Source organism: Azospirillum sp. P4_B5, from assembly GCF_056402275.1.
This window is the reverse complement of record NZ_JBFUHT010000001.1, coordinates 224,119-319,767: the sequence shown is the minus strand read 5'-3', so window position 1 is coordinate 319,767 and position 95,649 is coordinate 224,119. Positions and strand designations below refer to the sequence as shown.

Here is a 95,649-nt window from a genome sequence, read left to right as displayed (position 1 = left end):
CCGCTCTTGCTCAGCTCCGCGTAACGGTCCTGAAGATCGAACAGCCCAGCTTGACCGGCCATGTCCCGTCCTCCGTCACCCTCAAGCCAAGGGAATCACCAGAACGCCGGCAACGCTACGGTTTTTCGAGGTGTCCAGTGGCGTACAGCTCTACGAGCAATGCGATTGCTTGATAAATTCTGTTGCACCCTCGCATGGACAAATGCGACTGTCCCATCATTGATTTTGAATGTAAATCTCTTGCTGGAGGAGGTGCGAGTGGTTGACTTTAAAAAGCATCTTACTGGAAAGAAGGTAGAGAAGCCTTCAAACCCAGTTGAGCTATACGATACTCTTGATAGGGCAAGCGACAAGGGGCCATTGCGCCCAGCGCAAATCGCCGTCTTGAACGACTGGTTTTCCAAGAGCCAACAGCAACGTGATCTAATTGTAAAGCTACACACCGGGCAAGGGAAAACTCTAATTGGCCTTCTGATGCTACAATCTCGCCTGAACGCGGGAAATGGACCGGTCGCTTATTTGTGTCCGAATAACTACCTCATATCGCAAACCTGCTTGCAAGCAAAGCAATTTGGAATTGCAACTTGCCTTGCGGACGACGAGATACCGGATGATTTCATAAACGGAAAAAAGATACTTGTCACATCTGTGCAAAAGCTTTTCAACGGACTTACCAAGTTTGGTCTACATAAAAAATCCATCAATGTAGATACTCTTTTGATGGATGATGCTCATGCATGTGCCGACAGCATTCGCGATGCATGTCGCATTAGAATACCAAGCAATGAGCCCGCATATAGTTCGTTGAGGACCCTTTTTGCTCAGGACCTTGAGCAGCAGGGAATGGGGACATTCGCTGATATTGAAAATGGCAAGAAGGATCAATTTTTGCCCGTTCCCTATTGGGCTTGGGGGGTGAGAGAGTCCGAAATTGCTGGAATTCTGTCGGACAATGCAAGTCGCGCCTCAATCAGGTTCGCCTGGCCTTTGCTCAAGGACATGCTAAATAACTGCCAAGCCGTCATCTCTGGCGCTGCCGTTGAAATAGAGCCATACATTGCTCCTCTATCTGCATTTGGAACCTACTGGAAGGCTAAGCACCGTATTTTTATGTCAGCTACGGTTACAGATGATGCTTTTCTAGTTAAGGGCCTGCAGTTGTCGCCAGAGGTAATTATCAATCCGCTAAGCTATGAAAAGGAGAGCTGGTCCGGCGAAAAAATGCTTCTTATCCCGTCCATTATCCATAACGATCTTCATCGTGGAGTTGTCATTGATAGCGTAGGACCATCTAATAAAAGTCGAAAGTACGGTCGGGTCGTGCTCGTCCCGAGTTTTGAGAGGGCAAAGGAGTGGAAAGAAGTTGGCGCGATTGTTGCCGATACGGACTCTGTATCAGACCTCATTGGAAAGCTGCGCAACAAAGACTTTGAGCATACTATTGTACTTGCCAATCGCTACGATGGAATCGACTTGCCCGACTCCACTTGCCGAATTCTAGTGTTCGATGGTCGGCCCTATTCTGAGAACCTCTGCGACCTATATGAGGAGTACTGCCGGCCGCACAGCAAGGCAACCGTCATGCGAATTGTTCGCACGGTCGAGCAAGGCATGGGGAGGAGCGTTCGAGGGGAAAAAGACTACTCTGTAGTTATAGCCATTGGCCCGGATCTGGTTCGCCTGCTTAGAGATAGGGAATCCAAGGAATATTTGTCAGCGCAAATGGCTGCACAGATAGAGATTGGGCTCGATATCGCGGAGATGGCTAGGCAAGACGTAGAGGCAGGACAGCCGCCGGAGGATACCTTCCAAAAGCTCATTCAGCAATGTACCGGCCGTGACGATGACTGGAAGGCTTTCTACGCCGAGCGCATGGACAAAGTGAAGCCGAAAGGAGCGAACAAGGAGATTCTTAGCATCTATGCGAGTGAACTTAAGTCAGAGCAGGCCTATATGAACGGAAATTACTCTGGCGCAATTGAGGAGTTACAGAAGCTTATTGATGGCGGCGTTGTCGATGCCGATGACAAAGGATGGTATCTTCAATCGATGGCACGTTACTCTTACGAAGCTAATCGCCCGGAATCCAAGCGTTTACAAGTCATGGCGCACAAAAAGAATCATCTGTTGCTGAGGCCTCCGTCAGGCGTGACGGTTGCAAAACTGACAGTTGTAAGTCAAGGGAGGGTCGAACGGATTTCCCAATGGGTGGGGGCTTTCGAGAATTACTCCGACCTGGACGTGCGTGTGTCGGATATTTTGGACAAGCTTGTTTTCGGCACGAAGGCGGACAAGTTCGAGCAAGCTCTCGATGAGCTCAGCCGAGCTCTCGGCTTCGCGGGGGAAAGGCCGGATAAAGAGTGGAAGGAGGGGCCAGACAATTTGTGGGCTCTAGATGCTACACAATATATAATGTGGGAATGCAAAAGCGAGGTTAGTATTTTGCGATCCGAGATCAATAAGTCAGAAGCAGAGCAAATGAATCGCTCAAGCTCTTGGTTTGATAAGCATTATCAAGGAATGCAGGTACGGCGTATCATAGTGCACCCTTCTAATACTGTTCAAAGTGCGGCCGCTTTCACGCATGAGGTTCAGGCGATGAGAGAGGCGGAGTTGAAAAAGCTTGTTAAGGCGGTTCGTTCGTTCTTCAAATCTTTTGAGTTGGTAAACTTTAGGGATCTGTCTGCGTCTCAAATACAAAAGGCCATTGATGCTCATGGCCTTTCAGTCGCGGAGCTTCTAGACAACTATTCGAAGAAGCTCAAGAATCTGAAGTAAACTAATCTTTCCGTATTGACACAGGCGGGCGGTGTGGTGTGTGGCTTTTTGAAGCCGCGGCGCCCCACCGCTTTGTCCACGGTGAAACGCAATGCCCCCGTCTGGTTCAAACTCGCTCTCACCAGCAAGAAATGAGTCACACGAGACTACCATGATAAGGGTGCCCAACACACCACGCAGCTTCTTCGACGGGATGGTCTTGCCGGCCTATCGGGACTGGCAGGAGGATCCACAGGCCGAGCATCGCGCAAAGAGCGTGGTCCATAACCTCAATGTGATGGCCGAGCAGACGTTCGCCCATTTCGGCGCGAACAGTGCTGAGGTCTACGGCATGCCTAAGGTGCACCTCTTCCGCAAGGAACAAGCAACCCGGGAGTGCCCGGATTTCCAACTCGTCTGGGATATCGACGACGCCCACAAACACGTTAGCCTTGATGTACGCATCCGGTGAGTGACGCAGGTGCGGATCGAAACGGTCAGCGTCCCGTTCGGTGGATTTTGATGAGTTCCTTGAGGTTCTCGACGCCATCCTCGGTCAGGGCATAGAACCACTGCTCGCCTGGGCCGAACACGGTCAGGCAACCGTCCTCCAGATTCAGCTCGATGGCGATGTCGATCAGCCAATCGACATCTTCGCCAAGGATTTCGGCGACGCGCTCCATGGTCACGAGGTTGCGGGTTCCGGCCATGGATGCTCAATCCGCAGCGGCCGTCTGGCGCAGCCGCTTCCACTCCCAACGGGCAATCTGCTCAATGTGGAACGCAGTCTCCTTGGAATCCTGCCGAGCTTCAAGCTGAAGATCGGCGCGGTGGGCAACACGACCGTCGCGACCCGTGTCCGGGAATGGTCAGCGGTTAAACACCTCCTGGAACCCGTTGCCGAGCCGATTCTACGGGCGCGCGACACTCCAGCCCCGTTAATTCGCCAAGTTGCGCCGCGAGTCGTCGCGTCTGGTGCACGGGAACGACACCTGCCGGAACCTGCCAGTGGCCGATGACCGCACCATGTGTTGGCCGGGACGTGGTGCTGCTCGCCTTACCCAGTCGGCGGCAACAAATGGCTTCCCGAGCGGTGGCACTGCGAAGGCACGTGCAGTCGATCGGGTTGACCCGTTTTTCGTACGGATTCCGTACGCGGCATTCGAGGGAAATTGTTGGGCGCTAAGCCCTTGAAAAGCTTGGAGCGGGTGAAGGGAATCGAACCCTCGTCGTAAGCTTGGGAAGCTTCTGCTCTACCATTGAGCTACACCCGCGCGCCGCATGTTTATAGGCGACGCTTTCGCCGCTTTCAAGCGGTTCGAGCATGCCACAGGCGGGAATCGGAAAGTTCCCGCGGGGAAGCCGCAAAAACCGACACCAAGGGCGAGATCAGTCGCGGAAACAAGGCGGTGCCGCCGGCCACCGGCCGCGCGTCCTCATTCGCAGGCACCCCATAACCCTCATCCGCCACCGGGGCGGTCACCATGCCGGCGGCGCCGGCCAGGGCGCCGGAGACCAGCTCCAGCCCCAGGAAGCGGTCGAGATCCACCGGACCCGGCAGGGCCATGTCCAGCGTCAGCTCCCGCGTGAAGCCGAACCGCGCGTAATAGGGCGCATCACCGACCAGGATCACCGCCCGGTGGCCCAGCGCCGCCGCCTTGTTCAGGCTCATCCGGATCAGCTTGCTGCCCAGCCCGCCGCCCTGCAGCCGGTCCGACACGGCGATCGGGCCGAGCAGGAGCGCCGGCACCGTGCCGCCGATGGTCACCGGCCAGTAGCGGATCGTGCCCTCCAGGATCTCGTTGCCCAATTCGTCGTGCTCGATGGCGACGAAGCCGAGTTCCGGGATCGGGGCGACGCCCTCCCGCAGCTTGTAGGCGGTCTTCTTGAAACGATCCGGGCCGAAGGACCGGTCGAGCAGGGCTTCGATCGCCGCGTCGTGCCGCGGCTCTTCCAGGGAGATCATCATGTCAGGGGCTTCCCGGCAAAAGGACTGTGGTCGGAGGCGGACCGCGCCGCCGCGCCGGGGGAGCGCCGGATCAGTGCCGGCGGAGACCCGAAGCGTCCGCACGCGACCCAAGGACGGCCGCAACCGCGCGCAGCGCGGGGTGGCGTCGTCGTCGGATGCTGATGCTGTGCGGACGAGACATGGGCAAGGCTCTTCGGCCGTTGCAGGGACCTCGCATATATCATCGGCGGACAGGGGGTTCAAGCGATCGTGAATGGGCCGGAACCGGCCCGCTGCGCATGGCTTACCGGTGTGTCCTGCATGCATCGCCGTCGCACGCGTCTCGCCGCTTCGGGGCATCCGGAGGGGGTGTCCCCCGCTCCACCACTGGACAGGCGCTTTCCCCCGCCCCTATTCTCAGGGCCGGGAGTGCCGCCATGTACACGAAAGTCACCCGCGCGATCCGCGTCACCGTCCAACCGGTCTTTCTCGACGAGCAGTCCATGCCCGCCGAAAGCCGCTATGTCTGGGCCTATCACGTCCGGATCGAGAACGAAGGCCCGGAAACCGTCCGGCTGCGCACACGCTATTGGCACATCACCGACGCGCTGGGGCGCGTGCAGGAGGTTCGCGGGCCAGGCGTGGTGGGCGAACAGCCGGTGCTGGAACCCGGCGGCAGCTTCGAATACACCAGCGGAACGCCGCTTCCCACGCCGTCCGGCATCATGGTCGGCTCCTACCGGTTCGAAACGGGCGGCGGCGAGGCCTTCGACGTGGCGGTCCCCGCCTTCTCGCTGGACAGCCCGCACCAGCCCCGCCAGCTGAACTGACGCCGGTCGCTTGACGGCCGTCGTTGAAAAACCGCCGGCCGCGCGCAGCCGATCGCCGCAGCGCGGGCTGAAAGTCCGAGTCCGGCGCCTTGACTGTGGGACCTTCGAACCCACTTGCGCCATACTCAGCCCTGCTGCCTGCCGGCTTTCTCGAAGATCCCGGTGATCCGGGCGAGCAGCGGGTCGTATTCATACCTGACTGGCCGGCTTCGGCATTGTCTGCCGCGGCGGCAGCCCGCATGTGGTTAGAACTTGTTTGACTCAGACCCTGTTTGACCAGGTATCGAAAGGCTTCGCTCCGTGACGGCTTCCAAGACTCCGCACGCCGACAACGTCCTCTGCGGCCCCGGCCACCCCGTCGGCACCAGCCACAGCGAGACCGCGCGCCCCACCCGTGCCGAGGCCGAGGATGCCGTCCGCACGCTGATCCGCTGGGCTGGCGACGATCCGGCGCGCGAGGGCCTGGTCGGCACGCCGGACCGGGTGGTCCGCTCCTACGAGGAGTTCTTCGCCGGTTATGCCATCGACCCCGAGGATATCCTCGCGCGCACGTTCGAGGAGACCGACGGCTACGACGAGATGGTCGTCCTGCGCGACATCCGGCTGGAATCCTACTGCGAGCACCACATGGTGCCGATCATCGGCAAGGCGCATGTCGCCTACCTGCCCCGCCAGCGGGTCGTCGGCATCTCCAAGCTGGCGCGGCTCGTCGAGGCCTACGCCAAGCGCCTGCAAATCCAGGAGAAGATGACGGCGCAGATCGCCAACACCATCGATCAGGTGCTCCAGCCCGAAGGCGTCGCCGTGGTGATCGAGGCGCAACACCAGTGCATGACCACCCGCGGCGTGCACAAGACCGGCGTGACCATGGTAACCAGCCGGATGCTGGGCGCCTTCCGCAGCGACCCGTCCACCCGGCGCGAGTTCCTGTCGATGATCGGCAACCCAGGCTCCCGCGCGGAGTGAGCCAAGTCCGCCTTAATCCGCGCGGATGCCGTGCTGGCGCAGCAGGCTGTAAAGAGTCGGGCGGCTGACCCCGAGCAGGCGCGCCGTCGCCGACAGGTTGCCGCCGGAGCGGGCCAGCGAGTCGAGCAGGGCACGCCGCTCCGTCTCGTCGCGCAGGACGCGCAGGGTCGGCGGGGCGTCCCCGATGGCCAGCCGGCGCCCTTCCAGCTCCAGGTCGGCACGCCGGAAGGCGCGCTGCACCACCCCGGCCAGTTCCTGCGCGTCGATCGGCTTGCCGCACACCTCGTGGGCGCCGCGGGCCACCGCGCGGACCGCCAGCACCCGCTGGTCGTGCGGGGCGAGCGCGATGACCTTGATCGACGGCGCTTCGCCCAGGATCAGTGACAGGGCGTCCAGGCCGTCGCCGCCTCCGTTCGGCGATTCGGTCAGTTGCGCCAGATCGACCGACAGGGCCACCACCGGCGGCCGGTGCGCCCGCACCGCCTCCAGCGCGTCCGCCACGTCGCCCGCGGCGACGATCCGGCACACCGGCAGGGCGTCCTGGACCCGGCCTTCCAGGGTGGGATCGTCATCGACGACAAGCAGCGTGCGTGGGACCATGATTCTCCAACTCTCCGACCGGGAAGCGGGCCGGCGGTCAGAATCGCGGCAGGCGGCCCGTCTGTCCAAGGCGCGTTGGCATGAACACGGACGCAATTTGGGCAAAATTGCGTCGTCGAAAGGGGTGCACCGCGGCGGTGCACCCTTCCTCCGTCCCCCCTCTCCCGCTTGTCGGAGCGGTCTGCTAAGCTCCCGACGTGGAAGGGCGTATCCGCGCCTGGGGAGCAAGGTCGAGATGGCGGCGAAGGTCACACCGGCGGTGAACGCGGCGAAGGCGGCGGGGATGGCCCATCGCCTGATGGAGTATGAGTACGACCCCTCGGCGGACGCCATCGGCCTGCACGCCGCGGCGGCCATGGGGCTGGACCCGGCGGTGGTCTACAAGACGCTGATCGTCCAGTTGGAGCCGAAGGCGCTGGCCTGCGTCGTCATCCCCGTCGCGGCGAAGCTGGACCTGAAGGCGCTGGCCGCCGCAGCAGGCGCCAAGAAGGCCGATCTCGCCGACCCCGCCCTGGCCGAGCGGACCACCGGCTACATGGTCGGCGGCATCAGCCCGCTCGGCCAGCGCAAGGCCCTGCCCACCTTCATCGACGTCAGCGCCGAGGCCTTGCCGGAAATGGTCGTCAACGGTGGGCGCCGCGGCCTGCAGATCGCCCTGGCCCCGGCGGATCTGGCCCGCGCCACCAAGGCCGTGGTGCGGCGGATCGTGGTGCAGTAGGAGAAACGGGCGGAAGCCGTCAGCGTCGTCCGCCAATTCCACGGTGCACCCTGGTCACCCGGCCGCCTGTCGGTCCGGCCGCCGCGCTCCGGCCCACAGGGTGCCCAACCCGGCCGCGGCGATCAGTCCCCCGCCGAGCAGCACCGCGGGCGACGGGCTTTCGCCCCACCATAGGAAGCCGATGGCCGCCGAGGCCGCGATCCCCAGATAGTCGATGGGCGCCAGCACCGCCGCGGGCGCCCGGCGGAAGGCGGCGGCGTTCAGCAGGATGGCCGCCCCCGCGGCAAAGCCCAGCAGCAGGAAGACCGGCAGATCGGCCGTCTCGGGCATCCGGAAACCGGTCAGCAGAGCCGCCGGGGCGGTCAGCAGGCACCCCGCCAGCACGAAGACCAGCCCGGTCGCCGCCGGCCCGTCGGCCTGGGCCGTCCGCCGGGTCGCCAGAATGCAGACCGCGTTCAGGAAGGCCATGGCGAGCATGGCGAGGCTCCACGGCTCCAGCCGAGTCGGCGGGGCGATCAGGATGACCCCGGCCATCCCCAGCGCGACGCAGAGGGCGGAGGCCGCCCCCGCCCGCTCCCCGATGGCCGGGCCGGACAGCAGCACCACGAACAGCGGTGCGGCATAGGAGAGAGCGACCAGATCGGCGAAGGGCAGATGCTGGGTCGCCGCGTAGAAGATCAACGCCGCCCCGACGCCGCTCAGCGCCCGCACGGCGTGGCTGCCGGGCCGGGTGACGGACAGGGCGCGCCGCCCGGCCATCGCGACGGCCGCCGGGGCGACCACCGGCAGCGACAGCAGGAAGCGCAGGAACAGCACCTCCGCCGCGCCGTAGCGGGCGCCCAACTCGCGGGCCAGCGCCCCGGCGGTCAACACCAGGGCGAGCGACGCCGCCATCAGCAGCGCCGCCCCCGCGATGCCGGACCGCCACTCCGCGCCCGCGGAAACAGGCAGGCGCTCCGCGCCCGTCCGGGTGGTCAGGACGGTCCGCTCAGCGGGCGGAACGCTCAAGCGTCGCACACTCCCTTAGGAACTCCTCGCGCAGGTCGCGCGACTCCAGCATCTCGCCGTGGAAGGAGCTGTTGACCATGCGGCTGTCGTGGCCGGCGCGCACGCCGCGGTGGGTCTTGCACATGTGCACGGCGCTGATCCGCACGGCCAGCCCGCGGGGCCGGGTGGCCTCGACGATGAAGTTGCCGATCTGCTTGACCAGTTCCTCCTGGATCTGGAAGCGGGCGGCGAAATGGTCGACGATCCGGTCGTACTTGGACAGGCCCAGGATGTTGCCGCCCTCGGCCGGCAGGATGCCGATGAAGGCCGTGCCGTAGATCGGCATCAGATGGTGCGCGCAGGTGGAGCGCACGGCGATCGGGCCGGTGACGATCAGATGGTCGAATTCCTCGGCGTTCCTGAATTCGGTCAACTCGGGCGGCGCCGTGAAGCGGCCCTTGAGAAGCTCGCGCACCAGCATCTTGGCGACGCGGCGCGGCGTGTCGCGGGTGTTGTGGTCGTTGCGGTGGTCGATCCGCAACACGTCGAGCAGTTCCTCGACCTTCCGCGCCGCGGCGTCGATCATGGCCGCCTCGCCCGCGGCGTCCAGCGGCGTGTCGAGCGCCTCGTTCGACCGGCGCGCCTCCATCGCCTCCTGCACGAGGGCGAGAACATTTGCCTGCACCGTCATAAAACCCGATCCCTTCTTTGCTTTGCTTATTTCCGGCAAGGCCGATGCCGGTTGTTCTCAAACCTGGCTGGCCGGCTCCGGGCGCGGCGCCGGCCCACCGACCCGTTCCGCCGGGAAATGGAGAGAGGCCCGGAGACCGGCCCCCGCCGCGCCTTCCAGCAGCAGGCAGCCGCCATGCGCCTCCATCAGGCTCTTCACGATGCTGAGCCCCAACCCCGATCCTTGGAAACGGCGGGTCGCGCCATCCTCCGCCTGATAGAACGGCTGGGCGGCCTTTTCAATCTGCTCCGGCGTCATGCCGATGCCTCGGTCCTGAACGGCGATGACGAAGCCGCCCTGCGGGTCCAGCCACGCCTGCACCTCGATCACCGACGGGGCGGTGCTGAACTTCACCGCGTTGGACAGCAGGTTCAGCAGCATCTGCCGCACCGCCCGCTCGTCGGCCTGAAGCACCGGCCAGACCGCCCCCGCGGCCGTCCGGATCGTCCGGCCGCGCCCGGCCTGGGTGCCCAGCACGGTGGCGATGGCGGTGCCCGTCACCTTGCGCGGGTCCACCGAATCGAAGGTCAGATTGGCATGGCCCGATTCCATCTGGGCGACCGTCAGGATGTCGATGACCAGACCCAGCATGTGCCGGGCGCTGGTCAGGATGTAGCCCGCATACTGGGCGTGCTCCCGGCGGGAACTCTCCCTGGCGTTTTCCTTCGTGCTTCCGGGCGTCGTTCTTCCGGAAGGGGCGCCGACGGCGCCGGGGCGACCGCCGCCATGGATCTCGCCGTCATCGCTGATCAGTTCCGAAAAGCCGATGATCGCGTTCAGCGGGGTGCGCAGTTCGTGGCTCATGGTCGCCAGGAAGCGGGTCTTGGCCTGGCTGGCCTCCTCCGCCTGGGCGATGGCGGTTTGCAGCGCGCCGGCCATCGCCTCCATCCGGTCGTGCGCCCGCCGGATGGCCCGGTTCTGGATCAGCAGCACGGTGATGAACAGAACGCCGCAGACCGCCAGACCGGCGGCCAGCGCGGAGAACAGCCCATGCAGATAGAGCAGGTGGTCGTGCCCCTCGTCCACCAGTTCCCCACCGAACTGGGAAGCGACGGAGGCGAAGGCGTTGAGTTCGCGGTCGACGGGTTCCAGCACCGCCAGGGCGGCCAGAGCCTTGTCCGCCGGCGGCAGCGGCCCGGCCAGGATCGTGCCGACGGTGTTCAGCGCCTCCTCCAGCCGGGCCACCGTGCGGCGATGCTGCGGGTAGCGGTCCATGAAGAGGGAAGCCTGCCCCCGCCCCAGCACGGCGATGCGGTTGCGCACGATGTCCAGCCGGAGTTGCACCTCCTCCGCATCGACCTTGGCGCCCGGAAGGGCGCTGGCCAGGATGCGCTGCTCAAGCCGCGTCACCTCGCCCACCGTCTGGCTGGCGGCCCAGGCGAAGTTGTAGGGCGCGGCGCCGCGCAGCGCCTCGCCGTAATTTACCACCAGCAGCGACAGATAGGCGGCGGCCAGGCCGAATCCCCCGGTCAGGATGGCCAGCCAGAGCCCAATGCGGCGCGTGCGGTCCTCCGACGCCCAGCCCAGCAGGCGGGACAGCCGCGAACTCCCTTTCGGCGCGGTCTCGGTCGGCGGAGTCACGGGGGGTGCCTTCACTTCACGGTCAGACGGGCAACCTGCCAGACCGAGCGTCCGAAATATTTCTGCCGGTTGGCTTCCGGATCATGGTCGAAATCATAGACGATGAACAGCGGTCCCTTGTCGCTGACCGGCATGTAGGCCCCGTCGCGCTTCAGCGCCAGGATCACCTTGCGGTCGCGCACGTCGTCCATGGGGATTTCGCCGGTGTAGTCGTTCAGCGCCGTCGCGGTCAGCGTTTCGCCGCGCGCCTCGACACGCTCCATCAGGCGGGCCAGCGGCACCCCCTCGAAGGTCACCGGTTCCTTGTACCAGGGGGTGGCGGTGGTGAAGGTCACCATGCCCAGCGCCTCCAGCATGGGACGGTCGAAGACTGCCATACCGTCGCGGTTGGTCACCCCGATCTGGCCCGACACGACCAGGATCGGCTTTTCCGTCGGCTCCGGCAGCGTCCCGGCGCTGGCCGCGCCGGCAAGTACAAACAACGCCAGGGCGATAAGACGGCAAACAACTCTATCCACCATATCGGCTAACCGTCCGCTATTCGGCCATGCAACTTTTATCATGATTGCATTCTACGAACGATCCAACGAAAATTCTGTAAAAATCAGCCCCTCAATTTTCTCATACGGAAAGGCATATCGAAATTCGTTCATATTTGGCTCATGAAATGACCAGCCTGCAACGATTCGGCATCATTGTTTCTCTCCGGCTTTTCACATCCTTCCCATGCACATCCCAACCAACGGAACGCTTATGGACGCATTGATTCCGATCCCCTCCGCCCCCCTGCCACCGGCCGGCTACATCCTGGGAATCGGAACGAACGTGGAACCCGATCGGAACGCCGTGCGGATCGCCACCCGTCTGGCCGACCTGTTCGGGTCTGTCCTGATCAGCCGCTTCTACCGAACGGACCCGGTCGGCATGTCGAGCGTCCACCCCTTCGTCAATTACTGCGCCTATGTGCCGAGCGCGCTGGAGCCGGCCTGCTGCAAGAGGCTGTGCGTGGAGATCGAGCTGGCGCTGGGCCGCGACCGCGCACACCCCTGCTGCAAGACGCGCGACCGCCCCGCCGACATCGACCTGATCGGGCGGGTGAGCCGCCCGATCGCGGCGGACGGCCTGACAGCCCTGCGTCCCGATGCCTATCTGGCCGCCCCCTTCGCGGAGATCGCCGCTCTGCTGACCAAGCGTACCGTCCCACTGCCGCGGGGCGAGCTGTGCGCCGCCGCCATGCCGGGTTGCCGCAGCGGCTCCCCCCGGTTAGGCGAGACGCCGGCCTCCATCCACCGCGACGACAGCGCCGGTCTGATAGTGGTTCTGGAGGATGGCCTCCACCGCCATGCCGACGGCCTCCACCCCGCCCTCCTCGCCGAGCAGAGTCTCTGACAGCACCCGCGCCCGCGCCTCGGGGCCGTGCCAGTCCTTGAACAGGATCGGCCCCGGCTGGACGACGTTGACCTTCACCTTGGGGGCCAGCCGCTTGGCGAAGGACAGCGCGAGATTCTGAAGCCCGGCCTTGCTGGCGCAATAGGCGTCGAAGGCCGGGTTTGGGTTGTCGGCGTAGATGTCGGTGATGTGGACGATGTCGGCCCGCCGCGCCGAACAGGCGTCCAGCAGCGGCGCCAACTCGCGGTTCAGCGCGAAGGGCGCGCGGACATGAACGGCGTGAAAGACGTCGAGCTGCCGCAGCGCGTCCGCGGTGTCCGCCGCCGTCGCTGCGAAGGCCGAGGCGTTGTGGATCACCGCCCGCAGACTGCCGGCCACGGCCCGCACCGCTTCGGCCAGCCGCGGCCCACCGTCCGGATCGGCCAGATCGCCTTGCAGACAGACCGCCCCGGCGGCGCGCAGCCGTTCCACACCGTCGGTGGGCGTGCGGTAATGGGCAATGACGGGGTGCCCCAGCGCCATCATCCGCTCGGCCAGATGCAAACCGACGCGGCGGCCGGCGCCGGTGACGAGAACAGCGTCCAGCAACAGGGGTGCGGTCATGGGCAGGGCCTTCGGCAGACTGCGGAACCGGTCGCGGAAGGAGGTGGTGGTGACCCCGGCTGGACTCGAACCAGCTGCCTACGGTTTAGGAAACCGTCGCTCTATCCAGATGAGCTACGGGGCCACGGCGCTGAACATAGCGGCTCCGCCGCGACTTGCCAACCATCCGTCTCCGGCCCGTCTCCGGCCCATCCGGAGGCCCATCCGGAGGCCCGTCCGGAGGCCCTGCGGGCCGGCATGCCGAAAAGGTCACCGTTGGCGGCCGCGCGGCGCATGGCGCGGCCGGCGAATCCGCTGGGCATGGGCACGCCGCTGCGTATACTGCGCCCATGGCACGCATGCTTTACCTGCGCGACATCGAGGTCGATGTGCACGTCCGCTGCCGCGCCTGCGGCCACGAGGGCGTGCTGCCGCGCGCGGACATGAACCGGCGCTTCGGCCCCAACTACCCGGTTCTGTCCATCGCCCCCCATTACCGCTGCTCGCACTGCAATTCCCGCGACACCGAAAGCCGTCCGGCGCCCCCGCCCTTCGCCACGCCGGTGACGGCGATGCCCATGGAGGAGGACGCCCCGTCCTTCACCGGCCCGCTGGCCGCCCTGCAAGGGCTGCTCGACGCGATGCGGACCCGCGGCGAGCCGATGGACGAGCCGGAGGCAGAGGACGCGACCCCGGCCATACGGGCGCCCGCCCCCGCACCGACCGCCGCTCGGCATGACCCCGACGCGCTGGATCTGGACTTGGATCTGGAACTGGAGCGGCTGGTCGCGGACGGTGGCGCTGCTCCCGAGGCGGGCCGGCGCCCGCTGTGGGAGCCTGTGTCGCTCGCCGATCTCGCCGGCCACGACGATGACGCGGTGGATGACGCGGAGCGGAGCGCCGACGGGACGGATTTCGACGACGACGAGGATTGGAGCCCGCGCCGCTGGACTCTTTTGGACCCGGACGCCGATCAGGATGACGGTGAGGACGACGAGGCGGATCGGGCCGAGGCCATCGCCCCACCGCCGGCACCGCCCATCCGGTCGAGCCACCCGGCGGTTGCAGACGATCCGGACGATGCCTCCCGCTCCTTCGATCGCACCATCGCGGCGCTGCGCAGCATCCTGGACGGCCGTGGCGACGGCGCCCGCGCGGAGGAGGCTGCGTCTCCGTCGCCTCCCCCGCCGCCGGCCTTTTCGATCACGGCTCTCTCGATCCCGGCTCTCTCGATCAAGGACGCCATCGATCACCCGGGCGGTGTCTCTCAGGATGACGATCGGGACGACGACGGCCACGGCGACGACCCCGGCGACGACCCCGGCGACGACCCCGCCGACGACCCCGATGAGGCGGAGCCGTCCAACGACGACATCCTCGGCTTCGCCATCCGCGATCCGGACAAGGCCCCGCCGCCATGGGAGCGCCCCCGGGAGCGCGACCCCGCGCCCACCGGCAGCGAACCGCTGGACCGCACCATCGCCGCCCTGCGCAGCATGGTCCAGAAGGCCGCCGCCGACCGCGACGAGGACGAAGGCAAGGACGACCGCGACGGCGGCGTGGTGACTCCGCTGTTCGGCCGCTCGCGCAAACCGGCCGACGATGGCGATGGTGATGTTGATGACGGCCCGGAGGATGACGACGCGGAGGACCGGGAGGCCGGGGCCGACCATGCCTTCTGGAACCGGGAGGACGCGGATGGGGCGGTCGGGGACGACGAGCCGGACGAGGACGGCGCCCCCGTGTTGCGCAAGTCCGCCCAGGAACAGGAGATGGAAGAGGCGCTGCGCGCCCTGCGCGCGCTTGTCGAGGCGGAAAGCGATCTGGACGACCCGCCCAGCCCGGCCTGGACAAGCGAGGCGACCACCCGTCCCGAGGCGGACGCCCTGCCCGGCTTCAAGCCGCTGCCGCGCCGCACGCCGGAAGCGACCCCTGAAGAGGACGCCGACGAGCCTCTGGACCTCGTTGCGCCGGCCCCGGTGATCGAACCGGAAAAGCCCAAGCCCAGCGCCGGAAAACGAGCCGAAAGCAACGAGTCCGCGAAGAAGGCCGCCAAGGACGATTCGGGCACGCTCGGCAAGACCCTGGCGGCGCTGCGCAACATGCTGGAGTTGGACGGCAAGCAGGGGCGTTGAGGTCCCGCTTGCCCGTCCCTTTGGATCAGCCGTTTTCCGCCAGGACCGTGCCCGCCAGATAGAGCGAGCCGCAGATCAGCATCCGGGCCGGGCCATCGACCCGCCCCCTCAGGCTTTCCAGCGCACCCGCCACGTCCGCCACCGCCGCGCTGTCGGCGATGCCGCAGGCGCGGGTGGCCGCGGCGGTGTCCTCCGCCGTCAGCGACGCCTCCTCGCCGGGGATGGCGACGGTGCGGGCGGCGGTGACGAAGGGCGCCAGCGGTCCCAGGAACTCCCGCGGCTCCTTGCTCGCCAGCATGCCGTAGACCAGCAGCAGGGGCCGCTCCGGCTCCTCCTCCGCCCAGCGCGCGGCCTGGACGGCCAGCACCTCGCCCGCCGAGTCGTTGTGGCCGCCGTCCAGCCACAGGTCCCAGCCGGCGGGCAGAGCCTCGACCAGGGGGCCGCGGGTCAACCGTTGCAGGCGGGCCGGCCACTCCACGGCGGCGAGGCCGCGGCGCACCGCCGCGTCATCCACCGCCTCGGCCACCACCACCGGCAGATGGTCCAGGCAGGCCAGCGCCACCCCGGCGTTGACGATCTGGTGCGCCCCGGCCAGCCCCGGCAGCGGCAGCTCGATGCAGCGGCGGGCGCTCTCGAAGCGGAAGCCGCCGTCGGTCGGGGTGACCGACCAGCCGGAAACCGGCGCGCCCACCGTCTCGGCGCGGATGGCCAGGGTGCGGGCGGCCTCCTCCGCAGGCTGCGGGAAGATCACGGCGGGGACGCCCGGCTTGAAGATGCCGGCCTTCTCGCCCGCGATGGCCTCCAGCGTGTCGCCGAGGAACTGGCGGTGGTCGTAGGAGATGCGCGTGATCGCGGTAACCGCCGGGCGGTCCACCACGTTGGTGGCGTCCAGCCGCCCGCCCAGCCCGGTTTCCAGCAACACCACGTCCGCCGGCTCCCGCGCGAAGGCGAGCAGGGCGGCGACCGTCGTCACCTCGAAGAAGGTGATGGGTCCGCCGCCGTTCGCGACCTCGCATTCCTCCAGCAGGGCGGTCAGCCGGTCGTCATCGATCAGCGTCCCCGCCAGCCGGATGCGCTCGTGGAACCGCACGAGGTGCGGCGAAGTGTAGACATGCACCCGCAGCCCCGCAGCCTCCAGCATCCCCCGCAGGAAGGCGAGCGTCGAGCCCTTGCCGTTGGTGCCAGCCACATGGACCACCGGCGGCAGGCGCCGCTCGGGATGGTCCAGCGCGGCGAGCAGCCGGTGCACGCGGTCCAGCGATAGGTCGATGACCTTGGGGTGCAGCCCCTTCAGCCGGTCGAGAACCGGATCGGCGAGCGACATCGCGGGATCAGGCCGGCTGCTCGGAGCCGGTCCTTTCGGCGCCAGCTTGACCCGGCGTCTCGTCGGCGGCCTCCGCCTGGCTGCGCGGCTCTTCCACCGGGACGGCCGCAACCGGCAGCGCTTCCGGCGCCACGGCCAGGACCGGCTGCATCAGCAGGGTCAGGACGCGCGACAGGGTCGGGCGCAGGTCGCGGCGATGGACGACCATGTCCACCATGCCATGCTCCTGGAGGTATTCGGAGCGCTGGAAGCCCTCCGGCAGGGTCTCGCGGATCGTGCTCTCGATCACGCGGGCGCCGGCGAAGCCGATCTGCGCGCCCTTCTCGGCGATGTGGATGTCGCCGATCATCGCGAAGGAGGCGGTGACGCCGCCGGTCGTCGGGTCGGTCAGCACCACGATGTAGGGCAGGCCCGCTTCCTTGACCATCTCCACCGCGATGGTGGTGCGCGGCATCTGCATCAGCGACAGGATGCCTTCCTGCATGCGCGCCCCGCCCGAGGCCGGGACGACGATCAGCGCCGCCTTCTGGGCGATGGCGGTGCGGGCGGCGGCCAGGATGCCCTCGCCCACCGCGATGCCCATCGAGCCGCCCATGAAGCCGAAGTCGAAGGCCGCGACGACCGCCGGCTGCCCGCCGATCAGGCCGGAGCCGACGACGATGGCGTCATGCCGGCCCGTCTTGGTCTGGGCCTCCTTCAGGCGGTCGGTGTAGCGCTTCTGGTCGCGGAACTTCAGCGGATCGACCACCGACTTCGGCAGTTCCACCGACTGGTAATCGCCCTCGTCGAACATCGAGGCCAGCCGCTTGATCGGGTCCAGCCGCATGTGGAAGCCGCAATGCTGGCAGACGTTGAGGTTCTCCTCCAGATCGCGGTGGAAGAGCATCGCCTCGCAGCTCGGGCACTTGTGCCAGAGGTTGTCGGGAACCTCCTTGCGGGCATAGAGGGCGCGGATCTTGGGACGGACGTAGTTGGTAAGCCAGTTCATCGAATTCTTCCTGATATCCCGCTCAGCCGGCGCTCTCGGCCCGGCGATCTAGGCCGGCGCACTCAGACGCGCGCGCCGCGCACGCCGCCGGCCAGTTCCCGGACGAAGCCCAGCACATCCTCGGCCAGACCCGGACGGGCCTTGCCGTCCGCGTCCAGCCCGCCGGCCAGCCGCGTGACGATGGCCGAGCCGACCACCGCCGCGTCGGCGACGCGGGCGACGTCGGCCGCCTGCTCCGGCGTCTTGATGCCGAAGCCGACCGCCACCGGCAGGTCGGTGTGGCGCTTCAGACGCTCCACCGCGGCGCCCACCGCGGCGTTGTCGGCGCTGGCAGCACCGGTGATGCCGGCGATCGACACGTAATAGACGAAGCCCGAGGTGTTCTGGAGAACCGTCGGCAGGCGCTTGTCGTCGGTGGTCGGTGTCGCCAGGCGGATGAAGTTCACCCCGGCCTTCAACGCCGGGATGCACAGCTCCTCGTCCTCTTCGGGCGGCAGGTCGACGACGATCAGCCCGTCCACCCCGGCCTCGATCGCGTCGGCCAGGAAGCGGTCCACCCCATAGGCGTGGATCGGGTTGTAATAGCCCATCAGGATGACCGGCGTGTCGGCGTCCGTCGCGCGGAAGCCGCGCACGAGGTCCAGCGTCTTGCGCGCCGTCGTCCCGGCGTGGAGCGCGCGCAGGCTGGCCGCCTGGATCGCCGGGCCGTCGGCCATCGGGTCGGAGAAGGGCAGCCCCAGCTCGATCAGGTCGGCGCCCGCGGCGGGCAGGCCGTGCAGGACGGCGCGGCAGGTCTCCAGATCCGGGTCGCCCGCGGTGATGAAGGTGACGAGGCCGGCGCGGCCCTCCGCCTTCAGCGCGGCGAACCGCCGGGCGATGCGGCCGTTGTCGACGGACTTGTCGTTGAGGGCGCTCACAGCTTCACTCCCAGATGCTGGGCGACGGAGAAGATGTCCTTGTCGCCGCGGCCCGACAGGCAGAGCACCATCAGGTGGTCCTTGGGCAGTTTCGGGGCGCGCTTCACGATCTCCGCCAGCGCGTGCGCCGATTCCAGCGCGGGGATGATGCCCTCGGTGCGGGCGCAGAGCTGGAAGGCGTCCAGCGTCTCCTGGTCGGTGGCCGAGACATACTCGACGCGCCCGATGTCGTGCAGCCAGCTGTGCTCCGGCCCGACGCCCGGATAGTCGAGGCCGGCGGAGATGGAGTGGCCTTCCAGGATCTGCCCGTCCTCGTCCTGCAGCAGGTAGGTGCGGTTGCCGTGCAGGACGCCGGGGCGCCCGCCGGTGATCGAGGCGGCGTGGGCCAGCGGCCCCTTGTCGATGCCGTGGCCGGCGGCCTCGACCGCGACCATCTGGACCGACGGATCGTCGAGGAAGGGGTGGAACAGGCCGATGGCGTTGGAGCCGCCGCCGACGCAGGCGACGAGGCTGTCGGGCAGGCGGCCCTCCAGCTCCTGCATCTGCACGCGCACCTCGTCGCCGATCACCGACTGGAAGTCGCGGACCATGGCGGGGTACGGGTGCGGGCCGGCGGCCGTGCCGATCAGGTAGTAGGTGTCGGCGACGTTGGTGACCCAGTCGCGCAGCGCCTCGTTCATCGCGTCCTTGAGCGTCCGCGCGCCGGAAGTCACCGGGACCACCTCGGCCCCCAGCAGCTTCATGCGGAAGACGTTGGGCTGCTGGCGGGCGATGTCGGTCTCGCCCATGTAGATGACGCAGGGCATGTCGAACAGCGCGCAGACCGTGGCGGTCGCGACACCATGCTGGCCGGCGCCCGTCTCGGCGATGATCCGCTTCTTGCCCATGCGGCGGGCGAGCAGGATCTGGCCGATGCAGTTGTTGATCTTGTGCGCGCCGGTGTGGTTCAGCTCCTCGCGCTTGAAGTAGATCTTCGCGCCGCCGAGCTTCTCCGTCAGGCGTTCGGCGTAGTAGAGCGGGTTCGGGCGGCCGACATACTGCTTGAGCTGCTCGCGGATCGCACCCTCGAAGGCGGGATCGGCCCGGGCCTCGCGGTAGGCTTTCTCCACCTCAAGGATCAGGGGCATCAGCGTCTCGGCGACGAAGCGTCCGCCATAGATGCCGAAATGCCCGCGCTCGTCGGGACCGGAACGGTAGGTGTTGGGTCTGGTCATGGCCTGGGAAACTGCCTGAAGCGGGCCGCGCGGCGCCCGGAAGGCGCCACCATAGCGGCGGATCGCCCGGATTTGAAGCGTTCGCCGAACCTTTCGCCGAACATGCCCACAACATGGGAAAAGCCGCGGCGAAGGCAATGAGGCAATGCGGCATGGCCGGCCAAGCGGCATGGCGGAGCGCCGCCGCCCGCCCCCCCGCTCACCCGCCCTCATCCCCCAAGCGGCGGGGCGTAGTGCAGGCCGCCGTTCATCCACAGCCCGTTCATCCCGCGGTCGATGCCCAGCGGCGAGGCGGCACCCAGATGGCGGTCGAAGATCTCGCCGTAGTTCCCGACCTGCGTGACCACGCGGAAGGCCCAGTCGTCGTCCAGCCCCAGCCCCCAGCCAACCCCCGTATCGGCCCCGAGGAAGCGGCGCACCTCCGGATCCTGCGCCTCCTCCCTCAGGCGGACGGCGTTGGCGGCGGTGATCCCCTTCTCCTCGGCCAGGACGGTGGCCAGGAACACCCAGCGCACGACGTCGAACCACCGCCGCTCGTCCGGGCGGACCATCGGCCCCAGCGGCTCCTTGGAGATCGCCTCCGGCAGGATGACGTAGTCGTCGCGCTCGGGGGCCTTCAGCAGGCGCTGGGCGTGCAGGCCGATGCGGTCGCTGGTGTAGAGGTCGCAGTGGTGGTTGAAGAAGGCCGACAGCGCCCCCTCGGTCGAGCGCACCGGCTTCAGGCGGAAGCGCACGCCGGTGCGGGCCATCCAATCCTCCAGGTTGCGCAGGCTGGTGGTCTGCTCGATCACGCAGACCGAGGCGCCGGCCGGCAGGTCGGACAGGCGGGCGACGCCCTGGGCGCGATGCGCGATGAATCCCTGGCCGTCGAACAGGTAGACCGCCGGGAAATCGATGCCGAAGGTGGCGTCGCGCTGCAGGGTCCAGGTCGTCCCCTCCATCACCACGTCCACCTCGCCGTTGCGCAGGATGGCGAAGCGGTTCTCGGAATTGGTCTCGACGAACTCCACCCGGTCGGCGCCGCCCGCGACGGCGGCGGCCAGCGCCCGGCACATGTCCACGAAGAAGCCGCGCCAGTCGCCGCTGTCGTCCACCGCCGCCAGACCGGCGCCGCTGGACGAGACGCCGCAGCGCAGCAGCCCGCGCTCCCGCACGTCCTCCATGGTTTCGGCCCGCGGACCGCCGGATGGCGCGGACACCGCCGCCGCCAGAACCGCGGCGACCACCGCGGCCCGCGCGAAAGACTGGACCAAGCCCATCGACCACCCCTCTGTGCCACCCACGATCAGCTTTGGTCCGGCAACCGAGGCGGGTCAAGTCCGCCCGGCGCCCCCTTGCCCGTTGCCCCATGGCGCAGCGTGTGATTGCGGCGCGGGTGTGCGAATTGCGCCCGGTCGATTGCCCGTGTTATCTCAAACGGACGACAAGAAAGCGAGGCACGGGCATGCGGCTTCCCCGGCTGGGCGTGGCGTTCCGCATCCTGGCGGGTCTGACCGTGATCGCCGGCCTGACCGCCGCCACCGGCGTGGTGGCCGTCTCCCTCTTCGCCCGCTTCCACCAGGGGTTCGAGCAGATCGCCACGGCCAAGGTGCCCGGCCTCGTCAACGCCTCGCAACTGGCCCAGCAGAGCGGCACGCTGGCCGCCAACGCCCCGGCCCTGGTGGCGGTGCAGAGCCAGTCGGTGCGCGAATCGGTGATGGCCCGGCTGAGCGACCAGATCGCCCTGCTGGAAGATCTGATGAACCGTCTGCGCGACCGCGGCACCGACGTGGCCGACGTGGCCGAGTTGCAGCGCCGCAAGAACGAGCTGGTCGCCAACCTGATGACCCTGAACACCCAGGTGGAGCGCCAGCTCGCCGCCGCCGCGGAGACGGGCGGGTTGGTCGGCCGCCTGATGCAGCTGGCCGAGCGCATCCGCGACGCCGAGGAGTCGATCCGGAACAAGACCCCCGCCCCCCGGACCCTGGCGGAGTGGGAGGCGGCCCAGGGCGTCGAACGGCGGGTCGACCTGTGGACGGCGGAGGCGCAGCACGCCATCCTGCTGATGCTCGCCGCCTCCCGTGCCGACCACGAGGCGCGGGTGGACCGGCTGCGGCAGGATTACCGCGCCGCGATGGACCGCGCGGCGGAGGTCGTGGCCGGCCTGCCGCCCGGCGCCGCCTTCGACCTGGAGCCGCTGTACCGGGAGCTGGAGGCGCTGGGGCTCGGGGAACACAACCTGTTCAACAGCCGCCTGACGGAAATCGCACTGGCCCGCGCCATCAAGGGGTCGATCACCCGCAACCAGAACGTCTCCGACCGTCTGGTCGGTGCCGTGTCCGACCATTTCCTGTCCATCGAGCAGGACATCGCCGCCCGCTCCGGCGAATTCGAGCGGGTGATCCGCGACGGCAAGAACGCCATCCTGGCGATGGCCGTGGTGTCCATCCTGGGCGCCCTCGGCATCTTCCTCTACATCCACCGCAACGTGGTGCGGCGGCTGCGCGGGCTGCAGACGGCCATGACCGCGTCGGCCGCCGGGCGGTCCGTCGCCATTCCGACCCACGGGCAGGACGAGATCGCCGACATGGCGCGCGCCCTGCATTATTTCGTCGCCACCATCCGCTCGCGCGAGCACGCCCTGTCGGACAGCGAGCGCCGGCTGCGCGCGATCCTGGAACAGAGCCCGGTCGGCGTGTCGATCGGGCGGCCCGACGGCTCGGTGGCCTTCGCCAACGCCCGCGCGGCGGAGCTGGCCGGGCTGCCGCCGGACGCCTTCGTCGGGCGCCGCCACGCGCTGGCCCTGCCCGGTGCCACCCTGCAGGGGCGCGCCCTGCCGCAGGACGGTGCCGGGCTGGTCGCCCGCGACGTCGAGGTGGCGGTGGACAGGCCCGACGGCAGCCGCGTCTGGGCGCTCCAGACGCTTCAGCGCACCGAGTTCGAGGGGGAACCGGCGATCCTCGCCTGGAGCTACGACATCACCGGCCGCAAGCGCGCCGAGGAGGATCTGCGCCACGCCAAGGAGCAGGCGGAGGTCGCCGCCCGCTCCAAGTCGGAATTCCTGGCCACCATGAGCCACGAGATCCGCACCCCGATGAACGGCGTGCTGGGCATGCTGGAGCTGATCGCCCTGACCCCGCTGGACGCGGAGCAGACCGAGCTGGTCACCACCGTGCGCGACAGCGCGACGGCGTTGCTGCGGATCATCGACGACATCCTGGACCTGTCCAAGATCGAGGCCGGCAAGCTCGACCTCGACGAGATGGACCTCGACCCGCGCGAGCTGGTGGAGGGGGTGGCCGAGCTGCTGGCCCCGCAGGCCCACCAGAAGGCGCTGCTTCTCGTCTGCGACCTCGACCGCAAGGTGCCCACGGCGGTGCGCGGCGACCCCGGACGGCTGCGCCAGATCCTGTTCAACCTCACGGGCAACGCCATCAAGTTCACCGACGCCGGCCGGGTCGTCCTGCGCACCCGGCTGGAGCCGTCCGACGCCGGGTCGGACCGGCTGCGCCTGCGCTTCGCGGTGGAGGACACCGGCATCGGCATCAGCACCGCCGGCCAGGCTCGCCTGTTCCAGCCCTTCAGCCAGGCCGACAGCTCCACCACCCGCCGCTTTGGCGGCACCGGGCTGGGACTGGCCATCTGCGCCCGCCTCGTGGAGATGATGGGCGGGCGCATCGGGGTCGAATCGGCGCCGGGCTGCGGCGCCACCTTCTGGTTCACGGTCGATCTGGCGCCGGGAGACCCGCGCACGGTCCCCGCCGACGACACCGACCTGACCGGCCTGTCCATCATCGTGGCGGACCCGGACCCGGTGCAGCGCGCCGTCCTGATCCGCACGCTGGAGGACAAGCGCGCCGCCGTCGCCGACGCCACCACGGCGGACGAGGCGGTGGAACTGCTGACGATGGCCGACGCCGACCTCCTGGTACTCTCCGACGGCCTGCTGGAGCATCATCCGGACGACGCGCCCGGCGCGCCCAACCCGCGGCTGTCCGCACCGGCGGTGCTGGCCCGCGTCGCCGCCGCCGGGGTCCGCCCGCCCCCGACCCTGCATCTGATCGACGGGCGGGAGCAGGCCGGCGACTGCCCGCCGGAAAGCGGCGAGGAGGGCGCTCCGTTCACCGGCCTGCCGCCGCGCCACGACCATCTCGGTCGCCCGATCCGCCGCGACGCCCTGTTCCGCCGGCTGGCCGCCCTCGCCGGGCGCGCCGCTCCCCCGGACCGCCACGCCGACTCCCCGCTTGCCGTGATGGATGGCAGTCCAGCGGCCCAAAACATGACGGACCCCGACGCGGCCGCGCCCCCGCCGATCATCCTGGTGGCGGAGGACCACCCGACGAACCAGCAGGTGATCCTGCGCCAGCTCCGCCAACTCGGCTTCGAGGCCGACCTGAGCGGCGACGGGCTGGAGGCGCTGACCGCCTGGCGGGCGCGGCCCTACCGCCTGCTGATCACCGATTGCCACATGCCGCGCATGGACGGCTACGAGCTGTCGCGCCAGATCCGCAACGCCGAATCGGCCCCCCAATCGGCTCCCGCTCCCCGCCCGCGCACCGCCATCATCGCCATGACCGCCAACGCCCTGGCCGGGGAGATGGAGCGCTGCACCGCCGCGGGCATGGACGATTACATCGCCAAGCCGGTGACCCTGAGGCAGCTCGCCACCGCCCTGAACCGGGCGCTGGGCGAGGGCAGCGTCGCGGCCCCCGACGAGCCGCCCGCGGCGGAGATCGCCGGGGCGGCGGAGCAGACGCTGGACCTCGACCATATCCGCACCACCTTTGGCGGTTTCGACGCGGCGTCGCTGGACATGCTGGATTTCTTCCTGGAAACCACCCGCCCCCTGCTGGACGAGGCCACCGCCGCCCTGCAACGGAGCGACCTGGAGGCCGTCCGCGGCACCGCCCACACTCTGGCCGGGGCGGCGCGCACGGCGGGGGCCAACCGGCTGGGCCGCGCCGCGTCCGCCCTGGAACTCGCCGCCCATCGCGGCGATCAGGACGGGGCCGGGCACGCCCTGACGGCGGTGCGCACCGCCTACCCGGCGGTCGAAGCGGCGATCCGCGCCCTGCGGATCGGGGAAGCGGTGTAGCCGGGAGAAAGGGCCGCACCACCCCGAAAGTGGCACCACCCCCGGCCCGCCTTGCTCCGCCGGGAGGCGTGGACTAGTCTCACCCGCGTGAGCGTCCTGACCCGATCATACGCCTTTGCCGCGCTGGGGCTGGCGGTGGGAGTCGGCCTGATGGCCGGACCCTCCGGCTCGCCCGCCATGCTGGGCTTTGCCGGTGTCCTCGGCGCCGCCGGTTTCGGCGGGCTGTTCTGGACCGGCAAGGAACGCCGCCGCAGCGACCGGCTGGCGGCCGACGTGGCGCGCCTGGAGGCTTTGCTGGCCGCCTCCCCCAACCCCTGGTGCGCCTGGGACGCCGATGGCGCCGTCAGTGCGGCGCCGGGCTGCGCCGGGCTGCTCGGCGCGACGCCGGGCCAGGACATCGCGGGTGCCTTCGCCGACACCGACGCCCCGCGGGTCGCCGAGGCCGTCCGCCGTCTGCGCGCCGCGGGCGAAGGCTTTCGAATCGAGGCGACGACCCGCAGCGGGCGGCGCCTGCTGCTGAGCGGGCGGCGGGCCGCCGAGCATCAGAACGTCGTCTGGCTGGAGGACATCACCGACCGTTGCACCGAACAGGAGGGGCTGACCCAGGGGCGGCACGACGCCGAATCGGCGCTGGCCGAGTTGCGCGCGGCGGTGGACGCCCTGCCGCTGCCGGTGTGGCTGCGCGGCGCCGGGCAGACGCTGTCCTGGTGCAACCGCGCCTACGCCCGCGCCGTGGATTCCGAACCCGCCGCCGTGCCCGAGAGCGGCAAGGAGCTGAGCGACGCCGGGCGCTCCCTGGCGCAACGCGCGCTTCGCAGCGGGGTCGCCCAGTCGGAGCGGGTCTCCGCCGTCATCGGCACCGAGCGCCGCCTGCTGGAGGTCACCGAGGCCCCCCTGCCCGCCCCCGACAGCGGCGGCACGCTGGTCGTCGGCTACGCGCTGGACGTCACGGCGGTGGAGGAGATGCGCGGCGAACTGAGCCGCCATCTCGCCGCCCATGGCGAGGTGCTGGAGCGGCTGGGCGCCGCGATCGCCATCTTCGGCGCCGACACGCGGCTGACCTTCTTCAACCAGGCCTACGCCCGGCTGTGGGACCTGGAGGAGTCCTGGCTGCGCAGCCAGCCCACCCACGGCGAGATCCTGGAGGAGCTGCGCACCCGCCGCCGCCTGCCCGAATACGCCGACTACCAGAGCTACAAGCGCGAGCGGCTGAGCCGCTACACCCGCCTGCTGGAGCCGGTCGAGGAGCTGATGCACCTGCCGGACGGCACCACTCTGCGCAGCCTCGCCGCCCCCCACCCGCTGGGCGGGCTGATGCAGATCCTGGAGGACGTGACCAACACGCTGGCCCTTGAATCCTCCTACAACACGCTGATCGCCGTGCAGCAGGAGACGCTGGACAATCTGGCCGAGGGCATCGCCGTGTTCGGCGGCGACGGGCGGCTGAAGCTGTCCAACCCGGCCTTCGCGCGCATCTGGGACCTCGACGACGACGACCTGCTGGGCGAACCGCACATCTCCGCCCTGTTCGAGCGGATGCGGCCCTTCCTGGAGAACGGCGGCGACTGGGACAGCCTGAAGGACGAGATGATCGGCGCGACGCTGGAACGCGCCGTGCGCTCGGGCCGGCTGGAGCGGGCGGATGGTTCGGTCGTCGAATTCTCCACCCTGCCGCTGCCCGACGGGGCGGTGCTGAACAGCTATCTCGACGTCACCGACAGCGCCCGGCTGGAGCAGGCGCTGCGCGCCTCCAACGCCGCGCTGGAGGCCGCCGACCAGTTGAAGAGCGAGTTCATCGCCAACGTCTCGCACCATCTGCGCAACCCGCTGAACGGCATCATCGGCTTCGCCGAGGTGCTGGCGAACCAGTATTTCGGGGAGCTGAACCCGCGCCAGATCGAGTATGTGAAGGGCGTCCTGAACGCGGGCGAGCGGCTGCTGGAGCTGATCGACGACGTGGTCGACATGACCAGCCTGGGGGCCGGGGTGACCACGCTGGACCGCGGCACCGTGGACGTGCCCGACCTGCTTGAGACGGTGGGCGAGCTGACCCGCGAATGGGCGCGGCGCGAGGGGCTGCGGCTCGACCTCACCGCCCCGTCGGCGCTGGGCGAGGTGGAGGGCGACGAGCGGCGGCTGAAGCAGGCGCTGTTCACCCTGGTCGTCGGCGCCATCCGCCACCCCCCGGCGGACCGTCGCATCCTGCTGTCGGGGGAGCGGACCGCCGGCGCCCTCGTTCTGACCGTGGGCAGCGGGGCCGGGCCGGGCGAGGCCGCCATGCCCTCGCGCTACGACCGCAACGACCCGCGCGGCGCCGCGGCGCTCGGCCTGTCGCTTGTCCGCAACGTCATGGAGCTGCACGGCGGGCGGCTGGAGGTCGAGGAGTGGCCAGGCAACGGCACCCGCTTCCGCTGCGTCCTGCCGCTTCCCCCCGCCTCCTGATCGGCCACCGTGATCCGACGCCCTCAGCCCTGGCCGCGCCTCACCCCCCGAAAGGGCTCGGCCTTCTCCCCATGCGGTGACGTGACGGATTCCGCCGCCGACGCCGGACGGTCGGTGGTGATCAGCCGCGCGCCGCGCTGGTAGGTGGCCCAGCGCCACAGCCATTGCATGGTGACCAGCACCCGCTTGTGGAAGTTCACCAGAAGATAGACGTGGATGATCGCCCACAGCACCCAGGCGAACCAGCCCTTCAGCTTGCGCGTCCCGAAATCGAAGACGGCGGCGCTGCGCCCGACGATGGCGGTGTTGCCGCGGTTGCGGAAACGGAAGGGCGCCAGCGGCTGGCCGCGCAGCAGGCTGGCCTCCAGCCCGCCGCCGAGATGCTCGCCCTGCTGCTTGGCGACCTGGGCCAGTCCGGGCAGCGGCTTGCCGTCGTCGCCAGCCAGCGCCGCCGTGTCGCCCAGTGCGTAGACATCGGGCACGCCCGGCACCGCCATGTCGGCGCCGACCGGGATGCGCCCGCTGCGGTCGGTTTCCACCCCCAGCCAGGACCCGGCGGGCGACGCCTTGACCCCGGCGCCCCACACGATGGCCCCCGCCGGGATGAAGCGCCCGCCGACCGTGGCACCCTCCGGCGTGATGCTCTCCACCGCCTGACCGGTCAGCACGACGACGCCCAACTCCTCCAGCTTGCGGCGGGCGTACTGGCCGAGATCGTCCGGGAAGGTGGACAGGATGCGCGGCCCGGCCTCGACCAGCAGGACGCGGGCGGTGCGCGGGTCGATGCGGCGGAAGTCGCGGGCGAGCGTGAAGCGGGCCAGCTCCGCCACCGCCCCGGCCATCTCCACGCCGGTGGGGCCGCCGCCGACCACGATGGTGGTCATCAGCGCCTTCTGACGGGCCGGGTCCTCGCACATCTCCGCCTGCTCGAAATTCATCAGCAGCCGGGCGCGAATCCGCCGGGCGTTCTCGATGGTCTTCAGGCCGGGGGCGATCTCCGCCCAGTCGTCGTGCCCGAAATAGCTGTAGGAGGAGCCGGTGGCCAGCACCAGCCGGTCGTAAGGGACGAAGCTGCCGTCGGCCAGCTCCACCCGCTTGGCCGTACGGTCGACGCCGGTCACCTCGCCCATCACCACGTCGATGTTGGGGTGGCGGCTGACGATGCGGCGGATCGGCTCGGCGATGTCGGCGGGCGACAGGGCGGCGGTCGCCACCTGATAGAGCAGCGGCACGAACAGGTGATAGTTGTTCCGGTCGATGATGGTGACGCGGATGTTCGTCCCGCCCAGGGCCTCCGCGCAGGCCAGCCCGCCGAACCCCGCGCCGACGATCACGACATGGGGGCGGCTGTCCACGGGCGCGGGGGTGCGGTCGATCTGGGGCACGGCGGCAACCTCCGGTCAAGACGATCCTGCACCGATAACCAGCGATGCCCTGCCGATGTTGCGGTGCATAATCCCTTCTCCCCCCCCTGGAGAGAAGGCGGGGGAGAAGGTCAGGATGAGGGGGCGGCCGCAGGCCGGAAAGGCTCTGCAATGAGGCTGCGTTTCCGCCCTTCGGGCGCCCCCTCACCCAACCCTCTCCCCGGAGGGGCGAGGGCTTTGACGCACCCAGCCATCACCGCGGCAGGGTCACCGTCACCCGCAGGCCGCCGTCCGGGCGGTTGGACAGCGCGATGTCGCCGCCGTGGCCGCGCACCACCGTGCGGGCGGTGGCCAGACCCAGCCCCACCCCGCCGGTGTCGCGGGAGCGCGAGCGCTCCAGCCGGTAGAAGGGGGCGAAGACCTTCTCGAACTCGGCCTCCGGGATGCCGGGACCGCCGTCCTCGATCTCCACCCGCAATTCCCCGTCCACGGGCCGCAACCGCACGGTGAAGCCGCCGCCATAGGCGATGGCGTTGTCCATCAGGTTGGCGAAGGCGCGGCGCAGGGCAACCGGGCGCCCGTCCACGGTCGCGTGCGCCGGCCCCTCGTAGGCCGCCTCGTGGCCGGCGTCCACGCGGTCGTCGCACAGGCTCTGCAGCAGGTCGGCGAGGTCGAGCGGGCCCCGCGGCTCGTGGTTGGCGTCGTCGCGGGCGAAGGCCAGCGTGGCGTTGATCATCGCCGCCATCTCGTCGAGGTCGGCGAGCATCTTGCGCTGCATCTCCGGGTCCTCGACCAGTTCGGCGCGCAGGCGCAGGCGGGTCAGCGGCGTGCGCAGATCGTGGCTCATCGCCGCCACCATCTGGGTGCGGTCGGCGACGAAGCGGGCCAGACGCGCCTGCATCCGGTTGAAGGCGCGGGTGGCGGCGCGCAGTTCCTGCGGACCGGCCTCGGGCAAAGGCGGCGCCTCGCCGTCCACGCCCAACCGCTCCGCCGCGTCGGCGAAGCGCGCGATGGGGGCGGTCATGCGGCGCGCCGTCCAGACCGAGACCAGCGCCACCGCCGCGACGATGCCGGCCATCCACAGCGCGAAGCGCAGCAGCCGGAACGGCCCCTCCAGCGGGTCGCCGCCGACGAAGGTCAGCCAGGACCCGTCCCTCAGCCCCACCGACAGCCGGACGTCGGTGCCCCAGCGGTGCTCCTCCACCGGGAAGGGGCCGGGCATCGGACGTTCCCGCCGGACCTCGACCACCACGGCGCGGTCGGGATCGTCCAGCTCGCCGCGGATGGCGCGGCGCAGCCGGTCGAAGGGAAAGCCCTCGCGCTGGTTGGCGAAGCGCGGCGTCTCGGGATTCCAGTCCACCCGCAGCACGGGGTCGTCGATCGCCTTGACCAGCCGCCGCCGCTCCTGCGGCGGTGTGCTCTCCACAAGCTGGACGATGGCCGTCACACGCTGGACGAGGACGCGCATGCTGTGGGCCGGCGGTCCCGGAGGACGGTCGGTCAGGTAGACCAGCGCGCTGACCGCCTGGGTCAGCAGAAGCGCCAGCACCACGGTCAGCACCAGCCGCGAGGCGATGCTGTCCGGCAGCCAGCGCCGGGCCACCAGCAGGCGGCTCTTGCGGGCAGTCTCCAACTCAGCCTCCCGTCACCGCCGGGGTGAACAGATAGCCGCCGCCGCGCACCGTCTTGATCATGGTGGGATCGGCCGGGTCGGGCTCGATCTTGCGGCGCAGTCGGCTGACCTGCACGTCGATGGAGCGGTCGAAGGGCACCGCCGACCGTCCGCGCGCCAGATCGAGCAGCTGGTCGCGGGTCAGCACCCGCTGCGGATGCTCCACGAAGGCGACCAGCAGGTCGTATTCGCCGGCGGAGAGCTGCACCAGCACCCCGTCGGGCGAGCGCAGCTCCCGCTTGGCGAGGTCGAGCGTCCAGCCCTCGAAGCCCAGCGTCTTGCCCGCCGCACCGCCGGCCACCGGCGGGCCGGAGGCGCGGCGCAGCACGGCCTTGACGCGGGCCAGAAGCTCGCGCGGGCTGAAGGGCTTCGCCAGATAGTCGTCGGCCCCCATCTCCAGCCCGACGATGCGGTCCGTCTCCTCGCCCATGGCGGTCAGCATGATGACCGGCGTCTGCGCCGTCTCCGGCGTGGCGCGCAGGCGGCGGCACAGGCTCAGCCCGTCCTCCCCCGGCATCATCAGGTCGAGCACGATCAGGTCCACGCGCGCGCTGTCCAGCGTGCGCATCATCTCCACCCCGTCCTTGGCCCCGGTGACGCGGAAGCCGTGCCGCGTCAGGAACTGCGACAGGAGGGTGCGGATTTCGCGGTCGTCGTCGACCACCAGCAGGTGAGGTATGCGGTCCATGGAGCGCATGATCCGACGCGCGGGCGCCGGGGTGAAGAAGAAATGTGTAACGCCACGTTACGGGGAGGCCGGCTGTTACACAGCGTTACCAATTCACGGAAGGCCGGACATCAACCGGATACGTTGCCGGCCCATCATCGGGGTCATCGGGAACGCAAGACCCCGTCGATAACAAGGAGCATCCCCATGAAACGCGCTATGATGACCACCGCCGCGCTGGTTCTCGGTCTCGGCCTCGCCGTGCCGGTCTTCGCCCAGCAGCAGCCGGGTCCCGGCGCCGGCCCTGGCCCCGGTCCGGACGGCGGCCGGCATTTCTCCCGGATGTGCGAGGACCAGGACGCCCGGCTGGCCGGCATGCTGGCCTACGCCGAGAAGAAGCTGAACATCACCGACCAGCAGCGCGCCGCCTGGACCAAGTTCGCCGACGCCGCGAACGCGAGCCAGAAGCCCACCCAGGACCTCTGCGCCAAGTACAAGGACCAGCCGATGCCCGCCGCCGCCCCGGCCCGGCTGGAGCGCATGGAGGCCATGATGTCGGCCCGCCTCGCCCAGCTTCAGCAGGTGCGCCCGGCGCTGACCGACCTCTACGCCCAGCTCACCCCGGACCAGCAGAAGCAGGCCGACCGCTTCCTCGACCGCGCCGGGCACGGCATGATGGGCGGTGGCATGGGTGGTCCGGGCATGCGCCACCACGGTCACGGCCCGATGCACGGCGACGGCCCCGGCCGCGGTCCGGGTCCGGGTCCGGGTAATGGCCCCCGCGGTGGCTGATCTCCTGCCTCCCGTCAGCCGCTGACGGAGCGGGCCGCCGGTACCCCCGGCGGCCCGTTTCCGTTTTCGGGACGGTCACTCGGCGCCGGGAACGCCCTTGGAGGTCGAGTATTCGAAGTGCAGCGCCTCGCCCGGATGGACCAGCGGGTGGATGGCGTGGGCCGCCTGCGCCGCCTCGGAGAAGCCGCAGAGGATCAGCTTCAGCTTGCCGGGATATGTCGCGATGTCGCCGATGGCGTAGACGCCGGGGGCGCTGGTGGCGCAGCCGGGCAGGCTGACGCCGATGTGGCTGCGCTCCAGGTTCAGGCCCCAGTCGGCGATCGGCCCCAGATTCATCGACAGGCCGAAGAAGGCGAGCAGCGCGTCGGCCGGCAGGTCCTTCTCCTCGCCGTCCAGCGTGGCGACGCGCACGGCGGAGAGCTGGCCGTTCCCGCCGACCAGACCGGAGAGCTGGTAGGGCACCACCATCTCCACCTTGCCCTCGCGGACCAGAACGTCCATGCGGGCGACGCTTTCCGGGGCGGCGCGGAACTTGGGCCGGCGGTGGACGACATAGACCTTCTCGGCCACGTCGGCCAGTGACAGCGTCCAGTCCACGGCGGAATCGCCGCCGCCGGCGATAACCACGCGCTTGCCGGCGAAGTCCTGCTTGCGGCGGACCATGTAGAAGACCGACGTGCCCTCATACTGGTCCAGCCCGTCCAGCGGCGGGCGGTTGGGGCCGAAGGCGCCGCTGCCGGCGGCGATGATCACCGCCTGGGTGTCGATGCGCGTGCCGACGCTGGTCTCGACCAGCCAGCGCCCTTCCTCCGTCCGGGTCAGCTTCTCGACCTGCTGGCCCAGATGATAGGTCGGGTTGAAGGGGGCGGCCTGCTCCGCCAGCTTGTCGATCAGGTCGGCGGCCTCGATGGCCGGGTGGGCCGGGATGTCGTAGATCGGCTTTTCCGGATAGAGCGCGGTGCACTGCCCGCCCACCATGTCCAGCGCGTCCACCACATGGCATCGCATCTTCAGCATGCCGCATTCGAACACGGCGAAGAGACCGACGGGGCCGGCGCCGACGATGACGACGTCGGTGCGATGGACGGTGTGCGACATGGGACGCGCTGCCTTGTGCAAACGGGGGGAACGATGACGCCTTCAATTGTCCGGTTTCGCGCCCCCGGTCAACCCCGCCCTGCACGGGGAGAGCGGACGGCGCGCGCAAAATGGGTGCGGTCCCGCCGATTTCCTTCTGGGCGTGCGGTTGCGGTGGGGTAGGATTTGCGCGTTTCCACCGTGCCGCAATGAAGGACTGGCGATGAAGGAGCTGCGCTGCCTCGTGTTCACCGACCAGGAGGTCGTGAAGGCCGTGCTCGACCGCCGCCGCCGGATGCGCGAGCCGTTGCCCAACGGAACGGTGGGCAAGGTCACCTACCGCCCTGGCCAGCCCGGCGGCGGCGGGGTGGAGACGCTGATCCAGGTCACCGGGGACGAGGGCGACGACCGCAGCATGACCCTGCACGAGTCCGAGGTCGCGGCGGCGCTGGTCTCCTACTGCATGGGGCGCAAGATCCCCCTGCCCGTCGAGTCCGACAAGATGATCCACTTGATCAACGGCGCCCTGACGCTGATGATCACCATGAACTTCAAGAAGCCGCCGCGTCTGGTGGAGGACCGCAGCGAGGCGGCGGAGCCCGCCCCCGCTCCTTCCCCCTCCCCCGGCCCGGTGCCGCGCAAGGCCGCCTCCCGCCGCTGATGGCCGCCGCTGATATGAACCGCATCCCGTGACATGACCCAGACCGATTCCACCAACACGCGCGCCGTGGCGCTGCCGAGCGAGGAGGCGACCGCAGCACTGGCCCGCCGCTTGGCCGCCGCGCTGGCGCCCGGCGACCTCGTGGCCCTGCGCGGCGACCTGGGCGCCGGCAAGTCCGCCCTGTGCCGCGCCCTGATCCGCGCCGTGACGGAGGAGGACGCGGAGGTGCCGTCCCCCACCTTCACGCTGGTGCAGACCTACGACACCGACATCGGCCCGGTTTGGCATTTCGACCTCTACCGCCTGTCCGGCCCCGACGAGGTGACCGAGCTGGGCTGGGACGAGGCCCGCGCCGAGGCCGTCCTGCTGGTGGAATGGCCGGACCGGCTGGGTCCGCTGCTCCCCGCCGACCGCCTCGACATCGCGATGAGCTTCGCCGGACCGACCGAGCGCCGCGCCACCCTGACCGGCCACGGCGCCTGGGGCGCGCGGCTGGACGCCCTCGACCTTTCCGCACTGGAGCGGCCGTGACCGACCGCACGTCGCAGATCGCCGCCTTTCTCGCCCGCCACGGGCTGGAGGGGGCCAAGCGGGAGCCGCTGGCCGGCGACGCCTCGGCACGCCGCTACGAACGGCTGACGACGCCGGACGGCGGGACGCTGATCCTGGTCGACACCCCCGCCCCGGCGGAGGATCTGGTGCCCTTCATCGCCATCGGCGCCACCCTAGACCGGCTGGGCTTCTCGGTCCCCGCCATCCTGGCGGCGGAGGTCGAGGCGGGGCTGGCCATCCAGGAGGATTTCGGCGACGGCACCCTGACCCGCCTGCTGAACGCCGGGGAGGAACCGCGCCCGCTCTACGAGCTGGCGACCGACGCGCTGATCGAGCTGCACCGCCGCTTCCCCGTGGAGGAGGCGGCCCGCCTGGGCCTGCCGCTCTACGACGCGGCCCTGTTCACGCAGCAGGTGGCGCTGTTCGCCGAGGTCTACATGCCCGCGGCGACGGGAAAGCCCTTGTCGGACAAGGCCCGGTCCGACTTCGACGCGGCCTGGACCGCCGTCGTTCCGGAGGCCTGCGCCGGGCCGCAGTCGCTGCTGCTGCGCGATTACCATGTGGACAACGTGATGCGGCTGCCGCGGCCCGGCCTGCGGGCGGCGGGGCTGATCGACTACCAGAGCGCCGGGCTCGGCCCCGTCGCCTACGATCTGGTGTCGCTGCTGGAGGACGCCCGCCGCGACCTGCCCGCCGGGCTGGAGGGCGTTCTGCTCGACCGCTACCGGGCGGCCTTCCCGGATCGCGACTGGGAGGCGTTCCGCCGCTCCTACGCGGTGCTGGGCGCCGTTCGGCACACCCGCATCGTCGCCATCTTCGTGCGTCTGGCGTTGCAGCGCCGACGCGGCTATCTCCTTCACCTGCCGCGCGTCTGGCGGCTTCTGGAAGGCCAGCTCGCCAAGCCCGAACTGGCCCCGGTCGCCGACTGGTTCGCCCGTCATCTGCCGCCGGGAACCCGCGCGGAGCTTGTCGTTCCGGAGCCGGATTGATTATGTCGCCTGTCTCGAAGAAGACCCGTACCAAGACGCCGCCTGTGACAACCGCCCCCGCCAAGGCCATGGTGATGGCCGCCGGGCTGGGCCTGCGGATGCGCCCGCTGACCCTGGAACGCCCGAAGCCCCTGATCCCGGTGATGGGCAAGCCGATGCTCGACCACGCGCTCGACCGGCTGGAGGAGGCCGGGGTGACCTCGGCCGTGGTCAACAGCCACTACAAGGGCGCGATGATCGCCGCCCATCTGGCCGGACGGACCAGCCCGGCCATCACCCTGTCGCCGGAGGACACGCTGCTGGAAACCGGCGGCGGTGTGAAGAAGGCTCTGCCGCTGCTCGGCACCGACCCGGTCTATGTGGTCAACGCCGACATCCTGTGGCTCGACGGCCCCTCCCCCACGCTGGCGCGCTTGGCTCGCCACTGGAACCCGGACGAGATGGACGCGCTCCTGCTGCTGATGGCGACCACCAAGGCGGTGGGCTACGAGGGGCGCGGCGACTACCACATGGACCCGCTGGGCCGGCTGACCCGGCGCGGCGAGATGGAAATCGCCCCCTTCGTCTACGCCGGCGTCCAGATCGTGAAGCCGGAACTGTTCGGGCAGGACACCCCCGACGGCGCCTTCTCCACCAACCTCATCTGGGACCGCGCGCAGGAGGCCGGGCGCCTCTTCGGCCTCGCCCATGATGGGCTGTGGTTCCACATCGGCACCCCCGACGCGCTGGCCGAAACGGAAGAGATGCTGTCGATGAGCGACGTGTCGGTGGTCACCACCTGACAAGGTTCCGGTAGGGATTTTTCACCACAAAGACACAAAGGCACAAAGTACGTCATGAGAGCGCATCAATCCGTGACCGGAGCGGTCGCGGATTTGAGGCGGTCTTTGTGAAAATCTTTGTGTTCTTTGTGCCTTTGTGGTGTCGTTTCCCGACGATTGCACCACCGGGACGACAATGACGAGCAGCGCGGAGCCGAAGGTTTACTCGATTCCCACCGGCGTGTCCTTCGTGGACCAGCTTGCCGCGGGAATCCTGGACCGCGTGGGGAACGACCCGCTGGCGCTGGCCGGGGTGACCGTCCTGCTGCCGACGCGCCGCTCCTGCCGCTCGCTGCGCGAGGCCTTCCTGCGCCGCTCCGGCGGGCAGCCGATGCTGCTGCCGCGGATGAGCCCGCTGGGCGAGCTGGACGCCGCATCCCTCAGCCTGACCTCGGCGGAGGAGTTGCCCGGCGTGCCGCTGGAGCTGCCCGACCCGATCAGCGGGCTGAAGCGCCAGATGATGCTGGCCCGGCTAATCCTCCAGGCGACCGGCGTGTCGGCCACCACCGCGCAGGCGGTGCGGCTGGGCGCCGACCTGGGACGGCTGATTGACGCGGTGTGGACGGAGAACGTCGCCTTCGACCGGCTGGCCTCGCTGGTGCCGGAGGATTACGCCCAGCACTGGCAGGTGACGCTGGAGTTCCTGAGGATCGTCACCGAGCACTGGCCCGCTATCCTCGGCGCCAGCGCGCTGACCGACCCGGCGCAGCGCCGCAACCTCGTGCTGGAAACGCAAGCCGCGCTCTGGCGGGCGGAGCCGCCGCAGGGGCTGGTCATCGCCGCCGGCTCGACCGGCTCCATCCCGGCCTCCGCCGACCTGCTGGCGGTGGTCGCCGCCCTGCCGCAGGGGGCCGTCGTGCTGCCCGGCCTCGACCTGGAAGCCGACGAGGCGAGCTGGGACGCCATCCGCGCCGACGAGGCGCACCCGCAACACGGCCTCGCCCATCTGCTCGATCGGCTGTCGGTCGGCCGCGCCGCCGTCCGCCGCTGGAACGACGCGGAGGAGCCGCGGGCCGCCCGTGCCCGCCTGCTGGCCGAGGCCATGCGCCCCGCCGCCACCACGGAAAGCTGGCGGGAGCTGGAGGGGCTGGACGCCGCGGCCCTGGACGGGCTGACCCGCATCGACGCCCCGACCGCGGAGGAGGAGGCGTCGGTCATCGCCCTCCTGCTGCGCCACGCGCTGGAAACGCCGGGCAAGACGGCGGCGCTGGTCTCCCCCGACCGCAACCTCGCGCGCCGGGTCGCCATGGCGCTGACCCGCTGGGGCATCGCGGTCAACGACTCGGCGGGCCAGCCGCTGGTCCACACCGCGGTCGGCACCTATTTGCGACTGACCGCCGAACTGGCCGCCAGCCGTGCCCACCCGCTGGCCCTGCTGGCGCTCGCCAAGCACCCGCTGGCCGCCGGCGGGCACGACCCGGCGGAGTTCCGCCGCTCCGCCCGCGCGCTGGAGCGCACCGTGCTGCGCGGCCCCCGCCCGGCGGAGGGCTTCGCCGGGCTGATCGCCGCGTTGAAGGCCGCCGACCGCTTCGACCACCCGGACCAGCAGGCCGCCCTGCTCGGCTGGCTGGAGAACTTGGAAACGCTCGCTGCCCCCTTCATGGAGGTGCTGTTCGGCGAGGCCCCGCTCGGCGACCTCGTCCGCGCGCACGTCGCCTTCGCCGAGGCGCTGGCCTCGCGCACCGACGCGCCGGGGTCGGAATTCCTCTGGCGGCAGGACGACGGCGAGGAGGCCGCGACCTTCGTCCATGAGCTGCTGGAGGCGGCGGACGGTTTCCCCGCCGTTCCCGGCAAGGACTATCCGGCGCTGCTCGACGCGCTGATGGCGATGCGCCCGGTGCGCCCGCGCTTCGGCCTGCACCCGCGCCTCTACATCCTCGGCCCGATGGAAGCGCGCCTTCAGCATTTCGACCTTCTGGTCCTCGGCGGGCTGAACGAGGGGACCTGGCCGCCCGACCCCGGCGCCGATCCCTGGATGTCGCGCCCGATGCGCCGGGATTTCGGCCTGCCCAGCCCGGAACGCATGGTCGGCCTGTCGGCCCACGACTTCACCCACGCCTGCGGCGCGGAAGAGGTCGTGCTGACCCGCGCGGAGCGGGTGGACGGCACGCCGACCGTGCCGTCGCGCTGGCTGCTGCGGCTGGAGACGGTGCTGCGCGCGCTGGGTCTGGACGGGCGGATCGAGCTGGCCGGGGAACCCTGGCTGGCCTGGGCGCGCGGGCTGGACGAGCCGGACGCCGTGCGCCCGGTCGCCCCGCCGGAGCCGCGCCCGCCCGTCGCCGCCCGCCCGCGCAAGCTGTCGGTCACCAAGATCGAGAAGTGGATGCGCGACCCCTACGCCATCTACGCCGAGCATGTGCTGCGCCTGCGCAAGCTCGACCCCATCGCCGCCGACCCCGGCGCCGCCGACCGCGGCCAGTTCATCCACGCGGCGCTGGACGCCTTCGTGAAGGCCTATCCCGGCCAGTTGCCCGACGACGCGCTGCACCGGCTGCTGGCGATGGGGCGCGAGTCCTTCGGCCCGCTGCTGCACAGCCATCCCGACGTCTGGGCCTTCTGGTGGCCGCGCTTCGAGCGCATCGCCGAGTGGTTCGTCGGGCTGGAGCGCGACCGCCGCCGCACCCTGAAGCCGCTCGCCACCGAGGTGTCTGGCGAGCTGGCGCTGACCGGCCCCGCCGGTCCCTTCCTGCTGACCGCCAAGGCCGACCGCATCGATTCGGGCGGCGAAGGGCTGGTCCTGATCGACTACAAGACCGGCACCCCGCCCTCGACCCGCGAGATCGAGCTGGGCTTCGCCCCGCAGCTGCCGCTGGAGGCCGCCATGGCCGAGGCCGGCGGCTTCGCCGGGGTGGCCAGGAACCGGGTCGCGGAACTGGCCTTCTGGCGCCTGTCCGGCGGCGACCCGCCGGGCGAGGAGAAGGCGGTGAAGGGCGACCCGGCGACGCTGGCCGCCGAGGCCCGCGCCGGCCTGGAGGAGCTGATCCGCCATTTCGACGACCCTGCCACCCCCTACCGCTCCTGCCCCCGCCCGGCCATGGCCCCGCGCTACACCGACTACGCCCACCTCGCGCGGGTGCAGGAATGGTCGGCGGGCGGCGATGGGGGTGAGGGGTGATGAAGGGAAACTCTTGCCCCCACCCTAACCCTCCCCCGCTTTCGCAGGGGAGGGAATCAAGGCCCTCCCCTGCAAAGCGGGGGAGGGAGGGGACCCATGCGCCGCATGGGGAGGGTGGGGGCAACGCCGCCTCACACATGACGACCCGCCCATGACCGTCCTCGACTTCCCCGTCCGCGACCTGCCGCTGGACCCCAACGTGGCGCAGCGGCTCGCCTCCGATCCGCTGTCGTCGGTGTGGGTGGGCGCCTCCGCCGGGTCCGGCAAGACGAAGGTGCTGACCGACCGCGTGCTGCGGCTGATGCTGTCCGGCACCGCGCCGGCGCGCATCCTCTGCCTGACCTTCACCAAAGCGGCGGCGGCGGAGATGTCCATCCGCATCAACCGCACGCTGGGCATCTGGGCGACCCTGCCCGACGAGGGGCTGGAGGACCGTCTCGCCGACCTGTGCGGCGAGCGCCCCAGCGCCGAGACCCGGACCATCGCCCGGCGGCTGTTCGCCCAGGTGGTGGATTGCCCGGGCGGCATGAAGATCCAGACCATCCACGCCTTCTGCCAGTCGCTGCTGCGCCGCTTCCCGCTGGAGGCCGGACTCGCCCCGCATTTCGAGGTGATGGACGAGCGCACCGCCGCCGGCCTGCTGACCGAAGCGCGGGACGAGGTGCTGCACGCCGGCCGCGCCGCGCCCGACAGCCCGCTCGGCAAGGCGATGGCCCGCCTGACCGCCGACCTGAACGCCGAGGAGTTCGCCGACATCCTGGCCGAACTGGCCAGCGAGCGCGGACGAATCCAGCGCCTGTTCAAGAGCTTCCGCGGAGTGGACGGCGCGGTGGACGCGGTCCACGAGGCGCTGGGCGTGCCGCCGGGGATCACCGAGGCGGCGATCCTGCGCGAGGCCTGCGCCGACGACGCCTTCGACGTGCCGGGCCTGCGCGACGCCTGTCGGGCGCTGTCCACCGGCAGCAAGACGGACGAGGAGCGCGGGGTCGGCATCCAGAGCTGGCTCGACGCCGCGGACAGCCGGGTGCGCGCCTTCCAGATCTACGCCCGCCATTTCCTGACGGCGGAGGGCGGCGCGCGCAAGACCCTGATCACCAAGAAGCCGGCCACCTCCTTCCCCGCCGCCCTGACGGCGCTGGAGCGTGAGGCGGAGCGGCTCGTTTCGCTGATGAAACGGGTTCGCTCGGCCGGTGTCGCGGCCTCCACCACCGCCCTGCTGACGCTGGCCGAGTCGCTTCTGAGCGCTTATGAGGCGAAGAAGAAGGCCAAGGCGCTGCTCGACTACGACGACCTGATCCTGTCCGCCAACGCCCTGCTGCGCGGCAAGGACGGCGTGCCCGCCGTGCCGTGGGTGCTGTTCAAGCTGGACGGCGGGTTGGACCACATCCTGATCGACGAGGCCCAGGACACCAACCCGGAGCAGTGGCAGGTCGTCGGCTCCATCGCCGAGGAGTTCTTCGCCGGCCTCAGCGCCCGTGACGGGGGCGAAACAACCCGCACCGTCTTCGCGGTCGGCGACGAGAAGCAGTCGATCTTCAGCTTTCAGCGCGCCGACCCCGCCGAATTCGCCCGGATGCGCCGCCATTTCCAGACCCGCGCCAAGGCCGCCGAGCGCGACTGGCATGCGGTGGAACTGGACATCTCCTTCCGCTCCACCGCCACCGTGCTGCAGACCGTGGACGCGGTGTTCGGGCTGGACAGCGCCAAGGATGGTGTCGCTTCCGAAACGAGCCCGGTGATCCGCCACCGCGCCTTCCGCCGCGGCCACGCCGGTCTGGTCGAGCTGTGGCCCCCGGTGAAGCCGGCGGAGGCCGCCGACCCGCCCGCCTGGGCGCCGCCGGTGGAGCGCGAGGCCGCCGATTCGCCGTCGGCCCGGCTGGCCGCGGTCATCGCCGACACCATCCGCGACTGGACCCAACGCGGCGAGTCGCTCGAGTCGCGCGGCCGCCCGATCCAGCCCGGCGACGTCATGGTGCTGGTCCGCCGCCGCACCGCCTTCGTGACGGAGCTGGTGCGCGCCCTGAAGGACCGCGCCGTTCCGGTGGCCGGTGTCGACCGCATGGTGCTGACCGAGCAGCTGGCGGTCATGGACCTGATGGCGCTCTGCGAGTTCCTGCTGCTGCCGGAGGACGATCTGACGCTGGCCACCGTCCTCAAGGGGCCGCTGATCGGCCTGACCGAGGACCAGCTGTTCGACCTCGCCCACGGGCGGCGCGGCACGCTGTGGCGGGCGCTTGTGGCGAAGGCGGAGGACGACCCAGCCTACCGTCCGGCTCGCCGCTATCTGGGCGCGCAGTTGGCCCGCACCGACTTCCTAGCCCCCTACGAGCTGTTCGCCGGGCTTCTGGCCGCCCCTTGCCCGGCCGATCCGGACGGGTCGGGTCGCCGCGCCCTCCTGAAGCGGCTCGGCCCCGACGCGCAGGACCCGCTGGACGAGTTCCTGGCCGTATGCCTGTCCTTCGAGAAGACTGAACCGCCCTCCCTTCAGAACTTCCTGGCCTGGCTGGCGGCCAGCGAGGCGGAGATCAAGCGCGAGCTGGAACAGGGCGGCGGACGCGTACGCATCATGACGGTGCACGGGTCGAAGGGGCTCCAGGCGCCCATCGTCTTCCTGCCCGACACGCTGGGCACGCCGACCCAGAGCCCGCCGATCCTCTGGCCGGACGAGGGCTGCGCCGTGCCGCTCTTTGCCGCCCGCCGCTCGCAAGAGGACGCGCTGTGCGCCGAGGCGCGCGCCCGCGCCAACCGCCGCCGCGACCAGGAGTACAGGCGCCTGCTGTACGTCGCCCTGACCCGCGCCGAGGACCGGCTGTACGTCTGCGGCTACCAGGGCAAGAAGGAGCCGTCGGAGGCCTGCTGGTACAAGCTGGTCGAGGCGGCGATGGGCGAGATCGGCGTGCCGCACCCCTTCGATTTCTCCGCCCTCTGCCCGGACGGCTGGAGCGGCGAGGGATGGCGGCTGGCCGACCCGCAGTCCGCCGTCCCCAAGCCGGACGGCGCCGGGGCCGGCCGCGTGCTGGCGACGCAGGAGGCCCCGCCTTGGCTGACCGCCGCCGCGCCGGAGGAACCGGAACCGTCGCGCCCCCTCACCCCCTCCCGTCCGGACGGGGACGAGCCGGCGATGCGCTCCCCGCTCGGCGAGGACGACGGGGCGCGCTTCAAGCGCGGCCTGCTGATCCACCGGCTGATGCAGACCCTGCCCGACCTGCCACCCGACGCGCGGGAGGCCGCCGCCCGACGCTACCTCGCCCGCCCCGGGCATGAGCTGACGGCAGAGCGCCAGGATGAAATCGCATCCGAAACGATGCGCGTCCTGACCGACCCGCGCTTTTCCCGGCTGTTCGGCCCCAACTCCCGCGCCGAGGTGGAGGTGGTCGGTCTGGTCACCGGACGCGCCCTGTCGGGCCGGGTCGATAGGCTGGTGATCGAGGACGACGCGGTGTGGATCGTCGACTACAAGACCAACCGCCCGCCGCCGGTTCGGGCGGAGGACGTGCCGCCCGTCTATGTCCGCCAGATGGAGGCCTACCGCGCGGCGCTGCGCGCCATCTACCCGGACAAGGCGGTGCGCTGCGTCCTGCTGTGGACCGACACCCCGGCGCTGATGGAGCTACCAGCATAAGGCGCGCGCGATAGTCCGCCTCGGGAACTTTTCACCCCCGGCCGCGTTGCACGGGACGGCGGATTGGGTTGACGAGACCGCATTCGCGCCCCGGCTTGACCAGTGAGGGGGCTCGGTCATACATTTTGCCAAATTCCACCGATGAGGGATGGGTCCGCCGCCGGTGGAAAATCGGCGCGGCGGTGCCCCTGAACCCAGGCATAGAGGTCACATGAGCGATCCCATCAAGGTCACCGACGACAGCTTCGAGCAGGACGTGCTGAAGGCCGACGGTCCGGTCCTGGTCGATTTCTGGGCGGAGTGGTGCGGCCCCTGCAAGATGATTGCTCCCGCGCTCGACGACCTCGCCAAGGAGTATGGCGGCAAGGTCACCGTCGCCAAGCTGAACATCGACGACAACCCCGGCACCCCGACCAAGTACGGCGTGCGCGGCATCCCGACGCTGATGCTGTTCAAGAACGGCAACGTCGCCGCCACCAAGATCGGCGCCCTGCCGAAGACCGCCCTCTTCTCGTGGGTCGACGAGGCTCTCTGAGCCCCGCTCCCCGGACGATCGAGAAGCCCCGCCCCTCCGGCGGGGCTTTTTGTTTGCGCGGCCCTCCGGCCTGTCGGAGACTGCCTGGGCCATGGCCTACCGACTGCCGCCCCTCAACACCCTGCGCCTGTTCGAGGCCGCCGGCCGCCACCAGAGCTTCAAGGCGGCGGCGGAAGAACTGCATCTCACCCCCAGCGCGGTCAGCCACGGCATCCAGACGCTGGAGGAATGGCTTGGGGTGGAGTTGTTCCTGCGTGGCAACCGCAGCCTGTCGCTGACCCCCGCCGGCCACGCCTATCTGCCCCGCGTGCGCGACGCGCTGCAATCGCTGGCGCTGGCAACGGAGAGCGTGCCGGGCCGCGCGCCCAGCGGGCGGCTGTCGGTCAGCGCCGCCCCGACCTTCGCCCTGCGCTGGCTGATCCCCCGCCTGCCCGCCTTCCAGGAGCGTCACCCGGCGATCACGGTGGCGCTGGACACCGCCCACCGGGTGGTCGAGTTCCCCCGCGACGGCATCGACGCCGGCATCCGGCTGGGCCGCGGCGACTGGCCCGGTCTGGCCGCGCTGAAGCTGATGGAGGAGGACCTCGTCCCGGTGGCCGCCCCCGCCCTGGCGGCGCGCATCGCCTGCCCCGCCGACCTCGCCACCGTCCCGCTGCTCCACGTCGCCGACGTGTCGGAGGACTGGACCGCCTGGGCCGAGGCCGCGGGTCTGCCGCCGTCGGCGCTGGACGACGGGTTGAAGCGCGGGTTGCGGCTGGACGCGATCCACATGGCGGTGGACGCCGCGGTGCGCGGGCTGGGCGTCATCATCGGACGGCGTCCGACCGTCGATCCGGAGCTGGCGTCCGGTCAGCTGGTCGAGGTGATGGGGCCGCGCCTGCGCGCGAAAAGCGCCTATTGGCTGGTCACCGCCCGCGACAGCCTGCGCCGCCCGGAGGTCGCCGCCTTCCGCGCCTGGATGCGCGCGGAGTTTGCCCAGGGGCGGTGAATGGGTTCGGATGAAATCCGCTCACCCGACAATGAAAAGGTTCCGTTTGCCGGAGCGGAGGGGGCGGCCTGATGCTGGTGCTTCCCTCGCACCCGCCGGAGGCCACCATGACGCTGCACGTCCTCCCCCGCACCGCGCCGCCACCGGCCCGCCGCCTTCGCGCGCTGCTGGGCTGGATCGCCCATCTCCGCGAACAGAGCCGCCAGCGCGACGCCCTGCTCTCCCTCTCCGACTACGAATTGCGGGACATCGGCATCACCCGCTACGACGCCGTCACCGAGGCGCGGAAGTCTCTTTGGCGCTGAGCGTCACACCATCGGACCGGTCACAGCCGATCCCGCCGGATCGCCTCCAGCAGCCCCTTCGCCCCGGCCTCGCAGAGGTCCAGCACCTCGGTGAAATGCAGCCCCTCGCCGTAATAAGGGTCGGGCACCTCGCGCTTCGGCGCGTCGGGGGCGTAGTCGAGGAACAGGGCGACCCTCGCCCGGCTGTCCGGCGGGGCCATGCGTCGCAACTGCGCCAGATGCCCGCCATCCATCGCCAGGACGTAGTCGAAGTCGGCGAAGTCCGCCGCGGTCACCTTGCGGGCGCGCAGGTCCGACAGGTCCACCCCGCGGGCCTTGGCGGCGCGCTGGCTGCGCGGGTCAGGCGCCTCCCCCACATGATAGCCGTGGGTGCCCGCCGAATCGGTGCCGATGCGGCTTTCCAAAACGGCTTGCCGAACCCGGTCGCGGAACACACCTTCCGCGGTGGGCGACCGGCAGATGTTTCCCGTGCAGACGAACAGGACCTTGACCATCCCGGCCTCCTCCCCCTTTGGTTTCCATCTCTGCTTTCCCCGCCCGAGATCTAGCAGCCGTTCCCCGAACCCGCCAGGGCACCATGACTTTTGCCAACACGACCATCGCCAACCATCTGAAACCGACCGACTCCATCGTCATCCTGACCGGGGCCGGCATTTCCAAGGAATCCGGCCTGGATACCTTCCGCTGCGCCGACGGCATCTGGGCCAAGGTCGATCTGGAAGATGTGGCGACGCCGGAGGGCTTCGCCCGCGACCCGGTGCTGGTCCACCGCTTCTACAACGACCGGCGGCGCGGCCTGCGCGACCCCGCGGTGCAGCCGAACGCCGCCCATCTGGCGCTGGCCGAGTTGGAGCGGCGCTGGAAAGGCGACCTGCTGCTGGTCACCCAGAACATCGACGACCTGCACGAGCGCGGCGGGTCGCACACGCTGATCCACATGCATGGGGAACTGAACGCGGTCTTCTGCCGCCACTGCCGCAGCAAGGTGGAAAACTGGACCGGCGACCTGTCGGTGGAGGACGCCTGCCCGTCCTGCGCCCGCAAGGGCGGCATGCGCACCGACGTGGTGTGGTTCGGCGAGATGCCCTACCAGATGGAGCGGATCTACCGCGCGCTGGGTGCCTGCGACCTGTTCGTCTCCATCGGCACCTCCGGCAACGTCTACCCCGCCGCCGGCTTCGTGGCGGAGGCGCGCAACGCCGGCGCCCTGACGCTGGAGCTGAACCTGGAGCCGTCGGCGGGCGCCAGCCTGTTCGCGGACTCCGTCAACGGCCCGGCGACCGAACTGGTCCCGGCCTTCGTGACCGCGCTGCTGGACCTGTGACCGACGATCTCGAGAGCCTGTTCGAGCAGGCCCGCGCCTGCCGGCTGTGCGCGGGGGTGTTGCCGCACGGCTGCCGCCCGGTGCTGCGCGGCAGCCCGTCCGCCCGCCTGCTGATCGTCGGGCAGGCGCCGGGCGCGCGGGTGCACGCCAGCGGCATCCCCTGGAACGATCCGTCCGGCGACCGGCTGCGCCAGTGGCTGGCCATGGACCGTGACGCCTTCTACGACGAGAGCCGGATCGCCATCGTCCCCATGGGGCTCTGCTACCCCGGCACGGCGCCGAAGGGCGGCGATTACCCGCCGCGCCCGGAATGCGCCCCGCTCTGGCACCCGCCGCTGCGCGCCGCCCTGACCGGGGTGCGGCTGACCCTGCTGGTCGGCAGCTACGCGCAGGCCCACTATCTGGGGAACCGCCGCCGGAGGACGATGACCGATACGGTGGCGGCGTGGCGCGACTATCTGCCGGAGTTCCTGCCCCTGCCCCACCCGAGCTGGCGCAACACCGCCTGGCTGAAGAAGAACCCCTGGTTCGACGACGAGCTGGCGCCAGCGCTGCGCCGCCGCGTGGACGAGGCTCTGGACGGGTGACTCACCCCTCCAGGGCCTCGATGCGCTCCATATCCTCGTCCGACAGGCCGAAATGGTGGCCGATCTCGTGGATCAGGACGTGGCGGACGATGGCGAACAGGTCCTCGCCCGTCTCGCACCAGTAGTCCAGGATCGGGCGGCGGTAGAGGAAGATCATGTCAGGCCCGCTGCGCAGGTCGGCGACGCTCTGCCGCGTCATATCGACGCCCCGATAGAGGCCGAGCAGGTCGAAGGGGCTTTCCAGCTCCATCTCGCGCTCGGTCTCCTCGTCGGGAAAATCCTCGACATGGATCGACAGATTGGCGATGGGGGCCAGGAGTTCCCGCGGGATCGTCTCCAGCGCGTCCTCGGCCATCCGCTCGAGGTCGGGGGTGGAGGGAGGAACGCTGTGGGTGTGTGCCGGTTTGCGCATCATACCGGGGAAGGTAGCGCCGCTTGCCGCCCAGGCCAAGCGGCGCTAAACCGGAAGACGGACCGGAACACCGATTTGATCCGCAATCGATCCGTGCCCGTTACGCCAAGTACAGGCTAACCAAGTACAGGCCAACCAACAAAGGGGGAAGGAATGTCGGACAAGCTGGTGGGTGCCAAGCGGCAGACCGCGCTGAAGGAACTGCACGGCTGGGCGGAGGTGCTGGAGCGCGACGCGATCCGCAAGACCTACCATTTCCCCGACTTCCCCGCCGCCTGGGGCTTCATGAGCCAGGTCGCCCTGCTGGCGGAGCGGACGAACCACCATCCGGAATGGTTCAACGACATGGGCCGGGTGGAAATCATCCTGTGCACCCGCAGCGCCGACGGCCTGACCCAGGCCGACGTCGATTTCGCCCACCGCTTGGACCAGATCGCCCCGAACCGCGACCGCTGATCCTCGCGCGCCCGGAGGGCGTCAGGCCGGTTCCAGAACCACCTTCACATCCGCCGGACGCCCGAAGAAGGGGGCGGTGGTGACCAGCAGCGGGCAACCGGCGGCGGCGTAGGCCGCCGCGTTGTCCTCCGTCACACCACCCGCCGCCGCGACGACCGGCGGGCGCGGCAGGCCGCGCGTCGCTTCGACCACCGCGCGGGCCTCCTCCGGCGTTCGCTTCTCCAGTTGCAGCACGTCGGCCCCGGCCCGGGCGAAGGCAATGGCGTCCGCCACCGTGTCGACCTCGACCACGATCTTCTTTTCCGGCGCCCGGCGGCGCAGGTCGGCGATCCAGGTCTCCGGGGATCCGGACAGGAAGGCGCGGTGTTCGGCGAAGACCAGGATCGTTTCCGACAGGCCCAGCCGGTGCATCACCGCCCCGCCGGCCAGCACCGCCTTGACCGACAGGTCCTTGGCGCCGGGAAAGTTCTTGCGGGTGCAGGCGACGGTCACGCCGGGAGCGGCCTCGACAATGCGGCGGGCGCGGGTGGCGATGCCGGAGGCGTATTCGACCAGCGTCTGCGCCACCTTCCAGCCGCTGTGCAGGGCACCCGCCGGGCCATGCCCCTCCAGGAAGGGCGCCCCGGCCTCCACCGCCGTGCCGCTGGGCCGGACGGACATCACCGTGCCGCCGGCCTTCTCGATCAGGCGGGCGGCTTCCTCCGTCCCGGCCAGCACCATGGCGCCGCGCGCCGTGAACCGGATGCGCGCCGGGGCGGCGGCGATGCCCAGCGAGTCGGTGGTCAGGTCGCCGTAGGGAACGTCCTGGGCGAGGAGCGCGTCGAGCGCGGCATCGGACAGGACGATCATCGGCGGTTCCCTTTTTCGGTTAAAGCCACCCGCGGCGGCGGAAGTACCAGAGCGGCACGACGGCGGACAGAACCATCATCACGATGGCCATGGGATAGCCGAAGTCCCAGTCCAGCTCGGGCATGTGGTGGAAGTTCATGCCGTAGGCCGACGCGATCAGGGTCGGCGGCATCAGCGCCACGGACACGACCGAGAAGATCTTGATGATCGCGTTCTGCTCGATGTTGATCAGGCCGAGCGTGGCGTCGAGCAGGAAGTTCGCCTCGTGCGCCAGGAAGCCGGCGTGCTCGTTCAGGGACCGCAAATCGCGCGTCAGGGTCTTCAGCGCGGCCTTCTGCTCCTTGGTCAGCCGCCCGGCGGCAACGGAGGAGAGGAAGGCCACCAGCCGGTCCAGCCCGGCGAGGCTGTCGCGCACCTTGTGCGTCAGGTCGCCGGCCCGTCCGATGCCGCGCAGCACGTCCTGCAGTTCGTCCGGCTTCTTGGAGCTTCCGACCCCCTTGCTGTTCAGCGAGTCGGTGAAGATGCGCGTGGACAGCCCGTCGATGCGGGCGCCGATCAGCTCCAGCACGTCGGCCACCCGGTCGATCACCGCGTCCAGGATGCCCAGCAGCGCGTCCTCCGCGCTGGCCAGAAGCTCCGGCTGGCGGCTGGTCCGCGCGGCGAAGGTGGCGACGGAGCGCGGCTCGGTGAAGCGCACCGTGATCATGTGCCGGGGGGTCAGGACGAAGGTGACCTCACCCTGCTCCGGCATCGGCGAATCGGCCCGCGCGATCACGGAAGAAGTGAGATAGACGGCCTCCCCCTCGGTGTAGAGCTGGCTCGAGGCCTCGATTTCCTTCATCTCCTCGCGCGTCGGCAGGTCGCAGCCGGTGACGGCGCCGACATGCGCGCGCTCCGCCTCGTCGGGGCGGAGAAGATCGATCCACACCGTGTTGGGCGGCAGCGGCTCGCCGAGGGCAAGCGGCTGCTCGACCACGCGGCCGCCCACCCGGGCGTGGACCGTGATCATGCAAGAGCCTCGGCGGGGACCGGCGCGCCGGCGGCGCGGCAGGCCGCGGCCAGCGTGTTCAGCATCAGGCAGGCGATGGTCATCGGCCCGACGCCGCCCGGCACCGGGGTGATGGCGCCCGCGACCTTGACGGCCTCGTCGTAGGCGACGTCGCCGACCAGCTTGGTCTTGCCCGGCTCGGTCGGGTGCGGCACGCGGTTGATGCCGACGTCGATGACCACGGCGCCCGGCTTGATCCAGTCGCCGCGCACCATTTCCGGACGGCCCACCGCGGCGACCAGGATGTCGGCGCGGCGGCACTCGCCGGGCAGGTCCTGGGTTCGGGAATGGGCGACGGTGACCGTGCAGTCCTGCTGAAGCAGCAGTTGCGCCATCGGCTTGCCGACGATGTTGGAGCGGCCCAGCACCAGCGCCCGCTTGCCCTTGAGGTCGGCGCCCAGCGTGTCGCGGAGCAGCAGCAGGCTGCCCAGCGGCGTGCAGGGCACGATGGCGCCGGCACCGCCGGTCGCCAGCAGGCCGGCGTTGACGACGTGGAAGCCGTCCGCGTCCTTTTCCGGGACGATGCGGGCCAGAACCTTTTGGGTGTCGATGTGCTTGGGCAGGGGAAGCTGGACCAGGATGCCGTGCACCGCCGGATCGGCGTTCAGCCGATCGATCAGAGCCAGCAGTTCCGCCTCGCCGAGGTCGGTGGGCATGTGGTGGTCGAAGCTGTTCATGCCGAGGTCGGCCAGGGCCTTTTCCTTGGACCGGACATAGACTTGGCTCGCCGGGTCCTCGCCCACCAGAACGACGGCGAGGCCGGGGGTGACGCCGTGGCTGGCCTTGAGCGCGGCCACACCCTCCGCCACGCGGGCGCGCAGCCCCGCGGCGAACGCCTTGCCGTCGATGATCTTCGCCTCAGTCATCGCTCTTCCCACCGTTGCTGCTCACCGGGTCGCCGCCCGCGGTTTCCACCAGCGCCGTCAGGCGGCGCATCAGGTCGGCCGGATCGCCGGCCACATGGACAATCTTGTTCCGGTCGGTGGCGCCGGCCACCACCGTCAGGCTGGTCTTGGGCAGTTTCCACGCCTTGGCCAGCAATTTCACCACCGCCTCGTTCGCCTTGCCGTTCTCCGGCACGGCGGTGACGGTCACCTTCAGGGCCGTTCCTCCGGACGCCGTGGCGGCCAGCCCGGCGATGGCGTTGCGCGACGCCTTGGGCGTCACCCGCAACGCCAGCCGGACACCGTCCGCCACCGCCTCGAAGGGCACAGCCTCGAACGGTCCCGGCATCAGAAGCGCGGCCAGTATTCCGCCATCAGGTTGCGGATGAAGAAGATCAGCAGGATCAGCGCGATCGGCGACAGGTCCAGGCCGCCCATGTTCGGCAGGACGCGGCGGATCGGGCGCAGCACCGGTTCGGTGACGCGGTAGAGGAAGTCGCCGATGACATAGACCGCGCGGTTGCGGGTGTTGACGACGTTGAAGGCCACCAGCCAGCTCAGCACCGCCGAAGCGATGAGCAGCCAGACATAGAGGCTGAGAACGGTGTCGATCAGCAGGTAGAGCGCAATCATGCCCGGCCCGTCCCTTTATTGTCCGATTTTGCGGGGCACCCTAAGCACAAGCGGCGAGTGCTGTCCAGTGCCGCGCGGCGGGCCGCCACCATCCCCTTGGCCATGCCCTTGCGCGCAACCGCCAATGCCCGCGATCGGGCACGTTCAGAGGGCTTGACAGGCTCCCCCCGCATCACCATTATCCGCCGCACGCCGGTGACGGTGTGTGGGGCCGTAGCTCAGCTGGGAGAGCGACGCGTTCGCAATGCGTAGGTCGGGAGTTCGATCCTCCTCGGCTCCACCAATCACCCCCAAGACATTGATACGACACAGGAATTCGCCCGGAAGCGGCGGAATTCCTCGCGGTGTGACACCGCCCTGTCGCACGCGGCGTCGGCTGAATCCTCCCATTCTTTTAAAACATTCGCTGATCCGACCCAAGCCTCAGTGCCTGTGCACGTGGTGGGCATCCGGAAAGTGGGCGTGCCGGTGCCGTAGGCGCACGTGACGATGCCGGTGGGTGTGTGGCTCGGTCACCGGGCCATCGTGATGGTGCCGGTGGTGCTCGTCATGCACATGCGGGTGGTCGTGCTCCATCTCGTCATGGTCGTGCTCATGGTCATGGTCCTCGGTCAGGTGCAGCCAGACGCCGAGTCCCATTAGGGCCGCGGCCACCGCCAGCCCGACCGTCAGCGGCTCCCCGAAGATCGCCAGGGAGGCGACGCCCCCGACGAAGGGGGCCGTCGAGAAATAGGCCCCGGTGCGGGCGGCGCCGATGTGGCGCAGAGCGACCACGAACAGCACGAGGCTGACGCCGTAGCCCAGCAGCCCGACCAGCATCGCCGCCGCCGCGGTCGGCGCGGCAGGAGGGCCGTCGCCGAGGGCCAGGGCGATCCCGATATTGACGGTGCCGGCCACCAGCCCCTTGATCGTGGCGACGTCCACGGGATCTGCCAGGGACACCTTGCGGGTGAGGTTGTTGTCCACCGCCCACATCAGGCAGGCGGCGGCGACCGCGGCCAGTCCCCAACCGCCGTCCAGGCTGAGCGTTCCGCCCCAGGACAGCACGACCGCTCCCGCCACGATGGCGATCATCCCAGCAACGAGCCGCCGGTCGACACCCTCCCGGAAGACGAACCACGCCAGCAGCGCGGTGAACACCCCTTCGAGGTTGAGCAGCAGCGAGGCGGTCGATGCCGGCGTCGCCGTCAGGCCGGCCATCAGCAGCACCGGCCCGGCGATACCCCCGGCAGCGACGGCGGCCAGCAGCCAGAGCCATTCGGCGCCGCGGAGCCCGCGTTCGCTGCGCTTCTGCGGGACCGTCAGACCACGAACCAGCCGGACCAGCCCCAGCCCGATGCCGGAGCCGAGATACAGCAGGCCCGCCAGCATCCAGGGGGACAGGTCGTGGACCATCAGCTTTGCCAGCGGCGTGCTGATGCCGAAGAGAACCGCGGCCAGGATGGCGGTCGTCGCGCCAGTTCGGGGCATAGCGCCTCGCACGCCTGTTGAGTGGGGGAACCGTTGCCCCCACCCTAACCCTCCCCCGCTGACGCAGGGGAGGGGATGAAGGCTACCCCCGCGCCCGCAGGTAGGGGGTCATGCGCCACTCCGCGTAGCGGATCAGGCGCGAGGCGAGGAAGTTCAGCAACAGATAGATGCTGCCCGCCACGATGAACACCTCGAACACCGCGAAGCTCTGCGCGATGATCTTGCGGGCGATGCCGGTGATCTCCAACAGCGTGATGGTGCTGGCGAGCGAGCTGGCCTTCACCATCAAAATCACCTCGTTTCCGTAGGCCGGCAGCATCTGGCGGATCGCCACCGGCATCATGATCCGGCGGAACAGCAGCGTGCGCGACATGCCGCAGGCCCGCGCCGCCTCGATCTGGCCCTGCGGCACCGACAGGATGGCGCCGCGCAGGATCTCGCTGGTGTAGGCGCCGGTGTTCAGCGTCAGCGCCAGGATCGCGCACCAGAAGGGCTCGCGCAGGTAGACCCAGAGGAAGCTGCTGCGCACCAGCTCGAACTGGCCCATGCCGTAATAGATCAGGAAGATCTGCACGAGCAGCGGCGTGCCGCGGAACACGAAGACGTAGGCGGCCATCAGCCGCTCGGTGACGCGGTTGCCGTACAGCCGCAGCAGAGCCACCGCGAAGGCCACGCCCGCGCCGAACAGCAGCGCCAGCCCGACCAGCTGCAGGGTCACCGGAACGCCGCGCAGGAGGGTGGGAACGCTGTCCCACATCAGTTCCCAGTTCATGGGTCAGGCCCTCCGCACGCCGCGATTGGCGTAGCGTTCCGCCCGCTCGAACGCCACCGTCGAGACGGTGGTGAGCAGGAGGTAGAGCACCGCCGCGGTGGTGTAGAACAGGAACGGCTGGCGGGTCGACCCCGCCGCCACATGCGACACGCGCATGATCTCGGCCAGCGCCGTCACGGAGATCAGCGCCGTGTCCTTCAGGGTAAGCTGCCAGACGTTTCCCAGCCCCGGCAGGGCGTAGCGCAGGGTCTGCGGCACCAGGATGCGGCGCAGGATCAGCCAGCGCGACATGCCGCAGGCGCGCGCCGCCTCGATCTGGCCATGGGGCACCGCCTGGACCGCGCCGCGGATCACCTCCGTCGAATAGGCGCCGGAGATCAGCCCGACCGCCAGCACGCCGATGGAGAAGGCGTTCAGCTCGATGTAACCCTCGTAGCCGAAGACCCGGCCGACGGCCATGACCGCGCCGCTGCCGCCGAAGAACAGCAGGTAGATGACCAGCAGTTCGGGGACGCCGCGGACGACGGTGGTGTAGACCTCCGCCACGCCGGTGAGGGCGAGGTTGCGGCTGAGCTTCGCCGACGCGCCGAGCGAGCCGAAGACGAGGCCGAGGACGAAGGCCGACACCGACACGGCGACCGTCATCGCGGCCCCGCCGAGAAGCTGGCCGCCCCACCCGTTCGGGCCGAAGGAGAGAAGTTCGAACATGCGCTCCGAAAGGGCTCCGAAAGGGCTCCGAACCGGGTTCCCCTCCTCCCCGCGACGGGGAAGAGGGGGACATCCCTTCACATTGATGGCCGGTTACTTGATCGAGATGTCGTAGCCGAAGTGCTGGGTGCTCAGCTTCGTGATGGTGCCGTCCTGGTTGGCCTCGGCGATGGCCTTGTTGAACAGCTCCTTCAGGTCGCCGTCGGCCTTGCGCAGGCCCACGCCCACGCCCTTGCCCAGCACGCCGCGCGCGAAGGCCGGGCCGAACAGGGTCATGTTGCCGGCGTCCGTCTTGATGATGGCGTCCACCGCCGAACGGTCGCCGAAGATGGCGTCCACGCGGCCGGCGGCCATGTCGATGCCGGCGTTGTCCAGCTTGTCGTAGGTGCGGACCGACACCTGCGGCAGGAGCTGCTCCATGAAGTTCGCCTGGATGGTCGAGGTCTGCACGCCGACCGTCTTGCCCTTCAGCGCGTCGGCCAGGGCGGCGATGGCGGCCTTCGGGTCGTCCTTGGACAGGTCGTAGCGCTCGCCGGGGAAGGTCGCCTTGGCGAGCGGCGAATTCTTCATGGTGCCGAACATCGACGGCTCGGTGCCGTAGGGGCCGGCGAAGGCGATGACCTTCTCACGCTCGTCGGTGATCGACATCGCCGCCATGATGGCGTCGTACTTGCCCTGCTGGATGGCCGGGATCATGCCGTCCCAATCCTGGGCGACGATCTCGCACTCGGCCTTCATCTTCTTGCAGAGTTCCATGGCGAGGTCCGGCTCGAAGCCGATCAGCTTGCCCGACGGGTCCGTCGCGTTCCAGGGGGCGTAGGCGCCCTCGGTGGCGATGCGGATCTTCTTCCAGTCCTTGGCTTCGACGGCGGTGCCGGCGACCGCCACGATGGCGCCGAGCGCCAGCGCCGCAACGATCTTCTTCACGGGAAAACCTCCTCTGTTCTGATGCCCTTATGGATGGCTCTTATGCTCGGGCAGGCTCTGAGGTTTACGGTTTTACAGCGCCAGTCAAGGGAATTGAACGGGCCGTTCTCGCGCGACCGATTCAGCCGCCGCCGGACAGGTGGCGCGACAGGAACTGTCGCACGCGGTCCGATTCCGGATTGACCAGAACCCGGTCGGGCGGTCCCCGCTCCTCGATCCGGCCCTGGTGGAGGAACACCACCTCCGACGCGACCTCGCGGGCGAAGCCCATCTCGTGCGTCACGAGAATCATGGTGTTGCCCTCCTCGGCGAGCTGGCGGATGACCAGCAGCACCTCGCCCACCAGCTCGGGGTCGAGCGCGGAGGTCGGCTCGTCGAACAGCATCACCTTGGGCTGCATGGCCAGCGCGCGGGCGATGGCGGCGCGCTGCTGCTGCCCGCCGGAGAGCTGCACCGGGTAGGACTCGGCCTTGGCGAGGATGCCCACCTTGTCCAGCAGCTTGCGGGCGCGGTCCACCGCCTCCGCCTTCGGGACGCCCAGCACATGGACCGGCGCCTCGATGACGTTCTCCAGGATGGTCATGTGGGTCCAGAGGTTGAAGCTCTGGAACACCATGCCCAACCGGGTGCGGATGCGGTCCACCTGCCGGGAGTCGGCGGGGACGGTCTGGCCGCCGCGCGCCTTCTTCAGGCCGATGGCCTCGCCGCCGATGACGATCCGCCCCTCGTCCGGCACCTCCAGCATGTTGATGCAGCGCAGAAGCGTGCTCTTGCCGGAGCCGGAGGAGCCGATCAGCGTGATGACGTCGCCTTCGCGCGCGGTCAGGGAGACGCCCTTCAGCACCTCCAGCGGGCCGAAGCGCTTGTGGACATTCTCGACGAGGACGGCTTCGGGGGCGTGGGGATTCGTGGGCGGGTGTCGGTGCATGCGGAGCTTGTCGGCGGAGAGCGGGGCGGGGAGCGGTCTGGACCGCCCAACCCTGGACGGTGCCGCTAGGCTAGACCGCCGGACAAACTCCCGCAACGCGGATTTTACAGGCCCCGAGCCCAGCTCACCACAGCATCAGCACCAGAAGCTGCGGCGCCAGGATGCGCAGGCACATGGCCAGCGGGTAGACGGTGGCGTAGGCCAGCGCCGGCGCCTCCGACGCGACCACCGCGTTGGCGTAGGCGAGGCCCGGCGGGTTGGTCTGCGCCCCGGCCAGCACGCCGCAGATGCTGAGGAAGTTCAGCTTCATCACGCCGCGGGCCAGCAGCCCGGTCAGCATCAGCGGCACCAGCGTGACCAGGACGCCCCAGGCCATCCAGGGCAGCCCGGCACCGCTCGCCATCGTCTCGACGAAGCGGTCGCCCGAGGCGATGCCCAGAACGGCGAGGAACAGGACGATGCCGATCTCGCGCAGGGCGAGGTTGGCGGCGGGCGGCATGAACCAGACCAGCGGCCCGATGTGGCCGATGCGCGCCAGCACGATGGCGACGATCAGCGGCCCGCCGGCCATGCCCAGCCTCAGCGGCGCCGGCATGCCCGGCAGGAACAGCGGGATGGCGCCCAGCAGCGCCCCCAGCGTGATGCCGACGAAGACCGGAATCATCTCCACCGTCTGCAGCCGCCGTTCGGAGTTGCCGATGATGCAGGCCGCCGCCTTGAGGTCGTCGGGCTTGCCGATCACCGTCAGGATGTCGCCGAACTGCAGCTTCAGCGCGGCGTTGGGCACCAGCTCCACGCCGGCGCGGTTGACGCGGCTGACCACCACGTCGCACGCCCCCTTCAGGTTCAGCGCGGCGATGGACTTGCCCAGCACCGGGTTGGCGGTGACGACGATGCGCTCCCACCGCAGGTCACTGCCCTTGGTGGTCAGCCGGACGTCGGCCTCCCGCCCCATCAGCAGGCGGACCTGCTCCAGCTTCGGGCGCGGACCGACCACGTGCAGCACGTCGCCCTCCTCCAGCCGGGTGTCCTCGCCGGGCACGCGGAGCTGGCCGCCGCGCAGCAGCCGCGACGCACAGACCCCCAGGCTCGGCAGCAGGGTCAGGTCGCCCAGCCGCACCCCGCGCAGGGCCGGGTTGGTGACGGCGATGTCCATGGTGTCGAGCGCCGCGACCTCGGCCCGCCGGGCGGCCTCGAAGGCCCTGGCCTCCTCCTGCGGGTCGATGCGGAAGACGATCCGCACCACCGCCATTGCCAGCAGGTTGCCGGCGATGCCGAAGGGGTAGGTGACGGCGAAGGCCAGACCGGGCAGGGCCATCACCGCGGCGTCGGCCCCGACCTCCTTCAGCACCTGCTGCGAGGCGGCCAGCGCCGGGGCGTTGGTCACCCCGCCCGCGAAGACGCCGAGGCCGGAGCCCAGCGGCACGAGGTCGAACAGCACCAGGATCGCGGTCAGCAGGATGCTGGAACCCACCATCAGCAGCGCCAGCCCGTTCAGCGCCAGCCCGGACTTCTTCAGCGCCGCGAAGAAGCCGGGGCCGACCTGGATGCCGATGGTGTAGACGAACAGGATCAAGCCGAAGTCGCGGATGAACTCCATCATCTCGGCGTTCAGCGTCACCCCCGCCTGCTTGGCGAAGTGGCCGACCGCGATGCCTGCGAACAGCACGCCGCCGATGCCCAGCCCCACGCCGCGCAGCCGTATGTGGCCGAGCGCCAGCCCGAGGGCCGAGGTGATGCCCAGCATGAACACCACGCGCGCGATCGGCGGCATGGCCAGGAAGAGTTCGATGAGCGCGTGCATGGCCGCGTCTCCTCACGCGAGGACAGACCGCCCGCCCATCCCGTGGGAAGCGTCCCCGCTGGGCCGCTCCCTTACCAGAGGAACAGGACGATCAACTGCGGCGCAAGGATACGCAGAAACATAACCATAGGGTAAACAGTGGCATAGGCGAGGGCGGGAGCCTCCGATGCGCTCATTGCGTTTGCAAATGCGAGCGCGGGCGGGTCCGTCATGCTGCCGGACAGCAGGCCGCAGATCGTCAGGTAGTTCTGCCGGGCGAAGGCCCGCGCGACGAAGCCGACGACCAGCAGCGGGATCAGCGTCACCAGCACGCCGCAGCCGATCCACAGCAGCCCGTCGCCGTGCACCAGAGTCTCCACGAAACGGTCGCCGGACATCAGCCCGACCACCGCCAGGAACAGGACGATGCCGATCTCGCGCAGCGCCATGTTGGCGGCGGGCGGCATGAACCAGACCAGCGGCCCGATGTGCCCGATGCGCGCCAGAAGGATCGCCGCCACCAGCGGACCGCCGGCCAGACCCAGCTTCAGCGGCGCCGGCATCCCCGGAATGTAGAAGGGGATGGAGCCGAGCAGCACGCCCAGCAGGATGCCGATGAAGACCGGCACGAACTCCACCTGCTGGAGCCGCCGCGCCGAGTTGCCCATCAGCGCCGCCACCCGCTGGAGGTCCGACGGCTTGCCGATGGCGGTCAGGATGTCGCCGAACTGGAGGTGCAGCGCCGGGCTGGGCACCAGCTCCACGCCCGCCCGGTTGACCCGGCTGACCACCACGTCGTAGGCGTCGGCGAGGTCGAGCTGGCCGATGGCCTTGCCCAGCACATGCTCGTTGGTGACGACCAGCCGGTCCCAGCGCATGTCGGTGCCCTTGGTGGTCAGGGTGATCTCCGCGGCCTCGCCGAGCAGCCGCTTCGTCGCCTCCAGCTTGACCCGCGGCCCGACCAGATGCACGACGTCGCCGGCCCGCAGGCAGGTGTCGGGGTGCGGCACCTGGAGCCGCCCCTCGCGCAGCAGGCGGGAGATCATCACCCCCTGGTCGCCGAACAGCTCCATCTCGCGCAGCGGCAGGCCCATGGCCGACCGGTTGCGCACGGCGACGTCCAGCGTCTCCAAGGTTTCCACCTGGGCGCGGCGCCGGCGCTCGAAGGCCTCGGCCTCCGCCGCCGGGTCGATGCGGAAGACGACGCGGATCAGCCCCATGGTGATCAGGATGCCGACGATGCCGAAGGGGTAGGCGACGGCGTAGCCGAGGCTGGGCGTGTTGATCTCCGCCGCCGAGGCCCCGACCTCGCGCAGCATCTCCTGCGCCGCACCCAGCGACGGCGTGTTGGTGACGGCGCCGGAGAAGATGCCCAGCACCGCCGGCAGCGGCACCCCGCCGATCTCGTGGATCGCCACCGCCACCAGCACCCCCAGCCCGACCAGCGAGGCGGCCAGCAGGTTCAGCGTCAGGCCCGACTTCTTCAGGGCGGCGAAGAAACCGGGGCCGACCTGCACGCCGATGGTGTAGACGAACAGGATCAGCCCGAACTCCCGCATGAAATGCAGGACGTGATGGTCGAAGGTCAGGCCCAGCGCCTTGGCGACGTGCCCCGCGGCGATGCCGGCGAACAGCACCCCGCCGATGCCCAGCCCCACCCCGCGCAGCTTGATCTGCCCCAGCGCCAGCCCCGACGCCGCCACCACGCTGAGCATCAGCATGATGCGGGCGATGTCGGGAAGGCCGTTGAACAGGTCGATCAGCAGGGTCATGGCAGGCACCCGGTCCGGTTGAGCATTGAGGGGGCGAAGGCGCCTATGAATGCCCGCTCCGCTCCGTCCGGGCAATGCCCTGGAATGGAAAGGGACATTCATCGGATCAAAATTTCGCCACTTTCTGGCCCTAAACCGGAGGAAGCCTTACGGCATCAAGTGGCTGGCCGGACCCGTGAACCCCTGCGGCCCGGCCCCTAAGCGACGATCAGGGCTCCGGTTTTCCGGCGCCCCCAGCCAGGCCCCGGCTGGATCGGCGGCCATCGCAAGAACCCCCTTGCGATGGCCGTTCCTTTTTGGGGCCGTTCCTTTTTGGGGCCGTTTCTGTTTGGCCCGACCTTTTGTGAGGCCGTTTCTTTTTGGCACCCGGACGGGCTGTGCTATAGCTCCCCCCGCTTCGTCCACCGCAAGAGCCCGCCCGTCGCCATGCCCGTTTTCGCCGGTTCCGCGCTGACCTGCCTCCGTGGCGACCGGCTGGTCTTCACCGGGTTGGACTTCCGGATCGCGCCGGGGGAGGCGCTGTTCCTGCTCGGCCCCAACGGCAGCGGCAAGTCCAGCCTGCTGCGCGTCATGGCCGGGCTGCTCAAGCCGATCCGCGGCCGGCTCTCCTGGGACGATGTGGCGGTCTCCGACGACCCCGACGGCCACCGCGGCCGCATCCATTACGTCGGCCATCTCGACGCGGTGAAGCCGGTGCTGAGCGCGGTGGAGAACCTGTCCTTCTGGGCCACGCTGGGCGGCGCCGCCGACCCGCGGGGCAACGCGCTGAAGGCGCTGGACCGGCTGGGCGTGCCGCACATCGCCAACGTGCCGGGGCGCTACCTGTCGGCCGGGCAGAAGCGACGGCTGAACCTCGCCCGCATCATCGCCGCCCCCGCCGCCCTGTGGCTGCTCGACGAGCCGACCGTGGCGCTCGACCGCGCGGCGATCGCCCTGTTCGAGGAGATCATCGCGGAGCATCGGGCCGGCGGCGGCATGGTCGCCGTCTCCACCCATGTGGACATCGCCATGCCCGGCGCCGGGGAACTGCACCTCGACGAGTTCACCCCCGTCCCCCACGACGAGGACGATGGGGGCGAGGACGACGACGTTTTGGAAGAGGAGGACGCGGCGTGACCCGCTTCCTGCGCCTGATCGGGCGCGACCTGCGGCTGGCGCTGCGCCAGGGGTCGGACGCCAGCATCGCCGTGATGTTCTTCGTGCTGTGCGTGGTGCTGTTCCCCTTCGGGGTGGGGCCGGAGCCGAACATCCTCGCCCGCATCGCCGCCGGGGTGATCTGGGTAGCGGCCCTGCTCGCCTCGCTGCTGTCGCTGGAGCGGCTGTTCCAGAACGACTACGAGGACGGCTCGCTGGAGTTGCTGTCGCTCTCCACCCTGCCGATGGAGGCGGTGGTGCTGGCCAAGACGCTGGCCCACTGGCTGGTGACCGGCCTGCCGCTGATCGCCGCCGCCCCGCTGCTGGCGCTTCTGCTGAACATGGACGCGGATGGGTTCGGGGTTCTGGTGCTGACCCTGCTGGTCGGCACGCCGATCCTCAGCCTGATCGGCAGCATCGGGGCGGCGCTGACGCTGGGCGCCCGGCGCGGCGGCGTGCTGCTGTCGCTGCTGATCCTGCCGCTCTACATCCCGGTGCTGATCTTCGGCGCCGGGGCCATCGACGCCGCACTGAACGGCCTGACCCCACGCCCGCATCTGCTGCTGCTGGGCGGCCTTCTGGCCGGCGCCCTGCCGCTCGCCCCCTGGGCCAGCGCCGCCGCCCTGCGTCAGGCGGTTGAATAAGCATCACGCAAGCGCGTTCAAAGCGATGACGCTGCCCGCAAGAGCCGGAAACCGCTGAACGACGCCAGCGAAGCGAAGGTCGGCCGTGATGACGGGCACACCGGTTTGCCGCGCAAGCGCGAGATACACACAATCGTAAACCGGGTGATTCACCTCAGCGGACAGGCGGCAGGCGTGATCGACCAGATCGAAGTCCCGCGTCCATGCAAATGGTTCGGATCGCAGAACGGCCAGAGCCGCCATGGCGGTGTCCTGGCCTATCTATCTCCCCTCGCCTTTGATGCTTCCAGAGAATGTTGGCGCATTCCACAAGAAGAAGATCGGGGGCGAACAAGGTTCGCCCAAGACCGACAGCCTTCGCCTTGTCGCTGTCCTCTTCCGCGACGACCCATTTCACCACCAGGCTGGCATCAGCGACGACGGACGACGGCAGGCGCTTCACGGCTCGCCGAGCCGCTGCGACCGCTCTTCCCGCATCTCGGCGGAGACCGCACCGCTGTCGGAGACGGTACGCCCTCCGAAACCGGCCCGAAGCCGGTCCGCGCGCTCCCAGAAATCGCGATGGCTCTGGCGGACGGACTGGGCCAGCGTTTCGCGCACCTCCTCTTCCAGCGACCGGCCGGCGGCACTGGCGCGGTCGGTCAGAGCCTTCAGAACCGAATCGTCGATGTCGCGCACGGTGATCATACCCATGGCAGCCCCTCGGACTTTTTTGCCCTTCCTGCACCAACGTAGCATGGAAAGGCCGCGTCAACCCGTCGTACCGTCAATGCGACAGGCCGCCGCACCGTCCTGAAAACACCACGGCGTGCGGCCATGTTTCCTGACCAAGATCAAGGCGAAACCCCTCGCGCTGGGGCATCACTGAGCTTATATCGTCCGCAGCACGACCAGAGGCCCATAGGTCCTATGCATCGATTTGCAAATCCTGCCCGCTTCCAGCGCCTGTCGGCGGCGATCCTGCCCTGGACGGCGGGGGCGACCGTGATCCTGCTGATCGTCGGGCTCTACATCGCGCTGATCGGGTCGCCCCGCGACTATCAGCAGGGCGACACCGTGCGGATCATGTACATCCACGTCCCCGCCGCCTGGATGAGCCTGTTCGTCTACGTCAACATGGCCATCGCCGCCGCCTGCGGGCTGGTGTGGAAGCATCCGCTGGCCGACCTGTTCGCCAAGGCCGCCGCCCCGGTCGGCGCCGGCTTCACTCTCATCTGCCTCGTCACCGGCTCGCTGTGGGGCGCGCCGATGTGGGGGACGTGGTGGGTGTGGGACGCGCGGCTGACCAGCGTGCTGATCCTGTTCTTCCTCTATCTGGGATACATGGCGCTGGTGAACGCCTTCGACGACCCGCAGCGCGGGACGCGGGCGGGCAACGTGCTGCTTCTCGTCGGCATCGTGAACGTGCCGATCATCAAATTCTCGGTGGACTGGTGGAACACCCTGCACCAGCCGGCCAGCGTCATCCGCATGGGCGGACCGACCATCGACGGGTCCATGCTGGTCCCGCTGCTGGTCATGGCGCTGGGCTTCACCGCTTACTTCATCACCGTGGTCCTGCTGCGCCTGCGGGCGGAGATCGTGCAACGCAAGATCCAGACCATGCGCCTGACCGAGGCGCAGGGCTGAGGCACGGGAACAGGCTGGGCCGGAGGCAAGGATGGCAGAGTTTTTCGCGATGGGCGGCTACGCCGCGTATGTCTGGTCGTCCTACGCTCTGGCGGCGCTGGTGATGGTCGGCCTTCTGGTCGCCACGCTGAAGGCGCTGCGCGGCGCCGAGACGACCCTGAAGGCGCTGGAAGGCAGCCGCCCGCCGCGGCGGCGCCGGGCGCGCAACGGAGCCGCGGCGTCGCCCGCGGCGGAGGTTGGTGAAGGATGACCCGCAAGAAACGGCGCCTCTACATGCTGGGCCTCGCCCTGCTGGGCCTTGGCGCGGCCACCGCCCTGACGCTGACGGCGTTCGAGGACAACATCGTCTTCTTCTTCAGCCCGACGCAGTTGCAGACCCAGGACATCGGCGACCGCAACTTCCGCCTGGGCGGTCTGGTCGAGGAAGGCAGCGTGAGCAAGATGCCCGACGGGGTGACGACGCAGTTCCGCGTCACCGACACGGTGCACACCGTCGCCGTCAGCTACCGCGGCCAGCTTCCCGACCTGTTCCGCGAGGGGCAGGGCGTCATCACGGAAGGCCGCATGATCAACGGCGTCTTCCAGGCGCGCGAGGTGCTGGCCAAGCACGACGAGAACTACATGCCGCCGGAAGTCGCCGACGCGCTCAAGGAAGCGGAGCACTTCAAGGCGAACTCGAAGGAGCAGAAGCCCAGCTCGTGACGCTGACGGCTTCCTGTCTTCTCCACATTCCGTTCTTTAAGGGAGCATCGGGCCCGTGATTCCCGAACTCGGCCATTACGCGCTGGTGCTGGCGCTGTTCGTGGCGCTGGTGCAATCCGGCGTCCCCCTGGTCGGTGCCGCCACCGGCAACGCCGCCTGGATGGGCGTCGCTCGCCCCGCCGCCATCGCGCAGTTGCTGCTGGTGCTGGTCGCCTACGGCGCCCTGACCTGGGCGCATGTGGTGTCGGACTTCAGCGTGTCGAACGTGGTCCAGAACAGCCACTCGATGAAGCCGATGCTCTACAAGGTGTCGGGCGTGTGGGGGAACCACGAAGGCTCGATGATGCTGTGGGTCGTCATGCTGACGGCGTTCGGCGCGGCCGTCGGCATCTTCGGGCGCAACCTGCCGCCCTCGCTGAAGGCCCGCGTCATCTCCGTCCAGGGCATGATCGGCGTCGGCTTCCTGCTGTTCATCCTGATCACCTCCAACCCCTTCCTCCGCGTGGTTCCGGCGCCGCTCGACGGCAACGACCTGAACCCGCTGCTCCAGGACCCCGGCCTCGCCTTCCACCCGCCCTTCCTCTACGCGGGCTATGTCGGCTTCTCCATCGCCTTCTCCTTCGCGGTCGCCGCCCTGATCGAAGGCCGCGTGGACCCGGCCTGGGCGCGCTGGGTGCGGCCCTGGACGCTGGCCGCCTGGTCGACCCTGACCGCCGGCATCGCGCTCGGCTCCTGGTGGGCCTATTACGAGCTGGGCTGGGGCGGCTGGTGGTACTGGGACCCGGTCGAGAACGCCTCCTTCATGCCCTGGCTGGCCGGCACCGCGCTGCTGCACTCCGCCATCGTGGTGGAGAAGCGCGACGCGCTGAAGACCTGGACCATCCTGCTGGCGATCATCACCTTCTCGCTGTCGCTGATGGGCACCTTCCTGGTGCGGTCGGGCATCCTGACCTCGGTCCACGCCTTCGCGGTGGACCCGGCGCGCGGCGTCTTCATCCTGGTCCTGCTGGCCATCGCCACCGGCGGCTCGCTGCTGCTCTACTCCGTGCGGGCGCCCAGCCTGAAGACCGGCGGCCTGTTCGCCCCGGTCAGCCGCGAGGGCTCGCTGGTGCTGAACAACCTGCTGCTGTCCACCGCGACGGCGACGGTCTTCATCGGCACGCTCTACCCGCTGTTCCTCGACGTGCTCGACCTCGGCAAGGTGTCGGTGGGCCCGCCCTTCTTCAACGCCACCTTCATCCCCGTCGCCATCCCGATGGTGATCGCCATGGTGGTCGGCCCCTTCCTGGCCTGGAAGCGCGCCGACCTGCTGGGCGCCCTGACCCGGCTGTGGACGGCCGGCGTGGCGACCGTGGCCTGCGTCGCCATCGCCGCCTACGTCACCAACGGCGGCGGGCCGCTGCTGGCGCTGGTCGGGGTCGCGCTCGCCGCCTGGGCCTTCTTCGGCTCGCTGGCCGAGTTCGCCGAGCGCATCCGCCTGTTCCGCATCCCGGTGAAGGACAGCTGGAACCGCGCGGTCAACCTGCCGCGCAGCGCCTGGGGGATGACCATCGCCCACGCCTCCATGGGCATCGCCATCGCCGGCATGACCGGCACCTCGGCGTGGCAGAGCGAGACCATCCAGGCGATGAAGCCGGGCGACAACGCCACGGTCGGCGCCTACGCCGTGCATTTCGACCGCGTCGGCACGATGCAGGGGCCGAACTACAGCGCCGAGCAGGGCGTCTTCACCGTCACCCGCGACGGCAAGACCATCGCCACCCTGACGCCGCAGCGCCGCAGCTACCCGGTCACCCGCATGACGACGACCGAGGCGGCGATCCACACCACCTGGCTGTCCGACGTCTATGTGGCGCTGGGCGACCCGACGCAGAACGGCACGGCCTGGACCGTGCGGCTGTACCATCACCCACTGGTGCCGTGGATCTGGATCGGCTCGCTGGGGATGATGCTGGGCGGGCTGGTCAGCCTGTCCGACCGCCGCTTCCGCGTCGGCGCCCCGGAGCGCCGCCGCGCCGCCAAGGGCACCCTTCAGCCCGCCGAGTAAGGACACGCTTCCGATGCGCCGCCTGATCTATCTGTTGCCGCTGCTGCTGTTCGTCGGTGTCGGCGTGGCTTTCCTGCGCGGGTTCGACCGCGACCCGCGCGACATCCCCTCCGCCCTGATCGACAAGCCGGCGCCGGAATTCGCGCTGCCGCCGCTGCCGGGGTACAAAGAAGGGCTGTCCAACGCGACGCTGAAGGGCGACGTCACGCTGGTGAACGTCTTCGCCTCCTGGTGCATCCCCTGCAAGGCCGAGCACCCGATCATCACCCGGCTGGCCCGCGAGCAGGGCGTGACGGTGCGCGGCATCAACCACAAGGACAAGGCGGAGGACGCCATCGCCTGGCTGAACCGGAACGGCGACCCCTACGCCAGCATCGGCGTCGACCTGGACGGCCGCGTGTCCATCGACTGGGGGGTCTACGGCGTGCCGGAGACCTTCCTGCTCGACCGCCAGGGCCGCATCCGCTTCAAGCATGTCGGCCCCCTGACCCCGCAGGTGGTCGAGGAGCAGATCCTGCCCATGGTCAAGCATCTGCGGAGCGCGTCGTGAGAGCCCTTCTTTCCACGACCTTGATGGCCGTCCTGCTGGCGTTGACCCCGGTCGCCGCCTCCGCCGTCCAGCCTGACGAGGTGCTGAAGGACCCGGCGCTGGAAGGCCGCGCGCGGGAGATCAGCAAGGATCTGCGCTGCCTCGTCTGCCAGAACCAGTCGATCGACGACTCCAACGCGCCGCTCGCCCGCGACCTGCGCGTGCTGGTCCGCGAACGGCTGACCGCCGGCGACAGCAACCAGCAGGTGCTGAGCTTCGTCACAGACCGCTATGGCGACTATGTGCTGCTGCGCCCGCCCTTCAAGGCGACGACGCTGTTCCTGTGGATCGGCCCCTTCGTGATCCTGGCCATCGGCGGCGTCGTGACGGCCCTGTACCTGCGCGGGCGGAAGGGGGCTGCCGCCGATGGCCCGATGACCGCGGGCGGCGACACCGCACCGCTGACCGAGGACGAGCGGCGGCGCCTGGACGCCCTGCTCCGCAAGGACAAAGCCTGATGCTGTTCTGGATCGTCGCCGCCGCCCTGACGGCGGCCGTGGTGCTGCTGATCGTGCCGCCGCTGCTGAGGAAGCCCGAGGGAGCCGCCGAGGAGCGCGCCGCCTACGACCTGGAGGTCTACCGCGACCAGCTGGGCGAGCTGGAGCGCGACCAGGGCCGCGGCTTGATCAGCGAGGCGCAGGCCGCCGCCGCCCGCGCCGAGATCGGCCGCCGCATGCTGGCCATCGCCGACCGCGGCAAGGGCTCTACGAAGGACGGCGCGAAGGGCAAGGCGCCCGCCGCCCGCGCCCCGCGCAGCGCGATGGCGCTGGCCGCCCTGCTGGCCGTCCTGCTGCCGCTCGGCACGCTGGCCGTCTATGGCAAGCTGGGCCGTCCGGAGCTGCCGGCCCAGCCGCTGGCCTCGCGCAATCTGGACCATGAGCGCGGCGGGCCGCCGAAGACCGTGCTGGCGGCGATGGACAAGCTGAAGGCCCAGCTCGCCGAGACCCCCGACGACCCGCAAGGCTGGGCCATCCTCGGCCAGGCCTACGCCAAGATGGGCCGCCTGCCCGAGGCCGCCGACGCGCTGGGCAAGGCGGTGGCCCTGGCCGGCGACGATCTGGAGCTGCTCGGCAGCTACGGCGAGGTTCTGATCTCGGCCAACGGCGGCACCGTGCCCGACGAGGCCCGCAAGACCTTCGACCGCGTGCTGGCGAAGGACCCCAAGGAGCCGCGCGCCCGCTTCTACGCCGCGCTGGCCCGCTTCCAGGCCGGCGACACCAAGGACGCGCTGGAGCGCTGGAGCGCCCTGCTCGCGGAGTCCCACGCCGACGCGCCCTGGGTGCCGATCGTCCGGACGCAGATCGCGGAGGCGGCCAAGGCGCTGAACCTCGACCCGGCGAAGGTGACGCCGGAACCGCTGCCCGCCCAGCAACAGCCGCCGGTCGCCCAAAACCAGGGCCAGAATCAGGGCCAGGTGCAGGGCCAGACCGAGGGCGAGGACCAGCAGCAGATGATCCGCGGCATGGTCGACGGGCTGGCCGCCCGGCTGGAGGCCAACCCGGACGACGTGGACGGCTGGCTGCGGCTGTCGCGTTCCTACGGCGTGATGGGCGAGTCGGCGAAGGCCATCGACGCCGCCCGCAAGGCGCGGGAACGGGCGCCCAAGCGGCCCGACGTGCTGGTCGCCTATGCCTCCGCCCTGCTGTCGGCGGAACCGCGGAGCAGCAAGCCCGGCCCGATGCCGGAGGAGGCCGTCGCCTCGCTCCGTCAGGCGCTGGCGGCCGAACCCGACAACCGCGACGCGCTCTGGCTGCTCGGCCTGAACGCCGCCGGCGTCGGCCAGACGGCGGAGGCCACCGATCTGTGGACCCGACTGCTGGCCCAGTTCAAGCCGGAGGAGCCGGAATACACGTTGATTCGCGCCCGCCTCGAGTCGCTGAAGGCCGGCGGCTGATCCTCTCCTGAATGTCCCTTGCAACCCGGCCGGTCCGAAGAGCAGGATAGCGATGCACGCTGGGGTGGCGTTTCCGGCAATGGAGCGCCACCCGCAAGCCGATCCGCCAGGGACGCGACCGATTGCCCACCCACGCGCTCACCGCCAAAGGTCCCGCCACCGGCCCCGGCATGGCGGGAAAGCCGCTGGAGGCGGCCTTCTGGATGCTGGGGGCCGCCCTGTTCATCGCCATCGGCAACGCGATGATCCGCCATGTCAGCGGCGAGCTTCATCCCTTCGAGATCGTCTTCTTCCGCAATCTGTTCAGCCTGATGTTCATGCTGCCCTGGATCGCGGCGGTCGGTCTGGGACGGCTGCGCACCGGACGGGCGGGGCTGTACGCCTCGCGCTCGGCGACAAGTTTGGTGGCGATGCTGTGCTGGTTCTACAGCGTCACCCACATGCCGCTGCCGGACGCCACGGCGCTCAGCTTCACCATCCCCCTGTTCGTCACCGCCGGGGCCGCGCTGTTCCTGAACGAGACGGTGCGGGCGCGGCGCTGGGCCGCCGTTCTGATCGGGCTGGCCGGCGTGATGATCGTCATCCGCCCCGACGACGCCACCCTGGACCCGACGATTCTGGTCATGCTTCTGCATTGCGTCGCCGCCGCCGCGACCACGCTCCAGGTGCGGGCGCTGGCGACGTCCGACGGGGTGATGGTGGTGGTCGCCTACATGGGCCTGTTCCTGACCCCGATGGCGCTGGTGCCGGCCCTCTTCGTATGGGAGTGGCCGAGCTGGACGGCGCTCGGCTGGCTCGTCCTCCTTGGAGGGGTGCTGACTCTGGGGCAACTGGCGATGACCCGCGCCTTCAAGCTGGCGCCGGCCTCGGCGATGATGCCCTACGACTACGCCCGCCTGCCCTTTACCGCCCTGCTCGCTTGGCCGCTGTTCGGTGAGGCGATGGACCTGTGGGGCTGGGTCGGCGCCGGGGTGATCGCGGCCTCCGCCCTCTACACCGCGCATCGCGACGCCGCGCAGTCACGCGCGGAGCGGCGTGCGGCCAAGGCGTGAGCCGTCAGTGGTCGGCGGCAGGCTTCATTTCCGGAGGCTTCATCTGCTGCTCCTTGCGCAGGGCGGCGCGGGCGCGATCCTCATGCTGGGGCTTCAGATTGCTCCGCACCGCATGGACGGCGGTGGCCAGCACCGCCGCGTCGTCGACGAAGCCGACCGCGATCAGCCAGTCCGGGATGGAATCCGCGGGGAGCACGAAATAGGCCAGCGCCGCCATCAGGATCGCCTTCGCCTTGAAGGGCGTCTGCGGGTCGGTCGCGCAGAAGAAGGCGGCCAGCGCCTGCTCCAAGAAGGGAATGCGGTGCAGGTTGGCGCGCAGCGTGTTCCAGAAGCGGCGGCGGACAAAGCGCTCGTTCCGCTCCACGCGGACAGGATCGATGACGGTGGGCAAAGCGGCGGCTTCGGTGGGTCCGTCGGTGGCAGTCTGCATGGCTTTCCCTGGGCTCCCCCTGCACCGGCTGCCCTTCCCGATGGACCGGGCGGGGCGGCCTGTTGCACAGTTGCGTAAAGCGACAACAGCGCAGACGCGCCAACGGTCCCGCCAAGGGTTCGACTACGGCCAAAGGGTCAAAAGGAGGAAACCGCCATGCCGATGAAGAAGGGCTACAAGGAGTTGCTGGCCGAAGCGAACGCCCGCATCCAGGCGATCACGCCGCAGGAGGCGCTGTCCATGCACGGCGACCCCGACGTGATCTTCGTGGACATCCGCGACCCGCGCGAGCTGACGCGCGACGGCATGATCCCCGGCGCCTTCCCGGCCACCCGCGGGATGCTGGAATTCTGGGTCGACCCGGACAGCCCCTATCACAAGCCGGTCTTCGCGTCGGGCAAGCGCTTCGTCTTCTACTGCGCCAGCGGTTGGCGCTCGGCGCTCGCCACCGACACCGTGCAGTCGATGGGGCTCGAGAACGTCTGCCACCTGGGGGGCGGCTTCAAGGGCTGGAAGGAGGCCGGGCTGCCGGTCGCCACAGTCGAACGCAAGGAGAGCTGAGATGGAGCAGCGAGTCAGCCTGATCACGCTGGGCGTCGCCGACCTCGCGCGCAGCCGCCGCTTCTACGAGGAGGGGCTGGGCTGGACCCCCTCCCCGGTCAGTCAGGACGCCGTTACCTTCTACCAGCTGGGCGGCATTGCGCTGGCCCTCTACGGGCGGGAGGCGCTGGCCGAGGACGCGCATCTCGCGGAGTCCGGCCCGACCTCGGGCTTCGGCGGCATCACGCTGGCCCACAACCTGCGCAGCAAGGCGGAGGTGGACGCGGTGATGGCCCAGGCCGAGCGGGCCGGCGGGCGCATCCTGAAGCCGGCGCAGGACGTCTTCTGGGGCGGCTACAGCGGCTATTTCGCCGATCCGGACGGCCACCCCTGGGAGGTCGCCTGGAACCCCTTCGCCGCGCTGGGCGAGGATGGAAGCTTCACGTTGGAAGGGTGATTTTGCTTTCCCTGGAAAGAATGCTATATTCTGATTTCTGAGGAAAGGAGGCGGCCATGCTGACGCATCACGCGACGAACACCGCGCCATCCAACGCGCAGGTTGTCACCAAGGCTGTCCTCCGCGCTGCCGATCAGCTTGAGATTCCCAATACGATCCTGGCGAGGGTCCTGGGCGTTTCGGAGCCCACGGTGTCGCGCATGCGCAAGCATGGCCTGACGCTGTCAACCAGCGATAAGTCCTTCGAACTTGCAATTCTCTTCATCCGTCTTTATCGGTCGCTTGACGCCATTGTCGGCGGCGACCCGAACGTTGCCCGCGCGTGGCTGAGAAACGTCAATACAGCGCTGGACAACGGCAAGCCGCTGGATAAAGTCCAGACCATAACTGGGCTGATGCATGTCATCGACTATCTGGACTCCCGCCGCGCTGTCCTCTAGCCGACGCACCTTGACCGGTGAATGCTGGCGTCTGGTGGAGGCCCAGAACAAGGTCTCCACCCTGAAGCTGGTCGACAGCCTGGACGAACAGGATCTGCTGGAACGGTTGATCGAAGGCACGAAGCCCCCGGTTCCCAACGAATGCCGGGGGCTTCACTTTCTCCTGTCCACGCCGTTCCGCTACGACGCGCCCTACCCTGCAGGATCACGATTCCGGCGTGCCGGCATGACGCCGGGTGTGTACTACGCCGCCGAAAGCGTCCACACGGCGGTCGCCGAACTTTCCTTCTACCGCCTGCTGTTCTTCGCGGAGTCGCCCGACACGCCGTGGCCAGCCAACCCAAATGAACACACGGCTTTCTGCGCCGCCTACGGAACGGATCAGGGATTGGACCTGACCGCCCCGCCCCTGGACCGGGACACCGCGGCCTGGGCGCACCCGACCCATTACGAGCCCTGCCAGACCTTGGCCGAGACGGCGCGGCAGGCCGGCATCCAGGCCATCCGCTACGCCTCGGTACGCGATCCGGACAAGGGAGTTTGCCTCGCCCTGCTCACCTGCGCGGCCTTCCGGGAGCCGAAGCCGACCACCTTCCAGACTTGGCGGATTTACTTGCGCAGTTCGGGCATCCAGGCACTGTGCGAGTTCCCGGACATTCGCCTGGAGTTCAACCGTTCCACCTTCATCGGCGACGCCCGCATCGCCGCGATGCGCTGGGACCGCTGAGCCTTTCCCCAAAAGGAAACGGGGAGCCCGCGAGAGCCCCCCGTTCCAATAACACCGTGCTTGCTCGCGCTTACTTGACGTTCGCGCGGGCCATGGCGCCCAGGCGCAGGCGGAGCGCGTTCAGCTTGATGAAGCCTTCCGCATCCTTCTGGTTGTAGACGCTGTCTTCCTCGAACGTCACATAGTCCATGCGGTAGAGGCTGTTCGGCGACTTGCGGCCGACGACCGTGACGTTGCCCTTGAACAGCTTCAGGCGGACCACGCCTTTCACCGGCTCCTGGGTCTGGTCGATCAGCGCCTGGAGCGCCAGACGCTCCGGGCTGAACCAGTAGCCGCAGTAGATCAGCTCGGCGTAGCGCGGCATCAGCTCATCCTTCAGATGGCCGGCGCCGCGGTCGAGCGTGATGCTCTCCATCGCGCGGTGGGCGGCCAGCAGGATGGTGCCGCCCGGCGTCTCGTACACGCCGCGCGACTTCATGCCGACATAGCGGTTCTCGACGAGGTCGAGGCGGCCGATGCCGTTCTCGCCGCCCAGGCGGTTCAGCTCGGTCAGCAGGGCCGCCGGGGACAGGGCCTTGCCGTCGATCGCCACGGCGTCGCCGCGCTTGAACTCGACCTCGACGTAGGTCGGGGTGTCCGGGGCCTTCTCCGGGGCGACGGAGCGGGTGTACATGTCCTCGAACGGCTCGACCCACGGGTCCTCCAGCGCCTTCCCCTCGTAGGAGATGTGCAGGAGGTTGGCGTCCGTCGAATACGGGGCCTCGCCGCGCTTGTCCTTGGCGATCGGGATCTGGTTCTTCTCGGCGTAGTCGATCAGCCGGGTGCGGCTGTTCAGATCCCACTCGCGCCACGGGGCGATGATCTTGATGTCCGGGCGGAGCGCGTAGTAGCCCAGCTCGAAGCGGACCTGGTCGTTGCCCTTGCCGGTGGCGCCATGGGCCACGGCGTCGGCGCCGACCTGGTTGGCGATCTCGATCTGGCGCTTGGCGATCAGCGGCCGGGCGATCGAGGTGCCGAGCAGGTAGGTGCCCTCATAGAGGGTGTTGGCGCGGAACATCGGGAACACGAAGTCCCGCACGAATTCCTCGCGCAGGTCGTCGATGAAGATGTTTTCCGGCTTGATGCCCAGAAGCTCGGCCTTCTTGCGCGCCGGCTCCAGCTCCTCGCCCTGGCCGAGGTCGGCGGTGAAGGTCACCACCTCGCATTGATAGGTTTCCTGGAGCCACTTCAGGATCACCGAGGTGTCGAGGCCGCCCGAATAGGCGAGCACCACTTTCTTGATCTGTTTGCCGGACGCACCGCTCATGGGACTACTCACGCGGATGGGGAAAAATATCGGTGCCGGACAGTAGCCCTACGGCAGGTGCGAATCAATCGGTCCCGCTCAATCCGTCCCGGCGTCGGCCGCAACGGTGCTCTCCGCGGCGGGGCGGGCGGGCGCCCGGTCCACGAAGGGCCAGCGGATGTAGGCGTAGAGCCACATCGCCAGGATGTCCGCCCCGTTGATCAGCAGAACCAGCGCCCACAGCGGGCTGCGCCCGCCCTTGGCCAGCACCCAGCCGCCGAAGATCAGCTTCAGCATCAGCAGGATCGCCATGACGAGGTTGGCCGTCCACGGGTCGGTGGACATGATCGCCACCCAGGGCTGCCAGTAGACGGCGTTGAGCAGGGCGACGACGGAATCGAGCATTTCCATCACGCGGCCCTCCGCGCCTTGCGCGTCCGCGCCGGCCCGTCGACCAGGACGCGCGCCGGCCAGCGCCGCATCGTCAGCAGGCCCAGCACGCCGACCAGCCCGATCACCGGCACGAAGATCACCAGCGCCCACCAGGGCGAGAAGCCCGCCCGGCGGAAGATGCGCATCAGCGGCCAGACCGCCGCGGCGTTGAACAGGAACAGGATCAGGCCGGGATCGACGGCGAACTCAGGCACGGAGCACTCCCAGGGGTAATTCCGGCCTTATCCGGCCAGCGCCGCGTCCTTCTCGGCCAGCACCTTCTCGATGGCGGCGCGGTCGGCGGCGGACAGGCGGACGGACGCGCTCTTCAACTGGCCGCAGGCGGCCATGATGTCCTCGCCGCGGGTGGTGCGGACGGGGCTGGCGTAGCCGGCGTTGTTGACGATGTCGCCGAAGACCTGGATCGCCCGGTCGGTCGAACGCTCGTAGGGGGCGCCCGGCCAGGGGTTGAAGGGGATCAGGTTGATCTTCGACGGGATGCCCTCCAGCAACTTGACCAGGGCGCGGGCGTCCGCCGGACTGTCGTTGACGCCCTTCAGCATCACGTATTCGAAGGTGATGCGCCGCGCGTTGTTCAGGCCGGGGTAAGTGCGGCAGGCGTCCATCAGCTCCTTCAGCGGATATTTCCGGTTGATGGGCATGATGATGTCGCGCAGCTCGTCCGTCACGGCGTGCAGGCTGACCGCGAGGTTGACGTTCAGCTCCTCGCCGCAGCGCTTCATGGCCGGGACGACGCCGGAGGTGGAGAGCGTGATGCGGCGCTTCGAGATCGAGATCCCGTCGCCGTCCATGACGATCTTCAGCGCCTTGGCGACGTTCTCGTAGTTAAAGAGCGGCTCCCCCATCCCCATCATGACGATGTTGGAGATCATCCGCCCGTCCGGCGGCGCCGGCCATTCGCCGAGCGCGTCGCGGGCCAGCATGACCTGCGCCACGATCTCCGAGGCGTCGAGGTTGCGCACCAGACGCTGCGTGCCGGTGTGGCAGAAGCGGCAGGTCAGCGTGCAGCCGACCTGCGAGGAGACGCAGAGCGTGCCGCGGTCCTCCTCGGGAATGTGGACGCTCTCCACCTCCTGCCCGTCGGGCATGCGCAGCAGCCACTTGCGCGTGCCGTCCACCGACTTCAGGTCGCGCACGACCGTCGGGCGGGCCACGGCGTAGCTCTCCGCCAGCTTTTCGCGCACCGGCTTGGCGAGCGTGGTCATCACCGCGAAGTCGGTGGCTCCGCGATGGTAGATCCAGTGCCAGAGCTGGCGAGCCCGGAATTTCTCCAGGCCGACGGACAGCATTTCGGCTTCCAGCTCGTCGCGGGACAGGCCGACAAGGTTCTTGCGCCCGTCAGCGTCGGTCGCCGGCAGGGCAAAGGCAGCAGCATGGTTGGAGGCGCTCATGGCCCCCTAAATAGGGCCACGAGCGTCCGGAGTCAAAAGACGAAACGAGGAGCGACCAAGTGAAAAGAGCAGCGCTGCTCAGCGCTTCACGCCGCAGGCCTGGTTGATGGCGTCGTAAGCCTGGGCGAAGCCGTCGGTGCCGTAGGTGTCGGTGGTCTTCGTGCCGCGGGCCGAAACACCCTTCACCACCATGGACTTGCCCTTGGCGTCGCGCATCGCGGCGGTGACGGCCTTGTCGGTGTCGGCGTCGCGCGCCCAGGCGGTTTCGCCGTCGGTGAACAGCTTGAACGACTTGCCGGCCACGTCCAGCGTGGACTCGCTGTCCTTCTTCAGGGGATAGCCGACGACGACGCTGACGACGTCCAGCGCCTTTTCCGCCGGGCGATGGGTCACCAGCACATAGATGTCCCCGCGCTTGGCCGCGGCGGGTTCCTTCTTCTTGGGCTGGCTGGACAGGTAGCAGACCTTGTGCCCGCCCTCGTCGAAGGCGAAGGCGTTCCAGTCCTTGAAGGTCCCCAGCAGGCGCGGGTCGGCGGCGGCGGCCGTGTTGACCGTGGCGACGGCGAGCGTGGCGGCGAGGATCGGACCGGCCAGAAGCAGAGCGGCGCCGGCGGTACGACGGATGGTGCGAATGGGCAACATCGGTTGGCGAAGGCTCGAATGGTTTCGCGGACGGGTTCGGGAGTGGGTCGGACCCTACCCCAATTCGGTGAGGCTTTCCAGAGCCGCCGCCCTTTTCCGGGGGCGAAGTCACGGGTTGTTCCAAAGACCGGTCCTGCAATCGATCGCTCGATTTCGCATCGAAAGCCGGTGATCCGATGGGGGGCGGGGCGCGTAGAAGGCCCATCGAACGCCGGACCGAACCCCATGCCCCCCTTGGCCGCCCGACCGCATGACATTGCACACGACACGGAGAAGCGCCAAACACGCTTTGCAGCGGGGCGCTCCGCGCACCATGTGTTGCGGGGCTTGCCCTCGTGCGCAAAGCCCATGCGCGCAGAGACGGTGCCCCCGGAGACGTGCCCGAAGACGTGGATGCAGGATCTTGGTTCCCCAGCCGCCGGCACCGACCGGACGTTCGAAGAACTGCTGACCGCGGTCGGGCGGGACCGCGACCGCACGGCCTTCGCGGCCCTGTTCGGCCATTTCGCCCCGCGGCTGAAGGCGTATCTGCGCCGCCAGGGCTGCGACGCGGGCGGTGCGGAGGAGTTGGTGCAGGACGTGATGCTGTTGGTGTGGCGCCGCGCGGAAACCTATGACCCGACCCAGGCCTCCGCCGGCACCTGGGTGTTCACCATCGCCCGCAACAAGCGGATCGACGCGCTGCGGCGCGAACAACGGCCCGAGATCGACCCCGCCGACCCCACGCTGGTGCCCGCCCCGGTGGAGAGCGCGGACGACGGGGTGGCGGCGCGGGAAACTTCCGGGCGGCTGCGCGCCGCGCTGAAGACCCTGCCGCCGGAGCAGGCCGACCTGCTGCGGCAGGCCTATTTCGAGGACAAGCCGCACAGCCTGATCTCCGCCGAACAGGGCATTCCACTGGGCACCGTCAAGTCGCGCCTGCGGCTGGCCATGGAACGGCTGCGGAAGGCCATGAGGGATTCCCGATGACCGTGCCCACCCACCATCCCGGCGACACCCTGCTGATCGACTATGCCGGCGGCGCTCTGGGCGAGGCGGCGTCGCTGATCGTGGCGACCCATCTGGCGCTGTGCCCCTGCTGCCGCCTGAACGTCGCCGAGATGGAGGCGGTCGGTGGCGCCCTGCTGGAGAGCATCGAGCCGGAGGAGGTCGACCCCGCCTGCCTGGAAACGGTTCTCGCCCGGTTGGACGACCTGCCGCCCCTGCCCCGCGCTCCCCGGCCGAAACTGGTCTGCCAGCCGGTCGAGGTGCCGCTGCTGCCCGAGCCGCTGCGCCGCTACGTCGGCAGCGACCTGTCGCGCCTGCCCTGGAAGCGGCTGATGCGCGGCATGGATTGCTACGACATCCCGCTGGGCTCCGGGTCTGAAAGCCGCGGCAAGGCCCGGCTGATGCGGCTGGCGAGCGGCGTCGGGCCGCCCCACCACACCCACCGCGGGATCGAGCTGACGCTGGTGCTCGACGGCGGCTTCACCGACGATCCGGGCCAGTTCGCCCGCGGCGACCTGTCCGTCGCCGACGACTCCGTGCGCCACCGCCCGGTGGCCGACGACGAGGGTTGCCTGTGCCTGGCGGTGACCGACGCACCGTTGCGCTTCACCGGTCCGCTGGGGCTGATCCTCAACCCCTTCGTGAAGTTTTGAGTCTGAACCGGGTTACTCGTCGTCGCGGACGATCACCGGCTTCTGGATGCCGCGCATGCGGCGGCGGCGTTCCGGGTTGCGCATGATCTGGCGGCCGTGCTGGTGATCGCGCAGCGGCTCGGTCGGGCCGCCGACGCGCACCGGGCGTTCGGCGAAGCGGCCCAGGCTGATCATCCGGTCGTACATCACCAGGGCGCCGGCCACCCCGACGTTGATGCAGAACTTCATCGGGATCTTCACCGTGAAGTCGCAGCGCTCCAGCAGCGGTTCGGACAGGCTGCCGCGCTCCGGCCCCAGCACATAGGCGGCGCGGGTCGGGTGGCGGAAGCTGGGCAGCTCCACCGCGTCCTCGGTCAATTCCACCCCGACGAGCTGGCAATCCTTGGGAAGGACCAGATCGGCCACCCGGTCGTAGACGTAGAGCGGCAGATGCTCCGCGGCACCAGAGGTGTCCACGATGTGCGCTTCGTGCAGGTCGGGCTCCGGGTCGATGGCGAAGAAAAAGGAGGCGCCGAAGGCGTGGGCGGAGCGCATCAGGTTGCCGACGTTGCCCGGCTTGCTGATCCGCTCCACCCCGATGGCGAAATATCCACGCATGGCTTGCACAATCACTCGTAGTTTCGGCCCGCGCACAGCGCGAATCGGCCGTGATCCGGCGGGTCCGACGGTGCGACACCTTGCCTCGCGACCCGGAGAGAGGCAAGCTCTCCACCCATGAGCCACGACCATTCCTCCTGCTGCGGCGGCCACGGTGACCACCATGGCCACGCCGACCATCACACCCCCGCCGAGGGGCACGCCGACCTGTCCGGACCGCCGGAGGCGCCGATCCTCGTCGAGGTGACGCGCGGCGGCATGGTGGAATCCGTCCATCGCGGGCGCGCCTGCATCGTCGATTCCGACGGTCGTGTGCTGGCCCAATGGGGCGACATCCAGGCGCCGGTCTACCCGCGCTCCGCCATCAAGGCCATCCAGGCGATTCCGCTGGTCGAGACGGGCGCGCTGGACGCCTACGAGCTGGGCGACCAGGAGCTGGCGCTGGCCTGCTCCTCCCACCATGGGGAGATCCGCCACACCCGCATCGCGGAGGCCTGGATCAAGCGCATCGGCCTGACCGTGAAGGATTACGAGTGCGGGGCGCACCTCCCGACCGACACCGAGACCGCCCACGAGATGATCCGCCACGGCGAGACGCCGACCGCCTTCCACAACAACTGCTCCGGCAAGCACGCCGGCTTCCTGACCACCGCCCTGCACAAGGGCGAGCCGACCAAGGGCTATGTCCGCTTCGACCACCCGGTGCAGCAGCGCATCCTGGGGGTGATGGAGCAGATGACCGGCCAGGACCTGTCGCAGGCCCCCTGGGGCGTCGACGGCTGCGCCATCCCGACCATCGGCATCCCGCTGGGCGCCATCGCCTACGCCATGGCCCGCATCGGCGACCCCAAGGATCTCCCCGACTCCCGCGCCGAGGCGGTGGCCCGCATCCGCCGCGCCTGGCGGTCGCACCCGCACCTGATCGCCGGCAAGGACAGCTTCGACACCGGCATGATGCAGGCGGCGGGCGGACTGGTGCTGGTCAAGGGCGGGGCCGAGGGCGTGGGCTGCGCCGTCCTGCCCAAGCAGGGCCTGGGCATCGCCCTGAAGATCGACGACGGCACCCCCCGCGCCCGCGAGGTCGCCCTGGCCGCCCTGATCCGCGCCACCAAGGTCCTGTCGGACGAGCAATGGAGGCGGGCCGGCCAGCTCATCAACCAGCCAGTGACCAACCGCAACGGCCTCGAGGTCGGCGTGGTCCGCCCGGCGGAGGGTGTCGCGGGGTAAGGCCGGAAGTGTTGGGTGGGGGCCGGCGCAACCGCTCCCCAACTCCCCCACCCTCCCCCGCGATGATGCTATGGTCCGGCACCCGTCCACCTGACCGGTTGCCCGATCCATGAGCATCGACACCCTGCGCGCCCAGTACGAAGCCTTCCCCTATCCCGCGCGCAACCCCGCCGACGAGAAAAAGCGCCTGATCACCGGATCGCCCAGCCATCTGGATGAGGTGAACCACAACGTCTTCGGCGGGCGCATCGACCACGCCAAGCCCCTCAAGGTGCTGGTGGCCGGCGGCGGGACCGGCGACGGGACGATCATGATCGCCCAGCAGATGGCCGACGCCGGCAATCCGGGGCGCGTCACCTACCTGGACCTCTCCGACGCCGCGCGGGCGGTCGCCGAGGCGCGGGCCACGGCGCGCGGGCTGACCAACATCGACTTCCGCCGTGGCTCGCTGCTCGACCTCGGCGGGCTGTTGGAGGAGGGGCCGTTCGACTACATCGACTGCTGCGGCGTGCTGCACCATCTGGACGAGCCGGCCGCGGGCGTCCGCTCGCTGGCCGGGGCGCTGAAGCCGGGCGGCGGGATCGGGCTGATGGTCTACGCCCCGTACGGGCGCACCGGCGTCTATCCCATGCAGGCGGCGCTGCGCACCCTTGCGGCGGATCTGCCGCCGAAGGAGCGGGTGGCGCTGGCCCGCCGGCTGATCGAGCGGCTGCCGACGTCCAACTGGCTGCTGCGCAACCCCTTCATCAACGACCACAAACAGGCCGACGCCGACCTCTACGACCTGCTGCTGCACTCCTGCGACCGGCCCTTCACCGTGCCGGAGCTGGCGGAGCTGGCCGCGGCGGGCGGTCTGGCCATCGCCGCGCTGGTCGACCCCTACCGCTACGACCCCGCCGTCTGGGTGAAGGACCCCCGCCTGCTGAAGCGGCTGGACGGGCTGTCCCGGCTGGAGCGCGCCGCCTGGGCCGAGCAGGTCACCGGCAGCATGACCAAGCACATCGCCTATCTCGTCCGTCCCGAGGACGCGGAGGGCGCGGTCGCCCGCCCCGACGGGCCGGAGGTGGTGCCGGTGCTGCGCGACCTCGACGGCGCCGCGGTGGCCAAGGACCTGCCCCCCGGCGGCGTGCTGGAGGCCGAGTTGATGGGCGCGGTCATCCCCTTGCCCCTGCCCCGTCTGGCCGGGCCGATCCTGGCGCGGGTGGACGGGCGGACCAGCCTGGGGGCCATTCACCAGGCGGTGGCGGAGAAGGCCGGCCCCCTGGCCTGGGACGCCTTCCTGGCGCAGTTCGCGCAGCTTTTCACGGCGCTGAACGGCGTCGGCAAGATGTATCTGCGCCGCTGAACGGTCCACGGTCTCCGAAATGAAAAATCCGCCGCCGGGCGACCCGGCGGCGGAAGTTCATGGAGGAAACAACCAGGCAGCAAAGGGTGCTTAGTGGATGGTCTCGCCGTGCAGGGCGAGGTCCAGGCCGTCGCGCTCGACGTCCTCGTCGACGCGCAGGCCCATCACCACGTCGATGACCTTCAGGATGATGAAGGAGCCGACCGCCGAGTAGACGACGGTGGCGAGGATGCCGTAGACCTGCGTCCAGATCTGGCCGACGTTGCCTTCCAGGGCGCCGGCGGTGCCGCCGATGGCTTCCTGGGCGAAGACGCCGGTCAGGATGGCGCCGACGATGCCGCCCACGCCGTGCACGCCGAAGGCGTCCAGCGAGTCGTCATAGCCGAGGGCGCGCTTCAGGCCGGTGGCGCCCCAGTAGCAGATCACGCCGGCGGCCAGACCGATGACCAGGGCGCCGGTCGGACCGACGAAGCCCGAGGCCGGGGTGATGGCGACCAGACCGGCGATGGCGCCGGAGATGATGCCGAGAACCGAGGGCTTGCCCTTGGTGGCCCACTCGACCAGCAGCCAGGACATGGCGGCGGTGGCGGCGGCGATCTGCGTGACCAGCATGGCCATGCCTGCACGGCCGTCGGCGGCCACGGCGGAACCCGCGTTGAAGCCGAACCAGCCGACCCACAGCATCGAAGCGCCGATCAGGCTGAGCACCAGGTTGTGCGGAGCGAAGTTCTCGTTCGGGTAGCCCTTGCGCTTGCCCAGCACGATGGCGGCGACCAGACCGGCCACGCCCGCGTTGATGTGCACCACGGTGCCGCCGGCGTAATCGAGCACGCCGTCACCCATCAGATAACCGCCCGGCCCCCAGACCCAGTGGGTGATCGGCGCGTAGACGATCAGCGACCACAGGCCCGTGAAGACCAGCATCGAGGAGAACTTCATGCGGTCGGCGAAGGCGCCGGTGATCAGGGCCGGCGTGATGATGGCGAAGGTCATCTGGAAGACGACGAAGATCGTCTCGGGAATGACGCCCGACAGGCTGTCCTTGGTGATGCCCGACAGCATGAACTTGGACAGGCTGCCGAAATACGGGGTGCCTTCGGTGAAGGCGATGCTGTAACCGGCGAAGAACCACAGGATGCTGACCAGGCAGCAGATCGCGAAGCTCTGCATCACGACCGACAGCACGTTCATCTTGCGGACCATGCCGCCGTAGAACAGGGCCAGACCCGGGATGGTCATGAACAGAACCAGCGCCGTGGCGACCAGCATCCAAGCCGTGTCACCGCTGCTCAGGGTGGGTTCGGCCGCGGCAGCGGCCGCTTCCTGGGCGAAGGCGGCGGCAGGCAGACCGGCCAAGCCCAGAATCGCCGCCATCATCGGCGCGGCGGAATGGAAGAGACGGCTCATCGAGGCTCCTCTTTATCGAATGCTACTGGCCCGTTTCGCCCCGTCCCCGGTACAGACGGGGCGGCGGGAGGGGGCCGTGTGACACCGATTTGTCTTCAAGAAGCGTGCCAACCCAAAAGGGCTAGGAATCGCGGTGGTTGCGGCCTTTCGGATGACCGCAAAGCAGCATAGGCCCCGAGTCGCGGGCCTGTGCTGCCCAGAAAATGAGCAGAACATCGACCCACCCAAAGCCCTTTGCCGTGGCGTGATTCGCCCATGGATTGCAGGGTGATTGCCCCCCGTTGAGGCTCCATGCGCTCGTTTCCCGCGCGCTTGCCTGCTTTTTGTGCACAACGATGCGCCTGTTTTCCGCACAGCCGTTGGACAGCCCTCCTATTTCCGGCATGTTCCCCTCGGCCTATTGGCCCGTCCCCGTGAAATGTGGCACGGTCACCCTCTCTACCGGCGGAGCCGGACGGGGCCGGGGAGAAGCGGCCACCGCCCGGACGCCTCTGCCGGACGCTTCCGGATGGCCGACAGCAAAAAAGAGAACCGAAAGGGGAGACACATGCTCGACAAACGGGATCTGCGGCTGGCGCCGCGCCGCGCCGTGGCCCTCGTCCTGGCCGGTGGCCGGGGCAGCCGGCTGAAGCAGCTGACCGACCGTCGCGCCAAGCCCGCCACCTATTTCGGCGGCAAGTTCCGGATCATCGACTTCGCGCTGTCGAACTGCATCAATTCGGGCTTCCGCCGCATCGGCGTGCTGACCCAGTACAAGTCGCACAGCCTGCTGCGCCACCTGCAGCGCGGCTGGAACTTCTTCCGCGGCGAGATGAACGAGTTCTGCGACCTGCTGCCGGCGCAGCAGCGCATCAGCGAGACCGCCTGGTACCAGGGCACCGCCGACGCGGTGTACCAGAACCTGGACATCCTGCGCGACCACGAGCCGGAATACATCCTGATCCTGGCCGGCGACCACATCTACAAGATGGATTACGGCGCGCTGCTGCTCGACCACATCGCCAAGAAGGCCGATGTGACGATCCCCTGCATCCAGGTGCCGCGCGCCCAGGCCACCGGCTTCGGCGTCATGCATGTGGACGAGACGCAGCGCGTCATCGACTTCGTCGAGAAGCCCGCCGACCCGCCGCCGATGCCGGGCAACCCGGACAAGTCGCTGGCCAGCATGGGCATCTATGTCTTCAACGCGCAGTTCCTCTACGAACAGCTGGAGCGCGACTTCCACGAGCCGGGCTCGTCGCGCGACTTCGGCAAGGACATCATCCCGTATCTGGTGACGAGCGGGGCGCGCGTGATGGCCCACGACTTCGCCGAATCGGCCATCCTGAACGGCCACGAGTCCGAGCCCTACTGGCGCGACGTCGGCACCATCGACGCCTATTGGGAGGCCAACCTCGACCTCTGCCACGTCACGCCGCAGCTCAACATGTACGACCGCGAGTGGCCGATCTTCACCTACCAGGAGCAGCTGCCGCCGGCGAAGTTCGTCTTCGACGACGAGAACCGGCGCGGCATGGCGGTGGACAGCCTGGTGTCGGGCGGCTGCATCGTTTCCGGCTCGCTGGTGAAGAACTCGCTGCTGTTCAGCGAGGTGCGCGTCAACTCCTTCAGCGAGCTGCATCAGGCGGTGGTCCTGCCGGACGTCGACATCGGCCGCCATTGCCGATTGACCAAGGTGGTGATCGACCGCGGCGTGGTGATCCCCGAGGGGCTGGTCGTCGGCGAGGACCCGGAGCTGGACGCCAAGCGCTTCCACCGCAGCGAGGGCGGCGTCTGCCTGATCACCCAGGACATGATCGACCGCCTGCCCAAGGACTGACCCTTCCCATCCCCCTTCGCCCCCTGGGGCGAGGGGGCGATGAGCAAGACCAAGAAGAAACCGAAAGACCCCGCCTCCATGCGCGTCCTGTTCGTCACGCCGGAATGCTACCCCCTGGTGAAGACCGGCGGGCTGGCCGACGTTTCCGCCGCCCTGCCCCCCGCCCTGAACCGCGCCGGAGCCGAGGTCCGCCTGCTGCTGCCCGGCTATCCGGCGGTGCTGAGCGGTCTGAGCGACCTGCAGCCGGTCGGCACACCGCTCACCGATCTGCCCGGCGGCGCCCCGGCGCGCTTGCTGATCGGACGGATGCCGGACGGGGTGCTGGCCTATGTGCTGGACGCGCCGACGCTCTACGACCGGCCCGGCAACCCCTATCTGGGGCCGGACGGCAAGGACTGGCCCGACAACGCCGAACGCTTCGCCGCCTTGTCCTGGTGCGCGGCGGGCTTCGCGGCGGAGGACGGGCTGGACCCCTGGTGGCGTCCCGACGTGCTGCACGGGCACGACTGGCAGACCGGCCTGATCCCGGCCTATCTGGAGCTGCGCCCCGACCGCTTCGCCGGGCCGTTCCGGCCGGGCACGGTGACGACGATCCACAACATCGCCTACCAGGGCCTGTTCGGCGCCTGGATGATGAGCGATCTCGGCCTGCCATCCGCCGCCTTCCGGATCGACGGGGTGGAGTATTATGGCGGCGTCGGCTTCCTCAAGGCCGGCTGCTTCTACTCCGACCGCCTGACCACGGTCAGCCCGACCTACGCCCACGAGATCCAGACCGCAGAGCACGGTTCGGGCCTGGAAGGGCTGCTCGCCACGCGGGCCGAGGCGCTGACCGGCATCCTCAACGGCGTGGACTACGAGATCTGGGACCCCGCCACCGACCCGCACATCGCCGCCCGCTACGGCGCCGCGGACCTCGGCGGCAAGGACCTGTGCAAGGCCGACCTCCAGGCGACCTTCGGCCTGGACCGCCGGGCGGACGCTCCGCTGGCCGCGGTGGTCAGCCGCCTGACCGGCCACAAGGGGCTGGATCTGGTGCTGGAGGCCGCGTCGCAATGGATCGCCTGGGGCGGCCAGATCGCCGTTCTCGGCAGCGGCGAACCGGCGCTGGAGGCCGGCTTCCGCCACCTCGCCACCTGGTACCCGAAGTCGGTCGGCGTGCGCATCGGCTATGACGAGGCGCTGTCCCACCGCATCCAGGCCGGCGCCGACCTGTTCCTGGTGCCCTCGCGGTCGGAGCCCTGCGGCCTGACGCAGATGTACGCGCTGAAGTACGGCACCCTGCCGCTGGTCCGCCGCACCGGGGGCCTCGCCGACACCATCGTGGACGCCAACCCGGCGGCGGTGAACGACGGCAGCGCCACCGGCTTCCAGTTCGTCAACGCCAACGTCCAGGAGCTGACCTGGGCGCTGCGCCGCGCCGCCGCCCTCTACCGCAAGCCCGAGCGCTGGCACGTCCTGCAGCAGCACGCGATGACCCGCGACTTCGGCTGGCACGGACCGGCGGAGGAGTACATGGAGTTGTACCGCGCGGTGGCGCCGGTTCTGGTGGGGTGATGCCTCTCCTTTCTCATCGACATCACGCCGGTACGGCCACGTAGTTCGAGGCGTTGACGTACCGGAACTCCTCGGCAATGCGGTAACCGTTCTGTCCGGCCCAGTCGAGAAAGGCGTCCTTGTTGGCGTTCATGACCTCGATGAACAGGATGGGCCGGTGAAGCGCGATGGTCGTCCGCGCCCCCAGCAGCGTTTCCATCTCCATGCCTTCAACGTCGATCTTGATGAAGTCCACGCGCTCCTGGACGAGATCGTCGATGGGGTGGACGGCGACGCGCCCGCTCTCAGCCGGGACCAGCCGCGCCGCCCCCAAATTGGCCTCGTCGGCGACGCTCAGCTCGAAGGAGCCGGCACGGTCCCCAACGCCGCACTCCAGAAAGGTGATCGTCGCCGGGTCGAGCCGGTTGATCTCCGCGTTCTTCTTCAGAAAATGCATGGCCACCGGGTTGGGCTCGACCGCGATAATGCGGCGCGGCGCCATGAACAGGCCGTAATAGACGACGTGGTTCCCGACGTTGGCGCCGATCTCCAGGATCGACGAACCGGGGGGAACGAGACCCCGCAGATAGTCCAGCTCCTCCTGTTCGAAGAACACGCGGCGCAGGTAATGGCGGTGGATCATGTCGAACGGGTTGGCGATGGCGAAGCCGACCTTCACGCCGGACACCACGAAGTTGATTACGATGGGGTGATTGCGGAAGAAGTCGCCGAACACCCGCGTCACGGCCCGGCGCCACCCGCCGCCGTCGGCCGAGCGCGGGCCGGTGGAGTGGGCGCCCCGCCGGTTGATGAAGAGCGGCTGCCCGATCTTGCAGCATTTATGTGTCCGCCACAGCTCCAGGTAATATTTGAAGTCCTCGCCGGTATCCATCGCCTCGTCGAACGGGATGGAGCGCGCCACGCGCGCGCGGACGAAATGCCCCATCTGCAGCGTCAGATACGGGTCGTTCAGGAGGATGTCGGTCAGAAGGGTGGTCGCCCCCACCTGCTTTTCCCGCAACGCCACCGCGTCCGACCCGTACCACTGCTCGGCGATCATCCCGAACACGGCGTCGAAGTCCGCGACATGGGTGCGGACCGCCGCGAAGCCGTTAGGATCCATCAGGTCGTCGGCGTCCAGGAAGAAGACCCACTCCGCGCCGTGCTGGATGGCGTGTTCGACGCCAAAGTTCCGGCACCGCGAGCGGCCGATCGCCCCGTCCGGGTCGGGGATGCGCAGAATCATCACGTCGGAAAAGGGACCCTGATCGGCCCGGAACGCCGCCTCGACGGAGGCCGCCGCCTCATCGGACAAACCCCTCGTGTCCCGGCCCCACCGGGATGATCACCGCGCATTTCATGAATGATCCCCCAAGGCCGCGCTTCGCGCCGCCATAGTCCATGGCCGATGTAGGACGGTAAAGGGAAAAGGCCCGGGGCCGCACCGTTCCGCGGGCGGCACCGCCCATGGCCGCCGCGCGGCATGGTTGCCGCACGGCGGACCACGGGAAGGGACGCGAGAGGAGCCGCGCCGCAAGCCGCGACCAACGTTGGCCGGAGCCGGGCCGTCACCCTTCTCCATTGCGCGCATCGTCCGTCCGCCCTATGTTCCGCCCCAAACCAGGGCTCCGGGCACCGATGACTGACCTTTCGCACATCCGCAATTTCTCGATCATCGCGCACATCGACCACGGCAAGTCGACCCTTGCCGACCGTCTGATCCAGCAGTGCGGCGGCCTCGATTCGCGCGAGATGCGCGAACAGGTGCTCGACAGCATGGACATCGAGCGCGAGCGCGGCATCACCATCAAGGCGCAGACCGTCCGCCTGCTCTACAAGGCCAAGGACGGGCAGCAGTACACGCTGAACCTGATGGACACGCCGGGCCACGTCGACTTCGCCTACGAGGTCAGCCGCAGCCTCGCCGCCTGCGAGGGCTCGATCCTGGTGGTGGACGCCTCGCAGGGCGTCGAGGCCCAGACGCTCGCCAACGTCTATCAGGCGATCGACAACAACCACGAGATCATCCCGGTCCTCAACAAGATCGACCTGCCGGCGGCGGAGCCCGACCGCGTCAAGCAGCAGATCGAGGACGTGATCGGTCTGGACGCCACCGACGCCGTGGAGATCTCGGCCAAGACCGGCCTGAACATCGATGCCGTGCTGGAAGCCGTGGTGCAGCGCCTGCCCGCGCCCAAGGGCAACGCCGACGGCGAGCTGAAGGCCCTGCTGGTCGACAGCTGGTACGACCCGTATCTCGGCGTGGTCATCCTGGTGCGCGTGGTCGACGGGCGGCTGAAGGTGAACCAGAAGGTCCGCTTCATGGCCGCCGGCAGCGCGCACGAGGTCGACCGCGTCGGCGTCTTCACCCCGAAGGCGCTGCTGACCGGCGAGTTGGGGCCGGGCGAGATGGGCTTCATCACCGCCGCCATCAAGGACATCACGCTGACCAAGGTCGGCGACACCATCACCGAGGACCGCCGCCCGGCGGCGGAGCCGCTGGCCGGCTTCAAGCCCTCCATCCCCGTGGTGTGGTGCGGCCTGTTCCCGGTCGACGCCGCCGACTTCGAGCGGCTGCGCGATTCCTTGGGCAAGCTGAAGCTGAACGACTCCAGCTTCCATTACGAGGCCGAAACGTCGGCGGCGCTGGGCTTCGGCTTCCGCTGCGGCTTCCTCGGCCTGCTGCATCTGGAGATCATCCAGGAGCGGCTGGAGCGCGAGTTCAACCTGGACCTGATCACCACCGCGCCGTCGGTGGTCTACAAGCTGCACATGACCGACGGCACGGTGATGGATCTGCACAACCCGGCGGACATGCCGGACGTGATGAAGATCGACCGCATCGACGAGCCGTGGATCAAGGCCACCATCATGCTGCCCGACGAGTATCTGGGCGGCATCCTCCAGCTCTGCACCGAGCGGCGCGGCCAGCAGATCGAGCTGACCTACGCCGGCGCCCGCGCCATGCTGGTCTACCGGCTCCCGCTGAACGAGGTGGTCTTCGACTTCTACGACCGGCTGAAGTCGATCAGCCGCGGCTACGCCAGCTTCGATTACCAGATGGACAGCTACGAGGAAGGCGACCTCGTGAAGATGTCGATCCTGGTGAACGCCGAGCCGGTGGATGCCCTGTCGATGATCGTCCACCGCTCCCAGTCGGAGCGGCGCGGTCGCCAGCTCTGCGAGCGGCTGAAGGAGCTGATCCCGCGCCAGCTGTTCAAGATCGCCGTGCAGGCGGCCATCGGCGGCAAGATCATCGCCCGCGAGAGCATCGGCGCGCTGCGCAAGGACGTGACGGCCAAGTGCTACGGCGGCGACATCAGCCGCAAGCGCAAGCTGCTGGACAAGCAGAAGGAAGGCAAGAAGCGCATGCGGCAGTTCGGCCAGGTCGAAATCCCGCAGAGCGCCTTCATCGCCGCCCTCAAGATGGGCGACGAATAAGCGCCGGCCTCTTGGTGGAATGACGGAAAGCGGGTCCGGCAAGGCCCGCTTTCTTTTTGTCCGCCCGGTGCAGCAGCCCAGAGCCCACAAAAAGTCGAATGACTCCCCGCATGGAATCGCCTATCACCCGGACAGGCTTCCAAACGGATGATGTCCCGTGACGCGCACTGTCATGTTCGGCCTGCCCGCCGCCGCGATCGTGGTCGGCATCCTCGCAGGCTGCACCCCGAACTACTCGCCCAACACCTACGCCGCCACCGCCACCCAGCAGGCGAACAAGGTGGAGCGGGCGGTCGTCATCGGGTTCCGTCAGGTCAAGATCAGCACCAGCGGCACGGTCGGCGCCGTCACCGGCGGGGCCGCGGGCGGCGTTCTGGGCTCGCAGTCCGGCACCTTCGGCATCAATTCGGCGCTGGGCGCGGTCGGCGGAACGGCCATCGGCGGGCTGATCGGCACCTCGATCGAGCATGTGACCGGCGACACCACGGGCTGGGAATACATCGTCCGCAAGCCGGACGGCGAGCTTCTGTCGGTCACCCAGCGGGAAGAGAAGCCCATCGAGATCGGGCAGAAGGTGCTGGTCATCGCCGGCAGCCAAGCCCGCATCGTCGCCGACTACTCCACGGACCCGGAGCCCACTCCCGCCCCCAAGGACGCGGTGAAGGAAGCGGCCAAGGACGACGCCCAAAAGGACGCCAAGCCCGCCGAGGCGATCGAGGCGAAGGAGCTTCCCGCCCCGCCCCCCGCGGAGGCACCTGCCGAGGCTCCGACGGCCTCGACTCCCGACAGCGGCGGGCCGGCGCCCATCCGCCTCACCCCACCTCCTGTGACGCCGACTCCCGAGCCGGCGCCGGCCGCCGAGGCCCCGGCGGACAAGCCCGCCGACGGCACGCCCGCCACCTGATCTGCGCTCACACCGCCAGGATCGTCAGCAGCAGCACCGGCAAAGTCGGCATCCGGGGCAGCCGGAAGCGCCACGGCGGCGGCACCGCCACCGCCACCGGGCGGCACTCCTTCTCGCGGTCCAGCCGCCCGGCCGCCAGCACCACCGTCGTCATCGCGTCGAACACGCCCATCGCTCCGTCCTCCCAAGATTGGAGGGCACCCTGCGCCCGCGTGGAAAATCTTGGAAACGAATAGGCTTTATGAGGATCATCACAGATCGTGATGGTCCTTTCGCGCGTTGAACCCGCGCGCCCCCTCTGCTTGAATGCGTGACCATGCCGGCCAACCTCGACACCGACCTTCTGCGCGCCTTCGTCGCCGTCGCCGACGCGCGCAGCTTCACCCGTGCCGGCGACACGCTGGGCCGCACCCAGGCCGCCGTCAGCCAGCAGGTCCGCCGGCTGGAGGAGGTGGTGGGCACCCGCGTCTTCCAGCGCGACACCAAGAGCGTCCACCTGACCCAGGAGGGCGAGCTTCTGCTGACCTACGCCCGGCGGATGCTGACCCTGAACGACGAGGTTCTGGCCCTGATGCGCCGGCCCGCCTCGATCGCCAGCGTGCGCATCGGCACGCCGGACGATTACGCCACCATGCTGCTTCCCGGCGTGCTCGCCCGCTTCGCCGCCGCCTACCCCGACGTGCCGGTGGAGGTGATCTGCGACAACAGCCCCGATCTGGTGGCGGAGATCGACAAGGGCCGCTACGACCTCGCCTTGGTCACCCGTCACCCGGACAGCCGCAGCGGCGAGCTGGTCCGGCGGGAGCCGGTGGCCTGGGTCGCCCCGCCACGCTCCGCCGTCGTCGATTCCACCCCCATCGAACGGGAGGACCCGCTGCCGCTGGCGCTGTTCCCCAAGGGCTGTGTGGTGCGCGACCTTGCCGTGGCGGCGCTGGAGGGCATCGGGCGCGGCTGGCGCGTCGCCTTCATCAGCAAGAGCGTGGTGGCGGTGCACGGCGCCGTTCTGGGCGGGCTGGGCGTCACCGCCATGGAGGAGTGCACCATCCCGCCCAGCCTGCGCCGGCTGACCGCGGCGGACGGCTTCCCCGACCTTCCGGACATCGACATCGCGCTGCATCGCGCGCCCGGCATGGCCGCCAAGCCGGTCCGCCTGCTGGCCGAGGCCATCCACGATCTGGTGGGCGAGGGACGTCTGGCCTGACGCCCAGCCTGACCCCCAGCCTGACGCTTGGTCCCGCTTCGTGACATCCGCCATGCCGGACGCGCGCCGGGTTGCCCCGGTGGGCCGGACCGATGCAGAATGGCCCCTCCTCCATGGGGGCAAACCGCCGTGCGCACGCGTTCCACCACCGCCTTCCGCGCCCTGGCGCTGCGGCTGATCCTGGCCACGGCGACGATGTGGTTCGCCCCGGACACCGCCTTGGCGCAAAGCCCCGTCGCCATCGGCGCGCCGCTGACCGGCGAGGTGGTGCTGAACCGCGACATCGAGGTGCGCATCGGTCCCAACGCCGACGCCCGGATCATCCAGACCCTGCCGCGCGGCAAGGCGCTGAACGCGCTGGGCACGCCGCGCGGCACCAGCTGGACGGAGGTCGCCATCGGCGGCCAGCCCATCGGCTATGTGCCCTCCGACTCGCTGGACCCGGCGCTGATGGTGTCGCGCTCGATCACCGCCGCCATGGGGGCCACCGCCGCCGGCGCCAACGCCGGCGGATCGCCCCCCTCGACCGGCAAGCCGCCGGTCATCCACCGCAGCGCCGCCGTGGTGCCGCGCAGCGCCTGGGAGATCGCCGCCCAGGTGCCGGCCCAGGGCTATGTCGTCGCGGCCGACGCCATCAAGGCGACGGAGATCCTCGACAACAAAAAGCGGCGCAGCTTCACCCTGCGCAAGGGCGACGTGGTCAGCCTGATCGACTCCGCGAACGGGCGGGTGACGCTGGGCATGCCCGGCCGGACGCGGGCGGTCGCCACGGCGGAGGGGCTGATCGGGGTGGTCGCCCCCTACCCGCTGCCCGGCATGCCGCCGATCGAGCCGGGGGCGCTGTTCGCCGCGCGGCTCGGCGAATATGTCAGCCACGCCGAGGGGCTGCGCGCCTGGCAGGAGTTCACCTACGGACCCGGAACGGCCTACCGCGACCTGCCGCCGATGGTCTGGCCGGTCTTCCGCGGCGCCCGCACCACCTACCAGATGGGCGTCGGACCCTTCACCCGGACCCAGGTGGACAATGTCTGCGGCGCGCTGGCCCAGCGCTCCATGGACTGCTGGGTGATCGAGCTGGAAACCTTCTGATCCCCACGCCGCTTTCCACCAAGCGGAACAGTCCCTGCGCTCAATGCAAATTATTGAGCTTTTTCGTCGAAAATGCATCGATCGTGGCGGTAGGCGGGCGCGGGCGCGCCGTGTTAATCTTTCTTACCCCCTGCCCGCTCCGCCCCAGGCTTTGCCCATGACCGACTCCGACGACGAGTTCCTCTTTCTGGACGACCAGGACGGCGACGGCAACGGCGAAACCGGGTCGCCGGCCACCGGGAACCGGTGGAAGATGATGATCGTGGACGACGAGCCGGAGGTGCACTCCATCACCAAGCTCGTCCTGGCCGATTTCGCCTACAAGGGCCGCTCCGCCCAGTTCATCTCCGCCTATTCCGCCGCGGAGGCCCGGACGATCCTGGAGCGGGAGGAGGACATCGCCATCATCCTGCTGGACGTGGTGATGGAAACCGACGACGCCGGGCTGCAGCTCGTCCACCACATCCGGGAGGAGCTGAAGAACCGCCACGTCCGCATCATCCTGCGCACCGGCCAGCCCGGCCAGGCGCCGGAGCGCGCGGTGATCCTCGACTACGACATCAACGACTACAAGGCCAAGACGCAGCTCACCGCCCAGCAGCTGTTCACCACCACGGTCGCCGCCCTGCGCTCCTACGAGGACATCATGGCGATCGAGATGAACCGGCGCGGGCTGGAGAAGATCATCGAGGCGTCGTCGTCGCTGTTCCAGGCACGCTCGATGAAGCTGTTCGCCGCCGGCGTGCTGACGCAGCTGTCGGGCATCCTCGGCGTCGGGCCGGACGCCATCCTGTGCGTGCAGCGCGGTCCGGTCATCAGCGGCGCGGCGGACGGGCTGTATGTCCTGGCCGGTTCCGGCCGGTTCGAGACGCTGATCGACGAGCCGGCGGCCAACCATGTGGAGCCCGCCGTGCTGGCGGAGGTGAAGCGCTGCCTGGAGTCGCACAGCAACCGCTACGCCGCCGATCATTGCACGCTCTACATCCGCACGCCGAACGACCGGGAGAATGTGGTCTATCTGAGTTCCGACCGGCCGCTGTCGGACCTCGACCGCAACTTGATCGAGGTGTTCTGCCGCAAGATCTCGGTCGGTTTCGACAATCTGCACCTCTACGAGCAGCTGCGGCGCAGCCAGGAGCACACGGTCATCGCCATGGCCGACCTGGCGGAACGCGCCGGTCATCCGAGCGCGGAGGCCGAAACCGGCCCGCGCATCGCCATGGTGACCGACCGCATCGCCCGCCGGCTGGCCGAAGAGGGACGCCATCCCGCCATCCTCGACACGGTGTTCCTGGAGTCGGTCGGTCTGGCCGCCATCCTCCATGACGTCGGCAACGCCACGCTGGACCCCGCCATCCTCGGCAAGACCGGGCCGCTGACCCCGGAGGAACGGGCCGTCATGCAGGCCCACACCACCACGGGCTGGGATCTGCTGGACCGCGCCAGCCAGCGGTCCGATGGGCGGACGCATCTGCATCTGGGGGCGGAGATCGCCCGGTCGCATCATGAGAATTGGGACGGCACCGGCTATCCCGACCGCCTGCAAGGCGACGCCATCCCGCTGAGCGCCCGCATCGTCGCGGTGGCCGACAGCTTCGACGCCATGACCCGCGACCGCCCCTACCGCAAGGCTCTGGATCACGACGTGGCGGTGGCCGAGATCCGCCGCCTGTCCGGCAGCCGGTTCGATCCGGTGGTGGTCGACGCCTTCCTGGCGGTGTCCGGCAACCTGCGCCGGGAATGACTCCGGCGCTCGCCGGAAAGAGCAGAGGCGGTCAGGCGGCGCCGCTCATCAGCGCGTCCACCATGTCCTTCAGCGGACCGATCTGCACCGGCTTGTGCAGCAGTCGGCAGCCCATGGCGGCGGCTTCGGCCTGACGCTCCGGCATCGTGTCGCCGGTCAGGATCAGGGCGGGCACCGGAGCGCCGACATGGGCGCGCACCATCTCCACCGCCTGGGCGCCGGTGCCGCCCGCCGGCAGGAAATGATCGGCCAGGACCAGCCCCGGACGGCCGGGCGCCTGCGGCAGGCGCTGCGCCAGTTCGTTCAGCGACAGGGCGGTCAGCACGTCGTACCCCCAGGCTTCCAGAAGCAGCGCCAGCCCTTCCACGATCGACCGGTCGTCGTCCACCACAATGACCAGCCGGCTGGCCTCGGCCGGCGCTCCTCCATCGTCATCCTCGCGGCGGAATGCGCCGCCGCCGTCCACCGGACCATTGCCGGCATCCCCGGTCATGGCGAGGACAGAGGCGGTTTTGGCTTGGTCGTTCGTTAAGCTCACCATCGGATTCTTCACCAGGGCTGAGGGCGGCGGAGCCAGGGCACCCCGCACCGTTTCCAACATGACCGCTTCAAAAAAGAATGAAAAATATTAAAAAAATCGAAATATCAGCATGGCGAATTTTCGGAATGTCTGCCATGTATCGCGGAAAGAAAACATTCCATTCCTGAAATTTATAGGCAGTGATGCACAGCATCGAGACAATACGAACGCATGATTTGCGAGCTTATGTTCATTCGCTTTATCTGATGGACCAATTCTGTTCAACTCTGAAAAAGCGCATATGAGGCACGCCCGGGTGCCACGCCGAAACGCGATCCAAACAACGGACCGCGGCATGTTCTGCGAATCCAGACGTGTCGCCTCCGGAACAATCCTTTGAACTGTCCGGATTGGGAGCCGTTCCATCCGGACATGGAAAAACAATGGGCCCCCGCCCTGCGACGGAGGCCCGAACATTGTCCTACGAGATTGAATCCTTTTCCGGATCCGCAGTCTTTGGATGCGCCCGCGTCAGAAGCGCAGACGTCAGCTGCGCAGGCTGCCGCCCGTGGCCTTGGCGACCGCGGCGACGATCTTCTGGCCGATGGCCTCGATCTCCGGCTCGGTCAGGGTGCGTTCGGTCGGCTGAAGCGTGACGGAGAGGGCGACGGACTTCTTTCCCTCCTCGACGTTCGTACCCTGATAGACGTCGAAGACCGTCACGTCCTTGACCAGCGCCTTGTCGGCACCCTTGGCGGCGCGGATCAGCTTGTCGGCCTCCACGTCCTTGCCGACGACGAAGGCGAAGTCGCGCTCCAGCGGCTGGAAGGGCGAGAGCTGGACCAGCGGACGCGCCGTGCCGCCCTTCTTCTTGGGCAGCGGGATGGCGTCCAGGAAGACCTCGAAGCCGACCACCGGCCCCTTGATGCCCAGCGTGTCCAGCACGGTCGGGTGGATCTCGCCGAAGCGGGCCATCACCGTGGGGCCGAGGCGCAGCACGCCCGAACGGCCCGGATGGTACCAGCCCGGCGCGTCGGTGGTGACCTGCAGGTTGGTCACCGGCGCGCCGGCGGCCTCCAGCACGGCCATCGCGTCGGCCTTGGCATCAAAGGCATCGACGCCGCGGGCCTTCTCCGCCCAGTGGCGCGGCACCGCGTTGCCGGCGCGGATGCCGGCGGCCACGAGGTCCTGCCCGTCCGGCGACGGCTTGCGGAAGGCCGGGCCGACCTCGAACAGGCCGACGTCGGCGTGGCCGCGGTCGGCGTTGCGCCCGGCGGCCTGGATCAGGTTGCCGAGGATCGACGGGCGCATCACGTCGAGGTCGGCGCTGATCGGGTTGACCAGCGTCAGCCCCTCGCCCACCCCGCCGAACAGCGCGGCCACCGGACCGGCCATGAAGGACCAGGTGACGGCTTCGGACAGGCCGCGGACGGCCAGCGTGCGCTTGGTCAGCCCGACGCGGCGCTGCTTGGTGCTGAGCGCCGGACGGGTCAGCACGCTGTCGCGCGGCAGCGGGGTCGCCGGGATGGCGTCGAAGCCATGGATGCGCAGCACCTCCTCCACCAGATCGGCCTCGCCGTGGATGTCGGCGCGCCAGGAGGGCGGAACGATGCGCAAGGTGCCGTCCACATCCTCGCCGACGATCTCGCAGCCGAGATCGATCAGGATGCGGGTCTGCTCGTCGCGCGGCACGTCGACGCCGCCCAGGGCGGCGACGCGGCCCGGACGCAGCGTCAGGGTGCGGCGCCATTGCGGCTCCTCACCGGCGATCACCAGGTCGGAGGCCTCGCCGCCGCAGATCTCCAGGATCAGGCGGGTGGCGCGCTCCATCCCCGACACGACCGCCGCCGGATCGACGCCGCGCTCCAGCCGGTAGCGGGCGTCCGACTCGATGCCCAGCTTGCGGCCGGTCTGCGCCGTGCGCACGGTGTCGAAGATCGCCGCCTCCAGGAAGACGTTGACCGTCGTCTCGGTGCAGCCCGACGCCTCGCCGCCGATGATGCCGCCCAGCGCCTCGGCCCGCTCATGATCGGCGATGACCGTCATGCTCGGGTCGAGCGGGTATTCCTTGCCGTTCAGCGCCGCCAGCGTCTCGCCCTCGCGGGCCAGGCGCACGACGATGCCGCCCTTCACCTTGTCGGCGTCGAAGGCGTGCAGCGGGCGCGACAGGTCGAAGGTGATGAAGTTGGTGATGTCGACCAGCGCCGAGATCGGGCGCAGGCCGATGG

91 protein-coding genes, 3 tRNA genes and 1 pseudogene (1 of these 95 only partly in view) are annotated in these 95,649 nt (G+C 69.2%); 48 read left to right on the top strand and 47 right to left on the bottom strand.

Features of this window, described 5'->3' with window-relative positions:
* Nucleotides 1–258: 258 nt before the first annotated feature.
* Both AC1DVI_RS01540 and AC1DVI_RS01535 read left to right on the top strand, forming a co-directional pair.
* Complete coding sequence (locus tag AC1DVI_RS01540; protein ID WP_476956505.1) at nt 259–2,778, top strand: DEAD/DEAH box helicase family protein; 2,520 nt, start codon at nt 259–261, stop codon at nt 2,776–2,778.
* A 151-nt stretch (nt 2,779–2,929) separates the two neighbouring features.
* The gene (locus AC1DVI_RS01535; RefSeq protein WP_476956504.1) at nt 2,930–3,229 is read left to right on the top strand and encodes a hypothetical protein; all 300 of its coding nucleotides are present in this window, start codon (nt 2,930–2,932) and stop codon (nt 3,227–3,229) included.
* Nucleotides 3,230–3,254: 25 nt separating this feature from the next.
* Here the strand turns inward: AC1DVI_RS01535 and AC1DVI_RS01530 are convergent, their stop codons facing one another.
* The 3 genes from AC1DVI_RS01530 to AC1DVI_RS01520 form a co-directional block, all read right to left on the bottom strand.
* Nucleotides 3,255–3,467: a hypothetical protein gene (locus tag AC1DVI_RS01530; protein ID WP_476956503.1), complete on the bottom strand. Its 213-nt coding sequence runs from the start codon at nt 3,465–3,467 to the stop codon at nt 3,255–3,257.
* A gap of 490 nt (nt 3,468–3,957) precedes the next feature.
* A tRNA-Gly gene (locus AC1DVI_RS01525) sits at nt 3,958–4,031 on the bottom strand.
* A gap of 35 nt (nt 4,032–4,066) precedes the next feature.
* Nucleotides 4,067–4,726, bottom strand: coding sequence for a GNAT family N-acetyltransferase (locus AC1DVI_RS01520; RefSeq protein ID WP_476956502.1), 660 nt, complete (start codon nt 4,724–4,726; stop codon nt 4,067–4,069).
* Nucleotides 4,727–5,142: 416 nt separating this feature from the next.
* Here AC1DVI_RS01520 and apaG point away from each other — a divergent pair, with 416 nt between their 5' ends.
* Nucleotides 5,143–5,535 (top strand): Co2+/Mg2+ efflux protein ApaG, encoded by a 393-nt coding sequence (gene apaG / locus AC1DVI_RS01515; RefSeq protein WP_149164481.1) that lies wholly within the window; start codon nt 5,143–5,145, stop codon nt 5,533–5,535.
* Between the two features lie 300 nt (nt 5,536–5,835).
* Nucleotides 5,836–6,501 carry a GTP cyclohydrolase I FolE gene (gene folE / locus AC1DVI_RS01510; protein ID WP_476956501.1) on the top strand — a complete coding sequence of 222 codons (666 nt, stop codon included), beginning with the start codon at nt 5,836–5,838 and terminating at the stop codon, nt 6,499–6,501.
* Nucleotides 6,502–6,513: 12 nt separating this feature from the next.
* On the opposite strand, the gene AC1DVI_RS01505 is transcribed toward folE (AC1DVI_RS01510), so the two are convergent.
* Nucleotides 6,514–7,101, bottom strand: coding sequence for a response regulator (locus AC1DVI_RS01505; protein ID WP_476956500.1), 588 nt, complete (start codon nt 7,099–7,101; stop codon nt 6,514–6,516).
* Nucleotides 7,102–7,336: 235 nt separating this feature from the next.
* On the opposite strand from AC1DVI_RS01505, the gene ybaK reads away from it, so the two are divergent.
* Nucleotides 7,337–7,819 carry a Cys-tRNA(Pro) deacylase gene (ybaK, locus tag AC1DVI_RS01500; protein WP_476956499.1) on the top strand — a complete coding sequence of 161 codons (483 nt, stop codon included), beginning with the start codon at nt 7,337–7,339 and terminating at the stop codon, nt 7,817–7,819.
* A 54-nt stretch (nt 7,820–7,873) separates the two neighbouring features.
* On the opposite strand, the gene AC1DVI_RS01495 is transcribed toward ybaK, so the two are convergent.
* The 4 genes from AC1DVI_RS01495 to AC1DVI_RS01480 are packed head-to-tail and all read right to left on the bottom strand — an operon-like array spanning nt 7,874 to nt 11,638.
* Nucleotides 7,874–8,827, bottom strand: a complete 954-nt coding sequence (locus tag AC1DVI_RS01495) for a DMT family transporter (RefSeq protein ID WP_149164485.1) — start codon at nt 8,825–8,827, stop codon at nt 7,874–7,876.
* The gene (folE, locus tag AC1DVI_RS01490; protein WP_476956498.1) at nt 8,808–9,497 is read right to left on the bottom strand and encodes a GTP cyclohydrolase I; all 690 of its coding nucleotides are present in this window, start codon (nt 9,495–9,497) and stop codon (nt 8,808–8,810) included. Before folE (AC1DVI_RS01490) ends, AC1DVI_RS01495 begins: the two co-directional genes overlap by 20 nt.
* Nucleotides 9,498–9,554: 57 nt before the next feature.
* Nucleotides 9,555–11,117 (bottom strand): sensor histidine kinase, encoded by a 1,563-nt coding sequence (locus AC1DVI_RS01485; protein WP_476956497.1) that lies wholly within the window; start codon nt 11,115–11,117, stop codon nt 9,555–9,557.
* 11 nt (nt 11,118–11,128) lie between these two features.
* Nucleotides 11,129–11,638, bottom strand: a complete 510-nt coding sequence (locus AC1DVI_RS01480) for a putative pterin-binding protein (RefSeq protein ID WP_476956496.1) — start codon at nt 11,636–11,638, stop codon at nt 11,129–11,131.
* A gap of 205 nt (nt 11,639–11,843) precedes the next feature.
* On the opposite strand from AC1DVI_RS01480, the pseudogene AC1DVI_RS01475 reads away from it, so the two are divergent.
* A pseudogene (locus tag AC1DVI_RS01475) lies at nt 11,844–12,197 on the top strand (2-amino-4-hydroxy-6-hydroxymethyldihydropteridine diphosphokinase); the annotation flags it as partial.
* A 183-nt stretch (nt 12,198–12,380) separates the two neighbouring features.
* Here the strand turns inward: AC1DVI_RS01475 and AC1DVI_RS01470 are convergent.
* Complete coding sequence (locus tag AC1DVI_RS01470; RefSeq protein ID WP_476956495.1) at nt 12,381–13,109, bottom strand: SDR family NAD(P)-dependent oxidoreductase; 729 nt, start codon at nt 13,107–13,109, stop codon at nt 12,381–12,383.
* 47 nt (nt 13,110–13,156) lie between these two features.
* Nucleotides 13,157–13,233, bottom strand: a tRNA-Arg gene (locus tag AC1DVI_RS01465).
* Between the two features lie 205 nt (nt 13,234–13,438).
* On the opposite strand from AC1DVI_RS01465, the gene AC1DVI_RS01460 reads away from it, so the two are divergent.
* Nucleotides 13,439–15,223, top strand: coding sequence for a hypothetical protein (locus AC1DVI_RS01460; RefSeq protein WP_476956494.1), 1,785 nt, complete (start codon nt 13,439–13,441; stop codon nt 15,221–15,223).
* A gap of 25 nt (nt 15,224–15,248) precedes the next feature.
* On the opposite strand, the gene AC1DVI_RS01455 is transcribed toward AC1DVI_RS01460, so the two are convergent.
* From AC1DVI_RS01455 to AC1DVI_RS01435, 5 genes are all read right to left on the bottom strand, one after another.
* Nucleotides 15,249–16,547, bottom strand: coding sequence for a bifunctional folylpolyglutamate synthase/dihydrofolate synthase (locus tag AC1DVI_RS01455; protein WP_476956493.1), 1,299 nt, complete (start codon nt 16,545–16,547; stop codon nt 15,249–15,251).
* A 7-nt stretch (nt 16,548–16,554) separates the two neighbouring features.
* Nucleotides 16,555–17,535: an acetyl-CoA carboxylase, carboxyltransferase subunit beta gene (gene accD / locus AC1DVI_RS01450; protein ID WP_476956492.1), complete on the bottom strand. Its 981-nt coding sequence runs from the start codon at nt 17,533–17,535 to the stop codon at nt 16,555–16,557.
* 62 nt (nt 17,536–17,597) lie between these two features.
* Nucleotides 17,598–18,452: a tryptophan synthase subunit alpha gene (trpA, locus tag AC1DVI_RS01445; protein WP_476956491.1), complete on the bottom strand. Its 855-nt coding sequence runs from the start codon at nt 18,450–18,452 to the stop codon at nt 17,598–17,600.
* Nucleotides 18,449–19,666, bottom strand: coding sequence for a tryptophan synthase subunit beta (gene trpB / locus AC1DVI_RS01440; protein ID WP_014238652.1), 1,218 nt, complete (start codon nt 19,664–19,666; stop codon nt 18,449–18,451). Before trpB ends, trpA begins: the two co-directional genes overlap by 4 nt.
* Before the next feature lie 209 nt (nt 19,667–19,875).
* On the bottom strand, nt 19,876–20,919 hold the full coding sequence (locus AC1DVI_RS01435) for an amino acid ABC transporter substrate-binding protein (protein WP_476956490.1): 1,044 nt from the start codon (nt 20,917–20,919) through the stop codon (nt 19,876–19,878).
* 191 nt (nt 20,920–21,110) lie between these two features.
* Here AC1DVI_RS01435 and AC1DVI_RS01430 point away from each other — a divergent pair, with 191 nt between their 5' ends.
* Both AC1DVI_RS01430 and AC1DVI_RS01425 read left to right on the top strand, forming a co-directional pair.
* Nucleotides 21,111–24,740, top strand: coding sequence for an ATP-binding protein (locus AC1DVI_RS01430; protein WP_476956489.1), 3,630 nt, complete (start codon nt 21,111–21,113; stop codon nt 24,738–24,740).
* Nucleotides 24,741–24,827: 87 nt separating this feature from the next.
* Entirely contained in the window at nt 24,828–27,182 is a 2,355-nt protein-coding gene (locus tag AC1DVI_RS01425; protein WP_476956488.1) for a PAS-domain containing protein, read from the top strand.
* A gap of 23 nt (nt 27,183–27,205) precedes the next feature.
* Here AC1DVI_RS01425 and AC1DVI_RS01420 read toward each other — a convergent pair whose 3' ends face one another.
* From AC1DVI_RS01420 to AC1DVI_RS01410, 3 genes are all read right to left on the bottom strand, one after another.
* Nucleotides 27,206–28,567, bottom strand: a complete 1,362-nt coding sequence (locus AC1DVI_RS01420; protein ID WP_476956487.1) for an NAD(P)/FAD-dependent oxidoreductase — start codon at nt 28,565–28,567, stop codon at nt 27,206–27,208.
* A 232-nt stretch (nt 28,568–28,799) separates the two neighbouring features.
* Nucleotides 28,800–30,179 (bottom strand): ATP-binding protein, encoded by a 1,380-nt coding sequence (locus tag AC1DVI_RS01415; protein WP_476956486.1) that lies wholly within the window; start codon nt 30,177–30,179, stop codon nt 28,800–28,802.
* Nucleotide 30,180: 1 nt separating this feature from the next.
* The gene (locus AC1DVI_RS01410; RefSeq protein WP_476956485.1) at nt 30,181–30,906 is read right to left on the bottom strand and encodes a response regulator; all 726 of its coding nucleotides are present in this window, start codon (nt 30,904–30,906) and stop codon (nt 30,181–30,183) included.
* A gap of 186 nt (nt 30,907–31,092) precedes the next feature.
* Between AC1DVI_RS01410 and AC1DVI_RS01405 the strand changes: the two genes are divergently transcribed.
* Nucleotides 31,093–31,677 carry a Spy/CpxP family protein refolding chaperone gene (locus AC1DVI_RS01405; RefSeq protein WP_476956484.1) on the top strand — a complete coding sequence of 195 codons (585 nt, stop codon included), beginning with the start codon at nt 31,093–31,095 and terminating at the stop codon, nt 31,675–31,677.
* A gap of 75 nt (nt 31,678–31,752) precedes the next feature.
* Here the strand turns inward: AC1DVI_RS01405 and AC1DVI_RS01400 are convergent, their stop codons facing one another.
* Complete coding sequence (locus AC1DVI_RS01400) at nt 31,753–32,775, bottom strand: NAD(P)/FAD-dependent oxidoreductase (protein ID WP_476956483.1); 1,023 nt, start codon at nt 32,773–32,775, stop codon at nt 31,753–31,755.
* 202 nt (nt 32,776–32,977) lie between these two features.
* On the opposite strand from AC1DVI_RS01400, the gene AC1DVI_RS01395 reads away from it, so the two are divergent.
* The 9 genes from AC1DVI_RS01395 (at nt 32,978) to AC1DVI_RS01355 (ending at nt 44,342) form a co-directional block, all read left to right on the top strand.
* A complete protein-coding gene (locus AC1DVI_RS01395; RefSeq protein WP_200484769.1) occupies nt 32,978–33,415 on the top strand; it encodes a hypothetical protein in 438 nt (145 codons plus the stop codon).
* 33 nt (nt 33,416–33,448) lie between these two features.
* Nucleotides 33,449–33,946 (top strand): tRNA (adenosine(37)-N6)-threonylcarbamoyltransferase complex ATPase subunit type 1 TsaE, encoded by a 498-nt coding sequence (gene tsaE, locus AC1DVI_RS01390; RefSeq protein ID WP_476956482.1) that lies wholly within the window; start codon nt 33,449–33,451, stop codon nt 33,944–33,946.
* On the top strand, nt 33,943–34,956 hold the full coding sequence (locus AC1DVI_RS01385; RefSeq protein ID WP_476956481.1) for an aminoglycoside phosphotransferase family protein: 1,014 nt from the start codon (nt 33,943–33,945) through the stop codon (nt 34,954–34,956). Before tsaE ends, AC1DVI_RS01385 begins: the two co-directional genes overlap by 4 nt.
* Nucleotides 34,957–34,958: 2 nt before the next feature.
* A complete protein-coding gene (locus AC1DVI_RS01380) occupies nt 34,959–35,738 on the top strand; it encodes a nucleotidyltransferase family protein (protein ID WP_476956480.1) in 780 nt (259 codons plus the stop codon).
* A gap of 175 nt (nt 35,739–35,913) precedes the next feature.
* Nucleotides 35,914–38,892, top strand: coding sequence for a double-strand break repair protein AddB (gene addB / locus AC1DVI_RS01375; protein WP_476956479.1), 2,979 nt, complete (start codon nt 35,914–35,916; stop codon nt 38,890–38,892).
* Between the two features lie 151 nt (nt 38,893–39,043).
* A complete protein-coding gene (addA, locus tag AC1DVI_RS01370) occupies nt 39,044–42,514 on the top strand; it encodes a double-strand break repair helicase AddA (protein ID WP_476956478.1) in 3,471 nt (1,156 codons plus the stop codon).
* Between the two features lie 211 nt (nt 42,515–42,725).
* Nucleotides 42,726–43,049 (top strand): thioredoxin TrxA, encoded by a 324-nt coding sequence (gene trxA, locus AC1DVI_RS01365; protein WP_035669691.1) that lies wholly within the window; start codon nt 42,726–42,728, stop codon nt 43,047–43,049.
* Nucleotides 43,050–43,140: 91 nt separating this feature from the next.
* Nucleotides 43,141–44,037 (top strand): transcriptional regulator GcvA, encoded by an 897-nt coding sequence (gene gcvA, locus AC1DVI_RS01360; RefSeq protein WP_476956477.1) that lies wholly within the window; start codon nt 43,141–43,143, stop codon nt 44,035–44,037.
* A gap of 71 nt (nt 44,038–44,108) precedes the next feature.
* Nucleotides 44,109–44,342: a DUF1127 domain-containing protein gene (locus AC1DVI_RS01355; RefSeq protein ID WP_476956476.1), complete on the top strand. Its 234-nt coding sequence runs from the start codon at nt 44,109–44,111 to the stop codon at nt 44,340–44,342.
* A gap of 20 nt (nt 44,343–44,362) precedes the next feature.
* Here the strand turns inward: AC1DVI_RS01355 and AC1DVI_RS01350 are convergent, their stop codons facing one another.
* The gene (locus AC1DVI_RS01350; RefSeq protein WP_476956475.1) at nt 44,363–44,836 is read right to left on the bottom strand and encodes a low molecular weight protein-tyrosine-phosphatase; all 474 of its coding nucleotides are present in this window, start codon (nt 44,834–44,836) and stop codon (nt 44,363–44,365) included.
* A gap of 83 nt (nt 44,837–44,919) precedes the next feature.
* On the opposite strand from AC1DVI_RS01350, the gene AC1DVI_RS01345 reads away from it, so the two are divergent.
* Nucleotides 44,920–45,666, top strand: a complete 747-nt coding sequence (locus AC1DVI_RS01345; protein ID WP_476956474.1) for an NAD-dependent deacylase — start codon at nt 44,920–44,922, stop codon at nt 45,664–45,666.
* On the top strand, nt 45,663–46,253 hold the full coding sequence (locus AC1DVI_RS01340; protein ID WP_476956473.1) for a uracil-DNA glycosylase family protein: 591 nt from the start codon (nt 45,663–45,665) through the stop codon (nt 46,251–46,253). Before AC1DVI_RS01345 ends, AC1DVI_RS01340 begins: the two co-directional genes overlap by 4 nt.
* A 1-nt stretch (nt 46,254) precedes the next feature.
* On the opposite strand, the gene AC1DVI_RS01335 is transcribed toward AC1DVI_RS01340, so the two are convergent.
* Entirely contained in the window at nt 46,255–46,668 is a 414-nt protein-coding gene (locus tag AC1DVI_RS01335; RefSeq protein ID WP_476956472.1) for a metallopeptidase family protein, read from the bottom strand.
* Between the two features lie 150 nt (nt 46,669–46,818).
* On the opposite strand from AC1DVI_RS01335, the gene AC1DVI_RS01330 reads away from it, so the two are divergent.
* Nucleotides 46,819–47,121 carry a 4a-hydroxytetrahydrobiopterin dehydratase gene (locus tag AC1DVI_RS01330; protein ID WP_476956471.1) on the top strand — a complete coding sequence of 101 codons (303 nt, stop codon included), beginning with the start codon at nt 46,819–46,821 and terminating at the stop codon, nt 47,119–47,121.
* A 21-nt stretch (nt 47,122–47,142) separates the two neighbouring features.
* On the opposite strand, the gene modD is transcribed toward AC1DVI_RS01330, so the two are convergent.
* From modD to AC1DVI_RS01305, 5 genes are read right to left on the bottom strand one after another with little or no spacing between them, the layout of a single operon-like run.
* Entirely contained in the window at nt 47,143–47,970 is an 828-nt protein-coding gene (gene modD / locus AC1DVI_RS01325; protein WP_476956470.1) for a ModD protein, read from the bottom strand.
* Nucleotides 47,971–47,989: 19 nt separating this feature from the next.
* Nucleotides 47,990–48,979, bottom strand: coding sequence for a magnesium transporter CorA family protein (locus AC1DVI_RS01320; RefSeq protein ID WP_038525742.1), 990 nt, complete (start codon nt 48,977–48,979; stop codon nt 47,990–47,992).
* Nucleotides 48,976–49,884, bottom strand: a complete 909-nt coding sequence (gene folD, locus AC1DVI_RS01315; RefSeq protein WP_476956469.1) for a bifunctional methylenetetrahydrofolate dehydrogenase/methenyltetrahydrofolate cyclohydrolase FolD — start codon at nt 49,882–49,884, stop codon at nt 48,976–48,978. The genes AC1DVI_RS01320 and folD overlap by 4 nt, the downstream gene beginning before the upstream one ends.
* Complete coding sequence (locus AC1DVI_RS01310) at nt 49,877–50,251, bottom strand: DUF167 family protein (RefSeq protein WP_476956468.1); 375 nt, start codon at nt 50,249–50,251, stop codon at nt 49,877–49,879. The genes folD and AC1DVI_RS01310 overlap by 8 nt, the downstream gene beginning before the upstream one ends.
* Nucleotides 50,251–50,535 carry a YggT family protein gene (locus AC1DVI_RS01305; protein WP_237904729.1) on the bottom strand — a complete coding sequence of 95 codons (285 nt, stop codon included), beginning with the start codon at nt 50,533–50,535 and terminating at the stop codon, nt 50,251–50,253. Before AC1DVI_RS01305 ends, AC1DVI_RS01310 begins: the two co-directional genes overlap by 1 nt.
* A 207-nt stretch (nt 50,536–50,742) precedes the next feature.
* Between AC1DVI_RS01305 and AC1DVI_RS01300 the strand changes: the two genes are divergently transcribed.
* Nucleotides 50,743–50,818: transfer RNA gene (locus AC1DVI_RS01300), tRNA-Ala, on the top strand.
* A 140-nt stretch (nt 50,819–50,958) separates the two neighbouring features.
* Here the strand turns inward: AC1DVI_RS01300 and AC1DVI_RS01295 are convergent.
* From AC1DVI_RS01295 to AC1DVI_RS01265, 7 genes are all read right to left on the bottom strand, one after another.
* Nucleotides 50,959–52,005 carry a DMT family transporter gene (locus tag AC1DVI_RS01295; RefSeq protein ID WP_476956467.1) on the bottom strand — a complete coding sequence of 349 codons (1,047 nt, stop codon included), beginning with the start codon at nt 52,003–52,005 and terminating at the stop codon, nt 50,959–50,961.
* Between the two features lie 82 nt (nt 52,006–52,087).
* On the bottom strand, nt 52,088–52,777 hold the full coding sequence (locus AC1DVI_RS01290; RefSeq protein ID WP_476956466.1) for an ABC transporter permease: 690 nt from the start codon (nt 52,775–52,777) through the stop codon (nt 52,088–52,090).
* A 3-nt stretch (nt 52,778–52,780) separates the two neighbouring features.
* Complete coding sequence (locus AC1DVI_RS01285; RefSeq protein WP_014238679.1) at nt 52,781–53,485, bottom strand: ABC transporter permease; 705 nt, start codon at nt 53,483–53,485, stop codon at nt 52,781–52,783.
* Nucleotides 53,486–53,578: 93 nt separating this feature from the next.
* Nucleotides 53,579–54,412, bottom strand: coding sequence for a transporter substrate-binding domain-containing protein (locus AC1DVI_RS01280; RefSeq protein ID WP_183177412.1), 834 nt, complete (start codon nt 54,410–54,412; stop codon nt 53,579–53,581).
* A gap of 121 nt (nt 54,413–54,533) precedes the next feature.
* A complete protein-coding gene (locus AC1DVI_RS01275; RefSeq protein WP_145622999.1) occupies nt 54,534–55,340 on the bottom strand; it encodes an ABC transporter ATP-binding protein in 807 nt (268 codons plus the stop codon).
* 124 nt (nt 55,341–55,464) lie between these two features.
* Nucleotides 55,465–57,144: a putative transporter gene (locus AC1DVI_RS01270; protein ID WP_476956465.1), complete on the bottom strand. Its 1,680-nt coding sequence runs from the start codon at nt 57,142–57,144 to the stop codon at nt 55,465–55,467.
* Between the two features lie 71 nt (nt 57,145–57,215).
* Nucleotides 57,216–58,895 carry a putative transporter gene (locus AC1DVI_RS01265; protein WP_476956464.1) on the bottom strand — a complete coding sequence of 560 codons (1,680 nt, stop codon included), beginning with the start codon at nt 58,893–58,895 and terminating at the stop codon, nt 57,216–57,218.
* A 426-nt stretch (nt 58,896–59,321) separates the two neighbouring features.
* Between AC1DVI_RS01265 and ccmA the strand changes: the two genes are divergently transcribed.
* Nucleotides 59,322–60,011 (top strand): heme ABC exporter ATP-binding protein CcmA, encoded by a 690-nt coding sequence (gene ccmA, locus AC1DVI_RS01260; protein ID WP_476956463.1) that lies wholly within the window; start codon nt 59,322–59,324, stop codon nt 60,009–60,011.
* Nucleotides 60,008–60,673 carry a heme exporter protein CcmB gene (gene ccmB, locus AC1DVI_RS01255; RefSeq protein ID WP_476956462.1) on the top strand — a complete coding sequence of 222 codons (666 nt, stop codon included), beginning with the start codon at nt 60,008–60,010 and terminating at the stop codon, nt 60,671–60,673. The genes ccmA and ccmB overlap by 4 nt, the downstream gene beginning before the upstream one ends.
* A 3-nt stretch (nt 60,674–60,676) precedes the next feature.
* Here ccmB and AC1DVI_RS01250 read toward each other — a convergent pair whose 3' ends face one another.
* On the bottom strand, nt 60,677–60,916 hold the full coding sequence (locus AC1DVI_RS01250; protein WP_476956461.1) for a type II toxin-antitoxin system VapC family toxin: 240 nt from the start codon (nt 60,914–60,916) through the stop codon (nt 60,677–60,679).
* Nucleotides 60,917–61,111: 195 nt separating this feature from the next.
* A complete protein-coding gene (locus AC1DVI_RS01245) occupies nt 61,112–61,366 on the bottom strand; it encodes a FitA-like ribbon-helix-helix domain-containing protein (protein WP_476956460.1) in 255 nt (84 codons plus the stop codon).
* Nucleotides 61,367–61,582: 216 nt separating this feature from the next.
* Here AC1DVI_RS01245 and AC1DVI_RS01240 point away from each other — a divergent pair, with 216 nt between their 5' ends.
* From AC1DVI_RS01240 to AC1DVI_RS01205, 8 genes are all read left to right on the top strand, one after another.
* Nucleotides 61,583–62,302, top strand: a complete 720-nt coding sequence (locus AC1DVI_RS01240; protein ID WP_137139735.1) for a heme ABC transporter permease — start codon at nt 61,583–61,585, stop codon at nt 62,300–62,302.
* A 31-nt stretch (nt 62,303–62,333) separates the two neighbouring features.
* Nucleotides 62,334–62,552, top strand: a complete 219-nt coding sequence (ccmD, locus tag AC1DVI_RS01235) for a heme exporter protein CcmD (RefSeq protein ID WP_035669739.1) — start codon at nt 62,334–62,336, stop codon at nt 62,550–62,552.
* Nucleotides 62,549–63,004 (top strand): cytochrome c maturation protein CcmE, encoded by a 456-nt coding sequence (gene ccmE / locus AC1DVI_RS01230; RefSeq protein ID WP_476956459.1) that lies wholly within the window; start codon nt 62,549–62,551, stop codon nt 63,002–63,004. The genes ccmD and ccmE overlap by 4 nt, the downstream gene beginning before the upstream one ends.
* 55 nt (nt 63,005–63,059) lie before the next feature.
* Nucleotides 63,060–65,051: a heme lyase CcmF/NrfE family subunit gene (locus tag AC1DVI_RS01225; RefSeq protein ID WP_476956458.1), complete on the top strand. Its 1,992-nt coding sequence runs from the start codon at nt 63,060–63,062 to the stop codon at nt 65,049–65,051.
* Nucleotides 65,052–65,064: 13 nt separating this feature from the next.
* Nucleotides 65,065–65,601 carry a DsbE family thiol:disulfide interchange protein gene (locus AC1DVI_RS01220; protein WP_476956457.1) on the top strand — a complete coding sequence of 179 codons (537 nt, stop codon included), beginning with the start codon at nt 65,065–65,067 and terminating at the stop codon, nt 65,599–65,601.
* A gap of 23 nt (nt 65,602–65,624) precedes the next feature.
* A complete protein-coding gene (locus tag AC1DVI_RS01215; RefSeq protein ID WP_454020533.1) occupies nt 65,625–66,098 on the top strand; it encodes a cytochrome c-type biogenesis protein in 474 nt (157 codons plus the stop codon).
* The gene (gene ccmI / locus AC1DVI_RS01210) at nt 66,098–67,534 is read left to right on the top strand and encodes a c-type cytochrome biogenesis protein CcmI (protein WP_476956456.1); all 1,437 of its coding nucleotides are present in this window, start codon (nt 66,098–66,100) and stop codon (nt 67,532–67,534) included. Before AC1DVI_RS01215 ends, ccmI begins: the two co-directional genes overlap by 1 nt.
* Nucleotides 67,535–67,656: 122 nt before the next feature.
* A complete protein-coding gene (locus tag AC1DVI_RS01205; protein WP_476956455.1) occupies nt 67,657–68,586 on the top strand; it encodes a DMT family transporter in 930 nt (309 codons plus the stop codon).
* Between the two features lie 4 nt (nt 68,587–68,590).
* On the opposite strand, the gene AC1DVI_RS01200 is transcribed toward AC1DVI_RS01205, so the two are convergent.
* On the bottom strand, nt 68,591–69,016 hold the full coding sequence (locus tag AC1DVI_RS01200; protein ID WP_476956454.1) for a YkvA family protein: 426 nt from the start codon (nt 69,014–69,016) through the stop codon (nt 68,591–68,593).
* A 156-nt stretch (nt 69,017–69,172) separates the two neighbouring features.
* Between AC1DVI_RS01200 and AC1DVI_RS01195 the strand changes: the two genes are divergently transcribed.
* Genes AC1DVI_RS01195 through AC1DVI_RS01180 form a run of 4 tightly spaced genes read left to right on the top strand, consistent with a single transcriptional unit; the run spans nt 69,173 to nt 71,180 of the window.
* Nucleotides 69,173–69,577, top strand: coding sequence for a rhodanese-like domain-containing protein (locus AC1DVI_RS01195; protein WP_476956453.1), 405 nt, complete (start codon nt 69,173–69,175; stop codon nt 69,575–69,577).
* 1 nt (nt 69,578) lies between these two features.
* Nucleotides 69,579–70,013 (top strand): VOC family protein, encoded by a 435-nt coding sequence (locus AC1DVI_RS01190; RefSeq protein ID WP_149164531.1) that lies wholly within the window; start codon nt 69,579–69,581, stop codon nt 70,011–70,013.
* 56 nt (nt 70,014–70,069) lie between these two features.
* Nucleotides 70,070–70,453, top strand: a complete 384-nt coding sequence (locus AC1DVI_RS01185) for an antitoxin Xre/MbcA/ParS toxin-binding domain-containing protein (protein WP_476956452.1) — start codon at nt 70,070–70,072, stop codon at nt 70,451–70,453.
* 10 nt (nt 70,454–70,463) lie between these two features.
* Complete coding sequence (locus tag AC1DVI_RS01180; protein ID WP_476956451.1) at nt 70,464–71,180, top strand: RES family NAD+ phosphorylase; 717 nt, start codon at nt 70,464–70,466, stop codon at nt 71,178–71,180.
* A 70-nt stretch (nt 71,181–71,250) separates the two neighbouring features.
* Here the strand turns inward: AC1DVI_RS01180 and AC1DVI_RS01175 are convergent, their stop codons facing one another.
* The 5 genes from AC1DVI_RS01175 to AC1DVI_RS01155 form a co-directional block, all read right to left on the bottom strand.
* Nucleotides 71,251–72,486: an argininosuccinate synthase gene (locus AC1DVI_RS01175; RefSeq protein ID WP_476956450.1), complete on the bottom strand. Its 1,236-nt coding sequence runs from the start codon at nt 72,484–72,486 to the stop codon at nt 71,251–71,253.
* 78 nt (nt 72,487–72,564) lie between these two features.
* Nucleotides 72,565–72,876: a hypothetical protein gene (locus AC1DVI_RS01170; protein WP_476956449.1), complete on the bottom strand. Its 312-nt coding sequence runs from the start codon at nt 72,874–72,876 to the stop codon at nt 72,565–72,567.
* Entirely contained in the window at nt 72,876–73,112 is a 237-nt protein-coding gene (locus tag AC1DVI_RS01165; protein ID WP_174450461.1) for a DUF805 domain-containing protein, read from the bottom strand. The genes AC1DVI_RS01170 and AC1DVI_RS01165 overlap by 1 nt, the downstream gene beginning before the upstream one ends.
* A gap of 27 nt (nt 73,113–73,139) precedes the next feature.
* Nucleotides 73,140–74,309 carry a dual-specificity RNA methyltransferase RlmN gene (gene rlmN / locus AC1DVI_RS01160; RefSeq protein WP_094301544.1) on the bottom strand — a complete coding sequence of 390 codons (1,170 nt, stop codon included), beginning with the start codon at nt 74,307–74,309 and terminating at the stop codon, nt 73,140–73,142.
* A gap of 78 nt (nt 74,310–74,387) precedes the next feature.
* On the bottom strand, nt 74,388–74,951 hold the full coding sequence (locus AC1DVI_RS01155; RefSeq protein WP_145623011.1) for an invasion associated locus B family protein: 564 nt from the start codon (nt 74,949–74,951) through the stop codon (nt 74,388–74,390).
* A 393-nt stretch (nt 74,952–75,344) separates the two neighbouring features.
* Here AC1DVI_RS01155 and AC1DVI_RS01150 point away from each other — a divergent pair, with 393 nt between their 5' ends.
* Nucleotides 75,345–75,920: a sigma-70 family RNA polymerase sigma factor gene (locus AC1DVI_RS01150; protein ID WP_476956448.1), complete on the top strand. Its 576-nt coding sequence runs from the start codon at nt 75,345–75,347 to the stop codon at nt 75,918–75,920.
* On the top strand, nt 75,917–76,591 hold the full coding sequence (locus AC1DVI_RS01145) for a ChrR family anti-sigma-E factor (protein ID WP_476956447.1): 675 nt from the start codon (nt 75,917–75,919) through the stop codon (nt 76,589–76,591). Before AC1DVI_RS01150 ends, AC1DVI_RS01145 begins: the two co-directional genes overlap by 4 nt.
* 12 nt (nt 76,592–76,603) lie before the next feature.
* Here the strand turns inward: AC1DVI_RS01145 and AC1DVI_RS01140 are convergent, their stop codons facing one another.
* Nucleotides 76,604–77,188, bottom strand: a complete 585-nt coding sequence (locus tag AC1DVI_RS01140; protein ID WP_476956446.1) for an RNA methyltransferase — start codon at nt 77,186–77,188, stop codon at nt 76,604–76,606.
* A gap of 117 nt (nt 77,189–77,305) precedes the next feature.
* On the opposite strand from AC1DVI_RS01140, the gene AC1DVI_RS01135 reads away from it, so the two are divergent.
* Entirely contained in the window at nt 77,306–78,415 is a 1,110-nt protein-coding gene (locus AC1DVI_RS01135) for an asparaginase (RefSeq protein WP_476956445.1), read from the top strand.
* Nucleotides 78,416–78,524: 109 nt separating this feature from the next.
* Nucleotides 78,525–79,760 carry a class I SAM-dependent methyltransferase gene (locus tag AC1DVI_RS01130; protein WP_476956444.1) on the top strand — a complete coding sequence of 412 codons (1,236 nt, stop codon included), beginning with the start codon at nt 78,525–78,527 and terminating at the stop codon, nt 79,758–79,760.
* A 90-nt stretch (nt 79,761–79,850) separates the two neighbouring features.
* Here AC1DVI_RS01130 and AC1DVI_RS01125 read toward each other — a convergent pair whose 3' ends face one another.
* Nucleotides 79,851–81,167: an ammonium transporter gene (locus AC1DVI_RS01125; protein ID WP_476956443.1), complete on the bottom strand. Its 1,317-nt coding sequence runs from the start codon at nt 81,165–81,167 to the stop codon at nt 79,851–79,853.
* A 547-nt stretch (nt 81,168–81,714) separates the two neighbouring features.
* Here AC1DVI_RS01125 and glgC point away from each other — a divergent pair.
* Complete coding sequence (glgC, locus tag AC1DVI_RS01120; RefSeq protein WP_476956442.1) at nt 81,715–82,986, top strand: glucose-1-phosphate adenylyltransferase; 1,272 nt, start codon at nt 81,715–81,717, stop codon at nt 82,984–82,986.
* Nucleotides 82,987–83,064: 78 nt separating this feature from the next.
* A complete protein-coding gene (glgA, locus tag AC1DVI_RS01115) occupies nt 83,065–84,543 on the top strand; it encodes a glycogen synthase GlgA (protein WP_476956509.1) in 1,479 nt (492 codons plus the stop codon).
* Nucleotides 84,544–84,565: 22 nt separating this feature from the next.
* Here glgA and AC1DVI_RS01110 read toward each other — a convergent pair whose 3' ends face one another.
* Nucleotides 84,566–85,837, bottom strand: coding sequence for an FkbM family methyltransferase (locus AC1DVI_RS01110; protein ID WP_476956441.1), 1,272 nt, complete (start codon nt 85,835–85,837; stop codon nt 84,566–84,568).
* Between the two features lie 323 nt (nt 85,838–86,160).
* Between AC1DVI_RS01110 and lepA the strand changes: the two genes are divergently transcribed.
* Together lepA and AC1DVI_RS01100 are read left to right on the top strand one after the other, a co-directional pair.
* Nucleotides 86,161–87,963 carry a translation elongation factor 4 gene (gene lepA, locus AC1DVI_RS01105; RefSeq protein WP_145675786.1) on the top strand — a complete coding sequence of 601 codons (1,803 nt, stop codon included), beginning with the start codon at nt 86,161–86,163 and terminating at the stop codon, nt 87,961–87,963.
* Between the two features lie 157 nt (nt 87,964–88,120).
* A complete protein-coding gene (locus AC1DVI_RS01100; protein ID WP_476956440.1) occupies nt 88,121–88,867 on the top strand; it encodes an outer membrane lipoprotein in 747 nt (248 codons plus the stop codon).
* Between the two features lie 7 nt (nt 88,868–88,874).
* Here the strand turns inward: AC1DVI_RS01100 and AC1DVI_RS01095 are convergent, their stop codons facing one another.
* Nucleotides 88,875–89,039, bottom strand: a complete 165-nt coding sequence (locus tag AC1DVI_RS01095) for a hypothetical protein (RefSeq protein ID WP_476956439.1) — start codon at nt 89,037–89,039, stop codon at nt 88,875–88,877.
* Nucleotides 89,040–89,183: 144 nt separating this feature from the next.
* Here AC1DVI_RS01095 and AC1DVI_RS01090 point away from each other — a divergent pair, with 144 nt between their 5' ends.
* From AC1DVI_RS01090 to AC1DVI_RS01080, 3 genes are all read left to right on the top strand, one after another.
* Nucleotides 89,184–90,068, top strand: coding sequence for a LysR substrate-binding domain-containing protein (locus tag AC1DVI_RS01090; RefSeq protein ID WP_476956438.1), 885 nt, complete (start codon nt 89,184–89,186; stop codon nt 90,066–90,068).
* Nucleotides 90,069–90,197: 129 nt separating this feature from the next.
* Nucleotides 90,198–91,157 (top strand): SH3 domain-containing protein, encoded by a 960-nt coding sequence (locus AC1DVI_RS01085; protein WP_149164547.1) that lies wholly within the window; start codon nt 90,198–90,200, stop codon nt 91,155–91,157.
* A 157-nt stretch (nt 91,158–91,314) separates the two neighbouring features.
* Nucleotides 91,315–92,901 carry a DUF3369 domain-containing protein gene (locus tag AC1DVI_RS01080; RefSeq protein ID WP_476956437.1) on the top strand — a complete coding sequence of 529 codons (1,587 nt, stop codon included), beginning with the start codon at nt 91,315–91,317 and terminating at the stop codon, nt 92,899–92,901.
* A 31-nt stretch (nt 92,902–92,932) separates the two neighbouring features.
* Here the strand turns inward: AC1DVI_RS01080 and AC1DVI_RS01075 are convergent, their stop codons facing one another.
* Both AC1DVI_RS01075 and pheT read right to left on the bottom strand, forming a co-directional pair.
* Nucleotides 92,933–93,442 (bottom strand): response regulator, encoded by a 510-nt coding sequence (locus tag AC1DVI_RS01075; protein WP_476956436.1) that lies wholly within the window; start codon nt 93,440–93,442, stop codon nt 92,933–92,935.
* A gap of 525 nt (nt 93,443–93,967) precedes the next feature.
* Nucleotides 93,968–95,649: the 3' portion of a phenylalanine--tRNA ligase subunit beta gene (gene pheT / locus AC1DVI_RS01070; RefSeq protein WP_476956435.1), read on the bottom strand. It continues 715 nt past the right edge of the window; 1,682 of the gene's 2,397 nt are visible here — the last part of the coding sequence; its start codon lies off the right edge, out of view — the gene reads right to left on this strand; its stop codon occupies nt 93,968–93,970.

Excerpts from the sequence above, each read along its gene's own strand:
- AC1DVI_RS01535 (WP_476956504.1), top strand. The coding sequence starts at position 2,930 with ATGATAAGGGTGCCCAACACACCACGCAGCTTCTTCGACGGGATGGTC.
- AC1DVI_RS01530 (WP_476956503.1), bottom strand. The coding sequence starts at position 3,467 with ATGGCCGGAACCCGCAACCTCGTGACCATGGAGCGCGTCGCCGAAATC.
- AC1DVI_RS01520 (WP_476956502.1), bottom strand. The coding sequence starts at position 4,726 with ATGATGATCTCCCTGGAAGAGCCGCGGCACGACGCGGCGATCGAAGCC.
- apaG (WP_149164481.1), top strand. The coding sequence starts at position 5,143 with ATGTACACGAAAGTCACCCGCGCGATCCGCGTCACCGTCCAACCGGTC.
- AC1DVI_RS01505 (WP_476956500.1), bottom strand. The coding sequence starts at position 7,101 with ATGGTCCCACGCACGCTGCTTGTCGTCGATGACGATCCCACCCTGGAA.
- ybaK (WP_476956499.1), top strand. The coding sequence starts at position 7,337 with ATGGCGGCGAAGGTCACACCGGCGGTGAACGCGGCGAAGGCGGCGGGG.
- folE (WP_476956498.1), bottom strand. The coding sequence starts at position 9,497 with ATGACGGTGCAGGCAAATGTTCTCGCCCTCGTGCAGGAGGCGATGGAG.
- AC1DVI_RS01480 (WP_476956496.1), bottom strand. The coding sequence starts at position 11,638 with ATGGTGGATAGAGTTGTTTGCCGTCTTATCGCCCTGGCGTTGTTTGTA.
- AC1DVI_RS01470 (WP_476956495.1), bottom strand. The coding sequence starts at position 13,109 with ATGACCGCACCCCTGTTGCTGGACGCTGTTCTCGTCACCGGCGCCGGC.
- AC1DVI_RS01460 (WP_476956494.1), top strand. The coding sequence starts at position 13,439 with ATGGCACGCATGCTTTACCTGCGCGACATCGAGGTCGATGTGCACGTC.
- AC1DVI_RS01455 (WP_476956493.1), bottom strand. The coding sequence starts at position 16,547 with ATGTCGCTCGCCGATCCGGTTCTCGACCGGCTGAAGGGGCTGCACCCC.
- accD (WP_476956492.1), bottom strand. The coding sequence starts at position 17,535 with ATGAACTGGCTTACCAACTACGTCCGTCCCAAGATCCGCGCCCTCTAT.
- trpB (WP_014238652.1), bottom strand. The coding sequence starts at position 19,666 with ATGACCAGACCCAACACCTACCGTTCCGGTCCCGACGAGCGCGGGCAT.
- AC1DVI_RS01430 (WP_476956489.1), top strand. The coding sequence starts at position 21,111 with ATGCGGCTTCCCCGGCTGGGCGTGGCGTTCCGCATCCTGGCGGGTCTG.
- AC1DVI_RS01410 (WP_476956485.1), bottom strand. The coding sequence starts at position 30,906 with ATGGACCGCATACCTCACCTGCTGGTGGTCGACGACGACCGCGAAATC.
- AC1DVI_RS01405 (WP_476956484.1), top strand. The coding sequence starts at position 31,093 with ATGAAACGCGCTATGATGACCACCGCCGCGCTGGTTCTCGGTCTCGGC.
- AC1DVI_RS01400 (WP_476956483.1), bottom strand. The coding sequence starts at position 32,775 with ATGTCGCACACCGTCCATCGCACCGACGTCGTCATCGTCGGCGCCGGC.
- AC1DVI_RS01395 (WP_200484769.1), top strand. The coding sequence starts at position 32,978 with ATGAAGGAGCTGCGCTGCCTCGTGTTCACCGACCAGGAGGTCGTGAAG.
- tsaE (WP_476956482.1), top strand. The coding sequence starts at position 33,449 with ATGACCCAGACCGATTCCACCAACACGCGCGCCGTGGCGCTGCCGAGC.
- AC1DVI_RS01380 (WP_476956480.1), top strand. The coding sequence starts at position 34,959 with ATGTCGCCTGTCTCGAAGAAGACCCGTACCAAGACGCCGCCTGTGACA.
- addB (WP_476956479.1), top strand. The coding sequence starts at position 35,914 with ATGACGAGCAGCGCGGAGCCGAAGGTTTACTCGATTCCCACCGGCGTG.
- addA (WP_476956478.1), top strand. The coding sequence starts at position 39,044 with ATGACCGTCCTCGACTTCCCCGTCCGCGACCTGCCGCTGGACCCCAAC.
- trxA (WP_035669691.1), top strand. The coding sequence starts at position 42,726 with ATGAGCGATCCCATCAAGGTCACCGACGACAGCTTCGAGCAGGACGTG.
- gcvA (WP_476956477.1), top strand. The coding sequence starts at position 43,141 with ATGGCCTACCGACTGCCGCCCCTCAACACCCTGCGCCTGTTCGAGGCC.
- AC1DVI_RS01355 (WP_476956476.1), top strand. The coding sequence starts at position 44,109 with ATGCTGGTGCTTCCCTCGCACCCGCCGGAGGCCACCATGACGCTGCAC.
- AC1DVI_RS01350 (WP_476956475.1), bottom strand. The coding sequence starts at position 44,836 with ATGGTCAAGGTCCTGTTCGTCTGCACGGGAAACATCTGCCGGTCGCCC.
- AC1DVI_RS01345 (WP_476956474.1), top strand. The coding sequence starts at position 44,920 with ATGACTTTTGCCAACACGACCATCGCCAACCATCTGAAACCGACCGAC.
- AC1DVI_RS01335 (WP_476956472.1), bottom strand. The coding sequence starts at position 46,668 with ATGATGCGCAAACCGGCACACACCCACAGCGTTCCTCCCTCCACCCCC.
- AC1DVI_RS01330 (WP_476956471.1), top strand. The coding sequence starts at position 46,819 with ATGTCGGACAAGCTGGTGGGTGCCAAGCGGCAGACCGCGCTGAAGGAA.
- modD (WP_476956470.1), bottom strand. The coding sequence starts at position 47,970 with ATGATCGTCCTGTCCGATGCCGCGCTCGACGCGCTCCTCGCCCAGGAC.
- AC1DVI_RS01320 (WP_038525742.1), bottom strand. The coding sequence starts at position 48,979 with ATGATCACGGTCCACGCCCGGGTGGGCGGCCGCGTGGTCGAGCAGCCG.
- folD (WP_476956469.1), bottom strand. The coding sequence starts at position 49,884 with ATGACTGAGGCGAAGATCATCGACGGCAAGGCGTTCGCCGCGGGGCTG.
- AC1DVI_RS01310 (WP_476956468.1), bottom strand. The coding sequence starts at position 50,251 with ATGCCGGGACCGTTCGAGGCTGTGCCCTTCGAGGCGGTGGCGGACGGT.
- AC1DVI_RS01305 (WP_237904729.1), bottom strand. The coding sequence starts at position 50,535 with ATGATTGCGCTCTACCTGCTGATCGACACCGTTCTCAGCCTCTATGTC.
- AC1DVI_RS01295 (WP_476956467.1), bottom strand. The coding sequence starts at position 52,005 with ATGCCCCGAACTGGCGCGACGACCGCCATCCTGGCCGCGGTTCTCTTC.
- AC1DVI_RS01290 (WP_476956466.1), bottom strand. The coding sequence starts at position 52,777 with ATGAACTGGGAACTGATGTGGGACAGCGTTCCCACCCTCCTGCGCGGC.
- AC1DVI_RS01285 (WP_014238679.1), bottom strand. The coding sequence starts at position 53,485 with ATGTTCGAACTTCTCTCCTTCGGCCCGAACGGGTGGGGCGGCCAGCTT.
- AC1DVI_RS01275 (WP_145622999.1), bottom strand. The coding sequence starts at position 55,340 with ATGCACCGACACCCGCCCACGAATCCCCACGCCCCCGAAGCCGTCCTC.
- AC1DVI_RS01270 (WP_476956465.1), bottom strand. The coding sequence starts at position 57,144 with ATGCACGCGCTCATCGAACTCTTCCTGGCCATGCCGCCGATCGCGCGC.
- AC1DVI_RS01265 (WP_476956464.1), bottom strand. The coding sequence starts at position 58,895 with ATGACCCTGCTGATCGACCTGTTCAACGGCCTTCCCGACATCGCCCGC.
- ccmA (WP_476956463.1), top strand. The coding sequence starts at position 59,322 with ATGCCCGTTTTCGCCGGTTCCGCGCTGACCTGCCTCCGTGGCGACCGG.
- AC1DVI_RS01250 (WP_476956461.1), bottom strand. The coding sequence starts at position 60,916 with ATGGCGGCTCTGGCCGTTCTGCGATCCGAACCATTTGCATGGACGCGG.
- AC1DVI_RS01245 (WP_476956460.1), bottom strand. The coding sequence starts at position 61,366 with ATGGGTATGATCACCGTGCGCGACATCGACGATTCGGTTCTGAAGGCT.
- AC1DVI_RS01240 (WP_137139735.1), top strand. The coding sequence starts at position 61,583 with ATGCATCGATTTGCAAATCCTGCCCGCTTCCAGCGCCTGTCGGCGGCG.
- ccmD (WP_035669739.1), top strand. The coding sequence starts at position 62,334 with ATGGCAGAGTTTTTCGCGATGGGCGGCTACGCCGCGTATGTCTGGTCG.
- ccmE (WP_476956459.1), top strand. The coding sequence starts at position 62,549 with ATGACCCGCAAGAAACGGCGCCTCTACATGCTGGGCCTCGCCCTGCTG.
- AC1DVI_RS01220 (WP_476956457.1), top strand. The coding sequence starts at position 65,065 with ATGCGCCGCCTGATCTATCTGTTGCCGCTGCTGCTGTTCGTCGGTGTC.
- AC1DVI_RS01215 (WP_454020533.1), top strand. The coding sequence starts at position 65,625 with ATGGCCGTCCTGCTGGCGTTGACCCCGGTCGCCGCCTCCGCCGTCCAG.
- ccmI (WP_476956456.1), top strand. The coding sequence starts at position 66,098 with ATGCTGTTCTGGATCGTCGCCGCCGCCCTGACGGCGGCCGTGGTGCTG.
- AC1DVI_RS01200 (WP_476956454.1), bottom strand. The coding sequence starts at position 69,016 with ATGCAGACTGCCACCGACGGACCCACCGAAGCCGCCGCTTTGCCCACC.
- AC1DVI_RS01195 (WP_476956453.1), top strand. The coding sequence starts at position 69,173 with ATGCCGATGAAGAAGGGCTACAAGGAGTTGCTGGCCGAAGCGAACGCC.
- AC1DVI_RS01190 (WP_149164531.1), top strand. The coding sequence starts at position 69,579 with ATGGAGCAGCGAGTCAGCCTGATCACGCTGGGCGTCGCCGACCTCGCG.
- AC1DVI_RS01185 (WP_476956452.1), top strand. The coding sequence starts at position 70,070 with ATGCTGACGCATCACGCGACGAACACCGCGCCATCCAACGCGCAGGTT.
- AC1DVI_RS01175 (WP_476956450.1), bottom strand. The coding sequence starts at position 72,486 with ATGAGCGGTGCGTCCGGCAAACAGATCAAGAAAGTGGTGCTCGCCTAT.
- AC1DVI_RS01170 (WP_476956449.1), bottom strand. The coding sequence starts at position 72,876 with ATGGAAATGCTCGATTCCGTCGTCGCCCTGCTCAACGCCGTCTACTGG.
- rlmN (WP_094301544.1), bottom strand. The coding sequence starts at position 74,309 with ATGAGCGCCTCCAACCATGCTGCTGCCTTTGCCCTGCCGGCGACCGAC.
- AC1DVI_RS01155 (WP_145623011.1), bottom strand. The coding sequence starts at position 74,951 with ATGTTGCCCATTCGCACCATCCGTCGTACCGCCGGCGCCGCTCTGCTT.
- AC1DVI_RS01150 (WP_476956448.1), top strand. The coding sequence starts at position 75,345 with ATGCAGGATCTTGGTTCCCCAGCCGCCGGCACCGACCGGACGTTCGAA.
- AC1DVI_RS01145 (WP_476956447.1), top strand. The coding sequence starts at position 75,917 with ATGACCGTGCCCACCCACCATCCCGGCGACACCCTGCTGATCGACTAT.
- AC1DVI_RS01140 (WP_476956446.1), bottom strand. The coding sequence starts at position 77,188 with ATGCGTGGATATTTCGCCATCGGGGTGGAGCGGATCAGCAAGCCGGGC.
- AC1DVI_RS01135 (WP_476956445.1), top strand. The coding sequence starts at position 77,306 with ATGAGCCACGACCATTCCTCCTGCTGCGGCGGCCACGGTGACCACCAT.
- AC1DVI_RS01130 (WP_476956444.1), top strand. The coding sequence starts at position 78,525 with ATGAGCATCGACACCCTGCGCGCCCAGTACGAAGCCTTCCCCTATCCC.
- AC1DVI_RS01125 (WP_476956443.1), bottom strand. The coding sequence starts at position 81,167 with ATGAGCCGTCTCTTCCATTCCGCCGCGCCGATGATGGCGGCGATTCTG.
- glgC (WP_476956442.1), top strand. The coding sequence starts at position 81,715 with ATGCTCGACAAACGGGATCTGCGGCTGGCGCCGCGCCGCGCCGTGGCC.
- glgA (WP_476956509.1), top strand. The coding sequence starts at position 83,065 with ATGCGCGTCCTGTTCGTCACGCCGGAATGCTACCCCCTGGTGAAGACC.
- lepA (WP_145675786.1), top strand. The coding sequence starts at position 86,161 with ATGACTGACCTTTCGCACATCCGCAATTTCTCGATCATCGCGCACATC.
- AC1DVI_RS01095 (WP_476956439.1), bottom strand. The coding sequence starts at position 89,039 with ATGGGCGTGTTCGACGCGATGACGACGGTGGTGCTGGCGGCCGGGCGG.
- AC1DVI_RS01090 (WP_476956438.1), top strand. The coding sequence starts at position 89,184 with ATGCCGGCCAACCTCGACACCGACCTTCTGCGCGCCTTCGTCGCCGTC.
- AC1DVI_RS01080 (WP_476956437.1), top strand. The coding sequence starts at position 91,315 with ATGACCGACTCCGACGACGAGTTCCTCTTTCTGGACGACCAGGACGGC.
- AC1DVI_RS01075 (WP_476956436.1), bottom strand. The coding sequence starts at position 93,442 with ATGGTGAGCTTAACGAACGACCAAGCCAAAACCGCCTCTGTCCTCGCC.